Here is an 85,275-nt window from a genome sequence, read left to right on the forward strand (position 1 = left end):
TTTCGACGCCTTGCCGGGTTCGAGTTTTACCGGCAAGGTCACATTCATCTCCCCCTTCGTGACGCCAGAGACCCGCACCGTCAAGGTCCGAATCGAACTGCTGAACCCCGATGGGCGCCTCAAACCCGCCCTTTACGGCACGGTGGATCTGGCATCGCCGGTCGCGGATCGGCCGGTGCTGACCATCCCTGATTCTGCAATCCTCGACAGCGGCACCCGGCAAACCGTGTTGGTGGAACGGGGGGACGGACTTTACGAACCGCGCGAGGTGAAGGTTGGCACACGGGCGGGCGGCTTGATCGAAGTGCGCGATGGGGTGGCCGAAGGGGAAAAAGTGGTCGTTCGCGCCAACTTCCTGATCGACGCAGAAAGCAACCTGCGTGCCGCCCTGCAAAGTTTCCACTCACACTGAGGCGTAGACCCGCCATGATCGCCGCAATCATTCGCTGGTCCGCCCGCAATGTCTTCCTCGTTCTGCTGGGAACCATTTTCATCATCGGTGCCGGAACGCTGGCGGTCAAACGCCTGCCGCTCGACGCACTCCCCGACCTGTCCGACGTACAGGTGATCCTCTACACCGAGGTGCCAGGACAGGCTCCCCAGGTGGTAGAGGATCAAGTCACCTATCCACTCACGACCGCCATGCTGAGTGTACCGAGATCGAAAACGGTTCGTGGGTTCTCGTTCTTCGGCGTCTCTTTTGTCTACATCATCTTCGAAGACGGCACCGACATCTATTGGGCACGGTCGCGGGTGCTGGAATATCTCAGTTCTGCGGCCAAGCGTATGCCGACAGGCGTGACGCCTACTCTTGGCCCCGACGCGACCGGGGTGGGATGGGTCTACCAGTACGTGGTTCTGGCCAAGGATCGGACGCTCGCCGAGTTACGCACGATCCAGGACTGGTATATCCGCTACCAACTGGCCAAGGCCGAAGGCGTGGCCGAGGTTGCAAGTGTCGGTGGGTTCGTCCAGCAATATCAGGTGGTGGTCGATCCACAACGGCTCCAGGCCTATGGCATTCCACTGTCCAAGATCACCGAGGTGATCCGCAAGAGCAACATAGACGTCGGCGGCCGGACGGTAGAGTTAGCCGAGACAGAATTCGTCGTCCGAGGACATGGATACCTGCGAGGAATCGACGACATAGAAAACCTTGTCCTGAAATCGGACAAAGGTACTCCGGTACTGGTACGAGACGTCGCACGAGTCGAACTCGGTCCCGACGAACGACGAGGCATCGCCGAACTCAATGGCGAAGGCGAGGTGGTCAGCGGCATTGTGCTGCAACGGTTCGGCCAGAACGCCCTGTCCGTTATCGAGCACGTCAAGGCCAAGATCACCGAGTTATCGCCAGGTTTGCCCGAGGGCGTCTCGATCAAGGCGGTCTACGACCGCTCCGACCTGATCCTGCGCGCGATCGACACACTGAAGCGGACCCTGATCGAGGAAAGTGTCATCGTCGCGATCGTCTGCATGGTCTTTCTGCTGCATCTGCGCTCGGCGCTGGTGGCGATCGTCATGCTGCCTGTCGGCGTACTGGTCGCCGCCATCGTCATGAACGCCTTGGGCATGACGTCCAACATCATGTCGCTGGGCGGGGTGGCCATCGCGGTGGGAGCGATGGTGGACGCGGCGATAGTCATGATCGAAAATGCCCACAAGCACCTGGAGCGGATGAAACCTGGGGACAATCGTGCCGAGGCTCTAATCTCAGCTGCCATCGAAGTCGGCCCCAGCCTGTTCTTCGGCCTGTTGATCATCACCGTTTCGTTCCTGCCGGTGTTTGCCCTGGAAGCCCAGGAAGGACGGCTGTTCAAGCCGCTTGCTTTCACGAAGACCTTCACGATGGCCGCAGCCGCCCTGCTGTCGGTGACGCTGGTTCCTGTGCTGATGATGCTGTTCATTCGGGGACGGATCGTTCCAGAGAGCCGGAATCCAATCAATCGCGCCATGATCTGGGCCTACCGCCCGATCATCACCGGCGTGATGCGGGCCAAGACCGCGACCATCGCCCTTGCCGTTCTCGTTCTCGCCGCCTCATGGTTTCCGTTGTCGCGGCTGGGTGCCGAATTCATGCCGACTTTGAACGAAGGCACCCTGCTCTACATGCCAACCACGCTCCCCGGTCTGTCGATCACCAAAGCGACCGAGTTGCTCCAGACCCAGGACAAGATAATCAAGAGCTTCCCCGAGGTGGAATCGGTTTGGGGCAAGGCGGGTCGGGCTGGCACCGCCACCGATCCCGCCCCCTCCGAGATGTTCGAAACCGTGATCAACCTGAAGCCTGAATCCGAGTGGCGCCCCGGCATGACCACGGACAAGCTGATCGCCGAAATGGACAAGGCCCTCCAGATGCCAGGGGTCTCCAACGCCTGGACCATGCCGCTGCGCGCCCGGATTGACATGCTGTCAACCGGCATCCGCACTCCGATCGGCATCAAGGTGTTCGGCAAGGATCTCGACGAAATGGAGGTGTTGGCCCGTCAGATCGAAGCCGCGGTGCGAACCGTTCCCGGCACCTCCTCCGCTTATGCCGAGCGCATCGGCGGAGGCTATTACCTCAACATCGAACCTGACCGGCCCCAGCTTGCGCGCTACGGTGTCACCATTGGCGATCTCCAGGAGGTAGTCCTCACCGCCCTCGGGGGTGAAACCGTCACCACCACAGTCGAAGGGCGTGAACGCTTTTCGGTTAACGTGCGTTATCCTCGTGCGTTTCGCTCCGACCCGCAGGCCATCGCCGAGAAAGTGCTGGTGGCAGGCACCGACGGGACGCAGGTGCCGTTGGGCCAATTGGCCCGGATCCACCTGTCGAAGGGGCCGACGGGCATTCGTACCGAGAACGCATTGCTATCGACCTACATCTATGTAGACATCCGCGACCGCGACATCGCCTCCTATGTCGCCGATGCGCGCAAGGCCGTCCAGGCTTCGGTGAAAATGCCGTCTGGCTATTTCATCACTTGGTCGGGACAGTTCGAGTACATGGAGCGCGCGAGCGAGACTCTGAAGATTGTTGTGCCGTTAACGATCAGCATCATCTTCCTGCTGCTCTATCTGAATTTCAGACGAGTGACCGAGGCCTTGATCGTGATGACCTCGCTGCCCTTTGCCCTCGTGGGGGGGCTGTGGCTACAATGGTACCTCGGCTACAACATGAGTGTGGCGGTGGCAATCGGCTACATCGCCCTGGCAGGAGTCGCCGCCGAGACTGGGGTGGTGATGCTGATCTATCTCGATCATGCCCTGAACGACCTCAAGGCAAAGCGCGCGGCTGAAGGTATCCCCTTCACGCGAGCCGATCTTTACCTCGCGATCATGGAGGGAGCGGTCGAACGGGTGCGACCCAAGATGATGACCGTGGTGGCGATCATGGCCGGTCTGCTTCCGATCATGTGGAGTACCGGCACAGGCTCCGAACTGATGCGTCGCATCGCCATGCCGATGGTCGGCGGCATGGTGTCATCCACCCTGCTGACTCTGATCGTCATCCCGGCGATCTACGGCTTGGTCAAACAGCATGCGATTCCGCGAGAGGCCGCTTGATACCGGCCAACCCATCAATTCACGGGCCGGTTGGCATGAGACTCTTAAGGGGGGGGCTGATCCTGCGGGCCGAATTTGCGGCCTCGCCTCTCAATTCCAGTTCTTCCCATTACCGAGATCCCCGAACGTGTAGGAGACCTGTCCGAACACCATGGTACGGTCAAAGACCTCGCGGATGGGAGAGGAGGGAATCCCGACGAATGGGAATTGCGTCGTTCCCTCGGACTGCATGCGCCAGCGACGCGTGCCGATTCCGATACTCATACGGTCGGTAACGAAATAGGACAGGGTCGCCTCAAGCTGATAGCCGCTACCTTCGGCATCTTCTCCCAAGGGATTGATGTCCGGGCGCATCCAGTGATTGTCCTCGCTGCCGGTGGTGCTGAGCCACGGCAGCCATGCCGCTTCGGCAGACAATTTCAGCCGTTCCGCCAGCCAGACGTCGCCGGCCACGCCAAGTCGGGCGGAGTTCCACAAGAATCTGCGGCTGAGCATAAGCTGGTCTGGGCCGACTACGGGTGAGGGCGATCCGGGAGGCTCGCAGATGAACGGATTGGTGGCGATCTGGGTGCAACCGTAAGCGTTTTGCCGTTCGTCGTAATAGCTGTAGCCGACAAACGGTCCGGCCCGCCAGCCGCCGCTCATGAAGGCGTAGCCCACATCGATGGTCGCATAGAGGCTCTGGCTATTCTTACGGATATGGACAGTTTTGGAATAGGGGTCGGGAGGGAGGAAGAAATCCTCATCGTACATGTCTGCGCCATCGGCGAATGCAATGCCGCCGACAAACCCTTTCAAGAAGGCTCCGGAATGGTGGTCAATTCGACCAAATACTTCCGTCATCGTGCCTGTTCCAGGCCAGGTCAGGCGGGAATTCATCGCAGATTTATTGTATAGGTCGAACAGGTCGTAGCGGAAATTGCCGGTAGTCCAGCCCGCGCGCGTGCCAAATTCGATGGAAAAATCGCGGATTGGGGGAGACTCTTCGGCAACCGCCGGCGACGGGCCAAAATGGTAGTTTATTCCAAATTTCAGGGCATTGAAGGACTGACGGGCGGTCGCTCCGTAAGCCTTCTGAACAGGCAAATAGGAGCTATCCAGAGATTGTTTGCCGAATCGGTAATGGGTGAACTCGCTCTTCAGCGACAGGCCATCCCCCAGAGCTTGCTCAACACCAAGTCCGGCATTTCCGCCTAAAAGGTTCTGCGTCGACTCAATAGACGGACCAGGGACGTAGTAGTCCCCGGCGGAAATCGAGAGACTCTGGTGAGCGTAGCTTGGGCCACCTTTGACGAAAAGCAACGTGGACCCTTCGGCGTAACCGATCCGTGCGTCCAAGCTGGCGAGTGCATCGATCTCCGAGTGGCAGGTCCAGCCGAAGAAACCGCTGGGATTGCTACAAACGGCATTGCCGGTGAGGGTCGATGCATCGATTTCTCCCTCGACTCCAACCACCCAATGGCGTCCGACGGGCCAATTGTAGCCCAGAGTCAAGCCGCCCAGAAGACCCATCTGGCTGCCGCTGGCCGGGAACAGGGATTCGTTGGGGGCCGCGAGAATACCAGTCGGGTCCGACCAATCGGTAGCACCCCACGCCGTTCCGAAATTCAGGCCAGCATAGAAACCGTCCCAACTGGAGGCGGGAATCACGGCCATCGACTGATCGGCGGCGAAAGACTGGCTGGCCAATAACGCGCCAACGGCGGCTACGATAATACTCTTTCGCATACGCTTTCTCGATAGCCTCTCAGTTAGCTCAATAAGATCAATCCCTGGGCAGCCCTGGCACCGTCAGTCGGACTTTACCTGGCTATCCAGATCGGCGACCTCAACTTTCCCAATTACCCGACCAGCGGGACTTGGTTTTTCAACCCGATGGCCTGGCAAATGATGTTCGTCGCCTCTCAATTCCAGTTCTTCCCATTACCGAGATCCCCGAACGTGTAGGAGACCTGTCCGAACACCATGGTACGGTCAAAGACCTCGCGGATGGGAGAGGAGGGAATCCCGACGAATGGGAATTGCGTCGTTCCCTGGGACTGCATGCGCCAGCGACGCATGCCGATTCCGATACTCATACGGTCGGTAACGAAATAGGACAGGGTCGCCTCAAGCTGATAGCCGCTACCTTCGGCATCTTCTCCCAAGGGGTTGATGTTTGGGCGCATCCAGTGATTGTCCTCGCTGCCGGTGGTGCTGAGCCACGGCAGCCATGCCGCTTCGGCAGACAATTTCAGCCGTTCCGCCAGCCAGACGTCGCCGGCCACGCCAAGTCGGGCGGAGTTCCACAAGAATCTGCGGCTGAGCATAAGCTGGTCTGGGCCGACTACGGGTGAGGGCGATCCGGGAGGCTCGCAGAAAAGCGGATTGGTGGCGATCTGGGTGCAACCGTAAGCGTTTTGCCGTTCGTCGTAATAGCTGTAGCCGACAAACGGTCCGGCCCGCCAGCCGCCGCTCATGAAGGCGTAGCCCACATCGATGGTCGCATAGATACTCTGGCTATTCTTACGGATCTGGACAGTTTTGGAATAGGGGTCAGAATAGGGTGGGAAATCTTCATCGTACATGTCTGCGCCATCGGCGAATGAAATGCCGCCGACAAACCCTTTCAAGAAGGCCCCGGAATGGTGGTCAATTCGACCAAATACTTCCGTCATCGTGCCTGTTCCAGGCCAGGTCAGGCGGGAATTCATCGCAGATTTATTGTATAGGTCGAACAGGTCGTAGCGGAAATTGCCGGTAGTCCAGCCCGCGCGCGTGCCAAATTCGATGGAAAAATCGCGGATTGGGGGAGACTCTTCGGCAACCGCCGGCGACGGGCTAAAATGGTAGTTTATTCCAAATTTCAGGGCATTGAAGGACTGACGGGCGGTCGCTCCGTAAGCCTTCTGAACAGGCAAATAGGAGCTATCCAGAGATTGTTTGCCGAATCGGTAATGGGTGAACTCGCTCTTCAGCGACAGGCCATCCCCCAGAGCTTGCTCAACACCAAGTCCGGCATTTCCGCCTAAAAGGTTCTGCGTCGACTCAATAGACGGACCAGGGACGTAGTAGTCCCCGGCGGAAATCGAGAGACTCTGGTGAGCGTAGCTTGGGCCACCTTTGACGAAAAGCAACGTGGACCCTTCGGCGTAACCGATCCGTGCGTCCAAGCTGGCGAGTGCATCGATCTCCGAGTGGCAGGTCCAGCCGAAGAAACCGCTGGGATTGCTGCAAACGGCATTGCCGGTGAGGGTCGATGCATCGATTTCTCCCTCGACTCCAACCACCCAATGGCGTCCGACGGGCCAATTGTAGCCCAGAGTCAAGCCGCCCAGAAGACCCATCTGGCTGCCGCTGGCCGGGAACAGGGATTCGTTGGGGGCCGCGAGAATACCAGTCGGGTCCGACCAATCGGTAGCACCCCACGCCGTTCCGAAATTCAGGCCAGCATAGAAACCGTCCCAACTGGAGGCGGGAATCACGGCCATCGACTGATCGGCGGCGAAAGACTGGCTGGCCAATAACGCGCCAACGGCGGCTACGATAATACTCTTTCGCATACGCTTTCCCGATAGCCTCTCAGTTAGCTCACCGAAGCACCCTCGGCCGACTTCAATACAATCAATATTGTATCAATATGTTAACTACGATGAAACTCATCCAATTGCAACGATTGACCGCCTCAGAGGCATGGGGCGAAAAACTTGCCGAATCAAACCACGTTCCAATAAAATGGGGAGTAAATCCGCGACCAAGACCTCGCCCCGGATGCCGACCATGGACAAGTCTCGCCGCGACCCTTTGATTGACGCCGTTCGTGGCCTAGCCCTGGTCATGATTTTCATCAATCACGTCCCAGGAAATCCGCTAGAAGAACTCACCTCGCGCAACTTCGGCCCGTCCGACGCCACCGAGCTGTTCGTTTTTCTTGCTGGTTATTCCGCTGCTATCGTCTATGGCCGTCGAATGGAGCGTGACGGGCTGGTTCGCACCAGTTTCCGGCTGTGGGGACGGGCGTTCAATCTCTATGTCCTCCACTTGTTCACCTTGCTGCTGGCCACGGCTATCGCCGCTACCGCCTCGCTGGTCACCGCCGATCCCCATCTGCTTGATTGGATCAATCTCGGCCCGATCTTCTTCGATCCAGTGCCGACCCTGATCGGTGTGGTGACGCTCGGGCATCAGGCTGGTTATTTCAACATCCTGCCCCTCTATATCCTTCTTATGGCTGCCGCTTCGGTCATGCTGCCGCTGGTTAAGATTAATCCCTGGGCAGCCCTGGCACCGTCAGTCGGACTTTACCTGGCTGTCCAGATCGGCGACCTCAATTTTCCCAATTACCCGACCAGCGGGACTTGGTTTTTCAACCCGATGGCCTGGCAAATGATGTTCGTCATCGGTCTGGTCTGCGGCAACCGAGCCCGAAACGGCCTGATCCCTGTACCCTATCATCCGTTCGTGGCGATGGCGGCCGGGCTGGTGATCGTGGTCGGACTGGGGATGAAACTGGCTGGATACTATCCATCGCCGGACGCCCTACCGCTGCCGTTCTTCATGTTTGGCCAGGATAAGACGTTCATGACCGTGCCCCGCTTGGTCCACGCCCTCGCCCTGCTCTATCTGGGGGCACATTTCGGTGCCCGCGCCGCCCTGCGCTGGCTTGGCCCAATCGGACGGAGCCTTGAGGAGATGGGGCGGCACGGTCTCCTGATCTTTTGCACCGGGTCGGTGTTCGCCATCCTGGCCCAGCTGTGCCTGTTCGCGATCGACGCCGACCGGCTGACCGCCGGGGCGGTGGTTCTGGCCGGATTGGCTGGCCTGATGTTCTTGGCAAAGGGACGGTCATGGTATCTTGGAGTTTCTCGCGTGGAGCAACAACTCGGCTCATCGCCGCAGCCATCGGCCTTGCCTGCCAACTCGGTATAGAACCGGCCAGAGCCCAACCCCAATCCTGCCCGTCCGAAACCAGCGTGAGAGTTGACTATCGTCACGCTCTACCCCACGTCGCCGCCAAGCTCGCCGGTGGCGGCCCTGTGCGGGTGGTGACCCTGGGGTCGTCCTCGACTGCCGGGTTCGGTGCCAGTTCGGCCGATCATTCCTATCCGACCCGCCTCGGCGAACTGCTGGCCCAGGCATTCCGTAACGACCAGATCGAGGTGATCAACAGCGGCATCAACGGCCAGAACGCCGAGGAAATGGTCGCCCGCCTGTATCACGATGCCATCGAAGAAGGCGCCGATCTGGTCATCTGGCAGACCGGCACCAACGACGCGGTGTCGCGCATCGACCCGGAGAAGTTCCGCGACCACCTCGAACGGGGCATCGCTTGGTTAGCCGAGGCCGGAATCGACCTTATCCTGATGGACCCGCAATTCTATCCCGGCCTGCGCTCTCAGCCGGTTTATGAACGGTATGTCGAAGTCATGCGGGAAACGGCGGCACGGCATGATGTGCCCCTGTTTCCCCGCTATGAACTGATGCGTCACTGGGCCTCGCTATCCCCGCCACCAGCCTTCCTCTCCGATGACCGCTTCCATCTCAATGATGACGGCTATGCTTGTATTGCCGAACTGGTCGCGGCCATGATTATCCATGCGGTGCGGGACGGGCCGCAGACCTAAGCTCAACCCAGGCTCCGTTCGCCGGTATCGCACGAGGCCGAAGCGGCAAGCGCCTGTTTACCCTCCGGCCAAAGCGTCGAACAACCTGACTCCAAAGCCAGTCGCGGATTCTGGACAGAGCGGGTCGTCTTCGTCGGCAAATTCCTTCCCCGCCATATCGATATGCGCCCAGGGCAGATCGGGCGGGACGAAGTGCCACAGGAACCGGGCAGCATCGTCATTGTCCGGCACCTCGCCCCACGAGCAATTGCGCAGATCGGCAATGTCGGACTTGATGTCCTCGTCACAGGATTCGGTGATCGGCAACCGCCATAGCGGCTCGGCCTCGGCCTTGCCCAGCGTCAACAGCCTTTTTGCCAGCCGGTCGTCATTAGCGTAGAGACCAGCGTAGAAATCGCCCAGAACCTCTTCGACCGTACCCGTCAGAGTGGCGATATCGACCATCGCCCGCGGAGCGAGCGTCCTGGCGGCATAGGCCAGCGCATCGGCCAGAACCAGCCGTCCCTCGGCATCGGTATCGATCACTTCGACAGTCAGGCCAGAAGCGGACACCCATACGTCGCCGGGACGTTGGGCTCGGCCCGAAGGCATGTTTTCCGCCAACGCCAACACGCCGACGACATGGGCGCAGGCCTTACGCCCAGCGATGGCACGAACCGCACCGATGACCGCTGCGGCCCCAGCCATGTCGGCCTTCATCAACTCCATCTCGTCATCGTCGGCCTTGATGGTGATGCCGCCGGAATCAAAGGTAATTCCCTTGCCGACCAGAACCAGAGGCGGTTCCGTGCAACCACGCCAGCGGAGCAAGACCAATCGCGGCGGGCGGGCGCTACCTCGTCCCACCGCCGCCAACAGCCCCAACCCGGCGGCGGCAATCGCGGTCTCGTCCAGCACCGTTACCTCGACGCCCAGACTTTCCAACTGACGGGCGCGGGCGACGAATTCATCCGGTCCCAGCACGTTGGCCGGTTCGTCGGTCAGATCGCGGGCTAGAAACACGCCTTGCGCCACCGCGTCACGGGCGTCGAACAACGCCTGCGCCCGATCGGGATCGTCAGTGGTGATCGTCACCGCCTCCAGCACCGGCGGGCGGTCGTCCTCATCGTCGGGATCAAGCCGGGTCCGGTATTGACGCAATGGACGATAGGATTTCAGCCGCACCCCATAGGCCAATTCCGCCGCCATCTCGGGCGGCAGATCAAGCGCAGCCAAGGCGTTCACCGCCCCTGACTCGTCAAAGGCGTCAAGCAACGCCCCTCCGATACGGCGTAACCGTCCAGGGCCGGGAGACTTGCGGCCCCCCAGTCCCACCGCGATCAGGGCGTCAAGCGGTGGCCGTGGAGCAAGAAACAACTCGACCTCACCGGCATCGCCAGTGAACCCAGCCTGTTTCAACGCCCCGAGCAACCGCCCATCGGGATCGAGGGCGGCGAATGCCGCCCTCGCTTGCCGCCGTCGGCCCAGGCCAACGGCGACGGTTCCGACCAGAGGAGCCTCCGATGGTCGAGCGAAAGAAATACGCACTCGGGCTACTTGCTCCCTTTGTCCTCGTAAGCGTCGGCAACCAGACGGTCGAGCAGGCGAACACCGAACGCGGTCGCTCCCTTCGGGCAGGTCGCGGTGTCCTTCTTGGACCACGCCATCCCGGCGATATCGAGATGCGCCCACGGCACGTCGTTGGTGAAGCGCTTCAAGAACTGAGCCGCGGTAATCGAGCCGCCCTCACGCCCGCCGACATTCTTCATATCGGCGATGTCGGATTTGATCTGCTTGTCATAGGCCTCGCCCAGCGGCAACCGCCACAACGGCTCGCCCACCGCCTTACCCGCGGCAGTCAAACGATCGGCCAAGCGGTCGTCGCCTGCGAACAGACCGGCATATTCATGGCCAAGCGAAATGATGATTGCCCCGGTCAAGGTGGCAAGATCGACCATGAATTTCGGCTTGAAGCGATCCTGGGTGTACCAGAGCGCATCGGCAAGAACCAACCGCCCCTCGGCGTCGGTGTTGATGACCTCAATGGTCTGGCCCGACATCGACGTAACGACATCGCCGGGACGCTGCGCGGTGCCCGATGGCATATTCTCGACCAGTCCGACCACGCCGACAGCGTTGACCTTGGCCTTGCGGGCAGCGAGAGCGCGCAGGGTACCGATCACGGTGGCGGCCCCGGCCATGTCCCACTTCATGTCTTCCATGCCGCCCGCGGGCTTAATCGAAATCCCGCCGGAATCGAACGTAACGCCCTTACCGACGAAAGCGACCGGAGCCGCTTTGGCATCCTCGGCTCCCTGCCAGCGCATCACGACCAGCTTCGATTCGTGTTCCGAGCCTTGGCCGACGCCCAACAGCGCCCCCATGCCCAGCTTACGCATCTGCTTCTCGCCAAGAACCTCAACCTCGACACCCAGCGCGGCCAGGGTTTCGGCCTGAGCGGCCAGACTTTCCGGGTTGATGATATTGGCCGGTTCGCTGACCAGATCGCGAGTGAAGTCGATCGCCTCGGCCAGTTTGTCGAGACGGTTAAACGACGATTTTGCTTCGGCCTGGGATTCGACCAGCAGGGACAACCGCTTCAGCGACGGCTTGTCGTCCTTCTTTTCCTTGGTCCGGTACTTATCGAAGCGATAAGAGCGCAGCCGGGCACCAAAGGCAGTCTGGGCGGCGAATTCGGCCGGAGCGATCGATTGACCGACAAAGGTGTCAATGGCGATTGCCGCATCGGTCTCGCCCGACGTCAGCAGAGCAGCGGCGGCGTTGCCGCCGAACGCCTGGGCTGCCTGGGCGTCGAGATCCTTGGGCTTGCCGATCCCGACCAGCAGCACGCGCGAAGCGGCAAGGCCCGACGGTGCCAACAGGGTCAGGGTCTGGCCCTTCTTGCCTTCGAACCGGCTGGCGGCGATAGCCCGTCCAAGGCTGCCCTTGGTCTCGACGTCAAGCGACTGGGCCGTGGTGGACAACAGTCCGCCTTCGGCAACGGCGACGACCACGGCGCCCTGAGCGGGCAGCGACGGCTTGGAAAACGCAATCTTCATGGAACTCCTCGCGGGGGAAGAAAAGGAAGGGGAAGAAGCGGTTGGATCAACCTTAGACCTCATTCTCCCGCCTGTCACGATGAGGAGACGAAAGACGAGCCATCATCCTGGAGCATTGGCCTCGTCCCGCCACTTGGCGCATACTCTTCAAGACCCGTTCGCACGGGGCACGATCGCGGTTTTCCCGCACGGAGGATTCCGACATGCCGACCAAGGTTGCCACGTTTCTCGCCCATGCCCTGGCGATGGAGAACGAAGCGGCCGATCGCTACGAAGAGCTGGCCGACACCATGGAGGTTCACAACAATCCAGACGTCGCCGAGTTGTTCCGACAAATGTCTGAATTTTCGCGCCACCATGCGGCCTCGGTCGCCGAGCGTACCGTCCCGCACGAAATGCCCGCGTTGAAATCCTGGCAATATCGCTGGAACAGCCTCGAACCGCCCGAAGTCGGCGCTGTCGAGGGGACTCATTACCGCATGACGCCCTATCATGCCCTTAGTTTCGCGCTCGACAACGAACGGCGAGGCCGCGATTTCTATGCCGCTCGCGCCAAAGATGGCGAGACCGCCGAAATCCGCCGTCTCGCGGCGGAAATGGCCAAGGAGGAAGAGGAGCACGTCCAGGAACTGGAACGCTGGATCACCAGCATCCCCCGCCCAGATTCCGACTGGGCCGACGATCCCGACGACGCTGTTGTCGCGGACTGACGGCCCGCAAGGCTCCGGTCGAATCCCGTCACTCTTACGCCGGAACCTCCAACCGGCGCGGACGGCGTCCGGTACAGGCGGCATCCCAGATCAGCCGGAATCCTCGCTCCAGATCGCGGGCAAAGCGGTCGGTGTCAAATAGCGCAGAGGAAAGCCGGGCTGCGGCGAGGCGCTCCGTCACTGTTGCCAGCGCCGCCGGGTCGGTCGCCAGAGCCACCGCTTTCTCTTCATACGCATCAAGATCAGGACAGATCAGTTCGGGTAGGCCCAACGCACCGAGCAAACTGGCTCCGACCCGTGAAGCGAAAGCCTCACCCGGCGTCGTCAGGATGGGGAGCCCGGCCCACAGCGCGTCGCTGGCAGTGGTGTGGGCGTTATAAAATAGAGTGTCTAGCCCCAAACCGGCGTGACGATGACGGGCAAGATGGCGGGGCTTGGGCTCGCGGGCAGCAAAGACCAACCGGGCGGGATCGATTCCCCGCGCCTGTGCCTCGCGCCGTAGATTGGTCTCCATCGCCACCGAATCGCCCAGCAGCCATAGCACCGAGTCCGGTACCCGTTCGAGAATCCGCATCCAGCGACCGAACATGATCGGCTCGATTTTATAGGCCTGATTGAAGCAGCAGAACACGAACGCGCCGTCGGGAAGCCCGTATGCGGCGCGTTCGGCCGAATCGGGCGATATCGGCTGAGTGCGGTCGTTGGGCTGATAACAGTGGGGCAGAACCAGCAGGCTTTCCGAGAAAGCAGCCTCGGCCCCCGGCGGTGCGACAACCCCATCGACGATAACCCAATCGATGAAGGACGCGCCGCTGGTTCCCGGCAGACCCAGCCAATTGACGGCGACCGGCGCCGGTCGTAGCGCGGTCAGGGCCAGGCGGTTGCCCCGCGTGTGGACGTTGATATCGACCAGGATGTCGATCCCGGCCTTGGCGATCGCGGCGGCGGCAGCAGCATTGTCCTCGGCGGCGAGATCGAGGAACAGGTCCGATCCCTCGCGCACGGCACGGCGATAGGCGCTGCCATCGTCGGGACCGAGCGACAGCGCCGCCACCCGCACCGCTGCCCGATCATGGGCGGCAAACAGGCCACGCATCAAATGGCTGGTGGGATGGTCGTGGAAATCGGCCGACAGATAGCCGACCGTCAGCCGGTCGCGTCGTCCCGCTCGGGCGATCCGAGGCGACGGCCCCGACGCTTTGGCCTCGGCGGCGATCTGATCAGCGCGACGGCGAGCAAAGACCTGCCCTTCGGAGGGCGTCAAGGTCAGCGGTAGGGTCAAGGCTTGCATTGGCCCAATCCAAGGACCGGGCTGGGCCAGCGCCGGTTCGACCAGATCGGAGCGCAGACGCTCGATCCCATCCCAATCGCACAGACTGAGACGGGCCTCGGCCAACCGCCCGATCAGCCCCAGATCGCCGGGGCGGACAGCAACGGCACGGCGGTAATAATCGAGTGCAGCCAGCGGATCGCCCGAACGGCGAACGGCATTTCCTGCGCCCAGCAGCGCTTCGGGCATGGTCGGCGCGACTGCCACCGCTTGCTCGAACAGGGCAGCCGCCTCGACCGCCCGGCCGGATTCAAGCCGCAGATTGCCAAGATTAACCAGCAAGGCCGGTGCTTTGGGGGCCAGTTCCAGAGCGCGAAGCAATGCCGATTCGGCGGCGGTACGCCGCCCGCGAGCCAGATGAATGCGAGCCAGCCCTGACCACAGCATCCAGACTTCCGGGCGCGTGGCGAGACCAGACTGAAACGCCGCCTCGGCCTCGTCCAAACGGCCGGATTCGGTCAGCAGCATTCCTAAATTCAGCCACGCCTCGGCCATCTCCGGCGCCAGGGCAACGGCACGGCGCAAGGCGGCGGCGGCGGGAGCGGTCTTGCCGCGATCCTTCAGCACCCGAGCCAGATTGTAATGAATCATCGGATGGTCGGGCAGAAAACCGGCAAGACGGCGGCAGGCCGCTTCGGCCTCGCTTAGACGTCCGGCGCGATACAGCACCTCGGACTGGCCCGCCAGCCGCTCGATTTCCGCCATTTTCGCCGCATCCATCTTCGCCTTGGTCCCCACCCGATTGGTTCAAGCCGGGCATCCTCACTCGAACCCCGCGTCGCCCGCAATCGATTCCGTGGCGTTTCGGTGGCCCTCGCGCCCCGGCCTGTGTTAGGAGTGCCGCTCGCGCCCCGTCCGGGGCCAAAGCGTGAGGTTTTATGACAACGGCGAATGATCCGGCGGCGAAGCTCGGCAAGGTGACCCTGGTGGGAGCCGGTCCCGGCGATCCCGATCTTCTGACCGTCAAGGCGGCACGGCTGATCGGCTCCGCCCGACTGGTGGTTTATGACCGGCTGGTCAGTGCCGAGATTTTGGCCCTGATTCCCCCTGATGCCGAGCAAATCTTCGCGGGCAAGGAATGCGGTCGCCATTACCTGACCCAAAGCGAAACCAACGACCTGTTGCTGCGACTGGCCCGTTCCGGCCGCGACGTGGTGCGGCTGAAAGGCGGCGACCCGTTCGTGTTCGGACGTGGCAGCGAGGAGGCTCTGTTCCTCGCCCGCAACGGCATTGCCTTCGAAGTGGTGCCGGGAATCAGCGCCGCGGCCGGAGTCTCGACCTATGCCGGGATTCCTCTGACTCATCGCGGGCTGGCCACTGGCGCACGCTTCGTCACCGGCCACCTGCGCGAGGGCAAGCCGCTCGACCTGCATTGGGACACGCTGGGCGATCCCGACACCACGCTGGTGATTTACATGGGGCTGCAATCGCTGAAGGAAACGTCGGCCGAGTTGATCGCCGCCGGACTGCCGCCCGATACCCCCGCCGCCGCGATCGAGAACGGCACCACGCCACGCCAGCGCCGGGTGATCGCCACCCTGGAAACTCTTTATGATCGTGCTCACGCTGCCGAGCTGCATCCACCGACCCTGATCGTGATCGGCAAGGTGGTCTCGCTATCCGATGAACTGGACTGGTTCGACGCGCGATGATGGCGGATCGGCCCGCTTTGGTGCTGGTTGGCCACGGCTCGGCCCGCCATCCCGAAGCCGGCGCCCCCCTGAAAGCGCTGGCCGATGAACTGCGCCGCCGCGATCTGTTCGCGTCTGTCGATGCACGTTTCCTGAAGCAGGAACCACGGCTGGAGCCACCCGCCCCTGCCCCTCTGACCGTGGTGGTGCCGGTATTGACCGGCGGTGGGGCCTTCGCCGAAACCCGGCTGGCCGAGCAGGCCGAACTTGACGGGCCGCTGACGCTACGCCAAGGCAGCCGCATCCTGCTGACGCCTCCGGTCGGTGCTCATCCCGGCTTTGCCGCGCTGATCGCTCGGACGGCGGAACGGGCCGCCGCAACCGCCGACCTCTCTCCCGCATCGTCGGTTCTACTCCTGATCGGCCACGGCGCATCCCGACCGGAAGGTGCGGCCGGAACCGCCCAGGCAATCGCCACGCGGATCGAGGCAACCCATCGCTTTGCCGCCGTCACCGCACTGTTTCTGGAACAGGAACCGCTTGCCGCATCCTGGCCCGATTGGGTCGCCGGACGCCCGGCTGTCGTGCTGCCGCTGCTGCTGTCACAAGGCGGCCACGCCCGCTTCGATCTGCCCGCTTTGTTCGGGCCAGAGCGGAGCGGCGGGCATCGGATCGTAATGGCGGCACCGCCAACCGATACGGCGGAACTGGCCGACATCGTTCTAAACTTGGCGTTCGACGCCATCGATCAGCGCCGGTAGGTCCACGCCCCGCCCGGCCCGGTCTCTCGAACGATCTCGCCCCGCTGCGCGAGATGGGCCAAGTGAGCCACCGTCTCTCCGGCGGCGAACACCGTCTGATTGGAATCCATCGGACGAGGAAACAACACCCGCATCACTTCGACCACCGTCGCCGGAGTTTCGACACTCTCAAGAGTCCGTTCTAACCGCTCGGCATGATGAGCCGCCAACACATCGATGCGGGCGTGCAGCCCCCGGAACGGCAGGCCGTGCGACGGCAGGACCAAGGTATCCTCGGGCAAGGCCCGCAACCGCATCAACGAGTCAAGAAACGCCGATAGCGGATCTTCGTCGGGTTGCTGCGGCCAAACCCCGACAATCGGGCTGATGCGGGGCAGAACCTGATCGCCCGAGATCAGCACCCCAGCCTCGGCACAATACAGGCACAGATGCTCGGGAGAATGCCCGCCGCCGACGATCGCCCGCCAGTCCCGCCCGCCAATGGTGAGGACATCATCCTCGCGAATCGCCTCGAACCGGGGTGGTACCGCATCGATACGGGAGCGATAGGTGTTGCCGTGCCGCTCGATCTCGTCGCACAACGCGGAATCGAGGCTGAGGCTGCGGTAGAAATCGGCTTGGTTAGCGGCATAGTCGGGATCGCTCTCCAACCACAGCATCCGCCCGAACAACCACTCGGACCGTGTTGCCGTCAACCCAACGTCAAGCCGTGCCGCCAGCCACCCCGCCAGCCCGATATGATCGGGGTGGAAATGGGTGGCTATCAGCCGGGTCGCCCGCCTCCCAACCAGCGGCCCGTCGAGCAATTCACTCCATAAAGTGCGGGTGAGGTCGTCGGAGACACCGCAATCGACCAGCGCCATCCCATCGGAACCGTCGTCGAGCACCCAAAGATTGATGTGATCGAGCGCGAAGGGCAACGGCATTTTCAGCCAGGAAATACCAGGAGCGACCTGGATCAGCTGGCCCGGCTCGGGCGGCTGACTGAACGGATAGACCAGGGATGAGGGAGCCAAAGGACGCGCCTTTCTAGAGAATCAGGCCGAGCGTCAACAATCCCGAAATCAGCAATTGCAGCCGGGCCGTCGTGCCGAGAATGATGTTAAAGGCTGGTCCCCGCGCCTCGGTCGTGAAACGGCGGATCAGACTGATCGCCATCGGCAGCGCACCCAACACCAACCATCCGCCCGCCGGGCCGGTCGGCCCGACCAGAAGAACAAACGGTGCCAGCACCATCACGGCGTAAAGCGCCTGACTGTTGCGCAATCCGGCGCGGATCGCCAGTGTGCGCCGCCCGATCAAACGGTCGGCCTCCATGTCGCGGTAATTATTGGCCATCAACACGGCGGCCGCTACCAAGCCTACCGCCAGACCGACAATCACGGCGGAAAGGCTAAGACCGTGGGCCTGAAGGTAATAACTGCCCCCTACCGCGCCGAGACCGAAGAATGCAATCACGAACACTTCACCGAACGGGCCGTAGGCAATCGGGCGCGCCCCGCCGGAATAGCACCAGCCGCCGGCCAGCGAGGCCAGACCCAGCGCCAGAATCGGCAGTCCGCCCAACGTGACAAGATAAAGGCCGAACAGACAGGCAAGCCCGAAACAGACCAGAGCAGCGGCACGCACCCGCCCTGGCGTCACCCAACCCAGCGCGGTAACACGGGGCGGCCCCTGGCGCAAAGGCTGGTCACCGCCGCGTAATGCATCGGCAACGTCGTTATGAAGATTTGTTCCTGCCTGGATCAGCAAAGCCCCACCCAGCGCAGCCAGAAACGGGCGCGGATCGAAATGACCGGCCTCGGCCCAACCCAGCGCGGTACCGGCCAGAACCGGGGCAACCGCCATGGTCAGGGTGCGGGGACGGATCGCCAGCCACCACAGCCGCCATCCGGCCGGGGGACGGTCGGCGCGGCTGGCCTCGTCTTCAGCGAGAGAAGAGGCCATCTGCTGACCGGGCTCAATATTCATATCTTGGCCTTACTTTTCCCAGACACCCGATGGCGACCGATTCGCCTGGACCAGGGTGAGGTAACATACTCCAGCCGACCCTGTTCGAGAAGCTTTGGCGGATTCGCCCGTCCACCGCCCGGCAGGCGTCACGGAACCTTCATATATCTGTCAAGGAGACGTAACCCCCGGTCGATATGGTGGCTGTGCCGAGGAACTGTCCCCGGCACCGTTCTATTCGCTCCATCGGAGGTCTCATGCTGAGGAAGACCATGGCCGTGGCCGCCATTGCGGTTGCGTCGCTCGCCGTCGCAGGCACCGCTCACGCCCGCGATCAGATTCGCGTCGTCGGCTCGTCGACCGTGTACCCCTTCACCACTGCGGTGGCCGAACAGTTCGGCAAGACCGGCAAGTTCAAGACCCCGGTGGTCGAAAGCACCGGAACTGGCGGCGGCTTCAAGCTGTTCTGTGGCGGTGTTGGTCCCGACCATCCAGATATTAGCGATGCCTCCCGCGCGATCAAGGCCTCCGAAATCGAAAATTGCGCCAAGAACGGCGTTTCCGAAATCGTCGAGATCAAGATCGGCTATGATGGCATTGTTCTGGCGGCCGCCAAGCGCGCCAAACATATCGATGTCACCCGTCAGCAACTGTTCCTGGCCCTGGCCAAGGAAGTGCCGGTCAACGGCAAGCTGGTCGAAAACCCCTATGTGACCTGGAATCAGATCGATCCCAAGCTGCCCACGCAGAAGATCGAAGTGCTCGGCCCGCCGCCGACCTCGGGCACCCGTGACGCCTTCATCGAACTGGTGTTCGAACACGCAGCCGAATCCTTCCCCGAGTTGAAGGAACTGAAGAAGACCGACGAAAAAGCCTTCAAGAAGGCGTACTCGTCGATCCGCGAGGACGGAGGCTATATCGAGGCTGGCGAGAACGACAACCTGATCGTCCAGAAGCTTGATGCCAACCCGAATGCATTCGGCATCTTCGGCTACAGCTTCCTGGAGCAGAACGAGGACAAGATCCAGGGGTCGATGGTCGATGGCGTCGCCCCCACCTTCGACGATATCGCCTCCGGCAAGTATGCGGTGTCGCGCCCGCTGTATATCTACGTCAAGAAGGCCCATGTCGGTCAGATCCCCGGCATCAAGGAATTCCTGGCCGAATACAGCTCGGAAAAGTCCTGGGGCAAGACCGGCTATCTCGCCGACAAGGGCCTGATCCCGCTGGCCGATGGCGAGCGCAAGGAATGGGCCACCAAGGCCACCTCGCTCGTCACCCTGACGAAGTAAGATCGTCCGCAGCCGCCCCGCCCCACCGGGGCGGCTGCTATCTTTCTGCGGCCGGTCTGTTACAGTCCCGGCCGGCAAAGATGCCGCACCCCGCTCACCAGTTAGACGATCCCCATGCAGCTTCTCATTCTGACCGTCGTTCTTCTCGCTCTTACGGGTATCGGTTTCAGTACGGGGCGCCGCCGAGCCCTGGCGGTCGTGGAGGGAAATCCCCGCCTGCTGCATTCGCTCCCCAACCATCATGGCTACCTTGTCGCCCTGTGGTGCGGCATTCCCGCCCTGCTGGTGGTCGTTGGCTGGCTGGCGTTCGAGCCGTCACTGCTGCATGCCCTGGTGATCTCGGCCCTGCCGCCCGAACTGGCCGAGATGTCCGACGAACGACTGTCGCTGGTCTACAACGAAGTCCGCAACGTCGCATTGAACGGCCAGACCGCCGGATCGGATGCGGTCGCCGAAGCGGCCCGCCATTATCTCTCGTTACGTCAGACCCTGTTCGGCGCGACCGCCGTCGTTGCCCTGGTCCTGGCCGTCGCCGGTCTGGCCTGGGCGCGCGGTCACATCCATCGCGACCTGCGCGCCCGCAATCGGGTCGAACGGGTCGTCACCGTCTTTTTGGTGATGGCGTCCACCGTCGCGATCTTCACCACCATCGGCATCGTTCTGTCGCTGCTGTTCGAATCGCTGCGCTTCTTCCATTTCGTTCCGGTCAGCGAGTTCCTGTTCGGCACGGCCTGGAGCCCGCAGATGGCGATCCGCAGCGATCAGGTCGGCAGTTCGGGGGCTTTCGGCGCGGTGCCGCTGTTCGCCGGAACCATGCTGATCGCCGGAATCGCCCTGGTGGTCGCGGTTCCGCTCGGCCTGCTCTCGGCGATCTACATGTCCGAATACGCCCTACCCCGCTTCCGCTCGGTGGTGAAGCCGATGCTGGAAATCCTGGCCGGCATCCCGACCGTGGTCTACGGCTTCTTTGCCGCCCTGACGGTGGCGCCGTTTATCCGTGACCTCGGCACCTCGCTCGGGCTGACCGTCGCCTCGGAAAGCGCGCTGGCCGCCGGTCTGGTGATGGGGATCATGATCATTCCCTTCGTGTCGTCCCTGTCCGACGACGTTATATCCGCCGTCCCGCAATCCCTGCGCGAAGGCGCTTACGGACTGGGCGCAACCAAGTCGGAAACCATCAAGCAAGTGGTGATCCCGGCGGCGTTGCCCGGTATCGTCGGCGGCGTTCTGCTGGCCGCTTCGCGCGCCATCGGCGAAACGATGATCGTGGTCATGGCCGCCGGTCTGGCCGCCAACCTGACCGCCAATCCGCTGGAAGCCGTTACCACCGTTACCACCCAGATCGTCACCCTCCTGGTCGGCGATCAGGAATTCGACAGCCCCAAAACCCTGGCCGCCTTTGCTCTGGGTCTGGCGCTGTTCACCATCACCCTGGCGTTGAATGCAGTCGCCCTGCACATCGTCAACAAGTACCGGGAAAAATATGACTGAGACCACGCAAATGGCTAGGCTTGGTGCCGTCCGTCCCACCGCCGAGATCGTTGCCGCGCGGCTGAAGCGCCGCCACAATGCAGAGCGCCGGTTCCGCGCCGTCGGTCTGGGCGCTGTTCTGCTGGCTCTCGGTTTCCTCGGCATATTGCTGTTCACCATCGTCGGTAACGGCATTACCGCCTTCGTGCAAACCTATGTTCGGATCGACGTCACCTTCGATTCCGCTCTGCTGGGAATCGAAGGTGACACCGGCCCCGACGCACTGGCCGCCGCGAATTATCAGGCGATCATCAAGCAATCGCTGTATCGCACCTTCCCCGAAGCAAAGACCCGCGCCGAACAGCGCCAGTTGGGGGCGATGGTCTCATCCGGGGCAGATATCGACCTGCGCAAGATGCTGACCGCCGATCCGTCGCTATTGGGCCAGACCCGCAGCCTATGGCTGCTGGCCGACGACGACATCGACATGGCGGTCAAGGGCCATATCCCGCGCCAGCAGGGGATCGCCGGCAACCGCCTGTCAGACAACGAACTCCGCTGGCTGAGTGAACTGGAATCCCGTGGCGCGGTCGAAACCCGCTTCAACACCTTGCTATGGAGTTCGGGCGATTCGCGCGAACCGGAACTGGCGGGTCTGTGGGGCGCGGTGGTCGGCTCGATCTTCTCGCTGGTCATCACTCTGCTGGTCAGCTTTCCACTGGGGGTCGCCACCTCGGTCTATCTTGAGGAATTTGCACCGAAGAATCGCTGGACCGACCTGATCGAAGTCAACATCAACAATCTGGCGGCAGTGCCCTCGGTAGTGTTCGGCCTGCTCGGTCTCGCGGTGTTCCTCAACATTCTCGGCATGCCTCGTTCAGCCCCGCTGGTTGGCGGTTTGGTTCTGGCGCTGATCTGTCTTCCCACCATCATCATCGCCGCCCGCGCCGCGATGAAGGCGGTGCCGCCCTCGATCCGCGAAGCCGCCGCCGGACTGGGCGCGTCGAAGCTTCAGGTCGTCACCGATCATGTCCTGCCATTGTCGATGCCCGGCATTCTGACCGGAACCATCCTCGGCATGGCTCACGCCCTGGGCGAGACGGCCCCTCTTCTGATGATTGGCATGGTTGCCTTTATCGTCGATATCCCGGCCACGCCGCTGGACCCGGCGGCGGTGCTGCCGGTTCAGGTCTATCTGTGGGCCGACAGCCCGGAACGCGCCTTCGTCGAACGGACCTCGGCGGCCATCATGGTGCTGCTGCTGTTCCTGGCGCTGATGAACCTATCGGCGATCCTGCTGCGCAAAAAATTCGAACGGAGATGGTAGTCTCATCATGAACAGTCAGGTTACCGCTCATCGTCCCCAGGGCTGCGCCAAGGTCTCGGCCCGATCCCTCAGCGTTCATTACGGCGAAAAGCATGCATTGCAGGCGGTCGATCTCGACATCCGCGCTGGCGAGGTCACCGCGCTGATTGGCCCCTCGGGCTGCGGTAAATCGACCTTCCTGCGCTGCATCAACCGCATGAACGATATGGTCGAAGGCGCGAAGGTCAGCGGTAGCCTGACGCTCGATGGCTCGGATATTTACGACCGCGCGCTTGACGTGGTGCAGTTACGGGCACGAGTCGGGATGGTGTTCCAAAAGCCCAATCCATTCCCCAAATCGATCTACGACAACATTGCCTACGGCCCGCGTATCCACGGTCTGGCCCGCGATCAGAACGAGTTGGACGAGATCGTGATGACCAGCCTGGAGCGGGCCGGTTTGCTGGCCGAGGTCAAAGACCGGCTGACCGAATCCGGCACCAGCCTATCGGGCGGACAACAGCAACGCCTGTGCATCGCGCGCGCCATCGCGGTCGGCCCCGAAGTAATCCTGATGGATGAGCCGTGTTCAGCGCTCGACCCGATCGCCACCGCCAAGGTCGAGGAACTGATCGACGATTTGCGTGAAAATTACACCATCGTGATCGTCACCCACTCGATGCAGCAGGCCGCCCGCGTGTCCCAGCGCACCGCGTTCTTTCACCTGGGCAAACTGATTGAGGTCAGCGACACTGAACAGATCTTCACCAACCCACAGCAGCCACTGACTCAGGGCTATATCACCGGCCGTTTCGGCTGAGGGGGTTCGCATGGAAGAGCAGGTCCACACGGTTAAATCCTACGACGAGGAACTGGCCCATCTGACCGGCATCATTGCCCGGATGGGCGGCATGGCCGAGGCTCAGTTCGCCTCTAGCCTGCATGCTCTGTCACGTCGCAACGAAGCCCTGGCCCAACGGGTGATCGAAGGCGACATCCGCATCGACGAGTTGGACAAAGAGGTGCAGAGCTTCGCCGTCCGCCTGCTTGCGCTGCGCCAGCCGATGGCGGTCGATCTGCGTCAGATCGTCGGTGCCCTCAACATCTCGGGCGAAATCGAACGGGTTGGCGATTATGCCGCCAATCTGGCTAAACGCTCGCTGGTTCTGCACCATGTCGGAGTCTCCGTCCCGGTGGCCGGAGTGGTGCGCCTGGGCGATTTGGTCCGCGGCCTGCTGAAGGACGTACTCGACGCCTATTTGGAAAAAGACGTCGCCAAGGCACTGGGCGTCTGGAGCCGCGACGAAGAAGTCGATGCGATGTATAATGGCGTCATGCAGGATTTGATAACCCTGATGACACAGGATTCAGGTACCATCACCGCCGCCACCCATCTGCTGTTCATCGCCAAGAATATCGAACGGATCGGCGACCATGCCACCAACATTGCCGAGGCTTTGCATTATCAAATTCTCGGCACCTCGCCCGCTGGCTTGCGGCCCAAGGGCAACACCGTCGGAGGACCGGAATGAGCCCGCGTGACGCCACTCCCGCAGGCCAGGCGAGGCCGCTGATCCTCATTGTCGAGGACGAAGCCTCTCTGGCCACCATGTTGCGCTATAACCTCGAGAAAGAGGGATTTCGCGTCTGCGAAGCCGGTGACGGCGAAGAGGCTTTGACCCTGGTCGCCGAGCGGCGGCCCGATCTGGTTCTGCTCGACTGGATGTTGCCGTCGCTATCGGGGATCGAGGTCTGCCGCCAATTGCGGCGGAAACCCGCCACCCGCGACCTGCCGATCATCATGTTGACCGCGCGCGGCGAGGAAAGCGACAAGATCCGCGGCCTTAACACCGGGGCCGACGATTATCTGACCAAGCCGTTCTCGCTGCCCGAACTGATGGCCCGCACCCGCGCCTTGCTTCGCCGCGCCCAGCCGGTACCGCAAAAGGGACAACTGACCTGGGGCGATATCAGCATGGATCTGGCCGCCCATCGGGTGACCCGAGCGGCCCGGCCCATCCATCTCGGCCCGACTGAATTCCGGCTGTTACAGTTTTTTCTTCAGCATCCGGGCACGGTGTTCTCACGCGAGGAGTTGCTCGACGCGGTTTGGGGGCCAGACATCTATGTCGAGCCTCGTACCGTTGACGTTCATATCCGTCGCCTGCGCAAAGCACTGAATTGCGACACCGAAAGCGACATCATCCGTACCGTGCGTGCCGCAGGCTACGCTCTGGACGCAGAATCCGCTGCCTGAGCCGTAGGGGCTTGCGCCGCGACCGCCGTCAGGGTATCTGTCAAAACGACTTCGCGTTCTGGGGTGAATGATCGCGTTTACCCCCTCGCGACAGGGGAAGTGTGGCCGAGTGGTTTAAGGCAGAGGTCTTGAAAACCTCCGAAGTCTCGCGACTTCCGTGGGTTCGAATCCCACCGCTTCCGCCACAAATTCAAGCCAATCCTTTGAAAAGGATTGGCTTTTTTGTTTCCTAAAACGATCAACCCACAACGTAACCCACATATCGTTTTCTGGCTTGGGCAGATGGAGGGGTCACCCCCCTCCCTGCCGCTCTATCTGCCTGCCCATCCAATTGAGAACGTCCGTCTGCTTCCATGCGACGTAGGGACCACCAAACAGCCGCAACGGCGCGGGGAAATCCCCATCCTTGATTTTGGCGTAAACCGTCGCCCTGGACAGCCCCACCTTGCTCAGAACCTCGGGCAGCCGGAGGAACCGCTCGTCCGGAACAACATCAATCATCCCCTACCCCTCCCCATTCACCCGCGCCCGCTGCTCGTCCAGCGCGCCGGAGCCGAGTTCGCGGCAGACTTCAAGATCGAGCGCCTCCCACACCGCATCGACCTCGGCTTCCGTCGCCGCGGCCTGCATCTGGGCAAGACCGGCGGCGGCTTCGGAGGAGAGGGTTCCGATTTTTTGCATCCCGCCAGCGCCAAAAGGGTCGCTCAAGGATTGGGGATCGGCGTCCCGTTCCTGCTGCTGGCGGAGGCGGTCAAGCCGTTCGCGCTCCTCATCGGCGGATCTGGCGATCGACCCAAGATTCTCAGACACTGTCCGCAGGAAGGCGTGGGTATCTTTCGTCTGGACCTTCCACCACGCCGTCAAAGCGGCTCGGCCCTTCCTGGCTTCCTCTTCGGCCTGAACTCGCAACGCCTGTTGCGCCGGGGTGATAATTTCGCCACCAGAAACCCATGCCGCCAATTTGCGCCCGGCATCCTCGTTGATGAGGTCAATCCCCTCGACAATCGGCTTAAGGGCGTCCGGCACCTTCCCCTTCGGGTATTCGTGCAGGAAGTGGCCCCGGCCGACCATTTGAAGAACGAGGGTCAGTTCGAACCGCCATGACTTATCGAACTGCTCGACCCATTCGTCCTGGCGCACCCACTCCTTCCGACCGTTGACCTCGACTTCTTTCATCGGCTGCTTGGCGCGGGTGCAGAAGATCAGGTGGCACCGACTGGTGAGCAGGCGGCGCTTGACCTTCTCCAGGCGGGCCTTCGGGTCTTTCCACTTCGCCACACCTTTGCTGCCGTTGTTGTCGGCGATGTCGAGGACACCGCCATCACCGCCCCACAGGTGCGAAAGGCTGTCGAACACGGCGACGGTGAACCCGGCTTTTTCCACCTCATCCAGGGCGGCGATATACCGCTCCGGGCTGAAGGGAGGGGTCAACTCGGCATAAACGTAGCCCCCAGCGATGGCGTCGCAATAGAGCCGCCCGCGCCCAGCCTCGGTGTCGATCAGCACCCTCTTGGACGGGTCGGCCTCCATGCCTGCCATCAGCTTAAGGGCGGACAGCGTTTTTCCGGATTCGCTGCCTCCGTAGAACTGGATCAGTAAGCGAGCGCCCGCGCGGGTGGCAGGCTGAAAATTGAGAATGCCCATGGTCATGCTCCAGGGATGAAGGCGTTTTCGACGGCGCGGCGAATCGCCGCTGGCGCGGCGCGCTCGGTGATTGATCGGCCGCGTTCGGCGATGCGTTGGTGTGCGTAAGGGGGAATACCGACCCGAAAGGCGGTGTCCTGGTCAAGGCTATCGCGGCGGCGATAGCCCGGCCATGCCGCACGATGCTGGCCGTCCTTAAGGCACCGGGCGAACAGGTCGAGCGCCTCGCGGTTTTCCTGCCGACCGGCGTCGAGCGCAAAGCTGTCGAGCTCAATCACGCTGGCCAAATATGGCGGCGACTTTTCCTGAACAACGAACCAGTAATGTTTCGGCTCGTTGCCCGTCGCCAGTTGCCACCCGTCCAGATACCATGCGGCACGGCGGTAATAGCGCAGGTTGTCAGCCGCCCGCCCAAAGTCGAGTGGGTTGGCATCGATGGCTGTCTTGTAGTCGATCAGATAAGACTGATCATCTGGAACCCGGTCGGCCCGCAAGCGGCACCAAACGCCGGTGACAGGGTCACGCCAGAAAGCAGACACCTCCGACCTCCCCGGCCGCTCGAAAGCGGCGCGGGCGAAGCTGTTGGCGAACAGGGCGTCGCGCATGTCGATGATTTGCCGATGCTGCTCTGTCAGCAGGGGGATTTGGCCAGCGGCGCGGGCCTCGTCTCTGGCCGTCCGGGCCGCCTTGGTCTTGTAATCGTCCGCCTCGATCACGCGAACCGAAGCCTCGAACAGGCCCGGTTCCAGGAAAACAATGTGGGCGGCCTTGCCGAGGCCGAACGCCGTCGTTTCGGTCGCCTCCCACGACGGGTTGAGCCGCTGGCTTTCCCACCAGAATCGGGCGGGGCATTCGTCGAGCATGGTGTCCACGCCGCCAGCCGACAGGCTCGGCGTCGGGCACGGGTCGGCGTGATAGACCTCGTTCGGCATGTCGTAGATGCCGGGTCCGGTCGCGGCGAGAGCTGCGCGGGCTTCGGCGAGGTTGGTGATGAGGTCAGCCATAGTCAGCGGCTCCATCTGTGGAGATTTCGAATTACCCAGGGCAGGCAGCGGCGGATAAAGGCGGGGATCATTGGCGGGGCTCCTGCTGCTTTGCCCAATCCCGGACGATTGCTGGGGTTGCGTCCCGAGCGGCACGCCAAATCAGGCGCAGCTTCGCGAGGTCGGTCTGAGCGGCCATGTGGCATTCGGGCTCAGGCAGGCCGAGTTGATCGGCGATCCAGCGGTACGTCCGGTTGCGGGCCGATTTCTGGATGCGGCGGACGGCGGCGGCGTATTCGTCGGTGCCGGGTTTTTCCTTGATGTCGTAGGCGCCCGGCGCGTCCCTCCACAGCCGGTCAACGACCTCATGGCAATGCTGCCGCGCCCTGTGGATTTCGGCCGACACCAGCGGCTTGCCATGCCAGGACCAAAGTCCGCAGCAGCGGTGCTTAATTCCGTAGGAAGTCTGAACCTCGGCAGCGGGTTCCCCGCAAGACGGGCAGATCGGCGCGTTCATGGCATTGTCTCCAGCAGCAGGGCGAACAGCACCACAAGCACCCCGGCCTCGATGATCAGCAGGCGGTCGGCTAGGCGCATGGCGGCAAATCCTCGGGCTGGAAGCTGCTGACCGGGTGCCGCAGAGAGACGACGCTCGGGCTGGTGACGATCTCCTCGGGCCAGACGACGATACTGTCGCCGTCCGACGTCTCGACCCGATAAGCGATGATCGACCCGCTGATGCGTCTGGTGACGTTGCGCACGACGGCCGGGCCGGAATACTCCCCCGGCACGGAGACGATGACGGTGGTGTCGAGGGGGATTGGGTTCATGGCCCCTACTCCGCTGCTACGGCGTCGGGCCAGTCGTCGCGTTCGAACGACTCGGGTTCGGGCGCGGCAACGGGGGTGGTGGCGTCGTCGATCAGTTCGTCCTGGCGCGCCATCAGCCAATCGGCGATCAACTGCCAGAGCGGCGACGAGGTCGGCAGGCGGCGGTATTCACCTTTGGTCGCCTGCTGGGTATCGCGGTGCCCGTAGACCTCGATCTCGGTAATCTCGATCTCGGCTTCATCGCCGGGATACCAGCAGCCCGCAGCGGTGTTGAAGCTGTCCGCGCTGCCGGGCGAATAGGTGAAAGTCGCGACCCCCTCGATATCGACTTCTTCGGCCAGGATCAGACCGGCCTCGATAACCTTGTGGGGGAAGGTGAAGTTGTAGGTGCTGGTCAGCATGGTTCAGCCCTCCTCGTCTCGGGAAGCTGCGATGGCTGCGCGGTACTGGTCGTACCGGGAGATAGCGGCGGCCAGCTTGGCGTTCAGGTCACGGAGGCGGTCGCCCTCACGTCGAGAATCAGTGAGGTCAGACTCTGCCTCCAGGTACAGCGCGCGGATGCGGGCGTTCTCGGTAGCCAGATCGGGTGCAGTGGTGTTCGGATCGGCCATCTTTCCCTCCCATCGGGGTGTTGATGGGGTTATGTTCACAGAATTCTGTGCATATGGCAACAGAGAATGCACAGAATTCTGTTCTTCATGCAAAACCGCCTCTGTGCGACCATGCGTTGTGCATTGGCGCGAAACCTGACCGAAAGAGGTAGCGATGGTGAGGGTGTTGATTGCGGCTGTAATTCTGGCGGTATCCAGCGGATCAGCCTCGGCGCAGCTTTACAACCCGCTCGAAACCACGAGCGATTCCCGCGCCCGGCACTCGGCCGAGAATTACGACACCTATCGCAGTCGGGGGAACGACGCACCGCTGGGCGGATACTCCCACCCCATGGGCGATCCGTCGCCGTCTGGGACGCTCACTCCCGGTTACGGCTCGTCCGGGTCAGGCTATGGCAGCAGCCCCTTACAGAGCGGGAACAGCCAGGGCGGATACGGATCGAATAATCGGGGATCACGGGGATGGTAATGGGTATATGGAGCCGCGCATTCCCTACAAAAGAGGTTAGAGCTTCATTACTGGCCCTCTCGATTGAGAAAGAGAGAATTTCAAAGGACATATTTCTCTCCAGTGCTTTCTCCATTGTTGAGAAACGGGTTATTTCTACAATTTCTGAATTACCAGATAATGTAAAAAAATCAATTACAGAGGATGGGTTTAGTCCAACCGATCTCGTAAGAATAATGCTGCGCAACGGATCACATGACATCCTATCATCAGGGGCGCTTCACATTTACAGGGGCGTTCTATCCGTTGATGGAAACAATGTTCACTCCCTGTGGACTTATTTAGTTAATGAATTTGTAAAAGAAGGAAAAATGACCCCAGAAGAAGCTGAATCCGATAGGGATTATCTCGCCGAACAAATTGCGTCCGCTGGATAAACATTCCGCTTCCTGCGATTAAAAGGATTTCATGAGCCGCCTCCTCTCCGTCACCAGCGCCCTGATCCTCGCCGGATGCGCGTTCCACGAGGTTCATCCCCTCAGTGCTATTGATCGGTCGGATAAGATCGCGCTCGTCCCGCCCGGTTCCTTTGGTGTCATCGGGGAGATGAAAGCGGCGCTCGCCCGCAATGGCTGGACGCTCATCGTCTCGACGGGAGATCAGAAGGTCACCGGAAAAATCGCGCCCGACATTGACGTCAAGATCGGGAACGAGCGCAGCCCGCGATACACCTTCCTGGTGGAGCAACACACCTGGAACCCTTGCCTGATCGGGGCCAATGCCTTGCGCTATGAAATCTCGATCATCGACACGCGAACCGGGGGCGAGGTGCACCGGATCAAAGGGCGCGGAGATTGTTGGTTTGGGCGGAATGACGCCGAGATCGCCGAGGCAATTGACGGATTACGGTGATGGGTGACGCCCCCTCGATCCCACCTACCTCGACATGGTTGACGACGTGGCGCAACGGATTGCCGCCTGGGACGGCAGCGGCGATCAGGACGAGTTCGCCCGACAGGTAGCGATCCTGGCGAGCGCGGCCCCGAAGCTGACGGCGGAAGTGCGGCGGTTGAGATGGGAACCGGAGAGGGATTAGGGGTTGGGGCGCGAAAGATCGCGCTCGGACCAGATATCAGCCAAACGCATTGCGGCCTCAAAGGAGCACATTTTCCCTAAAACAATTATTCCATTATTCCCTTTGTTGGTTTCGATCACCTCAAAAATAAAATAGCCTCCGAACCCAAGGTGTTCGGCCCCAGAATCAATCACCGTTTGCCGCGCAAGGGTGGCTACATGAATGCTTCTTTCTGCATTTATTATAGAACTCGCGAGGATATTTTCCATGGTTGTTTCTCCCCGACAGTCCCCAAGAATTTCGGCAAACCAACTTGCTCAATATATGGTCTCCTCGGATACCGCTAGGCTTGGAATTATTAGAAAGGCGAGAGACCCCCAAACGCCAGTGATAATCCGATATCGAGACGCTCGAGCGCCGATATGTGCATTTTTATCAGATCAACAGCGCAAATTGAATCCACTGACTGCCGCAGAGGATATGCTTCAGCAAAGATCTGACGATCCGAGCGAATCTCCATTTCGAAAAGACGATGCCAAAAGTTCTATAGAAGTGATTCGTGCCATTCAAAGAATGGGAAACAGCCTATCTCAATATGAATTTCACTTACCTCCTAGCAACCAGGATAAACTTTATATATGTGGAGTAGAGATATCGATCAGGGCCGACCTTGTTGTTTACGGTTCATCGCGAGGGGTCAAGCAGATTGGAGCTGCCGTTCTAAGAATGACCCAAGATGACGCCGATACGGACGCAGCCCGCGACAAGAGAAGGGACATGGGGTGCGTCGTTGCCACTCTGACAAAACTACATGTTGAGAAGAACCTCAGCGGAGAAAGACTCCCAGTCAATAAGCTCTGCATGTCAATTGACGTTCAGCATGGCGAGTTATTCGTGGCCCCGAACGCGAACACCCGACGGATGAACGACATTGAAAGCGTTTGCCGTGTGATATCGGAGATGTGGGATAAGGCCTAACCCCCAACCCCGTGAGCAATTACCCATCTTCCGTCGAGGAGTAGGCGAGTCTCGGTTCGGAAGCCCATGGCAAAAAGAATGATATGTAGGAGGTCTCACGACCACCGCAGCCTGACACCCTGAATTTTGTTCATTCGCTGCTAAATATCAATTCAAGGTGATAAGCCGATGCGTTTCTTTATGGTTCCGATCGCTGCAATATTTTGCTTTCTTGTTGGCTGCGCAACGCCAGTTAGCTACAGCAATACCCCACTACATACATATGATAAAGATACTGAGTATGAGATTGAGGAAAGCCCAGAAGGGTTCTCCATTTCCATCTACTACTCAAGATACCAAATGGTCCCGGAAAGCGATGCTGTTGCTACCGCATGTAAATCTCAGTTGACATCAATCGCCTGGGATGAGGCTGACCGGCGAGGACGGAAAATCGAGCTAAATGAACAGCGCATTCGACTGTCGATGGGGCGTAATGGCCTGACGGGGATCACGTCATGCCAAGCCCTTGGGGTGGCGCGGTGGGCTAAATGAGGGGCTATTGACCTCGTTTCTTGCCTTCTATACCTGTTGGACCGCGGCGGATGCGATTAATCGCGATCCGCCGCTGATCCTTCTTCAGTCCGTTTTTACGGCTTGGGATCTGGCCTAATTAGAGCAGCCCCCCCCTCCCTGGGGAACTCGACTGTCTCCCTGGCGACAGCAAGAAGATGCGCCGCTTCATGGTAGCCAAGACGGCACGCTTCACGCTGTAAGCAGGCCAAGCTTTCAGAAAAATAATTTATACGGATCTTTTTGAGGTCGTTTGGGTTCTTACTCATACTCCAGCCCCTTCCCAGGCGAGGGCGGTGCGTTCAAAGTTCGGATCGCCAGCTTCGGATAAGGTCATTGGGACTATGTCATCCCAATGGCGAGGCTCCCCCAAGATCGGTATGACAGGGCCGTAAATGCTATCGACCTGCTCCCCGACCGGCTCTGCACCATGCCGGGACCAGAAGCGGATCAGGCCCGGATAAGCCAGCCCGCCAACCTTGTCGTATCCCTTCCTGCGGCAAAGCCGTAGAGCCGTCGTTGCGATCTTGTTGAGCAGCGCAAGCGAGCGAAATTCATCGCGGATCGCAATGCGTTCGATCCGAGCGAATTCGCAAAACCATCGTATCCGAACCGTTCCAGCAGGCTCCCCTCCAACCTTCGCAAGGATGTGAGTCGCGCAATGGTCGTTCTCGTCGAAGGTGTGTTCATACGTCCACCCCGGCTGCCCAAGAAAGACAAGCGCACGCACAGCAACGATCATCTGCATCTGATCGTGAGATGTTGCGATTTCAACGCTAATATCTTCGGGAGAGGGTTTCCCTTTAAGCTTTTCTATAACTTCAGTCATGGCAGCCTCAACTATTAAGAAAAGCCATTTTTCTAAAATGAACAATGGCGGGCTTATGATCACAAATATTTTTATTTAGTAGAAGAAATCATAAGAAACCATCGTTTCACGGGTGAAACAGGGCGCGGGAGGAGGTGGTGGATTGGGACGACATCAGGGTGATGATCGAGGTTGCCCGCGCGAACTCGTTCACCGGCGCGGCGGTGACCCTTGGCGTCAGCAAGGCGACAGTCAGTCGTCGTATCGCGACTCTGGAAGCAATGGCCGGGGCGCGACTATTCCGGCGTCTCCCTGGTGGGGCTGCCCTAACCCCTCAAGGGGAGGAGATCATTTCTCGGGCGCTGCGGATCGAAGACGATATCTTGGACCTCGAAAAAGCGCTGCGCAGCATGCGAACGCGCCCAAACCGAATGGTTACCGTCAGGATGTCGGAAGGTGTGGCGTCATATCTGATGACGCCTGTGATGGCGGGGCAGGCATTAGGGCCGCTTGGGAAAGCCGCAATGCTGCATGGGATTGAACTCCCCCCTATAAAGATAGTCGGATTTGATCCATCTATAAAATCTGATATTGATATTATATGGCAGTCTGGTGAAAAACTACCCCCAGGGCGTCCGAATGACCGCGTAAGAAAACTCTCTGATGTATATTTTGTTCCGTTCCTTTCGGATGACTACATGAGGCTTGATAAGCTTCCGTGCAGGTTTGAGGATTTGTCTCGGCATAAGCTTGTTACTCTTGATGCATACACGCACTTTCGAGGGGGTGGCTGGGATAACTGGCACCATTTGCTAGAGGAGGGTGATAGACCTCCAATATCAACGGCATGGTCATGCTCGGTTGGTCATCTGACATTACGCGGGGCTGGAATAGGTGTTCTGCCCACCTATTCCCCGCTCTACGCGGACGGGCTGAAGGTGACGGATATCACCTCCCCCCCCATGGTCGCGGCGCTTTGGATGGTGTGTGGGCAGGACGCCGCAAAAGACCCACTGGTTAAGCGGTGCATGGATGGATTGTGGCGGATGTTCCAGTCTGCCGACTGGATGCATCCTTAGCGATCTTGATATTCCTGGCTGTGCCCCTGGTGCAGCCGCCAGTTCTCGGCATAGCGCCGGGCGGTCGCCTCGTCCTCGATCACCAGAAGGTTCTCGGCGTTCGCTTTCTGGGCCGACTGCGAGAAGTTGAAGCTGCCGGTGATGACGCGGTGCCCGTCGATCACCATCACCTTGTTGTGAGCGATCTTCTCCTTACGGTCCACCGACAACGGAATTCCGGCTCGGGCGATTAGCCCGGCTGCAACCGCACCCGATGCCCGGCAAACCGGCTTGTCCTCAGCGCAGACATTGACCCGGTCGATCACCACCTGCACATCCACACCTCGCCGCTTGGCATCGATCAACGCCTTGACGATGGCTGCGTCCGTGAAGTTGTACGCCTGCACCAGCACTTGGCGCTGGGCTGCGCCGATCTGATCGACGATCACCCCCGTACAGTCTCCCCCAGGCGTGAAGCATAGCGCCTCAAGGCTGACGGTCTGTCCGGCAAGTGTGGGTAAAGGGGCAAGTAGGGCAACGGCAAGCAGGGCGGCGCGCATTCATAATCTCCAGATATGACGTGCACCGATTCTATCCTCTTACCTACCTTTCGCAATAAGAACACATGGTGGATTGAATGCGGAACAAAATTGGAACATACTTCGGAAAAATGCATGGAGGTCCGCTATGGCCCTGGAAACTCTATTTATCTGCCAACCTTACGCCGCCGCAAAGAGAGGCGCGCTGAAACCACAGCCCCCAGTGTCTTATAAAACCGAAGATCAAGCTGTTCGACGCGCCCAGAGAATGATGGATGGAGGTCGGGTTGCTGGTGTCGATGTCGTCCGCCAGACCGCCGACACCGAGGCTGGCGATTATGACGAGCCAATATTCGTGATGCGCCTGGGGGATGTGCCCCGGATCGACATCTGACCATTCGCCGATCTGTCCGTCGCCTACCACAACCCCGCCGGAGCGGGGTTTTTATTGAGATAAGTCTTTCCGCGCGTTTCGACCCACGCCCCCGCGTGGGGGGCGACTCAATAAGCGAGCTTCACCTTGCCTTCGCGCCCGTCATAGACCACCAGAACATCCCGAAGAAGGGTGCGGCCGATCAAGGCGCGGTGAACCTGCCCGCCGTTTGTGAGCAGCGCTCCGGCAAAGCGGCCCCACTGGATATAGCCAATCGCGGGAACGACGATATGGGCGAGATAGACGTTCACTTCCGTCGCCCCACCCACACCGCTCACCATCACGCGGTCGATAATGGGGAGATTGATCGATCGCGCCAGAGAATCGTCAATGCAACTTTCAGCAGCGCCGGTATCCAAAAGAGCGGGAACGCCGGTCGCTTGAGAGAGGAGTTGAGCACCGTGCGATAGCGCCGCATAGTTAACCCCGGTATCGAAGCCGATATCGACGAACAAAGTTGGGCCGATATTCGTAAGGGAGTCGGAGGCGCTATAGTCACCCCCTCCGGGGAACCCGCATTCAAGCAGTGGCATGGCTGAATGGCCGCATGTAGACCGACGCGGGCAAGGTGACTGGCGGAGCGCCGACGCGGCGGATTAAGTATGGGCCTCGTCCAAAGCGCCGCACCGCCTCGGAAGCTGCGGCATCGAGCGTATCCCATGCGCCAACGAAGTTTTCGTCGTGAAAAATGACGAACTTTCCCATGTGATGGCTTTCCAGATCGGCCCTCGCTCGCTCGAAGGCGGCGATCTCACGATCAAGCGGTTTGTCCATGGCGAAATTCCTCTGTTGCACCGCGCAGTATGCCATCCCTCGACATGGTGATCAATCAGACCAGGGCAAGTGGCAAGGGGTCTATCACAACGCTCCGGCGGGGGTTTTTATACCTAAGCCGCCCTTTCTCCGGCCCCTGCCTCATAGCCCCGCATCGCCAGGGTGACAATGCGAGGGACCAGTAGAGTTCCGTCCTCGTAATAGCCGATGGTTCGGCGCGAGAGGTCGAACAGGTCGGCAAGCTGGTCTTGGGTCAACCCGAATGTCTTTCGCCATTCCCGGAACGCTTCCGGCCTGGGCGCGCGGCCATCCTGCCATGCCGCCCGCTTGTAAAGGTCTGGGCTGCTGAAATCGACCTCGCATCCGTCGAATTCCAGGCTATGCCCCCAATCCTCAATGCGCGGATTATGTGCGCCTGACGGAAGATCGGCGGACAGGTCCAGGGCGCACACCGTGCCATCGTCCCATCCCAAGTCGACAATGCCATGATCGCCCATGCTTGCCGTAATGAGGCGGGGGGATTTATTCGCCATCACTTCCTCCAGAGGGTCAGCAGCGCATCGCGGTTCGCGGCGACATAGGCGTGGGCGGTTTCCAGGGCGGCAGCCGGAGCGTCCCCGGTGATGACCTCGCCGGTTTCAATCGCGATCACCGCCGCGCAATCAGCCGAGATCAGGTGAACGTGCGGGACGCCATGATCGCCGAAATAGAGCCGGAGCTTGAACCCGTTGAAAACAAGAAGCGTGGGCATTTCGGCTCCGTGATGATGTAGCCATTGTGCATCTATTGCACATTAAGGGCAAGCCTCGCAGGGGTACGGATCGAAACGATACCGTGCGTTACCTGGAACACCTCCCCGAACGCGAAAACCGCAGCCCTCGGGCATCACGTATGGCGAGCTCTCGGCTTGACCGCATGTTCGTCTTATGTTCTCATCTGGGGCGAACAGGGAGGTAGCGATGGGTTGGGTGGAAAGTCAGGAAAACAAGAGATACACCCGGTGGGCCGAAGAGCTTGGTGGCCCATTGCCTGAAAAACGCAGGCGCCTACTAGAGATGTGCCTAAGAATGCCAGATGTCAGAGGGGCTGAGAGGGATGCTCTTGTTCGAGACTATTATCTTTTCCTTCGCTCTGATCAAGAAGAGCCCCAACAACAGCTGATGCCGCTCCGGCAGGGTCGCTGATACCGTATGATGCGGCCCAGCTCGCCACCGCCTTGAAGACGCTGCTGACTGGGACCGTATCATCCTCAAGACCAGACAATAAGACATCTCCGCCTACTATATCTGCCGGTGTTTTATCTACTGCTCTGGCGAGTTTTATAAGGCGGATATGGGTGATACTTCGTGTCCTGCCCGAAAAGAGTTCAGATAGCAGGTTCGGGGAGACTCCTGCCCTCGTCCCCCACCCGCGCATGGTTAGCCCCTCGGACAGCATGAAGGCGTGAATTTTCTTCGCCAAATCTGAGGCGTTTGGTTCAATTTTTGGTGGCCGCTTTGACATGTTCTGGAGTGTGCCCGATCCTTGCGCCGAAGAATGAGCACAGAAATCTGTGATGCCCCTTGAATGCACAGAATTCTGTGGTATCGTTATCCTCATGATCATAGAAGCCTCAATCGCTCGCTGCCGCGCGTTCGCCCATTCGCCAGGGATGTCGAAAGCAAGGCTTGCGTCTCTGGCCGGTCTTCACCGCAACGCCCTGCGAGACATGGACCGCACCGACTGGTCTCCAACCGCCGATACCTTGCGAAAACTGGAAGCAGTCATCCCCCCGGACTGGTATCCGCCAGAAGAATCCCCCACCCCCACCACCTCATCGGAGGCCGCGTGATGGCTACGCGCTCCCGGCGGGAACATCTCGTTCACTTTCGGTTTTCAACCGAGCCGCAATATCTGCTGCGTCATCGAGAGGAATCGCAAAAGTGTGTGGAACTCCGCGATCCGTCACGAACTGGACCAGCACAACATCTTGAAGGCGGTCGCGCTGAATGTGAGCCGATGAAAGGCCTTCTGCCGGAACCACGCGGGCTTTTCCGCCAGAGAGTGACCGCGCCCTTAGTTCAGCGCACATCCGCGCGAGGCCGGAAATGACCTGCTCGACCACGCCAGCTTTGGCCACAAGATCAATCTCGCCGTTGGCTCCAAGGCGCAGGGTGAACTGGACTTCGTCACGATCCAGATCGACTGCACCCATCGGCATCCCCGTCAATCTCTTCTTCGCCATCTTCATTCTCCTGCTGGTGTTCCTGAACCCCACCAGCATAGCGAGAGCCGCCCCGGGAGTCTTTCCCGGGGCGGAACTCATTTCTTTGACGGAGCAAGCAGCATGACCACCGAAACCACCCTCCCCGACTCCCCTCTGGCGAATCTCCGCGAGCGCAGCCTGTACAAGGCATTTTCGGTCGGGGTGAGGGACCTTGATGAGGCGATCGAGATCGCCCGCAAGATGGTCGATTTTACCCTGGGCAAGGAGGCGGTGACGGACGAGGAAACCCGGCGGCAGATGAGGATCACTCTGTTTGGGCTCCACCTCAACGAACCGCTCGACCATGCCGCCAGGATCGTCAACGCCCAGGTCGAATACCTGCTGACCGGAAAAGTCCCGGAAGGCACCGAGGGTGGTGTCTCCCAGGACAAAGCCGAGGTCTAAAGCGATGCTACAATTTATTCGGCGGATTCTTCTCAAGGGAAGCAAGTATGGTCTTGTAGAGACCAACGGCTTCAGCGGTGTCCGCCAAAACATCATACCTTTCAGTGGCTGTCTTTTGCCTTCTCGCGAGAAGGCCCGCAGCAAGTTGGGCGGCGACAAGCTTGTCAGTTTCGGACATCCGAATATCTCCACGATGGGTTGTGACAAAGCCATCGTAGGGAAGGCCGGACTGGACTCGACACCCAGTCCGGCCAGTCTTTGCGGGGGTGCAGCATGACCCTCCGCACCGTCGATCCCAGATCGGCCTATGCCGCCTCCTGCCGGTCTGACCTGAACACCCAGGTTAACGCCTGCTGTGATCTGCATGAGGACGACATCGCCGGTTACGCGCTGATCGTCTGGGATCGGCGCGGCGGATGCCGAACTGCACTGTGGACGCACGAGGGGCCGGTGAGCATGGCCCTCGCCCCAACCTATGCCGGCGACGCGCTGAACCGCCATGTGGCGGTCATGCTGTCGCAGACCGAGACGGTGGAGACGTCCGATGCGTAGTGCGCTCAACCAATCCTCTTCGATTTCTCGCCTCCTCTCTGGGACATCGGTGCTGTTCCAGGGTGAACAATGCAAAGGGAGGGCGCGCAAAACCACGGTGTTCACAGCCGATGATTTGCAGTTCGCGGTCGCTATATCCCAGTGCTTGGCCGGTATGGCTCGCGAAACGGTCGGAGGAATTCGCGGCCTTGCCAAGAAGATCGACGTCGATCCCCGGACACTCCAGGGCTGGATCGCCATGGAGGCCCTGCCCCGCCTGACCGAGGCACGGCGGATCGCCAAATCATGCCCGCCTTTCGCGGATTTGCTGGCGCGCGAAATGGGCCTGCCTCTCGACACGATCACCGCCAGCGATGTTGCCGACCTTCGCCGCTCCGTTGATACCGCCGCCCGCGTGGTCGAGCGGTTGGCGGGGCCGAATCAACTCGCACTGATCTGAAGCTGCCATGAAACCCGTCCCGCTCTGGAAGCTGCCGCGCTCCGAGCAGCTTCAAATCCGACGGTCCCGCCGCGAAGCACGGGCCGCCATGAAATCGAACCAAAAGGATAGCGCCATGAACGACAACCTCACTGATCTTGCCGATCGAATCGAAGGCGCCGGTGCGACTGAGGCGATCTTGACTGCCGCCGACGCCGGATTACTCGACGCTGGCCTGGATGCCGAAGACGTCCGGGTGATCCTGGGCGACATGAACACCCTGGCTGCGGATGTCACCGGGCATATGCTCGACATCCTCAAGAACACGCCTAAGCCCTGGCAGCAGATGAGCCGGGTCGAACAGCAATGCCTGATCGACAACCTGACGATTCGGAGCGGTGCTCTGGTGCGCGGCATTGTCCGCCTGATCGCCGCGGGCGGCCGTCAGGTCATTCTGGCCGAGGTCAAGACCGTCGCCAACAAGGACAAGGCGATCGAGGCCACCTTGACCATGCGCAAGGACAGCGAACACCGCCACGCTCTGTTCGACGCCCAGGGCCTTGATGTCCTGATCGTCGTGGCTGACGCGGGCGATTGCTTCGAGGGGAGCCAGCCCGAGCCGGATGCTCCATCCAGCAATCAGCCGGAGCTTGATTTCGATGGCGCTGGTGTCGAGCCGGACGATGGTCCGGTATTTGACCGGTCCGATCTGGCGGCGGAGTAACGGGGATGGACTCCGTTACGATCACGATCCCTGGGGCGGCGATGGGGAAAGGTCGGCCGCGCATTGGGAAAACAAGATCAGGCCAAGCTATCGCGTTCACTCCGAAGCCGACCAAGACCCGCGAGGGTGTCGTGGCGTCTCTGGCTATGGATGCGATGGGTTCGCGCGATCCGTTTTCGGGTCCGGTGGAAATGGTTTTGAGCGCCGTCCTTCCGATCCCGAAGTCTTGGCCGAAAAAACGGCAGGCGGCGGCTTTGTCTGGGGAGGAAAGGCCGACGACAAAGCCCGATCTCGACAACATTGCAAAGCTGATCTGGGATGGCCTCAACAACATCGTCTATTCGGACGATAAGCAGATTGTGCGGCTGACGGCTGATAAGCGGTACGGGGTGAATCCCGTCACCGTCGTTACGGTGCGGGAAATCGCGAGGGCACCATGAAGCCCCCGTCCAAGCCGCGCATCCCGGCCTCGATGCTTCGGTACGCCGAGGCATCGCAGGCACCGCTGGATCGGAAACTGCCGCCAGCGCCGAAAGCAAACACGCCCGAAGCGCAAGAACCGACGGCGCTTGATCCGATCCAGGCGGCAAAGCGTCCGGGATACCGGGCCGGGGGGTGGAAGTGACACGACCTCGCGCACGAAGCCTCCATCTCAATCGGCCTCACCGAATATCACGAGACCCGCGATTGCCATGAGGGCGAGACCGATGACGAGCGGCTGCGAGTTGCCCAGGCATGCCGGGACCGGGCTGCGGAATGGCTCGACGGGCGCTTCAAGGGGGCTGTCGTCACCAGGGAAATCGAAATGCCAGCACAGATCTATGCGGCACCGAAAAAGCGAAGGGGGAAGAAGTGACAGACCTGCCTGAACCGCCGGTGCCAGCCGATTGCGATCTACGGGATTACCGCTGGATGCCGATGGATGCCGCCGCCCTCCTGAACAGCGATTTCAACGCCACCCCGGATGATACCGCGTGGAGAGCGGCAGTCACTCTGTGGCTGCGGGCGTGGCATCAAATCCCCGCCGGGTCGCTCCCGGACGACGACGCCACCCTGTGCCATCTGTCCGGGCTGGGGCGGGATATCAAGACCTGGAAAAAGATCAGGTCCACAGCCCTCCACGGCTTCATCCTTTGCTCAGATGGCCGCCTCTATCACACCTATCTCTGCCGGAAAGTGGCCGAGGCATGGGAGGAAAAGAGGGGATTTAACGAGCGTCGGGCGAAGGATCGGGAGCGAAAAAGGAAGGGGAGTTCCGCTGGAATTCCAGCGGAAAGCACCGACAATTCCAGCGGAAACGATCTGTTTAAACAAGAACCTTCCGCCGGAATTCCAGCGGAAACGCCGATACACGCGCGCGTTGGACAGGACAGGACAGAAGAGTCTGACGTGTTGTTAGCGCGCACGACGCGCGATCCGTCTCGGGAAGCCCTCGAAGCGATCGGGGCTTGGGACGATCCCAACTGCCGGATCGACGGCGGGAGGGTTTTGACCTGGATCGAGATCGGGGCCGATCTGGATCACGACATCCTGCCGACCATTCGCCGGGTGCTGGAAAGCGCCAGACGGTCCAGATCGAACCCGGCTTGGCTGCCCTCATCGCTGAACTTTTTCGACAAAGCAATTTCCGACGCAAAAGCGGCGCGGCTGAGGCCGTTGCCTGAACCGGAGGTAATCCCCCATGGCACCGACCAACACAGCCATCGTCCCTCGCGCCGCCCAGGCTATGACCCTGACGAAAGTCGACGCCGCACGCTTGAGGCGTTCCCTGACCTCGTGGGAGGGGATTTCGGAGGCGCTCCCTGACGGTATCGCCGAACTGCTTCCGGCAGCGCTTGCCCACGTTGAGGCCCGCCTTGCTCCGGTCGAGCCGCATGTCCTCGCCGGTCTGATGCAACGGATGTGGGACGCTGGAGTGCCCCAACCTCACCCGACCACCTTGGCCGAGTGGCGGCGGCTGCTGTCGCCCTACCCGGCTGACGTGTTGGCCGCCGCATTCGATCAGGTCGCCCGCACCCACCGCTGGCCCGATCCGCCCAAGATCGCGGATGTGGTGCGCTGGATCGGCGAGGAGATGACCCGTCTCAGCGATTGGCGTCACCGGCTCCAGCAGGCCCAACTGCGAGCGCGCCTTGATGCCAAGGGGCGGGCTGATGAGGACGCGAGACAAGCAAGGATTGCACGGTGGCGCTCAAACCTCAGTCCTGAGGATCAGGACGCGCTGGCGCGGGTCCGGTCTCGTCTGGCTGCGGGAGAGAGCGCTGCGTCGATTGTAGCTGAGAGCATCGGAGGGACCGCATGACGATCCTGCAAAACAAACCCCATGTGCTGGCCCGCGAATCGACCACGCTGGTCGGCCTGCTCGACTGGGCATACCGGCGACAGTGCGCGGACGCGATGATCGGCCGAGGACTGCACGGCCTGGAAGCCGGGGCTGATGGCGACAACGGCGGGGCGTTCAGCAGGGGCGGATCGAACGCGGCGACGATCGCGATGAACGGCCAGCTCGGGTGCATCATCCGCTCGACCGGCTGGCAGCAATCCCCCGATGTCCACCCCGACGCAATCGCGGTGGTCGGCGCGGTCGAGATGCTGGACGACGGGCCGAGCCGGTGGCTGGTGGTCGAGCACGCCCGGCGCGGTACGTCGCCGACCTGGGGGTCTGAGCCGTATTTCGTCCCGAGCGGGGTCTACCGGCATGACCAGGGCGTGGTGATCCGCCATGACGAGGTGCAACACCGACACAAGCGGCCGCAGACCGTCGAGGTGCGTGCGTGCCCGGTCGAACTGCATCCGAGCCCGGCCTACGTCGCGATGTGCCGGGCCGAGTATCGGCGCTGGTATCTGGCGCTGGAAGTCCTGGCCTTGGTGCTGGATGAGCGATCGCTGACCCGGTGGAGAGTGGACGGGATCGGGGCTGATTCGGAGCCGTGGAAATGACTGCGTTCAGCCTTTGGGATTTTTCCCAGAAGATGTCCCCGCTTCGCTGTGCAGCCTATTTGTGTTGGCGCAATATCACAGCCGAGGAATTGTCAAAAAACCGGAAGTACGTTCGGGCGGAATTGCTATCGATTCTTCGCCTCCCATATTCAATGAGTGACGAAGACGCGAGGCATAGGATGGGGGGAGGCCTAACCCGTCGTGCAGAAATGATGCGGTTTCGGGCTATTTTTCTGATCGGAACCTATCTCCCTGACAATGTCAGGCGCGAACTTATGTCTGGACGTTACATCATCACAGCGTGCCGCCCCGATGGCGACCGTGTGGAAATACAGCCCGACGATTTCTGTACCCTTGATATTGATCTGTTGAATGGGCGTCTCATCAGTCCAAACAGAACCTTTGGCGATGTAGCAATCCATATCCCTTGACAAATCCCCGACTGAATGTTTGACTTTTCGGAGTGCCATACGAGCGCCCGGAGGGAAACCTGCCGGGCGTTTTCTTTTTCCGGCCCGGTGATGTGCCAGTCCCTCCAGATCATCCACTCTGCGGCGCAAAGACCCGCAGCGGCGAACCGTGCCGTCAACCCGCCATGCGAAACGGGAGGTGTCGGATGCATGGCGGAAAAAGCACTGGTCCGAAAGACACAGCCGCAATGGAAGGGAACCAACGGGCAGTGCGACACGGGGTCTGGTCGCGGCTCCTGACCGAGGATGATCGGGAGTTCCTCGCCCTGCCCCAGGCCGAGCGGCTGGCGATCCTTCAGGGCACAGCCGAGTTACGGGCCTTCCGGGCGCACCAAGCCGCGCCGGTTCCGGAGGCCAGCCCCGATGATGGCGATGATGAGGGCAAGACCAGCGGCGGATCGCTCGACGCCGCTTTCAACCGCAACGCCCGGACAGCCGGGGCGCTGGCTCGTACCCGGGTGATGATCGCCCAGGCCGCCGCCGATGGCGTGGCTCTGCCGGGCGATCAGGTGGCAGGCGATGACGACGACGTGGAGGCAGTAACCGAGGATGAGCGGACTGCGCGATTGGTTGCGATCCTCGACGCCGGAGCAGCGCCGGGAGATGGCGACCCTCCTGGCACATCCGCTGTGGACACCGGCCAGCCTGCCGCAGATCGAGGCCCTGTTAAGCCCGGCTGACGTTCTGGGGTATGGCGGTGCTGCCGGTGGCGGCAAGACGGACCTGTTGCTGGGCGCGGCACTCACAATGCACCGCAGGGCGGTGATCTACCGCCGGGAAGGGCCGCAGCTTGAGGGGCTGGAAGATCGGTCGGGCGAGATTGTCGGCGATGCCGGACGGTTCACCCGCCAGCGCCGGACATGGACGCTGCGGGGTCGATTGGCGGCGGCCCCCGGCGGTCGGAAGATCAGGTCGGTAGCGCGGACGGTGCGATTTGGAGCGGTGCCCAGGCCGGGCGACTGGAAGAAATTCCAGGGACGCCCGTTCGATCTGGTCGGCTTCGATGAGGCGGCGAACTTCCTGGAACTCCAGGTTCGGATGCTGATGACCTGGAACCGCACCACGGTTCCGGGCCAGCGCTGCCGGGTGATCCTGGCGTTCAACCCGCCGACGGACACCGAGGGTTTTTGGATCATCGACTATTTCGGCCCCTGGCTGGATCGGAACCACCCGAACCCGGCCAAGCCGGGAGAACTGCGGTGGTTCGTCTCGATCGACAGGCGCGACGTCGAGGTTCCGGGACCGGGGCCGGTCGAGCACGAGGGCAAGGTTCTGCGACCGAAAAGCCGGACCTTCGTTCCCGCCCGGGTCGAGGACAACGCCTTCCTGGCTGGAAGCGATTACGAGGCCACGCTGGACATGCTGCCCGAACCCCTGAGAAGCGCCTTCCGCCATGGCGATTTCGCCGCCATGCAGCAGGACAACGCCTTCCAGGTGGTCCCGACCGACTGGATCAAGGCGGCTCAAGCGCGGTGGCGTCCGGATGGCGGCCAGGGCAAGCCGATGGATGCGCTCGGCCTCGACATCGCCCGGGGCGGACAGGACAAGACGATCCTTTCTCCGCGCCACGGGGCGTGGTTCGCCGAGTTGCAGGCTTATCCAGGATCTGCGACTCCGAACGGGCCGCTGGTTGCCGGTCTGGCGGTAGGGGCGGCTAAGGATGGCGCGCCGATCCAGCTTGACGTGATCGGGGTCGGCTCTTCGGTATACGACCATCTGACGGGCGCCGGGGTCCAGGTGGTCGGCCTGAATGGTGCCGCGAAATCCCATGCCCGCGACAAGTCGGGGCGTCTGGGATTTTATAATCTCAGGGCCGAGTTGTGGTGGGTGATGCGCGAGGCCCTCGACCCTGTCCACGGCGATGGCATTGCCCTGCCGCCTGATCGCGAGTTGCTGGCCGATCTCGCCGCGCCGCGCTGGACGCTGACCAGCGGCGGCATCCTGATCGAAGGCAAGGATGACCTGATTAAACGGATCGGCCGCAGCCCCGACCGGGGTGACGCGGTGGTCTATGCCAACCGGCGCACTATGAAGGTGGGGCGCGGCGAACCGATCTTCGCCCGATCCGAATACGACCCGCGAACGACTTTCGCACAAAGCTGAAGGAGATTTGACCATGTGCAGAGGTGGGGGGGCAGCGCCATCGATTCCGACGCCGGAGCCGCCGAAGGAGCCGGTCAAGCTGGCCTCAACTCAGGTGCAGCAGGCCAGCGACACCACGCGCAAACAACTCGCCGCCGCCGGGTCGACGATGGGCGGGACGCTGCTGACCGGTGGCCAGGGTCTGCTCGGTCAGCCTGATACGCTCAAGAAAACCCTGTTGGGGAACTGATATATGGCCGACACCGACCGCCGCGCCCGCTATCTGCGCCGCCTCGACGCACTGAAGGCAGAGCGGTCATCGTTTGTCAGCCACTGGCAGGATATTTCCACCCACCTGTTGCCGCGTCGGGGCCGCTTCCTGACCACCGATCGCAATAAGGGCGACCGGCGCAACGGCGACATCATCGACAACACCGGCACCATCGCGCATCGCACCCTGGCGTCAGGTCTGATGTCCGGCGTTACGTCTCCGGCCCGGCCTTGGTTCCGCCTTGGCGCTCCTGATCCGGCGCTGGCCGAGGACGCCGAGGTTAAGACGTGGCTGTCCGATGTCGAGCGGTTGATGCGCGAGGTGTTCAACCGATCGAGCCTCTACAACGCGCTCTACTCGGTCTATGAGGAATTGGCCGCGTTCGGCACGGCAGCGATGCTGGTCTACGAGAACATGGCCCCGGAAGGACCGATCATCACCTGCCAGACCCTGACGGCGGGCGAGTATTGGGTGGCGCAGAACAGCGCCGGTCAGGTCGACACCCTCTACCGCGAATACAGCATGACTGTCGGCCAGTTGGTCGAGGAGTTCGGCGAAAGCGTGGTAAGCCAGTCTGTCCGCGANCAGTACCGGAAGGGCCGTGTCGACGAATGGGTCGAGGTCGTTCATGCCATCGAGCCGAGCCGGAAGGCGGGAGGAAAGCCGTTCGTCGAGGTCTGGTTTGAGAAGGGCGGACGGGTTGATGCCTTCCTCCGCGAGGGCGGTTACGACGAATTTCCGGCGATGTGCCCGCGCTGGCATCTGGCCGGGTCCGACATCTATGGCCGCGCCCCGGCGATGGATGCCCTGGGCGATGTGATGCAGCTTCAAGTGATGGAGAAGCGGCTGGCTCAGGCCATCGACAAGATGGTCAACCCGCCGCTGACTGCCCCGACCACCCTGCGCGGCGCTCCGATCAATGCCCTGCCCGGCGGAGTGAACTTCGTCGACAACACCGGCCAGGGCGACAACGGCGGCATCCGGTCGATGTACGAGGTGCAGCCGCGCACGGTCGAGATGCAGAACGCGATGGACTTTGTCCGGAGGCGCATTCAGCAGGCGTTCTATGCCGACGTCTGGATGATCGTGACCGACATCGAGCGCTCGAACGTCACCGCCACCGAGATCGATGCGCGTCGGCAGGAAAAGCTGCTGATGTTGGGGCCTGTGCTGGAGCGCCTGCACCACGAACTGCTCGACCCGCTGATCGACCGCGTGTTCGGGATCATGGTCAGGAAGTCGGCCCCGTTCTGGGCGCTGGAGGGGCGCGGCCTACTTCCTAAACCACCTGATGCCCTGACCAGCATGCCGCGAGTCGAGTACATCTCGATCCTGGCTGAGGCGCAAAAGTCGGTCGCGGTCGGAAGCATTGAGCGCCTGATGTCATTTGTTGGAAGCCTCGCCGCAGTGAAGCCCGAGGTGCTGGACAAGGTTGATTTCGACCAGACGGTCGACGAATACCGCGAAGCCATCGGCGCTCCGGTCAAGATGGTGGTGTCGGACGACAAGGTCACCGACATCCGTAAGGGCCGCGCCGCGATGCAGGCGAAGATGCAGCAGATGCAGGCGATGCAGAATGCCGCCGCTACCGCTCAGACCGGGGCGCAGGCGGCTAAGGTTCTGAGCGAGACCGACACCGGCGGGCAGAACGCGCTGACCGCCATGCTGGGGGCGGCGGTGGGATGAGCACCCCCTTCAATGCCGGTGATCCCGCCGCCGTGGCCGAGGGCCTGGAAACCGCCGAGGCAGTCCGGTCCCGCGATCTGGCCGACCTGCGGACGCTGATGGAATTGCCCGAGGGCAACCGGGTGCTGCTTCGGCTGTTCGATCAGACCGGGCCGCTTTGGGCGGGGTCCGTCCCCACCGATGCCGGAGTTGCGGCTCATCAGCAGGGCATCCGCTGGGTTGGTCTGTGGTTGGTGCACGAACTGATGCAGGCCGATCCGCTGGCCGCCGGGGCATTGCTGGCGATGCATGCCAGCAGGGAGAGGTAGCGCAGAACAGCGCCGTTTGATCGTCAACCAGGGCCGTCCAATTGGGCGGCCTTTCTGATTCTGGAGGAAAGATGCTGAACGCTGAAGGTCTCGACGCCGCCATTGCTGCCACGCCGGGCGAGAAGGTGACGAAGGAACACATTGAGAGCCGAATTGCCAAGACCGATTTCCTGGTGCTGCCCGGAACTACGGTTACGATCTGCTCAATCACCCTGGATAATGGCTATTCGGTGCGGGGCGAGAGCGCCTGTGTCGATCCGACCAATTATCGCCATGAGATCAGCGAGAAGATCGCGTTCGACAACGCCTTCAATCAGCTTTGGCCGCTGTTCGGGTTCCTGCTGGCCGAACGTCGGCACCCTGCCCCCTCCCCCACCGATTACGTGATCTAAGGAGACGCGCATGTTTGCTCGATTTCCCCGCCCGCTCCGCGCCGCCGAGGATGGCGGTTCGGGCGGCCAGCCTGCCACCCCGTCCGCTGCGGCTGCACCGGCTGTTCCCGCCACCCCTGCCGATCTCGCGCCTGCCGCTGCTGCTCCGGCGTCCGGTGGCGACAAACCGGCTGATCCGACGCCGCCCCCGACCGAGGGCGATCCGGCGAAAGACGGCAAGACCGAAGGCGGCACCGAAGTCCCGGCGATCACCCCCGAGAGCTATGGCGATTTCGATACCGCCGGTCTGCCGGTAGCTCAAGCCCAGGCCGACGCCTTCAAGGCTCTGGCAGCCAAGATCGGCCTTTCAAAGGAAGCGGCTCAGCAGCTGGTCACCTTCCGCGCCGAGCAGATCAAGACCGAAAACGCCGCCCGCGAGGCAATGGCCGCCGAATGGATCAATGTCGCCAAGACCGATAAGGAATACGGCGGGACTAATCTCGCGAAGAGCCTCGCGATCGCCGACAGGGGGCTGGCGCAATTCGGCACCCCGGAACTGCGGACCCTGCTCGAACAGACCGGCCTGGGCAACCACCCGGAGATGGTGCGGGCCTTTTATCGTGCGGGCCTGACCGTCGTTGAGCCGGGACCGGTCGGCGCGTCGGCTCGCGCCGGGGCTGGCGAGGCCATATCGACCGAGCAGTTCTACCGAGACGTGTTCAAAAGCTAAGGAAACAGCCACATGCCACTCGATACCCTGCGGGCGATTGCGCTCGATAAATCCAAGAAGCAGCCGAAGCAGATCGACCATCTGACCGAGGAAGCTCCGATCCTTGACCTGATCCCGTTTCAGGCCGCCACGCACGATCTGTGGCACGCCGCCGAAAAGCTGGTCAGCGCCGATGCGATGGGCTTTGTCGCTATGGACGCGCCGTTGCCATCCGTCACCAGCACCACCGCCCTGATCAAGTTCGACCTTGCCAAGATGGGTGGTCTGATCGAGGTGACCGAGGACAAGGCCCGACAGTATGGTGGCAAGGAAAAGTGGTTCGCTGACCGAACCGCCCCGGTCCTGAAAGCCACCGGCCAGTCCACCGAGCGCACTATCGTCGTCAACAACCTGCGTCAGTACGTGCTGGATCGTTTTGCTACCACCACGCCCCGCAACGCCTATTCGGCGGGTGGGTCGGCCAATGCCAATTATTCGATTATCGCGGTGCGGTTCGAGGAAGGCGTCTGCACCGGCCTACACAATCCCAACGGCTTCGGCAATGGCGTGCTGTTCGACACCGAGGCGATCAACGGCGGCTCTCTCTACAAGATCAACGTGGCCGGACAGTTGGGATACGGCGTCCGGATGAAGACCGATCTCGGATTCATGATCACCGGAGACCGCAATGTCGGCGCGATCGTCAATATCGACATCGCCAACAACAAGCTGCCGTCAGCCGCACAGATCGACGATTTGCTGTCCGATGTCCGCGCCACCGATTCCGGCCGGACAATGCTGCTGGCCCACCGCGACGTGGTCAACGCCCTGTGCCGATCGTTCAAGGATGGCCGCGTTCAGATGCGCCCGGCGGACCGGAACATCGACCGCACCTTGGAATCGTGGGGCGGCGTGCCGTTCGTCACCTCCTACAACCTCTATCGCGCCACCGAGTCGAACGTCACCCTGGCGTAAGGGAGAAATCCAGCATGTATAAGAAGGCCGATGGCCTGCCCCATATCGGGCAGGTCTACGGGGAGTCTTTGGCCAACGCTCAGACTCTCCCCCAGAATACCAGCGCCGACGGCAACGAGGGGCCGATCCAGGTTTCCGGAATCCTGGGCGCGCTGGAGGTGATCGTGCGGGCCAATACCGCGATCACCATCGCCGACACCAAGGCACTCACCGTCAAGCTCCAGCACCGCGACGGCGCGGCTGCCTTCGCCGATCTGGCGACGATCTACAGCCTGACGGCCGCCTCCGGGTCCGGGTCCATCGCCAAGGGCGTGGAACTGGCCCGCTTCGCCTTGCCGAGCAACGTCAAGACCGATCTGAAGGCGGTGATCACCACCACCGACGCGGCGGCGGCTGGAAAGCTCGATATCCTCCCCTCCTATCTGCCGAGGTAACGCAATGGCTTACACCGTGCGCCCCAAGGACGACGGCCTCTATAGCGGCGTCCATCGCCCCAAGGACCAGCCCTTCGATCTGGATCAACCCGAGGATTTTGCGCCCTCCTGGCAAATCCCGATCGGATGGAATCCGAGTGCGACTACCGAGAGCGACAAGGCCGCCGCCGACCAGACCAAGAAGAAGGGCTGATCTGATGGCCTCCTCGCCCGTGAAAATCTGCAACTTGGCATTGTCACATCTGGGCGCGGGGGCCATCGCCGCCTTGACTGAAGGGTCGGCCGAAGCCAACGCCTGCAATCTGCATTACGACACCGCCCGCGATGCGGTGCTGCGCGATTTCCCGTGGAATTTCGCGACAAAGCGGGCGGTGCTGGCTGCCCTGTCCGAAACGGTCCCAGCCCCGTGGTCGTATCTCTATGCCTTGCCGACCGACTGCCTGCTGGCCCGCGAGATCGTCAACACCACCGGGACCACCCGCATCCCGTTCTCTGTCGAGAGCAATAGCGGCGGCACAGCCCGCATTCTGCTGACGGATCAGGCATCCGCCACCCTGGTCTATACCGCCCGCGTGACCGAGGCCGCTCTGTTCGACCCGATGTTTGTCGAGGCGCTTTCCTGGCGTTTGGCAGCCTCGATCTGCATGCCGATCACGCGGGACCGCAACATCATGCAGATGGCGCAAACGATGTATCTCAACGCCATCGCTCAGGCCCAGCGCGCCGACGGCAACGAAGGGCAGGCCGACACCCCCGCCGATGCAGACTGGATCGTTGCACGCGGCATTGGCGGCGGCGACACCCGGTATCCCTGGAGGCCCTGACCATGCCTGTCCGCGCCTATCAGCCCAGTTTCACCGGGGGTGAGCTGGCTCCCTCCCTCTATGCCCGCACCGATCTTAGCAAGTACGGGGTCGGTCTGCGGACGTGCCGGAACTTCATTCTGCACGCGCATGGCGGCGCTTCGACCCGGCCCGGGTTCCAGTTCGTCGCTGAGGTCAAGGACAGCAGCAAAAAAGTTCGGTTGATCCCGTTCCGATTCAATCTCAGCCAGCAATACCCGCTTCAGTTCGGCGACGGCTACATGCGCGTGCACAAGGACAGCGGAACCGTGATGTCGGGCGGCCTGCCGTTCGAGATCGCCACGCCTTATACCGAGGCCGATCTACCGCGCCTATCCTTTTCCGGTCGTGCCGACACGATGTTCCTGGCCCACCACAATTATGCGCCTCGCAAGCTGGCGAGGACCGGCCATGCCGCGTGGACGCTCTCGACGATCACCTTTGCGCCCGCGACATCAGCCCCGGCCAGCGTGACCGCGACACCGTCCGGCAGCGGATCGGAGCCGCTCTCGTACAAGGTCACCGCGATCAACGATGAAACTGGCGAGGAAAGTCTGCCGTCGGCGGTGGCGGCTTGCAATGGCTGGACGTCGAGCGGGTGGCCAGCAGGCGGGAAGGTCACGATTTCCTGGACTGCGGTGACCGGCTGCACGCAGTACAAGGTCTACAAGAACGACAACGGCATTTATGGCTTCCTCGGGGTCACCGAAAGCACATCGTTCAACGACAAGAACGTCACCGCCGATGTGTCGCTGACCCCTCCCGGCAGCCGCAACCCATTTACCGGCGCTGGCACCTATCCCTCGACCGTCGAGTTCTATGAACAGCGCCTGTACTGGGCGTCGTCGGACACCGCCCCCCGGACCGTCTGGGGCAGCGTGGTCAGCAGTTTCACCAATCTCAACGTCTCCCGCCCGGCCCGCGACGACGAAGCGGTGACGTTCACGATCGAGGGCGGACAGGTCAACGAGGTGCGGCACCTGATCCCGCTGGGCGATATGATCGCCCTGACCAGTGACGCGGAATGGCGAGTGTCCGGCGGGGGAAGCGGCAACCCGATCACCCCGTCGTCAATCAAGGTTAAGCCGCAATCATATTGCGGTGCGTCTCGGGTGCGACCGATCGTGATCGGTAACACGATCCTCTATGTGCAGGACAAGGGCAGCATCGTTCGCGATCTGGCCTATCGGCTCGAGGTGGACGGCTTCACCGGCTCCGATCTCTCCGTGCTGTCGAATCACCTGTTCGAGGGGCATCAGATCGTCGATTGGGCCTATGCCCAGGTGCCGCACAGTATCGTCTGGGCGGTCCGCGATGACGGCGTTCTCCTCGGCCTGACCTATATGCGCGAGCATGAGGTCTGGGGCTGGCACCGCCACGACACCGACGGCGCGTTTGAATCGGTGTGCGTCGTGTCTGAAGGGTCCGAGGACATCCTGTATGCGGTGGTGCGCCGGACTATCGGCGGCCAGACGCGGCGCTATGTCGAGCGGCTGCACGAGCGGTCTTGGCAGTCGATCGAGGACGCCTTTTGCGTCGATAGCGGCCTGACCTATTCCGGCGCTCCAGTGACGACGGTATCGGGCCTCGATCACCTTGAAGGAAAGACGGTCGCGATCCTGGCCGACGGAGACGCCCTGACGCCCCAGGTGGTGAGCGGCGGAAAAGTCACCCTGCCCCGCCCCTACTCGAAAGTGCATGTCGGCCTGCCCTACCAGTGCGACCTGGAGACGCTCGACATCGATGTCGGCATGACCCAGACCGGGACAGTGCAGGCCCGGCGGAAGACGGTTGCCCGTGTCACGCTGCGCCTGTGGCAGTCGCGCGAATTCAAGGCAGGCCCGGCGGACAAGCTGACCGCCACCAAGATCGACATCACTGCCTATTCGGCTCCGGTCGGCCTCTACAGCGGCGACAAAGAATTGATCCTGCAACCGGCCTGGAACAGCAACGGTCGGGTGCTGATCCGTCAGGACGCCCCGGTGCCGCTGACCGTGCTGGCGATCATGCCGGATATCGAAATCGGTGGCTGACGTCACGATCCGGCCCGCCACACTGGAAGATGCGGCCGATCTGGCCGACCGGCTGCGCGCTGCCGATCGGGCCGAGGTCTGGGCCTCGCACCGCGTCACGCCGATCCAGGCTCTGGAGACGTCCGTGCGGTTGTCCTGTGGCGACGCATGGGCCGGTCTGGCCGACGGTGTGCTGGTCTGCCTCTGGGGCGTCGTCCCGCTGTCGCTGGTGAGCCGGATCGGCTCGCCCTGGCTGCTGGCCTCCGACGATCTGGAGCGCCATCAGGTGCCATTCCTGCGGCGCTGCCGGGGAATGGTCGACCAGATGCAGGCCCCTTACCGACTGCTGACCAATCACGTCGACGCCCGCAACCGGCTGTCGATCCGCTGGCTGCGGTGGCTTGGGTTCGAGATCGATCCTGCGGCCCCGTGGGGACCGGACGGATTGCCGTTTCACCGCTTTGAAAGGAGAGCGCCTTGACCGCTCCGTTCGTCGTCTTTGGCCTGCCGCGATCGCGGACCAAATGGCTGTCGGTGTTCCTGTCTTATGGGCCGTGGGTCTGCTGCCACGATTCGCTGCTCGGCCTGTCGAACATCGAGGGGCTGGTCAAGCTGTTGTCCGCGCCCAACACCGGCCTGTCGGAAACCGCGATGGCATTTGCCGCACCGGTGATCCGCAAGCTGTTCCCCGAGGTCCGCTTCGTCGTCGTCCGCCGCCGCGATCTTGAGGACGTGCGGACCAGCATGGAGGCGGTCGGCCTGCACTATCCCGACGGTCTGCTGGAGCAGATGGCGGTTCACCTCGACGCGGTGTCAGCGCTTCCCGGCACCCTGACGGTTTCGTTCGAGGATCTGCGCGACGAGGATGCCTGCCGCTCAGTGTTCGAGCATTGCCTCGGATTGCCCTGGAATCGGGGATGGTGGGAGGCGCTGGCCGATCAGAACATCCAGATCGACATGCCCGCCCGGATCGCGGCCTGCGAGGTGGCTCTACCCCGCGTCAACACCTTCGCGGCCGATATCGCAGCGATGATGTCGCCGGTCACGATCCAGGAAGAGGATTGGTTCGCGTTCGCGCCGGACGGGCTGCCGCTGGGGCGACGTCATTACGAAGAGGTGCGGCGGGATGATGACGACGATATCGACCTCAATATCCCCCTGATCGAGGGGATGGCGCAGACCGGCTTGCTTCAGATCGTCACGGCGCGGGCCGGGGGGAAGCTGGTCGGCTATCTGGTCTTCACCTTGTCGCCCAGCCTTGTTTCGCGCTTGGAAATGGAAGCGGTCCAGTCCCCCTTCTTTGTCCTTCCAGAGTGGCGCGGTTGGACCGGCCTTGCCCTGCATCGCGAATCGATCCGGCTCCTGAAGGAAAAAGGCGTCTCCCGGCTGACCCTGCGGTCCGGCGTGCGGGGTGTTGGTTCTCGCCAGGACGCGCTGTTCCGCAGGATTGGGGCACAGCCAGACGGGCGCATGTGGACTCTCAAGATCGGGGAGGAATAGCGATGGGCATTACAGCATCCGCAGTTGCTATCGGCGCACTGGCCTTGAGTGCCATCGGCACCGGAATGTCCGTCTACGGACAGATTCAGCAGGGCGAACAGCAGAAGAAAATGGCCGACTATCAGGCCGCCGTCGGAGAGCAGAACGCCAAGATTTCCGACCGGGCCGCCCAGGACGCCGAAGAGCGTGGCCGGGTTGCCGAGCAGCAGCAGCGGCTGAAGACGTCACAGACGATCGGAACCCAGCGGTCGGCCCTGGCATCAAGCGGTGTCCAGGTCGATTCGGGATCGGCTCTCGATGTGGTGTCCGATAGTTCGATGCTGGGCGAGATGGACGCCTTGACCGTCCGGCAGAACGCCGAGCGCGAAGCCTATCAATACAAGGTCCAGGCTTATAGCTCCCGCACTCAGTCGGGGATGTCGACGCTTGCCGGGAAGAATGCCGCCAGCAATGCAGCCTGGGGCGCGGGATCGACGCTGATCGGTGGGCTTGGGTCGGTAGCGATGACGGGGGCGAAATTGAATTCGCTCGGCGCGTTTGGAAGCGGCACCACGACCTTCAGCGGGTCGAACAAGGTCTCGTCCGGTCTAACCGACAATCAAATCCTGAACGGCTGGGGCGGCAAGTCTGTTTCCGGCCTCTCGATCACGAGGCGATAAGCATGGCCCGCGTTCCCACCTACACCCAACCCACCGTCGAGGCCCGCCCGCTCGGTGCACCGCAGCTTTCGGCCAGCGTCCCCGCCGGAGCGTTCGACACCGGCGGTTCCTCCCTGGTCGAGGGCGGGCAGAAGCTCGCGGCGATGGGCGACCAGTTGGCGGCCCATGCGGTCCGAATGGCCGAGGAAGACGCCAAGACATCGGCGCTGGAGGCGTTGACCGCCTTCCAGACCAGCAAGCGCAACGTCCTGTACAGAAACCAGGATGCATTCACCAGCCTTGAAGGGCAGGCCGCGTATGCCGCCTATCAGCACCTGCCCGGTGCGCTGGAGGAAGATCGGGTGCGGATGGGGTCGAACCTCGGTGCCGCAGCCCGCAAGCTCTACGATCAGGCGTCGATCCGCGACCTGTCGGGCGATCTCGACACCGCCGCGCGCCACGCGGCGACCGAGCGAAAAAAATGGCGAGAGCAGATCGTCCTTACGAACGTAAACAGTAATATCGAGCAAGCCGCTACGAATTGGGGAGACCCGGCAAAAAGGCAAGCCTCATGGAACGCAGCCCGAGACGTCGTGCTTGATTGGGCTGCGGAAATGAGAATTCCTTACGACAGCCCGATTGTTCAGACGCGCCTTAAGAAGGTCGATACCGATTATGTTACCGCTGTCGTCAATCAAGGGGCCACGTCTGATCCCATGGGGGCAAAGACATTTTTCGATGAACACCGAAAATATGTATCGAGCGAAAGCATCCCGGCCCTGTCGGGAATGATCGACCAGAAGACGAAGAAGTTCCTCGTGGATCAGGACGCCGACCGCATCCTCGCCATCACCGCCCCGGCCAACGGACTCGATGCGATCACCGCGGCGATCCACGCTCAGGAGAGCGGCGGCCGCGCCACGTCACCTACCAGCATCGACGGCGCGCGCGGTGGCATGCAGATCATGCCCGCGACCTTTGCCCGCTATGCCCAGCCCGGCGAGAGCATCGACAACCCAACCGACAATATGGCCGTGGGCAAGCGGATCGTCGCCGACCTGAGCGCCAAGACCGGCGGCGACCCGGCCCGGATCGCGGTTGGCTATTTCTCGGGAGAAGACAACATCGCACCTCCGGGAAGCCCAAACCCTTGGAAGAAAGACCGCACCGACGGCAATGGCAAGAGCGTGTCGAGCTATGTCCGCGACGTGCTGGGCCATGTGAATGATCCCCGCTCGTCGCGGCTGTCGGCTCAATTCGAGGCGCTGAAAGACGTTCCGGTCGAACGGAGGGATGAGGTCCGTGCTCACCTTCTCCGTGCCGATCAGGACGCGGAGAGGGTTCGCACCGCCCAGGTGCGGGAAGCCGAGGACTTCGCCTCTGATTGGGTGTTGACGAAGAGACTTGATCCTCTGGCTTTGCCGACGAAAGTCCAAGAGCGCCTCGGTCCAACGGGTGTAAAGGGGTGGGTGGAATACGCCGCCAGCATGAACAAACGCGTCGATGATCCGGTTGAATACGACAGGCTTGTGACGATGGCAGCCCTTGACCCTGATCGGTTCGTTCGGGAAGACCCGACGAAATGGAACCTCTCCCCAGCCTCGACCAAGGAGTTGATCGGGAAGAAGGGAACGATCCTGAGCGGTGATGCTCGGGAGGCGGAGAAAACCGCCAACCTGAAGCGCTTCCTGAGTCTTTCCCGCGACCTCCTCGGGGCGGCAGGGATCGAACGGGACACCGACCGTATGAACAATTACACAGCCCTGGGGGCGCAGCGCCTGGAACAATTCCGTGAGGAGAACAAGAAGCGCCCGGCCGATAACGACATGTTGGCCATTGCCAAGGATTTGCTGATGCCGGGGCGGCTGCGCGGCACAGGGTGGGTGTTCGAGGACAAGGGCGTACTGACCGACTCCAACGCCTATGTCCCGTTCTCGGAAATTCCGCCTCAGGACAGGATTCAGGTGGTGGGATGGATCAGCGCCAAAGGCAAGGCCGCCGACAACACCACGGTTGAGAGCCTCTACGCCGCATGGAAGCGTGGGGATCGGGCGGCGGCGGATGCGATCTTGAGCGGGGCCACCAAATCAGCCCCGGCCGCAGCCCCATCATCCCCCTCCGTTGTCTCCAAGGCGGCAGCGGCCCCGGCTCCCGCATCGTTGTCCGGCCCCGTCGTTCCGGCGGCGGCTTCGCATCAAGTCAAGGATAAGCGGACCGGCCATAACGACCGTCGGGCTGACCCGCTTGACGATGCTGTCGTCGCTGGGGCGCGTCACGCCGCTGCCTATGCCTCCGACCTGTGGGCAGGCAAGACCACCATTGGCGGCATGTATCTTCGCAAACCTCGGGAAGAGAAGTGATGGCCGCCCAATCACTGCCGCATTTCGGCGTGGAGCGAGATGTTCAGGGCCTTCATCACCCCAAGAAGCGTCGAAAGCTTGGGATCGCCCTCGGCGCTGAGGGTGCGGTAAAGCGCTTCACGCGTCACCCCCGCCTCGCGAGCCACCAGCGTCATCCCCCTCGCCCTGGCGATCACGCCAAGAGTGGTCGCGATATAGGATGCATCGCCGTTCTGGAAGGCATCGCTGAGGAGTTCGGCCTGCGCCTCCGGGCTTTCAAGATAGCGGGCGGCGTCGAAGGGTTCGGTCTGGATGGGCATGGTCAAATCTCCAGGTCTTCGGCCATTTCCTTGGCTTTCCCGATGTCCCTGGCCTGGGTGCTTTTGTCGCCGCCACAGAGCAGGATCACCAGTACCGTCCCGCGCCTGACAAAGTACACGCGGTATCCGGGGCCATGATCAACGCGAAGCTCGCCGATGCCGTCGAAGAATTTGGCATCACCGAAAAGACCCGCCTGCAAACGGACGATGCGCTGAGCAATTCGCTCCTGCGCCCGGCGGTCTTTAAGGCCATCGAGCCAATCGCGGAACACGGCGGCCTGGCGAACTTCGATCATGTGTAATTTATAGATTACGGTTCACGCCAGATCAAGCCGCCCCTCACCGGGCGGCTTTTCTTTTGGAGCAACGAATGTCTGATTTCGCATCCTTCATGGACGGAAGCCCTGACGCAAAGACCGAAGACCCGAACAGCTTCGGATCGTTTATGGCCTCGGTTGAGAGCGACCGCAGCGCCCGCCTTGGCTCCAACCTGATCGCCGCAGCCGACACCAACCCGGACGCCCACGCCAAGGCAATGGAGATCGGCCGTCAGATCGGCGCGCCAGCCGATGCCATCGCGGCCAACCTGGGCGAAGGCGAGCGGATGGCGAAGCTCCAGAAGATGCGTGAGGCGCTGGGATCGGCACCGAAGCTGGCCGAATTTCTGACCTCCGATCCCGACATGGCGAAGCTGTCGAGCGATGATTTTTCCGCCCTCACCCGCCTGGAAGGCTCGATGACTGCCGCCGCTTCGTTCGGTCGGGGCGTCGATCTGCTGCAATCAATGCTCTACGGCGCGGCGGAATGGTCTGGCGAGGCGACGGGATCGAAAGATTTGGCGACATGGGCACGGCGCGGGCGGCAGGCGAATGAGGCCGAAGCTGCGGCGCACGGTACCCGGTCACAGTTTCTCAACATCGGCGGTGTCGGCGATGCGGCGCAATGGGGCAAGGAGACCCTATTCGAGCAACTACCTCTGATGTCACCAGCCCTGGCCGGGTCGCTGGCTGGCGCTGGAATTGGCGGTGCCGTCGGTGGCCCGCCCGGTGCCGTGGCTGGTGGCCTGATCGGCGGGTTTGCTCCATCCGTCGTGATGGGAATCGGTGAAACCCAGGGACAGTTGAAACAGAAAGACCCGAACGCGGAAGCACCGGTCTCGGTTGCGGTTGGCGGAATCGCAATCGGCCTGCTCGACAGCATCGTTCCGGGCCTGATCGGCAGACGATTGGTGACGGTGCTTGGCAAGGAAGCGGCCGAGAAAGTCACGCATGAAGGCATCGCCGCCGCCGCTGGCGCTTTGCTAAAAGGTGCTGGGATCGAGGGCGCGACCGAAGCGGCGCAGGAAGCGATCGGCGAATTCGCTGCGGCCCATGGTGCCGATCAGGCGGTGGACTGGCAGGGCCTTGGCCCGCAGATGGTCGAAGCCGCCGCCGCCGGGTTCCTCATGGGGGGCGCGTTCGAAGGCGGGGCGAAGGGAATTGAAAAGTTGGCCGAACGGCAGAAAGTCGCCGAAGCTAAGAAGACCGCCGCCGCTCTGACCGATGCCGTCGCTGCCACGCAAGAGTCCAAGCTTGCCACCCGCGATCCCGAGCGGTTCGCCGATCTGGTGCGCCAGATCGCGGGCGACGGGCAGTTGCATATCCCGGCGGAAAGCCTGCAATCGCTTTACCAGTCCGGGGTGATCGACGATGCGACGCTGGATGGCCTCGATGTTACGGCGCAATTGCCCGAGGCCCTGGCCGCTGGCGGGGACGTGCTGGTCGATCCGGCCAAATACCTTTCCGCCGCGTCCAAGCTGACCCCCGAGGCGCTTGCCCAGATGATCGGCAGCACCCGGCGCGGCGCGACCGACATGACAATGAAGGAGGTGGAGGCATTCCTGGCCGATCCGGCGCGGAGAAAAGACGCCACCGACCTGATAGAGAGCCTCTCGATTCAATACGAGGGAGCAAAGCCCGGCCAGATCGTCGAGGACGAAGTTACCCAAGCCCTGATGAAGACCGGGCACTACACCGAGTCTCAGGCCAAGGCACAGGCGGTGCTGTGGCGCGAACGGATGATCCAGCGTGGTGCGGATCGCGGCATGGACCCGGATGCGCTGTGGCTGGAGGAAAAGCCCCGTATCCTCGGCCCGGCCCCGCGTCTGCCGGTTGACGATATCGACTTGGTGCTTGAGCGCATCCGCTCGGGCAATGAGGTCAAGCCACCCCGTCAGCCGGTGCTCGACATCTTCCGCCACCTGGGGGGCGTCAAGCCGGGGTCGATGCTAGCTCAGGAACTGGCGGCGATGGGGATCACGCCGAAAGAAGCGCCCGGCCTGTTCCGGCCAACCGGCATCGGCTCGGCCGATCAGGTGGTGGTGTCCGAGCATGAGGTGCTGCGCGACAACCAGGTCAAGGCCGACAACAGCGGCAACGGCTATGCCGACCATGACGCGCTGATGCAGGCGGTGGCGCGGGAATGGGCGGGCGATCCGCTCCAGACCCAGGCCTACCGGGACCGGGCGGCGCGACTTGATGCCCCGGTCCGCGACCTGCGCAAGGCGTTGGAAGCGGAAGGAATCATCCCGGAGCTCGCGACCAAAGAAAATGTGCTGCGGCTGATGGAGCGGGATCAGAGCGCCGACGCACTAGGGCAGGAAGCAGGACGTGTCATTTCCGCCCTTCAAGAGATTGTCGCGGGCGCAGATGAGGCAACCGTTTCGGATCTGCGGCCCGATCTCGTCTCCCTTGGCGGAGCGTCAGACGTGTCGTTTGTTTGGGGGAACTCCAAGCGCGGCCTTGAGCATATCGGGAGAAAGCGGGGTGCTTCCGTGGTTCTACAGGTTATCCGCGCGGTTGCCCTTGGGAAAATCACGAAACAGGTTGAAGGAAAGAAGACTGTCCACCTCGAACTCGACGGAACCGAAGCGGTCTTGTCTCTCGATCTGAATGGAGACCGGAAGACATGGCTTCTGACCGGATGGGAGATTGGCAAGCCCGATGCGCGTGGCGAGGTTGGTGCTCAGTCCAAGGCTACGCAGAACGCCCCTACATTTAGTCGTGACGATCTGGGAGCGGGCTTGCAAGCCATTATCTCACGCGGAGATCCGCTTTTCCAGCCTAACGGCGGCGGCCTGCGCGGCAGCTTCGACCCGATCGACGACACCATCCGCCTGTTCGAAACTGCCAACCTCAGCACGTTTTTGCATGAGGGCGGCCACCTCTGGCTGTTCCAGATGGTCCGCGATCTCGGCGATGAGAGATTGCGGCCCGAGGCGCGGGACCGGACCGTCCGCGACCTCCAGACCGTGATGGACTGGATGAATGTCGAGATCGACGTGGCGACGGCCAGCCCCGGAGACATTCAGGCGGCGATCCCTGTCGAGGCGCACGAGAAATGGGCGCGGGGGATCGAGGCGTATCTGATGGAGGGCAAGGCTCCGTCGGTGGCGTTGCGCGATGTGTTCCAGCGGTTTTCGGCTTGGCTGATCCGTACCTATAAGAAGGTCCGCAATCTCTCCGTCAAGCTCACCCCCGAGATCCGGGGCGTGATGGACCGACTGCTGGCCAGCGATGAAGCGATCGAACAGGCCCGGCGCGACAGCGTGTTTCGGGTGCCGTCCGAGTTGCTGGCGGTGCTGGCCCTGGCGGAACGACGGGAGATCGAGCAGGCGCAGGAGCAGGCGGCGCTGGAGGCCAAAGCCGAGTTGCAAGGCCGGGCGATGCGCGAGTTGGCGCGCGAGCGTCTGGCGTGGTGGAAAACGGAACGGGAGGGCGTCCGCGCCGAGGTCGAGGCGGATGTGCGGACCCGCCCAGCCTATCGGGTGGTCGCGCTGTCGAAGGGGATCGGCCCGGACGGGGCAAAGCTGATCGACCCGGATACCGGCGAGGCTCAGGTGCTGAAGCTCGACCGCAAGGCGTTGGTGGCCGAATATGGCGAGGAGATCGTCCGGCTGCTACCGACCGGGGTGACGGTGGCGAAGGGCGGGGTCAATCATCACATTGTTGCGGGCTGGTTTGGACTCCCCCATGGCGACGCTTTGCGCCTCGCTCTGATGGACGCCAAGGCCAACCCCCAGGCCGAAGTGATCGAACGCGAAACCGACGCCCGGATGCGCGAGCGTCATGGTGACATGGTGACGGACGGCCGGATCGCCGAGGACGCGGCCGACATCGTAGCGACCGGCAAGGCGATTGAGGCGGTGGCGCTCCAGGCGAAATGCCTGAAGCGCCTGGTGGGCGACACCATCGACAAAGCGGCGGCGCGGCGGCAGGCCGAACAGGGCGCGGGCAGCCGGTCTGACGACCAGGCGCGGATCGACGCGGCGGCGACCTCGACCGATCAGGTCATCAATGCCGGTGTCCCGGCGGAGGGGACGACGGCGGCCCAGGTGGCCGAGGCGATGGCGGCGGGTGAGGCCAAGGCGGCTCCCCTCCAGCGCACGGCGCAGCGGGCGGCGGTGCGGCAGGTGCGCAACATCCTGGCCGGGATGGACCACACGGCGATCCGGGAGGCGGCAGCGAAGTTCATCGCGGCCCGGCAGGTGTCGCAGGCCACCGACGCGACGATGTACCGGGCGCAAGCCAAACGGCATGAGAAACGCGCCACCCTGGCGCTGGCCGCCCGCGATTACGTCGAGGCTCACGACGCCAAGCAGCAGCAGCTTCTGAATATGGAACTGGAGCGGCTGGCGCGCGAGGCCCGCACGGAGGTCGAGAAATTCCAGGCCAAGGCCCGGCGGCTCAACAAGCCGGACGGCAAGCTGGCGGCGACGATGGACGAAGACTTCTTTCGGGCGGCGCGGCAGGTGTTGGCCCGCTATGGCCTCGCCCGCGCCAACAGCGATTTCGACACCAAGGTCTGGCTGGACCGGCTGGAGGAGACCGACCCGGCCGGCGCCGAGGATATCGCCGCGATCATCGCCAACCTGACCAAGGCCCCCACCCCCGGTCAAGTCAAGTCCCGGATCATGCCGGACGGACGGCGGGTCGAGATCGCGCCCGACTATCGCGACATGACCATGGCCGCGTTCAGGGATTTGCGCGACGGGGTGCAAGCCCTGCTGACGATGGGCCGCAACGCCCGGTCCGCCCTGGTCGATGGCGAGCGGGTCGAGTTCGAGCGGATCACCGAGGAGGCACGCGCTCAGCTTGAGCCATTCCAACGCGACCGCGACCTGTCGCACATGCCGACCGACACGGAAAAGAACCGGCACGGCCTGCTGGGGATCGTTGCATCATGGCGGATCGCGGAAAGCTGGGCGCGCTTGGCCGATCTGGGCAAGGTCGGGGTGATGACGAAATACGTCATCAGGCCGGTATTTGATGCGGTCCACGCCTACCGTACCGCCCGCCGCGAGATCCAGGAAAAGCTGCTGGCGATCCTGTCGCCCGTTCGTGACGACCTAGCGAAGCCCCAGCTGATTCAAGCGCCTGAACTGAAGGATGGTTTTTATTTCTCCAACAAGGGCCAGTTGATCCACGCCATCCTGCACACCGGCAACGAGAGCAATATGAAGAAGCTGCTCGTTGGGTGGAAGTGGGCCACCCTGAATAAGGACGGCAGCTTCGACCGCTCGGGCTGGGCCTCCTTCATGTCGCGGATGTTCGCCGATGGTGTGGTGACCAAGGCCGACATGGACATGGTTCAATCCGTCTGGGATTTGCTGGAAAGCACGAAACCGGCGGCGCAGGCGGCGCACAAGGCGATGTATGGGGTCGGCTTCAAGGAGATCGAGGCCAGCCCGATCAAGACCCCGTTCGGCGAGTATCGCGGCGGCTATGTCCCGGCGCTGACCGAGAAGAGCCTGAATGTCGATGGCGCTGGGCAGGAGGCGGTCGAGGCTTTGACGGCCCAGCAAAGCGGGGCGATGTTCCCGGCAGCAGCGCGGGGCTTCACCGAGAACCGGGTTGAGAATTACGCCGAGCCGCTGACCCTCGATCTGCTGCTTCTGCCTGCTCACCTCAACAAGGTTCTGCTGTTTTCCCACGTCGGCCCGGCGGTGCGGCAGACGGCTCGACTGCTGAAGCGGCGCGATTTCCGCGAGGTGGTGGGTCGGTACGACCCGTCAGCGATCGATGGTGTGTTGTGGCCGATGCTGGAGCGCGCGGTGCGGCAGACGGTCGAAACCCCAGCCCTAACGCCCGGTGGGCGGAAGGCGGCGGAATTCGCCCGCTATTTCCGCACCACCGCCGGGTTGCAAGCGATGTGCGGCAATCTCCTCAATGCGGCACAGCAGATCACCGGCATCTCGTCGGCGGCAACGATGGTCGGCGGCGGAGCGCTGGCACGGTCCCTGGTCACCGTCTGGCGCAATCCTGAATCATCGACGGCGGCGATCATGGCCAAGTCGGCACTGATGCGGGAGCGCATGGATTCCTCGGCCTATGAGGCGTCGATGGAAATCGAGAAGATCCTGAAGGACCACACCCTGCTCGGGAAGGGGCAGTCATTCGCCCAGCGTCACGGCTACTTCGCCCAGCAGCTCGCACAAAACTTTGTCGATCGGGTGGTGTGGTGGGCCGCCTACGACAAGGAGATCGGAAATGGCACCGCCGAGGCCGAGGCGGTCCAGCAGGCCGACAGCGCGGTTCGTCTGACCCAAGGCAGCTTCAGCCCGGAGAGCGTGGCCGCCGTGGAAGCGGGGAATGCCTGGGTGCGCCTGTTCACACAGTTCATGACTTACTTCATGGCCCAGGGGAACATGATCGCCACCGAGGTGATGATCGCGCTCCGCACCATGACCGGGGGCAATCTGTCCCGCCGGTTGGCGGGCGTCTACGTCTTCGCCTTCTTGATCCCGGCGGTTGTCGCCGAAGCGATCATGCAGGCCGGGCGCGGAGAACTTGGCGATGAAGATGACGACGGATGGCTGGACGATCTAGCCAGCTTGTTCCTATTGCCGCAATTACGGTTCTTTGCGGCGATGATTCCGGTGGCCGGACCGGTGGCGATGCTGGGGATCAACGCCCTCAACGACAAGCCCTATGACGACCGCCTTGCCGCGTCCCCGGCGGTGACACTGATGGAAAGCGCCGGTCGGGCGGCGGTAACCACGGCCAAGGCGGTTGCTGGCGACGGCGACAAAAGCCGCGCCGTCAGCGATGCCATGAACGCGGTCTCGGTCGCGACGGGCATCCCCACCGGCATGATCCGCAAGCCCGCCTCCTACGCCGTCGATGTTGCCGAGGGCGATTCCCGCCCCCGCCATCTCGGCAACGTCGTGTCCGGCATCCTGACCGGCCAGGACGGCACCGCCCGATAGCCCGCCCCAGACCACCCGTTTCCCTCACAAGGCCGCCCCTCACCGGGCGGCCTTTCTTTTTGAGGTGCCCATGACGATCTCGACCACCCTTTCAACCGCCACCTATGTCGCCAACGGATCGACCACGGTCTGGCCGTTCGCGTTCCCGATCTTGGCCGATAGCGATGTCCAGGTGATCGTCACCGATGTCGATGGCGGAGAGGAGACCCTGGCACCCAGCGCCTACACGATCACCGGCACGGGCAGCACGGGCGGGGGATCGGTGATCTACCCAAAGAACGGCGCGGCACTCACCAGCGGCAACAAGCTGACGATCCGGCGAAATACCGCGATCACCCAGCCGGTAGATCTGGGGCCTGGGGCGTTTTACGCCGAGGTCCACGAAGGGGCGTTTGACCGGCTTACCCTCGTTGCGCAGGAACTCCAGGAGCAGCTCGACCGCGCCGTGCTGGTCCCGGTCGGGTCCGGTCTGGACCCAGCGGCGTACCTGTCCCTAGCTCAGGCAGCGTCAGCCATGTCTACGGCGGCACAGGCAGCGGCCGAGGCGGCGGCCTCCACCGCAGCCGACTATAGCGCCGCTGCGCTGGACGTTCTCCAGACACTTGATGGGCGTTACCCGCTGCTAAGTGACGCAATCACCACTAACGCTACCCTTTTTGTCCCGTCTCAATTCTCGTCGATCCAGTCCGCGCTAGACAGTCTTGCCACACGTGTGATCGCTAGAGGCGCGACGGTTACAATCAAAGTTGATGACGGTACTTATTTAATATCATCTGGTATCAACGCTAACCACCCGCAAGGAGATAAGCTTCGCATTGTCGGTAATGAGGCGACACCGGCAAACTGCGTTCTGCAAGTGGCCGGGATGGCATCTTTTGATGCAATATCAACATCTGCCGGGCACACCCTTGGATGGCTTAACGGCTTCCGTATCCGTAGTACGTTAAAGGCGGATTTAGCCCATAATGCTACCGGCATTTTGGCTATACAGAACTCAATCATTATTTGCGGGCCAAATATCGAGGTTGATAATTTTTACTACGGCATAGCTGCGAGAGATGCTTCGTATATTTACTGCCCGAACGCCGTTGTAACAAATGCGGGGGACGTGGGCATCTGGGCATTTTGCGGGTCAACAATCGTCGCCAATGGAGCCATCTCCAACAACGCAAGCGATGTTGCTAATGGGTACGGATTTGGTTTTCAGGCCGAATTTGGGTCTACTTTGGTGGCGGAGAACGCATCCGCGAGCGGCAACTACAAAGCAGGCATTGCCGCGCTGTCTAATTCCACGTGCAGGACGCCTAACGCCACGTGTAGCTCCAACATTGGGAGCGGCTTTCTTTCCTGGTCTGGGGGGGAGATTGAGTGCAAAGGCTCAACCACTAACAATAATTCCAGATACGGAGTTGAGGTTTTCGGCTACGGGCTTGTTAATGGAATAGCAAAGAATACAGAAAACGCTCTAGGGGCTTATAACACATTCGCTTTTTGTGGGGAACTTGGTGGCCAGGGGAGATTAGCCACATCTAGCGGAGCCTTGCGAATTGACTCTTACACCTGCACATACTTTAACACCGCAGGTGGGTTGCAGCTAGAGATACGTAATACGCAGTCGGCCGCCAACCGCTTAACTGTTACAGGGTCTCCACTCGGCGATGCTCCATCCGTGGGGGTTTATGGGTCCGAAGCTGACATTGATCTCAAACTAAGCCCCAAGGGATCGGGTGTTGTACGTTTCGGCGTTTTCAGCGCCACCAGCGACACCGCGTGCAATGGGTATATCACTATAAAAGATAGCGCGGGAACTGTCCGTAAATTGATGACGATGGCCTAAGATGATTTACAAAATAAAGATCGAGCAGAGGGCACTGATCTACATCAAGCAAGTATTAGCTGCGCGGCCCTACGCCGAAGTTGCGATCTTGATCGCCAGCATTGAGGCGCAGCAACAAGAGCAGGATGCGGCGGCAGCCATCCCCGTCGAACAACTAATTTTCCGGGGCTTGAATGGTGCCGACGATGCCCGATAAATCTACCCCCCCCCGACATGCAGGACACCCTGATCGCCACCCTGCGCGGGCAGTTGGCCAGCTGACCCCGCCAGTCGCCCCGATCGCTTTTTCCCCGCCCGCCGCGTGCGGGCTTTTTCATGCCTGAAAGGAACCGCCATGCCTGAGCGAATTGATAATGCATCCATCGTCGCCGCGCTGACCGCGCCCGCTTGGGTGCCGGTCTTGTCCACCATCAACGTCGTCCTGTCGTTCGTGTCGATTGTCCTTGGCCTCGCCTTCCTGGCGTGGCGTTGGCATCGGGCGGTGCGGTCCACCCCTGGCCGGGAGGTCTAACTATGCTCGACCTGACCCGGCTTTACGCCGATCTGCGCCGAGATGAGGGCCTTCGCCTTGTTGCGTATCGCTGCACTGCTGGCGTCCTGACTATCGGCTACGGCCACACCAGCGGAGTCTGTGAGGGAGACACATGTACCCCGGAGCAGGCGGAGGCGTGGCTTCAAAACGACGTTGCCGCCGCGCTCACTGGCCTGGACCACGCGCTCCCCTGGTGGCGGCGCTTGGCCGAGTCGAGGCAACGGGCGCTGGCCAACATGGCATTTCAGCTTGGGCTCGCTCGTCTGCTCGGTTTCAAGCGGATGCTGGCGGCGCTGGAGCGGGGAGATTACGCCACGGCCGCCGCCGAGGCGCTCAACAGCAAGTGGGCGCGCGAGGACACGCCCGAGCGGGCGCACCGTGTCGTCCGTCTGATCAGGGAGGGGAAATAATCATGGCAATACCGATCATCGATAACCTGCTGGGCATCGGCAAGGTCGTGGCTGACCGTCTGATCCCCGACCGCAATAAGGCCGCCGATCAGGAGCACGAGCGGGCAATCAAGCAAATCGACGTAACCGCCGAGGGAGAGCGGGCGCGGAACTATTTCACCCCTCGGGCCATCGTGATGTACGCGATGGCGTTCGCGGTGATCTATGGCGTCGTGTTGCGACCGTTCGCCGTTGCTTTCGGCGTACCGCTCCCCGAGGTCGATATCTCAGCACCGATGCGGCTACTGCTCGGACTGCTCGGGCTGGAGTTCACGGGGTAAGGCGGAAACGACTATTTTCTGATGGGTATTACAGCGCCTCGAACGTCACCCACCAGATCGCAATAGCTGGCCCACGCATCCATGAGTTTGCGCCGCTTTTCGAACAGATCGCCGCGACGATAGGCGGCCTCGACCTTGTCGCCGACGACATGGGCAAGAGCGGCTTCGGCCACTTCGCGCGGGAACGCGGTCTGTTCGGCCGCCCAATCGCGAAAGCTGGAGCGGAATCCGTGTGCGGTGAGGTCGGCGCGGTCCATCCGTCGCAACTGCATCAACATCGCCATCTGGGAGAGCGGGCGTTTGGGACGACGTCCGGGAAAGATCCAATCCCCCTCACATCGGGCGTCCATCATCTTGTTAAGCAACGCCACGGCCTGGGGCGACAGAGGCACCCGATGCTCCCGCCCGGCCTTCATCCGCTCGCCTGGGATCGTCCAGACGGCGGCGGCAAGGTCGATCTCATCCCAGGTGGCCAGCAATGCCTCGCTCGTCCGGGCGGCGGTCAAAATCACAAACTCCAAGGCGCGAGGGNTGATGCCATCCCTCCCCTTTAGATCCACCATGAAGGCGGCGATCTCGACGTAAGGCAGTGCGGCGTGATGCTCGACCTTCTGCACCTTGCCTTTCGCCGGCAGGAGTTTATCGAGGTGGCCTCGCCAGCGGGCCGGGTTCTCGCCCTGTCGGTAGCCGCGCACGGCTGCCCAGTCGAGAACCGACTCGATCCGCCCCCGCAGGCGGGAGGCGGTTTCCGGCTTCTCGCGCCAGATCGGCTCAAGAACCCTCATAATCATTGCCAGATCGACCGCCGCCACAGGTAGGGCACCAAAGACCGGCTCGGCATAGGTGGCGATGGTATTTTCCCATTGCTGGCGATGCTTCGGATTGCGCCAGCTATCACGGTGCGCAGCGATATAGGCTGCGGCGCATTCGGAGAATGTCATTCCCCGCGCCTCTTCAGCCGCGACCCTGGCTTTCTCGGCTTCGCGGGCCTCCAGTGGATCGGCACCGGCCAGAAGCATCTTCCGAGCTTCAGTTGCTCTCTCGCGGGCCTCGGCTAGCGACAAGGCCGACAGCGGCCCCAGCCCCATCTCACGAGCCTTCCCCTGGCGAGTGAACCGGAACAACCAGGACTTGCCGCCGGTCGGGCCTACCTGTAGATATAATCCGCCGCCGTCAGCATAGCGACCAGGGACCTTCATCTTGGAAACCTGCACCGCCGTCAGTTTGTTCAGTCCCCTCGCCATCGCTACTAACCCACAATTCAACCCACAATTCGAGGTCGGATTGTATCAGACATGACTGGATGGCGTCAGACGGTGATATTCGGAATTCCTAGATATTCCGCCTGAATTACAGACGCCATGAGATGGCGTGAGACTCCATGTAGGCGGACACCGCTTCCGCCATTTGCCTTTACGGGAACCCCAAATGCTCACCATTGATGAGACGGACACGATCCGTTGCCGAGTCTCGCTGCGGAATCCGTTCCACATCGAATCCCTGCCATTCCTGTCAAAGCTCCATAAAGCGGCTTTCAGCAAGCGGCGGCGCGTGTCGAAGCGTTTTATTGGAAAGCCCGCCAAACGGCTCTTTCGCGCTCTTTTGGCTGCTGGCATGGGTGGTTCTGGAGAGGTGAGCATTCAAACGGCCCGTGGACCGCGCAAAGTTGCCTTCAATGCGCGAAACACCCAATTCGGCGCTTTGTACCTTCCTCAATGCCTCCCCGTCTATGAACCGGAAACCTCGGCTCTGCTTGACCGTTTGGTTGGGGATAACGACGTTTTCCTCGATATCGGTGCCAATTGGGGATGGTATTCGTTGCTTATCGCCAGCCGCCCGTCGTTCCGTGGCGCGGTACATGCGTTTGAACCCTTCCCCTCTACCTTTGCCGATCTTGCTTCGCTGGTCCGTCAGACGGAACAACAAGATCGCATCGTCTGCCACGAAATCGCACTGGCCGATACGGACGGCGAAACATCCATGGCCTTTCCCGATGGCGTGCAAAGCGGCCTTGCCCGTTTGGGAATGCCAGGCGACACCCTGGTCCGTCTCGCCAAGCTGGACAGCCTTGATCTCCCCGCCCCGACAGTGATCAAGATCGATGCCGAAGACCATGAAATGGCTGTACTTTCAGGTGCCTCTGAGATCATCGACCAGCACCGCCCTTTCATCGTTTTCGAAAACTGGCTCCTCCGCGAGCAGCCGGAAATCACCCTCGCGCCGCTCGACCTGTTGAACCGCAAAAATTACCGGTTCTTCTTCCCCGGCTGGGTCTCCGGCACCCCGAACTGCATCGTGGCGGAATCGACGGACAATTCGGAACTCGCCCTGGTTCCGTTCCTTCCGGCGCAGCGTTTCCAATTGCCGTCTCAGATCAACATCGTTGCCGTTCCCGTTGAACGGATGGACGATTTCAGGCAGAAATTTTCCTAAGATCACAAGACACAAGGGGGAGTATGGCCACGCATCCCCACTCGCCCAGCACCGACGGCAGGACTGGGGATGGTCCACGGGAGGAACCGCGCCTTGCCCCATAAAGGGGTTATTGCCGCCCTGGTCGCCGCACTGCTGTTTGGTGCCAGCACACCCCTGGCAAAAGGGCTGCTCGATTCGCTTGGTCCGTGGCTGTTGGCCGGAAGCCTTTACCTCGGCTCCGGCCTTGGCCTCGCGGCACTCCGCCTGCTGATTCCGGGAACCGGAGTTCGCCTCGTCCGCAGCGACTGGCCCTGGCTGGCCGGGGCAGTCCTGTCCGGCGGCGTTATAGCCCCGGTTTTACTTATGGTCGGTCTGGCGGGAAGCACGGCCGCAACCGCATCCCTGCTGCTGAATGCCGAAGCGGTCTTCACCGCCGTGCTGGCTTGGATGGTGTTCAAGGAAAACGCCGACCGCCGCATCGTGATCGGAATGCTGGCCATCGTTGCCGGAGCGGTCGCGTTATCCTGGCCCGGAGGCGCGGCCGCGATCGACGCGTCCTGGCCGTCCCTTGCGGTTCTGGCCGCCTGTTTGTGCTGGGGCATCGACAACAACCTGACCCGCAAGGTGTCTTTGGCAGATCCGCTGCGGATCGCCGCCTTGAAGGGATTGGTGGCGGGAAGTGTCAACGTCGCCCTGGCAGTCGCGGCGGGAGCCTCGGTGCCGCAGCCGGGAGCGCTCGCGCTGGCGGCCGGGCTTGGCTTCGTCGGCTACGGCCTCAGCCTCGCCGCCTTCGTCATCGGCCTGCGCGAACTGGGAGCGGCCCGTACTGGAGCCTATTTCTCGACGGCACCGTTCATCGGCGCGCTTCTGGCCGTTTTGTGGTTCGAGGAGCCGCTGACCCCGCGCCTGATCGCGGCGGGGCTTCTGATGGGACTGGGGGTCTGGCTTCATCTCACCGAACGGCACGATCATCGACATGAGCACGAGGCATTCGAACACGATCACGTTCATACTCATGACGATCATCATCGCCATCACGATGGAAACGAACCGGCCGGGTTCCACGCCCATTCACACCGGCATCTCCCGATGAGCCACTCCCATCCCCACTTCCCCGACGCCCATCACCGGCACGGGCACTGAGCGGAAACAGGCTCCTTCAGCGCTCCAGCGCGGCAAAGGCATCGGCTAGCGCCGCATCGGTGGCGGGATCGATCAAGGCAGCGATCCCGGCCAGCAGTCCCATTTCTTCCTTCTGGATATGGAACAGCTCACGCTCGATCAGTTCGCCGCCCTTCATCCGAAATGTCGCCCAATCCGCGTCGGCAAAGCGCCCGGCCGCGACGGCGGCTTCTGCCATCGCGGCAAGATGTCGCGCCATCGGCAGGATCGTTTCGTGCTCCTGAGACAGGATCTCGACGATACCTGTCTGCCCCTGAGCCAGGAACAACGGAAACACCCGGTCTTCCTCGAAGCCGAAATGAGTCTCGACCTCGGCGCGCAGCAGACCGGCCAGCCAGATCAACCAGTCCTTGAGAGCGGCGTCGAGCGGCGGAGTCTTGCGGTTTTTCGACAACAGCCGTTCTAGCGCCTCCAGCGCCTCGACGGTGGCCATGTGGTCGCGATGCAGCAGGGAACCGATGCGGGTGGTAGGAAACATCAAAATCGTCCTCAGGCTGAAGCGGCATGCGCCGCGCGGTGAAGGGACAGCCGCCACGGCACGCAGACGGCATAGAACGCAAAGGCCAACGCACCGACAAGACCGGCCCCGATTCCAAGGCCAAGCGGCCAGGACCAACCGCCGACGAGGCCCGTCGCAATCAAAACAAGCGCGATAAGATGGCAGGCGAAGTGCAGATCGGCGGCCCAGGATGGAGCCAATCGCGAGGGCAGCGCCGGAGGTCGCCCTCCGACAGAGGAATGCATCGCGGCAAGAAACGGCATGATGCGCTGGAGAATCGCCAGGACAAAGCCAAGCAGCCAGCCGAACACCAGCATAAAACCCCACAAAGCCGCCCACGGATCGGCGGGCGCACCCAGCGCCAGAACCAGCCCGGCCAGCAGGCTGACCACCAACATCGCCCAGGACAGCGCGACGAGACGAAAGAACGGCTCGAAGCGTCGCCGCATCCGCCGCCGCACACTGGCGGCAAGGGCGCGGAGATGAACCACGACCGCGACCATCCCCAGGCCCGCCGCGACCGCCGCCAACCAGCCGAGACCGAAGATGGCACCGGCACCCCCTGCGGTTAGGGCGAGTCCGACCCAAACCGCGCCGTGGCGCCGGGCCGCATCGGGAACCGATGGCCCCAGCACGAACATCGGGATCAGCACATAGGAAAATCCAAACGCCAACGATCCCATGAAGCCATAGCCGCCAAGGATGGCATGGGCGGCGGCAATGGCCGCATGGTCGCCCAACCATCCGGTTGAAAAATCAGCGACCAGGGCCAGCCCGAGCAGACCCAGCCCGAGCAGCGACGCCAGAGACAGGCCAAGGTGGCGAACCAGTCCGGGCATGTCATCGACCCGGCGCAGATGGAGCAGCACCAGAAGCCCGAACAGCGCCAGTCCTGCGACCGTCAGACCCGCCCCGACTGAGCGCCACATGGGTTCGGCCAGCGCCAACCCGGCCGAGAGCACAGCGACACCGGGAGCGTATAACCAGAACATCAGACGGCAGGCCCACAACGGTCCCAACGGACGGCAGGTAGCAATCGGCAACATCTGAATCGCCGCACCGAGGGCTGTCATCGCCAGAGTGCCGAGGGTAACGAGATGTAGCGCCGCCACCACCGGCCCCAACCCGCCGGAGAAGCCAAGGATCGTCCCTGCCCCGGCCCAAGCCAGCAGCGCCCAACCGCCAATATGGAACAGCACGGCGGCAGCAAAAAAACGGCCGGGCAGCGACGGAGGCAACAGACGGTCTGAGGCGTCGGCGGGCAAGCCGGGCAGCATCAGCGTTTCTCCGGTTCGAGCCAGAGCCGGATGTCGGCCGGATCTCGCTCGATCCGAGCGATGCGCCAACCGCGTTCGGCCAATTCGGGAGCAAGAAACACCGGGTCGCGGTCGTGATGGACCACGATCGATCCGCTATCCCGCATTGTCTCGACCAGCCGCAGGATCACCCGCAAGGGTTCAGGCGGCGACAGGCGGCGAACATCAAGATGAAGGCCATCGGCTTCGGGCCATTGCATCGCCCCCTCGGGCAGGATTTCGGCCTCGGCGCGGTTTTCCCAGTCGATGGCCCCGTCATGCAGGAACACGACCCGCCACCGCCTTTCTTCCAATTTACGCGCCCGCGAGGAAAACCCCCGCGCCGCCATCGCCCGCCGTAGCGGGGTCGGATTGAACGGAGCGTCAATTGTCAGCCGACCTCCCGGCGCGACAGCGGCAGCGGCGGAAATCACCGTGTCATAGGGATCAATGCCCAGTTCCAGCAGAGAGCGGACATCGAACACACCCGACTCATCCGCCGGAATATCGTCGAGGGAAGGAGAAAAGGGGACAGTCACGGACGGGAGGCTCCTGCTACCTGGTCCCCGCACTGTGTCCGAACGTCTCCAGCGCGTCCTTGATTATGGTCAAGCCCATGATCAGGACGGAATTTTGAATGGTTACAAAAATCTCATGTCGCGGCCACGATGCGGTAACCCGAATGGTGGCATTGTTTCCTCACAAGCTTCTGAGCCTCAGCCACTCAAAAGTCCTCCATCGGAAAGCCCCCCGCCCCTGTCCCCCCTGGTGCGGGGGTTTTTCGTATCAGGGCCGCGACAGCGGCAGATCCATCGTGACCGACAACGGATCGGGTCATGACTGGGATGGGAATATACCCGGTTCAAACCGGATCGAAGCGGCGTTATGGTGAGCGTCTATCGAAGTTATGCGGTGATAATTTTGCTGCCGGTCGGGCACAGATTCAGGAGCATCGCACCATGCACCATCAATACACCGCTGCCGAACGCCGCTTCGACGGCGTGGTTCATGTCCTTGGAATGGTTCTATCGGGACTTGGCGCGATAACGCTTCTTGGCCTGACCGGCACGGCAGGCGACACCTTGTTGTTCATCGCGGCAGCGATTTATTCTCTCGGTTTAATCGCAACATTCTGGTTTTCCGCTGCCTATAACCTCAGCATAACCCCCAAGCGCAAGACACTGCTGCGCCGGTTCGATCACGCCGCGATTTATGTGATGATCGCCGGAACCTACACTCCGCTGGCGATGATCAGTATCGGCGGCACCGTGGGATACGGATTGCTGGCGCTGGTGTGGAGCATCGCCGGTCTGGGTTTGGTCCTAAAGCTCGGCTGGCCGCATCGGTTCGAGCGCCTGTCCGTCGCTCTTTATCTGGCGCTGGGATGGGTCGGGCTGTTCGTGATCGGATCGATTATCCAGGCGTTACCAGTTTCGGCCCTGATCCTTTTGCTGATCGGCGGCATCTTCTACACCACCGGGGTCATCTTCCACCTGTGGACCCGATTGCCGTTCCAGAACGCGATCTGGCACTGCTTTGTCCTGGTGGCTGCGGTTTGCCACTACGCGGCGGTCGTTGACGCGATCCTGCCGCAATGAGTTCGGAGGAGTCTTGACATCGGCCAGTTCGGCGGCGACGCTTTCGCTTTTACGCGTGCAGCCCTCGAATGCGCATCGTTCATACCGCCGACTGGCATCTTGGGCAGGACTTCCACGACATCCCACGCGAGCGCGAACATCAGGTATTCCTCGACTGGTTAGCGGACCAGCTGGTCGAGCAAGATGCCGACGCTCTGCTCGTCACCGGCGACATCTATGACAGCCAGAATCCACCGATCGGAGCGCAACGCCAACTCTACCGCTTCATCGCCGGCGTTCGGCACCGCAAGCCCGATCTCGACATCGTTCTGATCGGCGGCAATCACGATTCAGCCGGACGGTTAGAAGCCCCCGGCCCATTGCTCGACGCCTCTGGCGTCCACGTCGTCGGCAGCCTTCCACGTGCAGTCGGGCGCAGCCTGATCGAAACCCGATCCGGCTAACACCTAGGCTCCGGCCTGCGATCCGGCCAACCGGGAAGACGAAGACGTCTCCGCAGTGGAAATCTGGGGGGGTTCTTCGCTTTCTCCCATATGGGTATGGAAGCAAGACAGGCACCACAGCACCGGCACCAACACCCGTTCGCGTGTCACTGAATGACGGGTCCGACGGCCACAATGAGGGCAAAAATAGATTTCTTCGCGGTCGATATCGAGCTGATTTGAATCGGTATGAATCATAGGAACAGTGCCAGACGTAAAAAAGGTGTTTAAATCGCGTATCCGCACCCCTCACCTTGGAGAAGACAGACCCGATATCCTTGGAACAAGGTGGTTAAGATTTAGGATACTGAATGCAATATTCAACCCCGCCTGTGATGCGGAGTATACTCAGGCCTTTTCAACCACAGGAAACGGCCGCCCGGCCTTGCCGCGCAAAACCGATGCATCGGGAATGCCACAGAAATGAGGAAAAACACGCACCTCCTCTTCTTGTAACTCGCCGGTTGAGCTATGCTTCTTAAATTGAGAGGGGGGAATAATGCCATTCACCCGTCAGTGTCATCCCCACCTGACTCCGCTCTCTCTATTTTCGCATATGTCAGGAGGGTGAGCCGATGGCATCCAATTTCTTCACCCGATTATATAAAATCACAGCTCTTACCCTACTGATAGGAGCGACGTCACCCCCTCCCCAGGCCGATGCCGGGACCGTCGTCATCGGGGGAACCGGATCGGCGCTGCCCGCTTTGCGCGCCCTGGCCGAGCGTTTCCAGGCCAACCATCCCGCGACCCATATCGAAATTCCCTCCAGCCTGGGCACCAATGGCGGTATTCGTGCCGTCAGTGCCGGAGCAATCGACCTCAGCGTTTCGGCCCGTCCGCTGACCACTCCCGAAACCACATCGGGCTTACGTGCCGTTGCCTGGGGACGGACCCCCTTCATGGTCGTGGTGTCGTCTCAAGTGGGGGAGAGCGCGATCACCCTCGACGGACTCGCCGATATTCTGGCTGGACGCCGGACCCATTGGAGTAATGGCGATCCGATCACGCCGGTATTGCGCCCCCCCTCGGATTCCGATTCGACCGTCCTGGCGGCGGCATCTCCGGCACTCTCCACCGCGCTGGCTGCCGCCCATGCCCGACCGGGAATGCTGATCGCGGTAACAGATCAGGATGCCGCGGCAGCAATCACCGGGGCCAGCGGTGCTATCGGCACCTTGACCCTGGCCCAGAAAATCGGCGAAGGATTGGCCGTGAAACCATTAACACTGGACGGGCAGACTCCTGATCCCGCTGCCTTGGCCGAGGGACGCTATCCCCTTTCCAAATCCTATTGGATCGTCACTGGCGCGACTCCTTCGGACGAGGCACGCGAAGTGCTGGCCTATATCACTGGGCCTAAGACAGCTCGTGTCCTGGAAACGTTCGGGATCATCCCGTCGCCATGATCGTCGGACACGACCCTCTGGAGCAACGGATTAGCGGGCTAGCCCGAATCGGACTCAGCATTTCCATCGTTTTTGCCCTGTTGCCACCGCTTGGCTATGGACTGATCGCAGTCGGTTCGGTCAAGACGGAAATGGCGGTCTCTGGCCGCATTCGCGCCGATACCATCGGTCAGTCGATCGCGGCCCGTCCTCGCCTGTGGAGCTTCGAACAGGAGCGGTTCAATGATCTTCTGCGACGACTGGCCCAGCCGGGCGAATCGCTTGAATTGATCGATTCCGCAGGGATTTCGGTCGCGACCACCCAGATCGCGATCCCCGCCCCTGCCCTGGAAATCAGCATTCCGATCCATGCGTCTGGAGATCTGGCGGCGCATCTGGTGGTCCGTCAGGAAACCGGAAGCTTGATCCTCGGCGGAATGATCGCCTTGGCGATGGGACTGGGATTAGGCTGCGGTCTGTTCCTGGCGATGCGTGCCTGGCCGCTCGGCGCCCTGCAACGAGCGATCGCCGAACTTAAAGCCGCTGACGACAGCAAAAGCCTGCTTCTGTCGGCCGTAGGCCACGATCTACGCCAACCGCTGCAATCGCTATCGCTGTTTGCGGCGGTGATCAGCGCGTCCGATCTTGCCCCCACGCCCCGCCGTGCCGCCGAGATGTTAAACGAATCGCTGATACGGCTTGGCACTATGCTTGACGAAATCATCGCCATCGCCCGCATTGATGTCGGTGCCATCGAGGAAAGCAAAGGGCCGGTCGCGCTTGAACCGCTGCTTGAGCACCTCGTCCAGGAGATGGCCGCCCAGGCCGAGAGCAAAGGCTTGCGGCTGCGCCATGTCTCCACCCATGCGGTTACCTTCAGCGATCCTTCGCTTCTGACGACGATCGTCCGCAACCTACTCAGTAATGCGATCCGCTATACCGAACAGGGTGGAATTCTGCTGGGGTGTCGCCGTCAAGGCCCGATGTGGCAGATTTGCGTCTACGACACTGGCATCGGTATCGAACATGATAAGCAGGGTCGCGTATTCGAAGAATTCTTTCAGGTCGGCAACCCAGAACGCGACCGGACCAAAGGGCTGGGACTGGGGCTGGCCATCGTCATCCGACTGGCCCGGCTGCTGCACCACCGGATCAGCCTGCGCTCAACGCTCGGACGAGGATCGGTCTTCGCGGTGTCGGTGCCGATGGTCCCCTCGCTTAAAGCAAACGATCAGGTATCGCTCTGACGGCCTTCGGGACGACAGACGAGAACAAGCGGTTGGAGCGGTTTTATCGTCTACATGGCCGGACTTGACCCGGCCATGCAAAGACCGATTTTATCCCTGAACCAAAAGCGGGATGTCCCGTCTGGCCGCATCCAAAGCTTCGGCGCGGGCGTCCGCCCCCATCGCAACGCCTTCGGCGCGAATGATGGAAATGTCGGTGACGCCCCAGAACCCCAGAATGGCACGAAGATAGGCCTCCTGGTGGTCGAGCGCGGCTTCGAACGGCATCCCGGCGTAACGGCCGCCACGTGCCGAGGCGATGATCACCTTGCGGCCCCCGGCCAGCCCGATCGGACCGTTCTCGGTATAACGGAAGGTCCGGCCCGCCTGGGAAACACGATCGATCCACGCCTTTAATTGGGTCGGGATCGAGAAATTGTACATCGGCGCTCCGATCACAACGATGTCGGCGGCCAGGAACTGATCGACCAGCGCATCGGTACGAGCCAGTTCCTCTCTCTGCTGGGACGTAAGGTTGTCCAGGTTGCGGAATTTCACCACCTGGGTCAAATCGCTGGTCAGGTGGGGCGGCGGAGTTTCGACCAGATCGAGACGGGTAACGTGAAGGTCGGGATGAGCCTCCGCCAGAGCCGTGACGATAGCTTGGGTCAGTTGGCGCGAGACCGAAGCATCGGCCAGCGAACTCGAATCGATTTGCAGAACATTCATCGCGATCGTCCTTAATAAACCAGGAGGGCCTCAATCGAGGTCAAACAGTAGGAATTCCGTTTTGCTTCGGGAGGTGATGCGTATCGTCTCCTCGCGTTCGATGGCGGCACCGTCGCCGGGCGCCATCGCAACGCCGTTGACGTCAAGGGTTCCATCGACAAGCTGGAGCCAAACACCCCGCCCAGCCTGAAGCTGGTGGGTGACAGAGGCTCCCGGCTCCAACATCCCGGCATAGACCCGGACGTCGCGATGGGTGGTCAGTACACCGTCAGAACCGTCTTGACCGGCGATCAGCCGCAGAACATTGCGTTTAGACGCATCGGGAACCGTCTGTTGACGATAGGATGGCGGTAACCCCAAACGCGGCGGCTCGATCCATATCTGGAGAAGATGGACATCCTCGGTCTGCGAGCCGTTGACCTCGCTGTGACGAATTCCAGTTCCGGCGCTCATGTACTGAATATCGCCCCGGCGCAGCACCCCCTTCGAACCAGTGGTGTCCTCGTGCGCCAACACGCCGCCAACCACATAGCTGACGATCTCCATGTCGCGATGGCCGTGCATCCCGAACCCCGTCCCCGGACGAACGATGTCTTCGTTGATAACCCGTAGCGCCCGGAAGCCCATGTGCACGGAATCGTAATAATCGGCGAAGGAAAAGGTGTGATGGCTGTCCAGCCAACCGTGGTTGGCATGGCCGCGCTCATCGGCGGGGCGCAGAACAAGGCTCATGATCCGTCTCCGAAACCGGCAAAATACCGTGAGACAGAGCTTGCGATGGATCGCCTACAGAGACAATCTAACGATTGAGAGACTAACTGTTGCTATTGGAGCAACAATCATGGACCGTCTTGCCGCCATGACCGCCTTTGCCCGTGTCGCCGAGACGGGATCGTTCTCGGAAGCCGCCCGCCGGCTGCGGAGTTCGAAATCGGTGGTCAGCCGTCAGGTCGCCGCGCTGGAAACCGATCTCGGGGTGCGTTTGCTTCATCGCAGCACCCGCGCGCTGACCCTGACCGAGGCAGGACACGGCTATTTCGACCAAATTGTCCGCATCCTGGCCGAGATCGACGAAGCCAACCTGTCAGTCAGCCATCTTCAGGCGGCTCCACGCGGACGGCTGCGGGTCAATGCCCCGATGAGCTTTGGCATCCGCCATCTGGCTCCGGCGATCCCGGATTTCCTGACCCGCTGCCCCGAGGTCGAAATCGATATAACCCTGAACGACCGTTTCGTGGATCTGGTCGATGAAGGATTCGACATGGCCGTTCGGATTGGCCATCTGATCGATTCCAGTTTGGTGGCGCGTCGGCTGGCCCCGCTGCGTCGGATCGTTTGCGCCAGTCCGGCCTATCTGGCGGCGCGGGGGCTGCCGACCACACCGGACGAAATCTCCGGGCACGAATGCCTGTGCTACAGCAACATGTCGGCCGGGAACGAATGGAAGTTCACAACTCCCGATGGACGTCCGTGGCCGGTCGAGGTCAAAGGCCGCCTGCGCGTCAATAACGGTGACGCGCTGCGGGTCGCCGCGCTGGAAGGGTTGGGCTTGGCTTGCCTGCCGACCTTCATTGTCGGTGAGGATCTGCGGGCGGGAACTTTGGTCCCGGTACTGGCGGAGGCAGTCCATCAGGAGGGCGGCGTGTTCGCCGTCTACCCCCACGCCCGTCACCTATCGCCCAAGGTACGGGCTTTCATCGACTATCTGGTCGAGCGCTTTGGCCCGAATCCGCCATGGGACCGGGCCGCGCCGTAATCAGCGCCCGCCGGTTGGCTGAGTAGCCGCAGGCAACCAGTAATCGCGATCCCGCAACGTGAGAGTCGAGATGGTCTGCTCGCTGCTCCGATTGTCGCAGGACGCAAGCCGGGCATGGGGGATACCATCGACGGTGATCCTGATCGCGACCACCTTCCAGGTCCGCCCCCGCGGATTAATTGATTTGACGAATCGGTCGCCTTCGCTGACGCCGCACGTTTCGACACTGTACATCTGCCAGATCCCCGATGGGCGGCCGATCTCGCCGATAAAAAAGCGGAGCAGCTCTGTTAGCCCGGAATGGGAAGACCCTCCGGACCCTGCGTTGAGTCCGGAGGACGAACCCAATTATCGCAAGGCGCGGAGAAAAAGGGAAGAAAATGCGCCCCGCATCTTTACCTCTACGCCGTTCTCGGGACGCGCCCCCGATTCGACCCTACTTCCAGCGGATCTCGAACACGCAGGCCGGGGCACCAGCCGCCGAACACTCGATTTCGGTGACCTTCGATGCGGAGTTGACCAGGGTCGAGAAGATACGCTCGAAAGTCGCACTATAGAACCCGCACAGCGGGCGGTCGGCCGTCACGCCCCGCGCCGTCGGGCAATCGGCAATGGTGATCCGCACCGGATGACCGGCCTCGGCAGAGAAACGACCGCTTCCCGCGAAGGTCCAGGCATGCTTTCCGATCGCCTGAAGCAGCGTCTTGGCCGCCAACCCGGCCGGCATAACCTTCAGCACCCGCTGGGCCGGGCGGGGAATACGATTGGCGAGCAGATAATCGCCGGTGCGCAGCCCCGCTTCCCACGAGGCGCGGGCGGCGGCATCCAAGCCGATCCCGGCGCGGACAGCCTGATACAGACGGATCACCTCGGTTTCTTCGACCATCGTCGAAGGCGGGACGGTCAGATAGGCTTCCAGACCGGCGGCGGCAAACAATTCAGCGGTACGAGCCTCGCCCTGCTGCTCCAGCAATGCCTCGGCCATGCGGATGATCGAATTCGGCCCGATGCGCGCGGGACCGGAAGAATCGGGATGCGAAGTCATGGCCTGCGGCTCCTTGAAACGGTTGGCGGCGGTGGTTTGGACAACATGACCGGAACCATAACCGAGCGAGAAGACGTGTCAAAGACTACCGAAACCTGGAGATGTCGTATTTAAACCTTCATTACCCTGATGCCGCCGCTGGGGCTAGTCGATGTATCATGGACCGGCGTCGTCGCAATCGCGCGCGGACCGAAGGCTCTGTAAGTCTTAGCAGCACGGAAAGGCACGGGGTACGCGAAAGAGCGCCCCGCCAACCGCCCAAGCCCCTGCGTCTGATCGCCGAGAGGCTCGGGGAAGTCGGATCGAACCCAAGCGATTCACGACGCACGACATTTGATGACGTCGAACGATGCGCGAGATCACCGCGCCTCCGTTGCCCGCCTGCCGAGCTGCGACCAATACGAAAAACTCCTTATAGACGTATACAGACTATTGGAGCATGCTCTATCCACGACGCAGAACGCGCCGCTGATAATGGAGAATGCCATGGTCAACTCGATCCCCATCAAGGCGATGTCGCTACTCGACTTCGTTGCATTTGTCGCTGCCGATCGCAAGGAAGCTGAAAGCACCGGCACCCCCTATTCAACATCGAAAATGGTCCAAAGATTTGCCGCTCTGCCGGGGGAACCGCCGAAGCTGTCAGCCACTCCCGTGGCGTTCAGAAATATCGACAATCTCCCAAAAGAGAATGAGATAAATCGATATTTCAAGCTTCTTGAATTGAACGGCCTTGAATCGGAAAAGGAGATGTACGACAAACTGAGAGAGGCGACAGTGAATTCACTGCATAGAAAAATACTATCTTACGATCCAGTATCGTCAAATGAATACAAAGGAATAGAGGTAAAAATAACAAGCCTCAAATCAGAAATGGGAATTACGGACGATTCCTGGCGAAAAGAACTTGAGAAAAACAAGTTCTTCCGCATCATGGTGTAAGCCCTTGCACACCACCACATTCATCAACGCAACACCTCAATCGGGATCGACGATCGGGATATAGCCCCCCGTTTCGGCATAGGGCAGGGAGCCAGTGCCTTCCTGCTCGCCGTGGGTGGGGCTGACGCTGCTATCCATGTCCAGCACCACCACATCGGTCGGGCGGCGGGCATGATGAACCTCGTCGATCCAGCGCATCGCCGGATCATAGCCGAGGCGGTCGGCATCGTTGACATCCTCGTACCCGGCAAGACGGCCGAAAACCGATTGCCGAAACTGCGCCGTCGGTGTGTGGCGGTTGTTCTTGCCGGTTCGGCTGTCTGCCAACGGCCATCTCGGTCAGGCCAAGGGCGTCATCGAGTTTACGGAAGGCGAGCAGCCCGGCATCCGATGTGACCTTCGAGCCGTGGAACTCCAGCTTGAGGCGGTGGTCGAAAGCGACCCGCAGATCGGCTGATTCCGCTTCACCCGCCGCAACTTCCATTCCGACCCGCTCCAGCCGCAGTCAATGCTTTGATTTATATAGCAGAATCGGCGATGGCTGTCACGAACTGGCTCGGTCATCTGGGAAATGCGGGTTAAAGGGCTTTGCGAACGGCACGAACGAAACCCGCGCATCCGGGTGCAAAAACCAAGCGATCGATGGACCCTTGGGCATCTGAGCGCTACAGACTTCGAGGGGCAATCGTTTTATAGGCCAGTAACCAATTGCGGCGGCCGGTCCTTATGAAATATCATCCGCGCCTCGCACTTCGGGGGGAGCAGGCGGATTTTTCACCTAGACCTTCTTCGACGAAACGGCCATCCCGTGGCTGATGCCTGGGATAATGCCCGTCCCTGCTGGACGGGACGGGGGGGAGACCCGATCGGCGCCGTTGCGCGACACATCATCCAGTTCGGAGCGGTATGACCATGCGCGTTGTTTTTCCTTTTTCGGCGATCGTCGGCCAGGACGAGATGAAGCAGGCTCTGTTGGTGGCGGCGGTATCCCCGACCATCGGCGGCGTCCTGGTTCTGGGGGATCGCGGCACCGGCAAGTCCACTGCGGTGCGCGCCCTGGCGACGCTGTTGCCGAAGATGGCGGTGGTGACGGGCTGTCGGTACAGCAGCGACCCCGCCACGGACGAAAAGAAGTGCGTTGACGGCTGTAACGGCCATCACGGCACCAATGGACAAAAACCCGAAGTCTCTTACGTTCCGGTGCCGGTGGTCGATCTGCCGCTCGGCGCGACCGAAGACCGCGTCGTCGGCGCGCTCGATCTCGAACGCGCCCTGACCCAGGGCGTCAAGGCATTCGAGCCCGGCCTGCTGGCCCGCGCCAATCGTGGCTTCCTTTATATCGACGAAGTGAACCTGCTTGAGGATCACCTGATCGACGTCCTGCTCGACGTCGCCGCCTCGGGCGAGAACGTGGTCGAGCGCGAAGGCATCTCGATCCGCCACCCTGCCCGCTTCGTCCTGGTCGGCTCGGGCAACCCGGAAGAAGGCGAGTTGCGCCCGCAATTGCTCGACCGGTTCGGCCTGTCGGTCGAGATCAAGACCCCCACCGATCTTGCAGCCCGGATCGAGGTGGTCCGCCGCCGCGATGCCTTTGACCGCGATCCCGAGGCGTTTGTCGCTCAGTGGGCCGAGGAAGACGCCAAGATCGGCGCCTTGATCGTCGCCGCCCGCGACCGTCTGCCCAATATCAGCGTGTCGGACGCGGTGCTGGAGCAGGCGTCAAAGCTGTGCATGATCCTCGGCACCGATGGTCTGCGCGGCGAACTGACCCTGTTGCGCACCGCCCGCGCTGTCGCCGCCCTGGACGGTGCCGATGAAGTGCAGTCGGCCCATCTGCGCCGTGTGGCTCCGTCGTCGTTGCGTCACCGTCTGCGCCGGAACGTCCTTGACGATGCCGGTTCGACGGTTCGTATCGAACGCGCGATGGAAGAGGTGTTCGGCAAATGAGTGAGCCCGACGCCGGTCCTGGGGCGTCCTCGCCCTGGGCCTCGGCGGCGCTGGCCGCCGCCCTGCTCGCGGTCGATCCGGTCGGGATCCGCGGTGCGTCCCTGCGGTCGTTGGCTGGACCGGCCCGCGACCGCTGGCTCGGCCTGCTGAGGGATTATTTGCCCGAGGACGCGCCGATGCGGCGTATCCCGACCCACATCACCGACAGCCGCCTGCTGGGCGGTCTCGATCTTGCCTCGACCCTTCGGATGGGAAGACCGATCGCCGAGCGTGGCGTTCTGGTCGAAGCCGACGGTGGAATCGTCGTTCTGGCGATGGCCGAACGCCTGTCCGTCGGCACCGCCGGACGGATCGGCGGCGTGCTTGATCGCGGCGAGGTCCAACTTGAACGCGACGGCCTCGGCCTGCGCTCGACCGCCCGAATCGGCGTCGTCGCGCTGGACGAGGGGCTGGCCGACGATGAACGTCCGCCGACGGTCTTGACCGAACGGCTGGCGTTCCTCCTTAACCTCGACAATGTGACCGAAAGCGACCTGTCGGCCCCGGTGACCCTGCCAG

The 85,275-nt window shown here is 61.8% G+C and carries 97 protein-coding genes, 1 tRNA gene and 3 pseudogenes (1 of these 101 cut by a window edge); 63 read left to right on the forward strand and 38 right to left on the reverse strand.

What is annotated here, in order from left to right:
• Both PHAMO_RS02440 and PHAMO_RS02445 read left to right on the forward strand, forming a co-directional pair.
• Positions 1-412: the 3' portion of an efflux RND transporter periplasmic adaptor subunit gene (locus PHAMO_RS02440; RefSeq protein ID WP_002726072.1), read on the forward strand. 986 nt of this gene lie to the left of the window's left edge; only the last 412 of its 1,398 coding nucleotides appear in the window; the start codon falls outside the window, past its left edge; its stop codon occupies positions 410-412.
• 14 nt (positions 413-426) lie between these two features.
• Positions 427-3,549: an efflux RND transporter permease subunit gene (locus tag PHAMO_RS02445; protein WP_002726074.1), complete on the forward strand. Its 3,123-nt coding sequence runs from the start codon at positions 427-429 to the stop codon at positions 3,547-3,549.
• 90 nt (positions 3,550-3,639) lie between these two features.
• Here the strand turns inward: PHAMO_RS02445 and PHAMO_RS02450 are convergent, their stop codons facing one another.
• On the reverse strand, positions 3,640-5,277 hold the full coding sequence (locus PHAMO_RS02450) for an outer membrane beta-barrel protein (RefSeq protein WP_002726076.1): 1,638 nt from the start codon (positions 5,275-5,277) through the stop codon (positions 3,640-3,642).
• A 36-nt stretch (positions 5,278-5,313) separates the two neighbouring features.
• Here PHAMO_RS02450 and opgC point away from each other — a divergent pair, with 36 nt between their 5' ends.
• Entirely contained in the window at positions 5,314-5,496 is a 183-nt protein-coding gene (gene opgC, locus PHAMO_RS20350) for an OpgC domain-containing protein (protein WP_081504437.1), read from the forward strand.
• Here the strand turns inward: opgC and PHAMO_RS02455 are convergent.
• Positions 5,454-7,052, reverse strand: a complete 1,599-nt coding sequence (locus PHAMO_RS02455) for an outer membrane beta-barrel protein (RefSeq protein ID WP_162136937.1) — start codon at positions 7,050-7,052, stop codon at positions 5,454-5,456. The genes opgC and PHAMO_RS02455 overlap by 43 nt on opposite strands.
• 256 nt (positions 7,053-7,308) lie before the next feature.
• Between PHAMO_RS02455 and PHAMO_RS02460 the strand changes: the two genes are divergently transcribed.
• Together PHAMO_RS02460 and PHAMO_RS02465 are read left to right on the forward strand one after the other, a co-directional pair.
• Complete coding sequence (locus tag PHAMO_RS02460) at positions 7,309-8,457, forward strand: OpgC family protein (protein ID WP_002726079.1); 1,149 nt, start codon at positions 7,309-7,311, stop codon at positions 8,455-8,457.
• Between the two features lie 44 nt (positions 8,458-8,501).
• A complete protein-coding gene (locus PHAMO_RS02465; RefSeq protein ID WP_162136938.1) occupies positions 8,502-9,152 on the forward strand; it encodes an SGNH/GDSL hydrolase family protein in 651 nt (216 codons plus the stop codon).
• A 57-nt stretch (positions 9,153-9,209) separates the two neighbouring features.
• On the opposite strand, the gene PHAMO_RS02470 is transcribed toward PHAMO_RS02465, so the two are convergent.
• Together PHAMO_RS02470 and PHAMO_RS02475 are read right to left on the reverse strand one after the other, a co-directional pair.
• Complete coding sequence (locus PHAMO_RS02470; RefSeq protein ID WP_002726084.1) at positions 9,210-10,679, reverse strand: leucyl aminopeptidase; 1,470 nt, start codon at positions 10,677-10,679, stop codon at positions 9,210-9,212.
• Between the two features lie 5 nt (positions 10,680-10,684).
• Positions 10,685-12,190, reverse strand: a complete 1,506-nt coding sequence (locus PHAMO_RS02475) for a leucyl aminopeptidase (protein WP_002726086.1) — start codon at positions 12,188-12,190, stop codon at positions 10,685-10,687.
• Between the two features lie 203 nt (positions 12,191-12,393).
• Here PHAMO_RS02475 and PHAMO_RS02480 point away from each other — a divergent pair, with 203 nt between their 5' ends.
• A complete protein-coding gene (locus PHAMO_RS02480) occupies positions 12,394-12,900 on the forward strand; it encodes a ferritin-like domain-containing protein (protein WP_002726088.1) in 507 nt (168 codons plus the stop codon).
• A 34-nt stretch (positions 12,901-12,934) separates the two neighbouring features.
• Here PHAMO_RS02480 and PHAMO_RS02485 read toward each other — a convergent pair whose 3' ends face one another.
• A complete protein-coding gene (locus PHAMO_RS02485; RefSeq protein ID WP_002726090.1) occupies positions 12,935-14,950 on the reverse strand; it encodes an O-linked N-acetylglucosamine transferase, SPINDLY family protein in 2,016 nt (671 codons plus the stop codon).
• A gap of 158 nt (positions 14,951-15,108) precedes the next feature.
• Between PHAMO_RS02485 and cobA the strand changes: the two genes are divergently transcribed.
• Entirely contained in the window at positions 15,109-15,882 is a 774-nt protein-coding gene (gene cobA, locus PHAMO_RS02490) for a uroporphyrinogen-III C-methyltransferase (protein ID WP_002726092.1), read from the forward strand.
• Positions 15,879-16,622: a CbiX/SirB N-terminal domain-containing protein gene (locus PHAMO_RS02495; RefSeq protein WP_002726094.1), complete on the forward strand. Its 744-nt coding sequence runs from the start codon at positions 15,879-15,881 to the stop codon at positions 16,620-16,622. Before cobA ends, PHAMO_RS02495 begins: the two co-directional genes overlap by 4 nt.
• Here PHAMO_RS02495 and PHAMO_RS02500 read toward each other — a convergent pair.
• Complete coding sequence (locus PHAMO_RS02500) at positions 16,610-17,638, reverse strand: MBL fold metallo-hydrolase (protein WP_002726096.1); 1,029 nt, start codon at positions 17,636-17,638, stop codon at positions 16,610-16,612. The genes PHAMO_RS02495 and PHAMO_RS02500 overlap by 13 nt on opposite strands.
• 13 nt (positions 17,639-17,651) lie before the next feature.
• Positions 17,652-18,569 (reverse strand): 1,4-dihydroxy-2-naphthoate octaprenyltransferase, encoded by a 918-nt coding sequence (gene menA / locus PHAMO_RS02505; RefSeq protein WP_051002355.1) that lies wholly within the window; start codon positions 18,567-18,569, stop codon positions 17,652-17,654.
• A 260-nt stretch (positions 18,570-18,829) separates the two neighbouring features.
• Here menA and PHAMO_RS02510 point away from each other — a divergent pair, with 260 nt between their 5' ends.
• The 7 genes from PHAMO_RS02510 to PHAMO_RS02540 all read left to right on the forward strand — a co-directional run bounded on the left by PHAMO_RS02510 (position 18,830) and on the right by PHAMO_RS02540 (position 25,082).
• Entirely contained in the window at positions 18,830-19,864 is a 1,035-nt protein-coding gene (locus tag PHAMO_RS02510) for a PstS family phosphate ABC transporter substrate-binding protein (RefSeq protein ID WP_002726100.1), read from the forward strand.
• Between the two features lie 114 nt (positions 19,865-19,978).
• Positions 19,979-21,355 (forward strand): phosphate ABC transporter permease subunit PstC, encoded by a 1,377-nt coding sequence (gene pstC / locus PHAMO_RS02515; RefSeq protein WP_002726102.1) that lies wholly within the window; start codon positions 19,979-19,981, stop codon positions 21,353-21,355.
• On the forward strand, positions 21,348-22,661 hold the full coding sequence (gene pstA, locus PHAMO_RS02520; RefSeq protein WP_155801504.1) for a phosphate ABC transporter permease PstA: 1,314 nt from the start codon (positions 21,348-21,350) through the stop codon (positions 22,659-22,661). The genes pstC and pstA overlap by 8 nt, the downstream gene beginning before the upstream one ends.
• Positions 22,662-22,668: 7 nt before the next feature.
• The gene (gene pstB / locus PHAMO_RS02525; RefSeq protein ID WP_002726104.1) at positions 22,669-23,460 is read left to right on the forward strand and encodes a phosphate ABC transporter ATP-binding protein PstB; all 792 of its coding nucleotides are present in this window, start codon (positions 22,669-22,671) and stop codon (positions 23,458-23,460) included.
• Positions 23,461-23,470: 10 nt separating this feature from the next.
• Positions 23,471-24,172, forward strand: coding sequence for a phosphate signaling complex protein PhoU (gene phoU, locus PHAMO_RS02530; protein ID WP_002726105.1), 702 nt, complete (start codon positions 23,471-23,473; stop codon positions 24,170-24,172).
• Positions 24,169-24,897, forward strand: a complete 729-nt coding sequence (gene phoB / locus PHAMO_RS02535; RefSeq protein ID WP_002726106.1) for a phosphate regulon transcriptional regulator PhoB — start codon at positions 24,169-24,171, stop codon at positions 24,895-24,897. The genes phoU and phoB overlap by 4 nt, the downstream gene beginning before the upstream one ends.
• A 95-nt stretch (positions 24,898-24,992) precedes the next feature.
• A tRNA-Ser gene (locus PHAMO_RS02540) sits at positions 24,993-25,082 on the forward strand.
• Between the two features lie 106 nt (positions 25,083-25,188).
• Here PHAMO_RS02540 and PHAMO_RS02545 read toward each other — a convergent pair.
• From PHAMO_RS02545 to PHAMO_RS02575, 7 genes are all read right to left on the reverse strand, one after another.
• Positions 25,189-25,398, reverse strand: a complete 210-nt coding sequence (locus tag PHAMO_RS02545) for a helix-turn-helix transcriptional regulator (protein ID WP_002726107.1) — start codon at positions 25,396-25,398, stop codon at positions 25,189-25,191.
• Positions 25,399-25,401: 3 nt separating this feature from the next.
• Positions 25,402-26,541, reverse strand: coding sequence for an AAA family ATPase (locus tag PHAMO_RS18260; protein WP_051002352.1), 1,140 nt, complete (start codon positions 26,539-26,541; stop codon positions 25,402-25,404).
• Positions 26,542-26,543: 2 nt separating this feature from the next.
• The gene (locus tag PHAMO_RS18265; protein WP_051002353.1) at positions 26,544-27,545 is read right to left on the reverse strand and encodes a PD-(D/E)XK nuclease-like domain-containing protein; all 1,002 of its coding nucleotides are present in this window, start codon (positions 27,543-27,545) and stop codon (positions 26,544-26,546) included.
• Positions 27,546-27,612: 67 nt separating this feature from the next.
• On the reverse strand, positions 27,613-28,041 hold the full coding sequence (locus tag PHAMO_RS02560; protein ID WP_002726110.1) for a hypothetical protein: 429 nt from the start codon (positions 28,039-28,041) through the stop codon (positions 27,613-27,615).
• Positions 28,042-28,111: 70 nt separating this feature from the next.
• Positions 28,112-28,354: a hypothetical protein gene (locus PHAMO_RS02565; protein ID WP_002726112.1), complete on the reverse strand. Its 243-nt coding sequence runs from the start codon at positions 28,352-28,354 to the stop codon at positions 28,112-28,114.
• Positions 28,355-28,359: 5 nt separating this feature from the next.
• A complete protein-coding gene (locus tag PHAMO_RS02570) occupies positions 28,360-28,755 on the reverse strand; it encodes a hypothetical protein (protein ID WP_002726113.1) in 396 nt (131 codons plus the stop codon).
• A 3-nt stretch (positions 28,756-28,758) separates the two neighbouring features.
• On the reverse strand, positions 28,759-28,965 hold the full coding sequence (locus PHAMO_RS02575; RefSeq protein WP_002726114.1) for a hypothetical protein: 207 nt from the start codon (positions 28,963-28,965) through the stop codon (positions 28,759-28,761).
• A 462-nt stretch (positions 28,966-29,427) separates the two neighbouring features.
• On the opposite strand from PHAMO_RS02575, the gene PHAMO_RS19230 reads away from it, so the two are divergent.
• From PHAMO_RS19230 to PHAMO_RS19235, 3 genes are read left to right on the forward strand one after another with little or no spacing between them, the layout of a single operon-like run.
• On the forward strand, positions 29,428-29,850 hold the full coding sequence (locus PHAMO_RS19230; RefSeq protein ID WP_002726117.1) for a hypothetical protein: 423 nt from the start codon (positions 29,428-29,430) through the stop codon (positions 29,848-29,850).
• Positions 29,851-29,881: 31 nt separating this feature from the next.
• Positions 29,882-30,325 (forward strand): hypothetical protein, encoded by a 444-nt coding sequence (locus tag PHAMO_RS02580; protein WP_002726119.1) that lies wholly within the window; start codon positions 29,882-29,884, stop codon positions 30,323-30,325.
• A 34-nt stretch (positions 30,326-30,359) separates the two neighbouring features.
• Positions 30,360-30,509: a hypothetical protein gene (locus PHAMO_RS19235; RefSeq protein WP_155801505.1), complete on the forward strand. Its 150-nt coding sequence runs from the start codon at positions 30,360-30,362 to the stop codon at positions 30,507-30,509.
• Here PHAMO_RS19235 and PHAMO_RS02585 read toward each other — a convergent pair.
• The gene (locus tag PHAMO_RS02585) at positions 30,506-30,757 is read right to left on the reverse strand and encodes a hypothetical protein (RefSeq protein ID WP_002726120.1); all 252 of its coding nucleotides are present in this window, start codon (positions 30,755-30,757) and stop codon (positions 30,506-30,508) included. The genes PHAMO_RS19235 and PHAMO_RS02585 overlap by 4 nt on opposite strands.
• Before the next feature lie 877 nt (positions 30,758-31,634).
• On the opposite strand from PHAMO_RS02585, the gene PHAMO_RS18835 reads away from it, so the two are divergent.
• A complete protein-coding gene (locus tag PHAMO_RS18835; RefSeq protein WP_002726122.1) occupies positions 31,635-31,997 on the forward strand; it encodes a hypothetical protein in 363 nt (120 codons plus the stop codon).
• 283 nt (positions 31,998-32,280) lie between these two features.
• On the opposite strand, the gene PHAMO_RS02595 is transcribed toward PHAMO_RS18835, so the two are convergent.
• Complete coding sequence (locus PHAMO_RS02595; RefSeq protein ID WP_002726125.1) at positions 32,281-32,844, reverse strand: GNAT family N-acetyltransferase; 564 nt, start codon at positions 32,842-32,844, stop codon at positions 32,281-32,283.
• A gap of 137 nt (positions 32,845-32,981) precedes the next feature.
• Between PHAMO_RS02595 and PHAMO_RS18270 the strand changes: the two genes are divergently transcribed.
• Positions 32,982-33,902 (forward strand): LysR family transcriptional regulator, encoded by a 921-nt coding sequence (locus PHAMO_RS18270; protein ID WP_002726126.1) that lies wholly within the window; start codon positions 32,982-32,984, stop codon positions 33,900-33,902.
• On the opposite strand, the gene PHAMO_RS02605 is transcribed toward PHAMO_RS18270, so the two are convergent.
• Positions 33,899-34,441: a phospholipase D family nuclease gene (locus PHAMO_RS02605; protein ID WP_002726127.1), complete on the reverse strand. Its 543-nt coding sequence runs from the start codon at positions 34,439-34,441 to the stop codon at positions 33,899-33,901. The genes PHAMO_RS18270 and PHAMO_RS02605 overlap by 4 nt on opposite strands.
• A 127-nt stretch (positions 34,442-34,568) precedes the next feature.
• Between PHAMO_RS02605 and PHAMO_RS02610 the strand changes: the two genes are divergently transcribed.
• A complete protein-coding gene (locus tag PHAMO_RS02610) occupies positions 34,569-34,814 on the forward strand; it encodes a hypothetical protein (RefSeq protein WP_002726129.1) in 246 nt (81 codons plus the stop codon).
• A 107-nt stretch (positions 34,815-34,921) separates the two neighbouring features.
• Here PHAMO_RS02610 and PHAMO_RS02615 read toward each other — a convergent pair whose 3' ends face one another.
• From PHAMO_RS02615 to PHAMO_RS02635, 6 genes are all read right to left on the reverse strand, one after another.
• Entirely contained in the window at positions 34,922-35,308 is a 387-nt protein-coding gene (locus PHAMO_RS02615; RefSeq protein ID WP_040566083.1) for an aspartyl protease family protein, read from the reverse strand.
• A gap of 64 nt (positions 35,309-35,372) precedes the next feature.
• The gene (locus PHAMO_RS02620; protein WP_002726131.1) at positions 35,373-35,627 is read right to left on the reverse strand and encodes a hypothetical protein; all 255 of its coding nucleotides are present in this window, start codon (positions 35,625-35,627) and stop codon (positions 35,373-35,375) included.
• A 113-nt stretch (positions 35,628-35,740) separates the two neighbouring features.
• Positions 35,741-36,160, reverse strand: coding sequence for a helix-turn-helix domain-containing protein (locus PHAMO_RS02625; protein ID WP_002726132.1), 420 nt, complete (start codon positions 36,158-36,160; stop codon positions 35,741-35,743).
• Positions 36,160-36,378: a DUF4160 domain-containing protein gene (locus tag PHAMO_RS02630; protein WP_002726133.1), complete on the reverse strand. Its 219-nt coding sequence runs from the start codon at positions 36,376-36,378 to the stop codon at positions 36,160-36,162. Before PHAMO_RS02630 ends, PHAMO_RS02625 begins: the two co-directional genes overlap by 1 nt.
• A gap of 326 nt (positions 36,379-36,704) precedes the next feature.
• Positions 36,705-37,232, reverse strand: a complete 528-nt coding sequence (locus PHAMO_RS19240; RefSeq protein WP_155801507.1) for a helix-turn-helix domain-containing protein — start codon at positions 37,230-37,232, stop codon at positions 36,705-36,707.
• A gap of 229 nt (positions 37,233-37,461) precedes the next feature.
• Positions 37,462-37,857, reverse strand: coding sequence for a hypothetical protein (locus tag PHAMO_RS02635; RefSeq protein WP_040566084.1), 396 nt, complete (start codon positions 37,855-37,857; stop codon positions 37,462-37,464).
• A 96-nt stretch (positions 37,858-37,953) separates the two neighbouring features.
• Between PHAMO_RS02635 and PHAMO_RS02640 the strand changes: the two genes are divergently transcribed.
• A complete protein-coding gene (locus PHAMO_RS02640) occupies positions 37,954-38,277 on the forward strand; it encodes a hypothetical protein (protein WP_002726142.1) in 324 nt (107 codons plus the stop codon).
• 7 nt (positions 38,278-38,284) lie between these two features.
• On the opposite strand, the gene PHAMO_RS19245 is transcribed toward PHAMO_RS02640, so the two are convergent.
• A complete protein-coding gene (locus PHAMO_RS19245; RefSeq protein WP_155801508.1) occupies positions 38,285-38,455 on the reverse strand; it encodes a hypothetical protein in 171 nt (56 codons plus the stop codon).
• Positions 38,456-38,550: 95 nt separating this feature from the next.
• Here PHAMO_RS19245 and PHAMO_RS02645 point away from each other — a divergent pair, with 95 nt between their 5' ends.
• From PHAMO_RS02645 to PHAMO_RS02680, 8 genes are all read left to right on the forward strand, one after another.
• Positions 38,551-38,829 (forward strand): hypothetical protein, encoded by a 279-nt coding sequence (locus PHAMO_RS02645; protein WP_002726146.1) that lies wholly within the window; start codon positions 38,551-38,553, stop codon positions 38,827-38,829.
• On the forward strand, positions 38,822-39,268 hold the full coding sequence (locus tag PHAMO_RS02650) for a hypothetical protein (protein ID WP_002726148.1): 447 nt from the start codon (positions 38,822-38,824) through the stop codon (positions 39,266-39,268). Before PHAMO_RS02645 ends, PHAMO_RS02650 begins: the two co-directional genes overlap by 8 nt.
• Positions 39,269-39,383: 115 nt before the next feature.
• The gene (locus tag PHAMO_RS02655) at positions 39,384-39,971 is read left to right on the forward strand and encodes a hypothetical protein (protein ID WP_002726150.1); all 588 of its coding nucleotides are present in this window, start codon (positions 39,384-39,386) and stop codon (positions 39,969-39,971) included.
• A 41-nt stretch (positions 39,972-40,012) separates the two neighbouring features.
• The gene (locus tag PHAMO_RS02660) at positions 40,013-40,411 is read left to right on the forward strand and encodes a RusA family crossover junction endodeoxyribonuclease (RefSeq protein WP_235720774.1); all 399 of its coding nucleotides are present in this window, start codon (positions 40,013-40,015) and stop codon (positions 40,409-40,411) included.
• The gene (locus PHAMO_RS02665; RefSeq protein ID WP_040566086.1) at positions 40,408-40,596 is read left to right on the forward strand and encodes a hypothetical protein; all 189 of its coding nucleotides are present in this window, start codon (positions 40,408-40,410) and stop codon (positions 40,594-40,596) included. The genes PHAMO_RS02660 and PHAMO_RS02665 overlap by 4 nt, the downstream gene beginning before the upstream one ends.
• A gap of 227 nt (positions 40,597-40,823) precedes the next feature.
• A complete protein-coding gene (locus tag PHAMO_RS18275) occupies positions 40,824-41,777 on the forward strand; it encodes a DUF1376 domain-containing protein (RefSeq protein WP_002726155.1) in 954 nt (317 codons plus the stop codon).
• Complete coding sequence (locus PHAMO_RS02675; RefSeq protein WP_040566087.1) at positions 41,728-42,273, forward strand: hypothetical protein; 546 nt, start codon at positions 41,728-41,730, stop codon at positions 42,271-42,273. The genes PHAMO_RS18275 and PHAMO_RS02675 overlap by 50 nt, the downstream gene beginning before the upstream one ends.
• Positions 42,270-42,911, forward strand: coding sequence for a hypothetical protein (locus PHAMO_RS02680; protein WP_002726159.1), 642 nt, complete (start codon positions 42,270-42,272; stop codon positions 42,909-42,911). Before PHAMO_RS02675 ends, PHAMO_RS02680 begins: the two co-directional genes overlap by 4 nt.
• 191 nt (positions 42,912-43,102) lie before the next feature.
• Here the strand turns inward: PHAMO_RS02680 and PHAMO_RS19250 are convergent, their stop codons facing one another.
• The gene (locus PHAMO_RS19250; RefSeq protein ID WP_155801509.1) at positions 43,103-43,333 is read right to left on the reverse strand and encodes a hypothetical protein; all 231 of its coding nucleotides are present in this window, start codon (positions 43,331-43,333) and stop codon (positions 43,103-43,105) included.
• A gap of 101 nt (positions 43,334-43,434) precedes the next feature.
• Here PHAMO_RS19250 and PHAMO_RS20355 point away from each other — a divergent pair.
• The 17 genes and pseudogenes from PHAMO_RS20355 to PHAMO_RS02760 form a co-directional block, all read left to right on the forward strand.
• Positions 43,435-43,548: pseudogene (locus PHAMO_RS20355) on the forward strand (HGGxSTG domain-containing protein); the annotation flags it as partial.
• A gap of 42 nt (positions 43,549-43,590) precedes the next feature.
• Positions 43,591-44,061: a hypothetical protein gene (locus tag PHAMO_RS19255; RefSeq protein WP_155801510.1), complete on the forward strand. Its 471-nt coding sequence runs from the start codon at positions 43,591-43,593 to the stop codon at positions 44,059-44,061.
• Positions 43,985-45,484: a terminase gene (locus PHAMO_RS02690; RefSeq protein ID WP_155801511.1), complete on the forward strand. Its 1,500-nt coding sequence runs from the start codon at positions 43,985-43,987 to the stop codon at positions 45,482-45,484. Before PHAMO_RS19255 ends, PHAMO_RS02690 begins: the two co-directional genes overlap by 77 nt.
• Before the next feature lie 13 nt (positions 45,485-45,497).
• Complete coding sequence (locus tag PHAMO_RS02695; protein WP_002726168.1) at positions 45,498-45,713, forward strand: hypothetical protein; 216 nt, start codon at positions 45,498-45,500, stop codon at positions 45,711-45,713.
• 3 nt (positions 45,714-45,716) lie between these two features.
• The gene (locus PHAMO_RS02700; RefSeq protein WP_002726169.1) at positions 45,717-47,420 is read left to right on the forward strand and encodes a portal protein; all 1,704 of its coding nucleotides are present in this window, start codon (positions 45,717-45,719) and stop codon (positions 47,418-47,420) included.
• Positions 47,417-47,728 carry a hypothetical protein gene (locus PHAMO_RS02705; RefSeq protein ID WP_002726170.1) on the forward strand — a complete coding sequence of 104 codons (312 nt, stop codon included), beginning with the start codon at positions 47,417-47,419 and terminating at the stop codon, positions 47,726-47,728. The genes PHAMO_RS02700 and PHAMO_RS02705 overlap by 4 nt, the downstream gene beginning before the upstream one ends.
• Positions 47,729-47,799: 71 nt before the next feature.
• Complete coding sequence (locus PHAMO_RS02710) at positions 47,800-48,120, forward strand: Gp49 family protein (protein ID WP_002726173.1); 321 nt, start codon at positions 47,800-47,802, stop codon at positions 48,118-48,120.
• A 10-nt stretch (positions 48,121-48,130) separates the two neighbouring features.
• Complete coding sequence (locus PHAMO_RS18280; protein ID WP_002726175.1) at positions 48,131-48,829, forward strand: hypothetical protein; 699 nt, start codon at positions 48,131-48,133, stop codon at positions 48,827-48,829.
• A gap of 12 nt (positions 48,830-48,841) precedes the next feature.
• A complete protein-coding gene (locus PHAMO_RS02720; protein WP_002726176.1) occupies positions 48,842-49,783 on the forward strand; it encodes a major capsid protein in 942 nt (313 codons plus the stop codon).
• Positions 49,784-49,797: 14 nt separating this feature from the next.
• Complete coding sequence (locus tag PHAMO_RS02725; RefSeq protein ID WP_002726177.1) at positions 49,798-50,217, forward strand: hypothetical protein; 420 nt, start codon at positions 49,798-49,800, stop codon at positions 50,215-50,217.
• A 4-nt stretch (positions 50,218-50,221) separates the two neighbouring features.
• Complete coding sequence (locus tag PHAMO_RS02730; protein ID WP_002726178.1) at positions 50,222-50,410, forward strand: hypothetical protein; 189 nt, start codon at positions 50,222-50,224, stop codon at positions 50,408-50,410.
• A gap of 4 nt (positions 50,411-50,414) precedes the next feature.
• Positions 50,415-51,041 carry a hypothetical protein gene (locus PHAMO_RS02735; RefSeq protein WP_002726179.1) on the forward strand — a complete coding sequence of 209 codons (627 nt, stop codon included), beginning with the start codon at positions 50,415-50,417 and terminating at the stop codon, positions 51,039-51,041.
• Positions 51,042-51,043: 2 nt separating this feature from the next.
• The gene (locus PHAMO_RS02740; protein WP_002726180.1) at positions 51,044-53,092 is read left to right on the forward strand and encodes a hypothetical protein; all 2,049 of its coding nucleotides are present in this window, start codon (positions 51,044-51,046) and stop codon (positions 53,090-53,092) included.
• Positions 53,085-53,552, forward strand: coding sequence for a hypothetical protein (locus tag PHAMO_RS02745; RefSeq protein ID WP_002726181.1), 468 nt, complete (start codon positions 53,085-53,087; stop codon positions 53,550-53,552). Before PHAMO_RS02740 ends, PHAMO_RS02745 begins: the two co-directional genes overlap by 8 nt.
• A complete protein-coding gene (locus PHAMO_RS02750) occupies positions 53,549-54,571 on the forward strand; it encodes a GNAT family N-acetyltransferase (RefSeq protein ID WP_002726183.1) in 1,023 nt (340 codons plus the stop codon). Before PHAMO_RS02745 ends, PHAMO_RS02750 begins: the two co-directional genes overlap by 4 nt.
• A gap of 2 nt (positions 54,572-54,573) precedes the next feature.
• Positions 54,574-55,230, forward strand: coding sequence for a virion core protein, T7 gp14 family (locus tag PHAMO_RS18285; RefSeq protein ID WP_002726184.1), 657 nt, complete (start codon positions 54,574-54,576; stop codon positions 55,228-55,230).
• Between the two features lie 2 nt (positions 55,231-55,232).
• Positions 55,233-57,569 carry a lytic transglycosylase domain-containing protein gene (locus PHAMO_RS02760; protein WP_002726186.1) on the forward strand — a complete coding sequence of 779 codons (2,337 nt, stop codon included), beginning with the start codon at positions 55,233-55,235 and terminating at the stop codon, positions 57,567-57,569.
• Between the two features lie 11 nt (positions 57,570-57,580).
• Here the strand turns inward: PHAMO_RS02760 and PHAMO_RS02765 are convergent, their stop codons facing one another.
• The gene (locus PHAMO_RS02765; RefSeq protein ID WP_002726189.1) at positions 57,581-57,868 is read right to left on the reverse strand and encodes an addiction module antidote protein; all 288 of its coding nucleotides are present in this window, start codon (positions 57,866-57,868) and stop codon (positions 57,581-57,583) included.
• A 2-nt stretch (positions 57,869-57,870) separates the two neighbouring features.
• A complete protein-coding gene (locus PHAMO_RS02770) occupies positions 57,871-58,164 on the reverse strand; it encodes a type II toxin-antitoxin system RelE/ParE family toxin (RefSeq protein WP_040566088.1) in 294 nt (97 codons plus the stop codon).
• A 74-nt stretch (positions 58,165-58,238) separates the two neighbouring features.
• Here PHAMO_RS02770 and PHAMO_RS02775 point away from each other — a divergent pair, with 74 nt between their 5' ends.
• From PHAMO_RS02775 to PHAMO_RS02795, 6 genes are all read left to right on the forward strand, one after another.
• Positions 58,239-65,114, forward strand: coding sequence for a hypothetical protein (locus PHAMO_RS02775; RefSeq protein WP_002726193.1), 6,876 nt, complete (start codon positions 58,239-58,241; stop codon positions 65,112-65,114).
• 70 nt (positions 65,115-65,184) lie between these two features.
• Positions 65,185-66,951, forward strand: coding sequence for a right-handed parallel beta-helix repeat-containing protein (locus PHAMO_RS02780; RefSeq protein WP_002726195.1), 1,767 nt, complete (start codon positions 65,185-65,187; stop codon positions 66,949-66,951).
• A 1-nt stretch (position 66,952) separates the two neighbouring features.
• Complete coding sequence (locus tag PHAMO_RS02785; protein WP_002726197.1) at positions 66,953-67,147, forward strand: hypothetical protein; 195 nt, start codon at positions 66,953-66,955, stop codon at positions 67,145-67,147.
• 138 nt (positions 67,148-67,285) lie between these two features.
• Positions 67,286-67,462, forward strand: a complete 177-nt coding sequence (locus tag PHAMO_RS19775) for a hypothetical protein (protein WP_002726199.1) — start codon at positions 67,286-67,288, stop codon at positions 67,460-67,462.
• The gene (locus PHAMO_RS02790) at positions 67,420-67,893 is read left to right on the forward strand and encodes a glycoside hydrolase family protein (protein ID WP_235720775.1); all 474 of its coding nucleotides are present in this window, start codon (positions 67,420-67,422) and stop codon (positions 67,891-67,893) included. Before PHAMO_RS19775 ends, PHAMO_RS02790 begins: the two co-directional genes overlap by 43 nt.
• Positions 67,894-67,895: 2 nt before the next feature.
• Complete coding sequence (locus tag PHAMO_RS02795) at positions 67,896-68,213, forward strand: hypothetical protein (RefSeq protein ID WP_002726203.1); 318 nt, start codon at positions 67,896-67,898, stop codon at positions 68,211-68,213.
• An 11-nt stretch (positions 68,214-68,224) separates the two neighbouring features.
• Here PHAMO_RS02795 and PHAMO_RS02800 read toward each other — a convergent pair whose 3' ends face one another.
• A complete protein-coding gene (locus PHAMO_RS02800; protein ID WP_002726205.1) occupies positions 68,225-69,457 on the reverse strand; it encodes a tyrosine-type recombinase/integrase in 1,233 nt (410 codons plus the stop codon).
• Positions 69,458-69,641: 184 nt separating this feature from the next.
• On the opposite strand from PHAMO_RS02800, the gene PHAMO_RS02805 reads away from it, so the two are divergent.
• Together PHAMO_RS02805 and PHAMO_RS02810 are read left to right on the forward strand one after the other, a co-directional pair.
• Entirely contained in the window at positions 69,642-70,646 is a 1,005-nt protein-coding gene (locus PHAMO_RS02805; RefSeq protein WP_002726207.1) for an FkbM family methyltransferase, read from the forward strand.
• Between the two features lie 93 nt (positions 70,647-70,739).
• Positions 70,740-71,771 carry a DMT family transporter gene (locus PHAMO_RS02810; protein ID WP_040566089.1) on the forward strand — a complete coding sequence of 344 codons (1,032 nt, stop codon included), beginning with the start codon at positions 70,740-70,742 and terminating at the stop codon, positions 71,769-71,771.
• Between the two features lie 16 nt (positions 71,772-71,787).
• Here the strand turns inward: PHAMO_RS02810 and PHAMO_RS02815 are convergent, their stop codons facing one another.
• Genes PHAMO_RS02815 through PHAMO_RS02825 form a run of 3 tightly spaced genes read right to left on the reverse strand, consistent with a single transcriptional unit; the run spans position 71,788 to position 74,143 of the window.
• A complete protein-coding gene (locus PHAMO_RS02815; protein WP_002726211.1) occupies positions 71,788-72,288 on the reverse strand; it encodes a hemerythrin domain-containing protein in 501 nt (166 codons plus the stop codon).
• 11 nt (positions 72,289-72,299) lie between these two features.
• On the reverse strand, positions 72,300-73,586 hold the full coding sequence (locus PHAMO_RS02820) for a hypothetical protein (protein WP_002726213.1): 1,287 nt from the start codon (positions 73,584-73,586) through the stop codon (positions 72,300-72,302).
• Positions 73,586-74,143: a DUF2249 domain-containing protein gene (locus PHAMO_RS02825; RefSeq protein ID WP_002726215.1), complete on the reverse strand. Its 558-nt coding sequence runs from the start codon at positions 74,141-74,143 to the stop codon at positions 73,586-73,588. Before PHAMO_RS02825 ends, PHAMO_RS02820 begins: the two co-directional genes overlap by 1 nt.
• Before the next feature lie 297 nt (positions 74,144-74,440).
• Here PHAMO_RS02825 and trhA point away from each other — a divergent pair, with 297 nt between their 5' ends.
• Positions 74,441-75,202, forward strand: a complete 762-nt coding sequence (trhA, locus tag PHAMO_RS02830; protein ID WP_235720776.1) for a PAQR family membrane homeostasis protein TrhA — start codon at positions 74,441-74,443, stop codon at positions 75,200-75,202.
• A gap of 68 nt (positions 75,203-75,270) precedes the next feature.
• Positions 75,271-75,645, forward strand: coding sequence for a metallophosphoesterase family protein (locus tag PHAMO_RS02835; protein WP_002726218.1), 375 nt, complete (start codon positions 75,271-75,273; stop codon positions 75,643-75,645).
• A gap of 3 nt (positions 75,646-75,648) precedes the next feature.
• Here the strand turns inward: PHAMO_RS02835 and PHAMO_RS02840 are convergent, their stop codons facing one another.
• Positions 75,649-75,882, reverse strand: a complete 234-nt coding sequence (locus PHAMO_RS02840; protein WP_002726220.1) for a hypothetical protein — start codon at positions 75,880-75,882, stop codon at positions 75,649-75,651.
• Positions 75,883-76,032: 150 nt separating this feature from the next.
• On the reverse strand, positions 76,033-76,194 hold the full coding sequence (locus PHAMO_RS19260) for a hypothetical protein (protein WP_155801512.1): 162 nt from the start codon (positions 76,192-76,194) through the stop codon (positions 76,033-76,035).
• Positions 76,195-76,259: 65 nt separating this feature from the next.
• Here PHAMO_RS19260 and PHAMO_RS02845 point away from each other — a divergent pair, with 65 nt between their 5' ends.
• A complete protein-coding gene (locus PHAMO_RS02845) occupies positions 76,260-77,093 on the forward strand; it encodes a PstS family phosphate ABC transporter substrate-binding protein (RefSeq protein ID WP_002726222.1) in 834 nt (277 codons plus the stop codon).
• Positions 77,090-78,319, forward strand: a complete 1,230-nt coding sequence (locus PHAMO_RS18290; RefSeq protein WP_002726224.1) for a sensor histidine kinase — start codon at positions 77,090-77,092, stop codon at positions 78,317-78,319. The genes PHAMO_RS02845 and PHAMO_RS18290 overlap by 4 nt, the downstream gene beginning before the upstream one ends.
• A 90-nt stretch (positions 78,320-78,409) precedes the next feature.
• Here PHAMO_RS18290 and PHAMO_RS02855 read toward each other — a convergent pair whose 3' ends face one another.
• Positions 78,410-79,027: an FMN-dependent NADH-azoreductase gene (locus PHAMO_RS02855; RefSeq protein WP_002726226.1), complete on the reverse strand. Its 618-nt coding sequence runs from the start codon at positions 79,025-79,027 to the stop codon at positions 78,410-78,412.
• Between the two features lie 30 nt (positions 79,028-79,057).
• Positions 79,058-79,759 (reverse strand): pirin family protein, encoded by a 702-nt coding sequence (locus PHAMO_RS02860; protein ID WP_002726228.1) that lies wholly within the window; start codon positions 79,757-79,759, stop codon positions 79,058-79,060.
• A 109-nt stretch (positions 79,760-79,868) separates the two neighbouring features.
• Between PHAMO_RS02860 and PHAMO_RS02865 the strand changes: the two genes are divergently transcribed.
• On the forward strand, positions 79,869-80,783 hold the full coding sequence (locus tag PHAMO_RS02865; RefSeq protein WP_002726230.1) for a LysR family transcriptional regulator: 915 nt from the start codon (positions 79,869-79,871) through the stop codon (positions 80,781-80,783).
• On the opposite strand, the gene PHAMO_RS02870 is transcribed toward PHAMO_RS02865, so the two are convergent.
• Together PHAMO_RS02870 and bchJ are read right to left on the reverse strand one after the other, a co-directional pair.
• Positions 80,784-81,017, reverse strand: a complete 234-nt coding sequence (locus PHAMO_RS02870) for a hypothetical protein (protein ID WP_002726232.1) — start codon at positions 81,015-81,017, stop codon at positions 80,784-80,786.
• Positions 81,018-81,219: 202 nt separating this feature from the next.
• Entirely contained in the window at positions 81,220-81,828 is a 609-nt protein-coding gene (gene bchJ / locus PHAMO_RS02875) for a bacteriochlorophyll 4-vinyl reductase (RefSeq protein ID WP_002726234.1), read from the reverse strand.
• 336 nt (positions 81,829-82,164) lie between these two features.
• Here bchJ and PHAMO_RS02880 point away from each other — a divergent pair, with 336 nt between their 5' ends.
• Positions 82,165-82,770, forward strand: coding sequence for a hypothetical protein (locus PHAMO_RS02880; protein WP_040566090.1), 606 nt, complete (start codon positions 82,165-82,167; stop codon positions 82,768-82,770).
• Positions 82,771-82,863: 93 nt separating this feature from the next.
• Here the strand turns inward: PHAMO_RS02880 and PHAMO_RS18845 are convergent.
• Positions 82,864-83,254 (reverse strand): annotated as a pseudogene (locus tag PHAMO_RS18845) (transposase); the annotation flags it as partial.
• 428 nt (positions 83,255-83,682) lie between these two features.
• Here PHAMO_RS18845 and bchI point away from each other — a divergent pair.
• On the forward strand, positions 83,683-84,717 hold the full coding sequence (bchI, locus tag PHAMO_RS02890) for a magnesium chelatase ATPase subunit I (protein ID WP_002726248.1): 1,035 nt from the start codon (positions 83,683-83,685) through the stop codon (positions 84,715-84,717).
• Positions 84,714-85,275, forward strand: a pseudogene (gene bchD, locus PHAMO_RS02895) (magnesium chelatase subunit D); the annotation flags it as partial. The gene bchI and the pseudogene bchD, both read left to right, overlap by 4 nt.

It is taken from the genome of Magnetospirillum molischianum DSM 120 (assembly GCF_000294655.1).
GTDB classification, from domain to species: Bacteria; Pseudomonadota; Alphaproteobacteria; order Rhodospirillales; family Magnetospirillaceae; genus Phaeospirillum; species Phaeospirillum molischianum.

What these genes read in the sequence shown, in the direction of transcription:
- PHAMO_RS02445 (WP_002726074.1), top strand. Translation starts at nt 427, where the DNA reads ATGATCGCCGCAATCATTCGCTGGTCCGCCCGCAATGTCTTCCTCGTT.
- PHAMO_RS02450 (WP_002726076.1), bottom strand. Translation starts at nt 5,277, where the DNA reads ATGCGAAAGAGTATTATCGTAGCCGCCGTTGGCGCGTTATTGGCCAGC.
- PHAMO_RS02460 (WP_002726079.1), top strand. Translation starts at nt 7,309, where the DNA reads ATGGACAAGTCTCGCCGCGACCCTTTGATTGACGCCGTTCGTGGCCTA.
- PHAMO_RS02475 (WP_002726086.1), bottom strand. Translation starts at nt 12,190, where the DNA reads ATGAAGATTGCGTTTTCCAAGCCGTCGCTGCCCGCTCAGGGCGCCGTG.
- PHAMO_RS02480 (WP_002726088.1), top strand. Translation starts at nt 12,394, where the DNA reads ATGCCGACCAAGGTTGCCACGTTTCTCGCCCATGCCCTGGCGATGGAG.
- PHAMO_RS02485 (WP_002726090.1), bottom strand. Translation starts at nt 14,950, where the DNA reads ATGGATGCGGCGAAAATGGCGGAAATCGAGCGGCTGGCGGGCCAGTCC.
- cobA (WP_002726092.1), top strand. Translation starts at nt 15,109, where the DNA reads ATGACAACGGCGAATGATCCGGCGGCGAAGCTCGGCAAGGTGACCCTG.
- PHAMO_RS02495 (WP_002726094.1), top strand. Translation starts at nt 15,879, where the DNA reads ATGATGGCGGATCGGCCCGCTTTGGTGCTGGTTGGCCACGGCTCGGCC.
- menA (WP_051002355.1), bottom strand. Translation starts at nt 18,569, where the DNA reads ATGGCCTCTTCTCTCGCTGAAGACGAGGCCAGCCGCGCCGACCGTCCC.
- PHAMO_RS02510 (WP_002726100.1), top strand. Translation starts at nt 18,830, where the DNA reads ATGCTGAGGAAGACCATGGCCGTGGCCGCCATTGCGGTTGCGTCGCTC.
- pstC (WP_002726102.1), top strand. Translation starts at nt 19,979, where the DNA reads ATGCAGCTTCTCATTCTGACCGTCGTTCTTCTCGCTCTTACGGGTATC.
- pstA (WP_155801504.1), top strand. Translation starts at nt 21,348, where the DNA reads ATGACTGAGACCACGCAAATGGCTAGGCTTGGTGCCGTCCGTCCCACC.
- pstB (WP_002726104.1), top strand. Translation starts at nt 22,669, where the DNA reads ATGAACAGTCAGGTTACCGCTCATCGTCCCCAGGGCTGCGCCAAGGTC.
- phoU (WP_002726105.1), top strand. Translation starts at nt 23,471, where the DNA reads ATGGAAGAGCAGGTCCACACGGTTAAATCCTACGACGAGGAACTGGCC.
- phoB (WP_002726106.1), top strand. Translation starts at nt 24,169, where the DNA reads ATGAGCCCGCGTGACGCCACTCCCGCAGGCCAGGCGAGGCCGCTGATC.
- PHAMO_RS02545 (WP_002726107.1), bottom strand. Translation starts at nt 25,398, where the DNA reads ATGATTGATGTTGTTCCGGACGAGCGGTTCCTCCGGCTGCCCGAGGTT.
- PHAMO_RS18260 (WP_051002352.1), bottom strand. Translation starts at nt 26,541, where the DNA reads ATGGGCATTCTCAATTTTCAGCCTGCCACCCGCGCGGGCGCTCGCTTA.
- PHAMO_RS18265 (WP_051002353.1), bottom strand. Translation starts at nt 27,545, where the DNA reads ATGGCTGACCTCATCACCAACCTCGCCGAAGCCCGCGCAGCTCTCGCC.
- PHAMO_RS02560 (WP_002726110.1), bottom strand. Translation starts at nt 28,041, where the DNA reads ATGAACGCGCCGATCTGCCCGTCTTGCGGGGAACCCGCTGCCGAGGTT.
- PHAMO_RS02565 (WP_002726112.1), bottom strand. Translation starts at nt 28,354, where the DNA reads ATGAACCCAATCCCCCTCGACACCACCGTCATCGTCTCCGTGCCGGGG.
- PHAMO_RS02570 (WP_002726113.1), bottom strand. Translation starts at nt 28,755, where the DNA reads ATGCTGACCAGCACCTACAACTTCACCTTCCCCCACAAGGTTATCGAG.
- PHAMO_RS02575 (WP_002726114.1), bottom strand. Translation starts at nt 28,965, where the DNA reads ATGGCCGATCCGAACACCACTGCACCCGATCTGGCTACCGAGAACGCC.
- PHAMO_RS19230 (WP_002726117.1), top strand. Translation starts at nt 29,428, where the DNA reads ATGGTAATGGGTATATGGAGCCGCGCATTCCCTACAAAAGAGGTTAGA.
- PHAMO_RS02580 (WP_002726119.1), top strand. Translation starts at nt 29,882, where the DNA reads ATGAGCCGCCTCCTCTCCGTCACCAGCGCCCTGATCCTCGCCGGATGC.
- PHAMO_RS19235 (WP_155801505.1), top strand. Translation starts at nt 30,360, where the DNA reads ATGGTTGACGACGTGGCGCAACGGATTGCCGCCTGGGACGGCAGCGGC.
- PHAMO_RS02585 (WP_002726120.1), bottom strand. Translation starts at nt 30,757, where the DNA reads ATGGAAAATATCCTCGCGAGTTCTATAATAAATGCAGAAAGAAGCATT.
- PHAMO_RS18835 (WP_002726122.1), top strand. Translation starts at nt 31,635, where the DNA reads ATGCGTTTCTTTATGGTTCCGATCGCTGCAATATTTTGCTTTCTTGTT.
- PHAMO_RS02595 (WP_002726125.1), bottom strand. Translation starts at nt 32,844, where the DNA reads ATGACTGAAGTTATAGAAAAGCTTAAAGGGAAACCCTCTCCCGAAGAT.
- PHAMO_RS02605 (WP_002726127.1), bottom strand. Translation starts at nt 34,441, where the DNA reads ATGCGCGCCGCCCTGCTTGCCGTTGCCCTACTTGCCCCTTTACCCACA.
- PHAMO_RS02610 (WP_002726129.1), top strand. Translation starts at nt 34,569, where the DNA reads ATGGCCCTGGAAACTCTATTTATCTGCCAACCTTACGCCGCCGCAAAG.
- PHAMO_RS02620 (WP_002726131.1), bottom strand. Translation starts at nt 35,627, where the DNA reads ATGGACAAACCGCTTGATCGTGAGATCGCCGCCTTCGAGCGAGCGAGG.
- PHAMO_RS02625 (WP_002726132.1), bottom strand. Translation starts at nt 36,160, where the DNA reads ATGGCGAATAAATCCCCCCGCCTCATTACGGCAAGCATGGGCGATCAT.
- PHAMO_RS02630 (WP_002726133.1), bottom strand. Translation starts at nt 36,378, where the DNA reads ATGCCCACGCTTCTTGTTTTCAACGGGTTCAAGCTCCGGCTCTATTTC.
- PHAMO_RS19240 (WP_155801507.1), bottom strand. Translation starts at nt 37,232, where the DNA reads ATGATCATGAGGATAACGATACCACAGAATTCTGTGCATTCAAGGGGC.
- PHAMO_RS02635 (WP_040566084.1), bottom strand. Translation starts at nt 37,857, where the DNA reads ATGAAGATGGCGAAGAAGAGATTGACGGGGATGCCGATGGGTGCAGTC.
- PHAMO_RS02640 (WP_002726142.1), top strand. Translation starts at nt 37,954, where the DNA reads ATGACCACCGAAACCACCCTCCCCGACTCCCCTCTGGCGAATCTCCGC.
- PHAMO_RS19245 (WP_155801508.1), bottom strand. Translation starts at nt 38,455, where the DNA reads ATGTCCGAAACTGACAAGCTTGTCGCCGCCCAACTTGCTGCGGGCCTT.
- PHAMO_RS02645 (WP_002726146.1), top strand. Translation starts at nt 38,551, where the DNA reads ATGACCCTCCGCACCGTCGATCCCAGATCGGCCTATGCCGCCTCCTGC.
- PHAMO_RS02650 (WP_002726148.1), top strand. Translation starts at nt 38,822, where the DNA reads ATGCGTAGTGCGCTCAACCAATCCTCTTCGATTTCTCGCCTCCTCTCT.
- PHAMO_RS02655 (WP_002726150.1), top strand. Translation starts at nt 39,384, where the DNA reads ATGAACGACAACCTCACTGATCTTGCCGATCGAATCGAAGGCGCCGGT.
- PHAMO_RS02660 (WP_235720774.1), top strand. Translation starts at nt 40,013, where the DNA reads ATGGGGAAAGGTCGGCCGCGCATTGGGAAAACAAGATCAGGCCAAGCT.
- PHAMO_RS02665 (WP_040566086.1), top strand. Translation starts at nt 40,408, where the DNA reads ATGAAGCCCCCGTCCAAGCCGCGCATCCCGGCCTCGATGCTTCGGTAC.
- PHAMO_RS02680 (WP_002726159.1), top strand. Translation starts at nt 42,270, where the DNA reads ATGACGATCCTGCAAAACAAACCCCATGTGCTGGCCCGCGAATCGACC.
- PHAMO_RS19250 (WP_155801509.1), bottom strand. Translation starts at nt 43,333, where the DNA reads ATGGATTGCTACATCGCCAAAGGTTCTGTTTGGACTGATGAGACGCCC.
- PHAMO_RS02690 (WP_155801511.1), top strand. Translation starts at nt 43,985, where the DNA reads ATGGCGACCCTCCTGGCACATCCGCTGTGGACACCGGCCAGCCTGCCG.
- PHAMO_RS02695 (WP_002726168.1), top strand. Translation starts at nt 45,498, where the DNA reads ATGTGCAGAGGTGGGGGGGCAGCGCCATCGATTCCGACGCCGGAGCCG.
- PHAMO_RS02705 (WP_002726170.1), top strand. Translation starts at nt 47,417, where the DNA reads ATGAGCACCCCCTTCAATGCCGGTGATCCCGCCGCCGTGGCCGAGGGC.
- PHAMO_RS02710 (WP_002726173.1), top strand. Translation starts at nt 47,800, where the DNA reads ATGCTGAACGCTGAAGGTCTCGACGCCGCCATTGCTGCCACGCCGGGC.
- PHAMO_RS18280 (WP_002726175.1), top strand. Translation starts at nt 48,131, where the DNA reads ATGTTTGCTCGATTTCCCCGCCCGCTCCGCGCCGCCGAGGATGGCGGT.
- PHAMO_RS02720 (WP_002726176.1), top strand. Translation starts at nt 48,842, where the DNA reads ATGCCACTCGATACCCTGCGGGCGATTGCGCTCGATAAATCCAAGAAG.
- PHAMO_RS02725 (WP_002726177.1), top strand. Translation starts at nt 49,798, where the DNA reads ATGTATAAGAAGGCCGATGGCCTGCCCCATATCGGGCAGGTCTACGGG.
- PHAMO_RS02730 (WP_002726178.1), top strand. Translation starts at nt 50,222, where the DNA reads ATGGCTTACACCGTGCGCCCCAAGGACGACGGCCTCTATAGCGGCGTC.
- PHAMO_RS02735 (WP_002726179.1), top strand. Translation starts at nt 50,415, where the DNA reads ATGGCCTCCTCGCCCGTGAAAATCTGCAACTTGGCATTGTCACATCTG.
- PHAMO_RS02740 (WP_002726180.1), top strand. Translation starts at nt 51,044, where the DNA reads ATGCCTGTCCGCGCCTATCAGCCCAGTTTCACCGGGGGTGAGCTGGCT.
- PHAMO_RS18285 (WP_002726184.1), top strand. Translation starts at nt 54,574, where the DNA reads ATGGGCATTACAGCATCCGCAGTTGCTATCGGCGCACTGGCCTTGAGT.
- PHAMO_RS02760 (WP_002726186.1), top strand. Translation starts at nt 55,233, where the DNA reads ATGGCCCGCGTTCCCACCTACACCCAACCCACCGTCGAGGCCCGCCCG.
- PHAMO_RS02765 (WP_002726189.1), bottom strand. Translation starts at nt 57,868, where the DNA reads ATGCCCATCCAGACCGAACCCTTCGACGCCGCCCGCTATCTTGAAAGC.
- PHAMO_RS02770 (WP_040566088.1), bottom strand. Translation starts at nt 58,164, where the DNA reads ATGATCGAAGTTCGCCAGGCCGCCGTGTTCCGCGATTGGCTCGATGGC.
- PHAMO_RS02775 (WP_002726193.1), top strand. Translation starts at nt 58,239, where the DNA reads ATGTCTGATTTCGCATCCTTCATGGACGGAAGCCCTGACGCAAAGACC.
- PHAMO_RS02780 (WP_002726195.1), top strand. Translation starts at nt 65,185, where the DNA reads ATGACGATCTCGACCACCCTTTCAACCGCCACCTATGTCGCCAACGGA.
- PHAMO_RS02785 (WP_002726197.1), top strand. Translation starts at nt 66,953, where the DNA reads ATGATTTACAAAATAAAGATCGAGCAGAGGGCACTGATCTACATCAAG.
- PHAMO_RS19775 (WP_002726199.1), top strand. Translation starts at nt 67,286, where the DNA reads ATGCCTGAGCGAATTGATAATGCATCCATCGTCGCCGCGCTGACCGCG.
- PHAMO_RS02795 (WP_002726203.1), top strand. Translation starts at nt 67,896, where the DNA reads ATGGCAATACCGATCATCGATAACCTGCTGGGCATCGGCAAGGTCGTG.
- PHAMO_RS02805 (WP_002726207.1), top strand. Translation starts at nt 69,642, where the DNA reads ATGCTCACCATTGATGAGACGGACACGATCCGTTGCCGAGTCTCGCTG.
- PHAMO_RS02815 (WP_002726211.1), bottom strand. Translation starts at nt 72,288, where the DNA reads ATGTTTCCTACCACCCGCATCGGTTCCCTGCTGCATCGCGACCACATG.
- PHAMO_RS02820 (WP_002726213.1), bottom strand. Translation starts at nt 73,586, where the DNA reads ATGCTGCCCGGCTTGCCCGCCGACGCCTCAGACCGTCTGTTGCCTCCG.
- trhA (WP_235720776.1), top strand. Translation starts at nt 74,441, where the DNA reads ATGACTGGGATGGGAATATACCCGGTTCAAACCGGATCGAAGCGGCGT.
- PHAMO_RS02835 (WP_002726218.1), top strand. Translation starts at nt 75,271, where the DNA reads ATGCGCATCGTTCATACCGCCGACTGGCATCTTGGGCAGGACTTCCAC.
- PHAMO_RS02840 (WP_002726220.1), bottom strand. Translation starts at nt 75,882, where the DNA reads ATGATTCATACCGATTCAAATCAGCTCGATATCGACCGCGAAGAAATC.
- PHAMO_RS02845 (WP_002726222.1), top strand. Translation starts at nt 76,260, where the DNA reads ATGGCATCCAATTTCTTCACCCGATTATATAAAATCACAGCTCTTACC.
- PHAMO_RS18290 (WP_002726224.1), top strand. Translation starts at nt 77,090, where the DNA reads ATGATCGTCGGACACGACCCTCTGGAGCAACGGATTAGCGGGCTAGCC.
- PHAMO_RS02855 (WP_002726226.1), bottom strand. Translation starts at nt 79,027, where the DNA reads ATGAATGTTCTGCAAATCGATTCGAGTTCGCTGGCCGATGCTTCGGTC.
- PHAMO_RS02860 (WP_002726228.1), bottom strand. Translation starts at nt 79,759, where the DNA reads ATGAGCCTTGTTCTGCGCCCCGCCGATGAGCGCGGCCATGCCAACCAC.
- PHAMO_RS02865 (WP_002726230.1), top strand. Translation starts at nt 79,869, where the DNA reads ATGGACCGTCTTGCCGCCATGACCGCCTTTGCCCGTGTCGCCGAGACG.
- PHAMO_RS02870 (WP_002726232.1), bottom strand. Translation starts at nt 81,017, where the DNA reads ATGTACAGTGTCGAAACGTGCGGCGTCAGCGAAGGCGACCGATTCGTC.
- bchJ (WP_002726234.1), bottom strand. Translation starts at nt 81,828, where the DNA reads ATGACTTCGCATCCCGATTCTTCCGGTCCCGCGCGCATCGGGCCGAAT.
- PHAMO_RS02880 (WP_040566090.1), top strand. Translation starts at nt 82,165, where the DNA reads ATGACGTCGAACGATGCGCGAGATCACCGCGCCTCCGTTGCCCGCCTG.
- bchI (WP_002726248.1), top strand. Translation starts at nt 83,683, where the DNA reads ATGCGCGTTGTTTTTCCTTTTTCGGCGATCGTCGGCCAGGACGAGATG.